Here is a 115,343-nt window from a genome sequence, read left to right as displayed (position 1 = left end):
CGCGCTCGCACTGGAGCCCCCACGCCCTGCCACCGGCCCGACGAACAGTTCCTCTCCCCCGCTGTCCACCGTCCCGGCATCCCGCTCACCCCCCGGCGGCCCGTTCCCCAACTCCCGCCGTTCCAGCACCCGTTCCCCGAAGAGCACCTCCGCCCGTCGGCGGATCTCGTCGGCCGACGCCTGATGCTGTCGGGCCCGGCCACGGGGACGACGATGACTGTGCCGGACGCGGCCGTCGGACATAGGCCCGCGGCCCGGGCCGCTGGTCGGAGTGGTTGCGCGTGAACGTGATCGAAGTGCCATGCGCCGAGGATGGAGCAACTCACCCCACCCGCGATGATCTTGCTCAATTTCGGTGGATTACCCCCCGGTTGTGGATAACTCCGTCACCCACACGAGTGCCGCACCCGGACCGGAGCTGCACGATCCCCAACCCGCGAAGCCCCACCGAAGCCCCTCCAAAGCCCCGCAGGCCCCCTCACCGAGGCGAAACAACCGCCCCCAACAACCCAGGCCCCGTATGCGCCCCGATCACCGCCCCCACCTCGCTCACATGCAGCTCGGCCAGCCCCGGCACCCGTACCCGCAACCGGTCCGCGAGGGCCGCTGCCCGGTCGGGGGCGGCGAGATGATGAACCGCGATGTCGACCTGCGCGCCACCCGCCCGGTCGGCGACGATCTCCTCCAGCCGGGCGATGGCCTTGGACGCCGTACGCACCTTCTCCATCAGCTCGATGCGTCCGCCGTCCAGTTGCAGCAGCGGCTTCACCGCGAGGGCGGAGCCGAGAAGCGCCTGCGCGGCCCCTATCCGGCCGCCGCGGCGCAGATAGTCGAGGGTGTCGACGTAGAAGAACGCGGACGTGCCCGCGGCCCGTTTCTCCGCGGCCGTGACGGCCTCGTCCACCGTGCCGCCCGCCTCCGCCACCTCGGCCGCGGCCAGCGCGCAGAAACCGAGGGCCATCGCGACCATGCCGGTGTCCACCACCCGTACGGGCACCGGCGCCTCCCGGGCCGCCAGCACCGCGGCGTCGTACGTGCCCGAGAACTCGGCGGAGAGGTGCAGCGAGACGATGCCGGTGGCGCCGGACTCGGCGACCTTGCGGTAGGTCTCCGCGAAGAGCTGGGGGCTGGGCCGCGAGGTGGTGACGGACCGGCGCTTCTGGAGCGCCTGGGCCAGGGAACGGGCCGAGATCTCGGTGCCCTCTTCGAAGGCCCGGTCGCCGAGGACCACGGTCAACGGCACCGCGATGATGCCGTGGCGCTCCATCGTCCGCGGCGGCAGGTAGGCCGTTGAATCGGTGACGATCGCGACATGGCGGGACATGATCTGGAGGTTACCTGCCGTAGCCCATGGACGGCAGCCCGCCCCTTTCACCTGCGAAGGGAGCGGAGTCCGCCCGCCGGATCAAGTCGTGCTCTCGGGGCGGGGTTTCTTCTGCCAGGGGTAGACGGGCTGCTGGACCGGCGGGGTGATCGCGGGCCGGGTCGGCTCGGCGGCCCGGCGTGCGTCCGGGCTGTCCGGCCAGGTCTGCTGAGCCGCGGTCCCGTCGGCGGCCGGGGCCTCGGGCCACGGCGGCGGCGCGGGCGCAGGAGTCGCAGGAGGAGTCGGCGTGGGTTCCGTGGTCGTCGTCCAGTGCCGCAGGGCGCCCGCCTCGACGTCTATCTGGGTCCTCAGGGAGTCCAGGTCGTCGTTGGCGAACCGGGTCGCCCGGTCCCGGGCCGCCCAGCGCAGCGAGTCGGCGGCCTGGGTGATCTGGTCGGTTCGTTCGCGCAGGTCGGGCAGTCGCCCGGCGAGCGTGGCCCGGTCGGGCTCGGACTCCAGGCGCTTGAGTTCGGCGTCCAGCTCATGGCCGTGCGCGCTGAGCCGCTCGAAGAGGCCGAGGGACTCCTTGAGGGACTCGTCCTCGGCCACGCCCGCGTGCAGCGCGTCCTGCGTGGACCGCATCGACGTACGCAGCTTGAGCCTGAGCTGGGCCAGTTCGCCGGCCGGACCGAGCTGGGCGTAGGACTTGGCGCGCAGCGTGGTGTCCTCGACCGTGCGGCGGGCCTGTGTGATCGTCCGGTCCACGCCTCTCTTGGCCGCGCCGATCACCTTCACCGTGGCGTACACCCCCAGCACGACGAACAGCAGGAAGAGCAGGGCGACAACTGCGACAGCGGCTTCCACGACGCTCCTCCTCCTACCGGTCGCGGCTTCGCCAGCCGCTCTTCAACGGTAAACGCAAAGGGCAGGTCCGGAGTTCCAAAAGAACCCCGAACCTGCCCGTAGGGGACTACCCCGAGCTGCCCGAAGGGCCGCCCGTGCCTGCCCCCGCAGCTATCGCGGCGCCTACGCCGTGACGATGTTGACCAGCTTCGGCGCCCGCACGATCACCTTGCGGATGCCCGCGCCGGCCAGCGCCTCCACGACCTTGTCGTCACCCAGCGCGACCTTCTCCAGCTCGTCGTCGGAGATCGACGGCGAGACCTCCAGACGCGCCTTGACCTTGCCCTTGATCTGCACGACGCAGGTCACGCTCTCGTCCACGACGTACGCGGGGTCGGCGACCGGGAAGTCCTGGTGGACGACCGACTCGGTGTGCCCCAGCCTGCGCCACAGCTCCTCGGCGATGTGCGGGGCCAGCGGCGCGACCAGCAGCACCAGTGCCTCGGCGACCGGGCGCGCGACCGGACCGCCCGCCTTGGTCAGATGGTTGTTCAGCTCGGTGACCTTGGCGATGGCGGTGTTGAAGCGCAGGCCCTCCAGGTCCTGGCGGACGCCGTCGATCGCCTTGTGCAGGGCACGCAGTGCCGCCTCGTCGGCCTCGGTGTCGACGACGGTGACCTCGCCGCTGTCCTCGTCGACGACGTTGCGCCACAGCCGCTGCAGCAGCCGGTACTGGCCCACCACCGCGCGCGTGTCCCACGGCCGTGACACGTCCAGGGGGCCCATCGCCATCTCGTACAGGCGCAGCGTGTCCGCCCCGTACTCGGCGCAGATCTCGTCCGGAGTGACCGCGTTCTTCAGGGACTTGCCCATCTTGCCCAGCAGCCGGGAGACCTTCTCGCCCTCATAGAAATAGGCGCCGTCGCGCTCCTCCACCTCGGCGGCCGGTACGGCGATGCCCCGGCTGTCGCGGTACACGAAGGCCTGGATCATGCCCTGGTTGAACAGCTTGTGGAACGGCTCGACCGAGGAGACGTGTCCCAGGTCGAACAGGACCTTGGACCAGAAGCGCGCGTACAGCAGGTGCAGCACGGCGTGTTCGGCGCCGCCGACGTACAGGTCGACGCCGCCGTGGGGCTGGCCCTCGCGGGGGCCCATCCAGTACTGCTCGATGGCCGGGTCGACCAGCTTCTGGTCGTTGTGCGGGTCGAGGTAGCGCAGCTCGTACCAGCAGGAACCGGCCCAGTTGGGCATGGTGTTGGTCTCGCGGCGGTACTTCTGCGGGCCCCGTCCGTCGCCCAGGTCCAGGGTGACGTTGACCCAGTCCGCGTTGCGGGACAGCGGCGTCTCGGGCTCGGTGTTCGCGTCGTCCGGGTCGAAGGTGCGGGGCGAGTAGTCCTCGACCTCGGGCAGCTCCAGGGGCAGCATCGACTCGGGCAGCGAGTGGGCGACGCCGTCCTCGTCGTAGACGATGGGGAAGGGCTCGCCCCAGTAGCGCTGGCGGCTGAACAGCCAGTCGCGCAGCCGGAAGTTGACGGTGCCGCGGCCGATGCCCTTGCGCTCCAGCCACTCGGTGATGCGCGCCTTGGCGTCGGCGACGGCCAGGCCGTCCAGCGAGATGTCGCCATTGGACGAGTTGATGATCTTCGCGTCGTACGCGCCGAAGGCACCGTCCCACGTGGAGGTGTCGGTGCCACGCCCGTCGGTCGGTTCGACGATGCAGTGGATCGGCAGCTCGAAGGCGCGGGCGAACTCGAAGTCGCGCTGGTCGCCGCAGGGGACGGCCATGATCGCGCCGGTGCCGTAGCCCATCAGGACGTAGTCGGCGATGAAGACGGGGATCCGGTCGCCGTTGACCGGGTTGGTCGCGTACGAGCCGATGAAGACGCCGGTCTTGTCCTTGGCCTCGGCCTGCCGCTCGACGTCGGACTTCGAAGCGGCCTGCGCGCGGTAGGCGGCCACGGCCTCGGCGGGCGTGGCGTGACCGCCCGTCCAGACGTCGTGGGTGCCCTCGGGCCAGGCGGCCGGGGTGAACTTCTCGACCAGCGGGTGCTCGGGCGCCAGAACCATGTAGCTGGCGCCGAACAGGGTGTCCGGGCGGGTCGTGAAGACCGTGATGTTCTCGCCGTCGATCGGGAAGGCGACGCGGGCGCCCTCGGAGCGGCCGATCCAGTTGCGCTGCTGCAGCTTGATCGCCTCGGGCCAGTCCAGCGCGTCCAGGTCGTTCAGCAGCCGGTCGGCGTAGGCGGTGATGCGCATGTTCCACTGGCGCAGCTTGGCCTTGAAGACGGGGAAGTTGCCGCGCTCGGACCGGCCGTCGGCGGTGACCTCCTCGTTCGCCAGTACGGTGCCCAGTCCCGGACACCAGTTGACGGGTGCCTCGGAGGCGTACGCCAGGCGGTACTCGCCCAGGACGTCGGCGCGCTCGGCGGCGGTCAGCTGGTTCCACGCGCGCGCGTGGTCACCCGGTACGGCGCGCTCGCCGGTCTCGAACTGGGCGATCAGGTCGGCGATCGGGCGGGCCTTGTCGGACTCCTCGTCGTACCAGGAGTTGAAGATCTGCAGGAAGATCCACTGGGTCCACTTGTAGTAGTCCGGGTCGATCGTGGCGAACGACCGGCGCTTGTCGTGGCCCAGGCCCAGCCGGCGCAGCTGGACCTTCATGTTCTCGATGTTGGCCTCGGTGGAGACACGCGGATGCGTGCCGGTCTGCACGGCGTACTGCTCGGCGGGCAGGCCGAAGGCGTCGAAGCCCAGGGTGTGCAGGACGTTGTGGCCGGTCATGCGCTGGAAGCGGGCGAACACGTCGGTCGCGATGTAGCCCAGCGGATGGCCGACGTGCAGCCCCGCACCCGAGGGGTACGGGAACATGTCCATGATGAACTTCTTGGGCTTGGCGGCCAGCTCGGGATCGCCCGCCAGGTCGCCGCTCGGGTTGGGGGCGGCGTACGTGCCCTCGGCGTCCCAGAAGTCCTGCCAGCGTGCCTCGATGTCGGCCGCCATGGCGGCCGTGTAGCGGTGCGGCGCTGCGACCTCGGCGGTGGCAGCGGGGTTCGTCTCGCTCATGGTCCTCAAAGCTCCATCGATCGTCTCTGCCAGCGGCTTGGAAATGAAAAATCCCCTCGCACAGGAGGGGACGCCGCGCCGATGCCGACCACGATTCGTCAGTGGTCGGGACTGATCAGCGCGGCTCGCTAAGCAGAAGGCGTACGGCACGCATGGCGTCAGGGTACCGCAGCGGTCGAGCGCGCCGCGACGGAGTTCCCGGGGGCACATGGCACCGGGTGCCATGCCCTGGGCGACCCTCACACGACCCCCACACAACTCCCTCATGCCCCAACGGGCACGTGAATCGCCACACAGCAAAAGCTGAACCAGGTTCAATAATTACTTCGCGTAACAACCTCTATGGGACATCACAACGGCCTCACAGCCCTTTGGTAACAGCGCAATAACTCAAACCTCGTACTCCTCGGTATGTCTCGACTTAGAGTTCGACGCGGGACCGCCTTCCCGAACCGCTCGGAGTTGCCCCCATGAACCCTCGTAGTAACAGTTCGCTTCCCAGGACGGGCCGTTCGGCCTACGGGATGGCGACGGCTGCCGTGCTGCTGCTCATACCCGTGATCGTGGTGGTCGGAGGTGACCAGCTCCAGGACTTCCTGAACTTCGGTGCCGGCGTGCTGTCACTGGTCGCCCTCACCTCCGCGGTGATCTGGGGCCTGGTCGCCACCGACCGGGTGTTCCTGAACACCCGTCAGCGGTTGATCGCGCAGGCCGTGCACCGGACGACCGCTGTTGCCTCGGTCGCCTTCCTGCTGCTGCACATCTCGGTCAAAGTGGCGCTCGACCACGCCCCGTTGGTCGCCGCGCTGATCCCGTTCAGCCTCGGCGTCACCGGCACCGGGAGCCTCATCGGCTTCGGGTCCCTGGCCGGTCTGCTCATGATCTTCACGGCCGTCACCGGGGCCCTGCGCAGCCAGTTCGCCTCCCCGGCCCCGGTCGCGGCCCGCTGGCGCGCGATGCACATGCTGGCCTACCCGGCCTGGTGCTTCGCGCTGGTCCACGGCCTGTACGCGGGACGCGAGGCGAAGCCGATCTTCACGATCCTGTACGGCACGTCCCTGCTCGCGGTCATGGGAGCCCTGGCCCTGCGCTCGGCGCCCCGCCCGTTCAAGCGCAAGGTGGCCGCTCAGATCATGGCGATCCTGGGAACCCAGGAGAAGTACGGCCGCGACGACCTGGACGCGAGCCGGGCCCGCATCGGCGAGTCCGCCCTGCCGGGCTACGAGAACCAGGGCGGCGGCAGGCCCGCGCGCGGGGACGCGGGAGTGCCCCCGCAGCGCAACCCCTCCACCGGATCGATGCCGCTCTACGACGCCCCGGCCAGCCGCACCATGACGCCCGAACCCGCGAACGACGGCTTCGCGGCGGCCTACCGCGCCGTGTCACCCCCGCGCGGGCAGGACTCGTACATGGACCAGACCGCCCGCATGGAGATGCCGGGCGACATGCAGGCCACCGAGGCGATCCCGCGCATGGACGGCAGTACGTCGGGCAGTTGGCCGATCCCGTCCCCGCCGCCCGTCGGCGAGGCCCCCGTGTCGGCGTACGACCCGATGAACGACACCGGATACAACATCCCGGCCTATGGCAATCCGGGCGCCGCCCCGTACGGCACGAGTGATGTGTACAACACCGGTGAGTCGAATGCCGCCTATGACACGTACAACGCGAACGACACGTACAACAGCGGTCCCGCCACTGATACAAACCCCGGTGCTTCCTACGACTTCGACGCACCGGGTTCGGGCGAACCTTGGAACGCGCCTTCCGGAGGCTTTAAGTGAACGAGGCTCTGCCCGACGTACCCGAAGTCCGTGTGGTCGGACTTCCCCAGCTCACGTCGGGTTTCGACCTTGTCGAGAGACTTGATCTACCCATGCACCTCAAGGTGCATGGGCCGCTCGAACCGATGGGCGGCGAGCAGCTCGCGCAGCTCGCCGAGCGCATTTCCCTGAAGGGCCGCGGCGGCGCGGGCTTCCCCTTCCACAAGAAGCTGCGGTCGGTCGCCGAGTCGGCGATCCGCCGCGGGGTACGGCCGGTCGTCGTCGTCAACGCGAGCGAGGACGAGCCCGCCTGCCGCAAGGACACGGTGCTGGTCAACCGTGCCCCGCACCTGATCCTGGACGGCGCCCTGCTCTGCGCGGAGGCCATGGGCGCCCGCACCCTGGTCATCGGGGTGACACGTGAATCCACGCAGCGCTCCATGGAGGCGGCGCTCGCCGAGCGCGGCCTCAACAACGGCCGCCGATCGGCCCTCCGCGCGCGCGTGCAGCGCAATCCGATCCGCATGGTCACCGGCGCCGCCGCCTCACTGATCCGGTCCATCGACGGCGGCCCGGCGATCCCGCCCGGCCGCAAGATCAGCGCCTCGCAGAGCGGCGTCGGCGGCGCACCCACCCTGCTGTCCAACGCCGAGACGTACGCCCAGCTCGCGATCGCCGCCCGCATCGGCGCCGAGCGCTACTGCAACACCGGCCTGTACGACGAGCCGGGCACCGTCATGCTCACGGTCTCCGGCGCGGTCGCCCGTCCCATGGTGATCGAGGTCCCCACCGGCGTACCGCTGCGGTACGTCCTTCAGCTCGCCGGCGCCCCGCCGGTCCCGCAGGGTGTGCTCACCGGCGGCTACCACGGCAAGTGGATCGACGCGGCGACGGTCAACGAGGCGATCGTCTCGCGCAACTCCCTGGACGCCGTGGGCGGTGCGCTCGGCGCCGGCGCGATCCTGCCGATCAGCCAGGACACCTGCCCGCTGGGCGAGTCGCTGCGCGTGGCCCAGTGGCTGGCCGAGGAGAGCGCCGGCCAGTGCGGCCCCTGCTACCTCGGTCTGCCCGCCGCGGCGCGCGGCATGGAGGACATCCTCAACGGCGGCGGCCCGGCCGCCCTGGAGGCCGTCAAGCAGGTCGCCAAGTCCGTGAAGCGGCGCGGTGCCTGCTCGCACCCGGACGGCTCGGCGATGTTCCTGGAATCGACCATCAAGGCGTTCACGGACGACCTCGCCGCCCATGTCCTCGGAAACGGCTGCGGAAGGCCCGTAGAAGGCGTTCTGCCGCTCTTCGAGGGCGGCCAGGGCCCCGCGGGCATCGCCGGCGGCCAGACGGAGGAGGAGAACGGCCCCAGCCGTCAGAAGATCTTCGTCGACTGGACGCTGTGCCGGGGCCACGGCCTGTGCGCCGACATCCTCCCGGAGGTCTTCGAACTGGGCGCCGACGGCTTCCCCACCGTCGCGCAGGCGAAGGTGCCCCGGTACGCGGAGGCGAAGGCGCTGCGCGCCGTGCGCCGCTGCCCGGCGCTGGCGTTGCGCATCGAGGAGGACACCAAGGCCTCGGCCCCCGACCGTCTGCCGGTCCTGTCCCAGCGCGGTGGCCGGGGCCGCCGCGCCCTCGGCAGCGGTCGCTGACACCACGGGGTGGGGAGAGCAGCAACACAGTTGCTGCTCTCCCCACCCCGTGTACTGCTACAACGCCGAAGGCGGGCCATCCTGATCGGATGACCCGCCTTCAACTTCTGTGGAGCTAAGGAGAATTGAACTCCTGACCTCCTGCATGCCATGCAGGCGCTCTACCAACTGAGCTATAGCCCCTCGCACCGCTCCGCCGGGTCTCCCCGGCGGCGACGCCAACTTTACCGGTCCCCCCGGTGCAGCACCAAATCGTTTGCCGGGTCAGGCCGTGACGAACGAGTAGAACCGTTTGAGGGTGCAGTGCTCCTCCAGGAGCCGGCCGTAGATCGGCTCGCCCTCCAGCTCACGGTAGGTCTCGATCGGGTCGCCTTTTATGATCAGCGCCCGCGCGCATTCCTCGCACCAGTACTGGTAGTCGTGGTTCACCGGCTCCATGTCACGGACGATCGGCGTACCACTGCCGCACCAGTCGCATTTCCTCCTGTGTGCACCCATCGATCAGCTCCAGCTGTGGCCGCAGGCCGTGCACACGTAGGAAATCCCACCGTTGTCACCGAGCACCTGGGCGACGTGGCCGGAACCGCAGGAAGGACAGCTGAGACGGGTTCTCCTGCCCCGTATGACTGCCGCTTCAGAGAGGTGACCGACCTCCCTGAGGATGCTCGCAGGCATCGCAACTCCCTCCCGTCGGGCCGCGCCCCCTTCCGGCCGTTTGATTCTGCCACGGCCGGACCAATACGGTCAGCGACGCCTTCGTACCAGTCCGGACACAGCACCCGCCGCAGCCGTCGCGGCCAGCACGAACGCGCACTTAAGAAGGGCCTCCGCAGAGGTATACGCCTCCGGGCCCCAAGTGACTCAAGCCGGGGCGAACGAAAAATCCCGCCCCCCGGAGGGGGCGGGACCTTGATCAACCAGCCATCTACTGTGGAGCTAAGGAGAATTGAACTCCTGACCTCCTGCATGCCATGCAGGCGCTCTACCAACTGAGCTATAGCCCCTCGTGTTCCTCTCCGGCCTGGCCGGGCGAACAAGAGGAACTTTAGCCTGTGGCCTGCCGGAAAGTGAAATCCGGGTCAGTCGTCGTCACCGAGCACCGGCTCCGGCAGTGTGCCTGCGTTGTGCTCCAGCAGGCGCCAGCCGCGGGCGCCCTCGCCGAGGACGGACCAGCAGCAGTTGGACAGACCGCCAAGGCTCTCCCAATGGTGGGACTCCAGGCCGAGCAGGCGCCCAATGGTCGTCCGGATGGTGCCGCCGTGGCTGACCACCACAAGGGTGCCCTGCTCGGGGAGTTTGTCGGCGTGCCGCAGCACCACGGGGGCGGCGCGGTCGGCGACCTCGGTCTCCAGTTCGCCGCCGCCGCGGCGGACCGGCTCACCGCGCTTCCACGCGGCGTACTCGTCGCCGTGGCGGGAGATGATCTCCTCGTGCGTCAGGCCCTGCCAGACGCCCGCGTAGGTCTCGCGCAGGCCCTCGTCGTGCGTCACCGTGAGGCCGGTGAGTTCGGCGAGTTCGCCCGCGGTGTTCGCCGCGCGCTGGAGGTCCGAGGCGACTATCGCGTCGGGCTTCAGGGAGGCGAGCAGGCGGGCGGCGCGGCGGGCCTGGCCGATGCCGGTCTCGGTGAGCGGCACGTCCGTGGTGCCCTGGAAGCGTCGCTCCACGTTCCACGACGTCTGGCCGTGGCGCCACAGGATGAGACGGCGGCCGGGGCCCGGCTTGCGGCGGGTCCCGGTGGACGCGGGGGCGGTCACCGCAGCCCTCCGAAGTCGGCGGTGTCCTCCTCGGCCTGCAGCTTGGCGTGCTCGGCGGCCTTGCCCCGGGTGGCCTTGGCGTCGGCGGGCAGCTCCAGTTCGGGGCAGTCCTTCCAGAGGCGCTCCAGGGCGTAGAAGACGCGCTCCTCGCTGTGCTGGACGTGGACGACGATGTCGACGTAGTCCAGGAGCACCCAGCGGGCCTCGCGGTCGCCCTCGCGGCGGACCGGCTTGGTGCCGAGTTCCTTGCCGAGCCGCTCCTCGATCTCGTCGACGATCGACTTGACCTGGCGGTCGTTGGGTGCGGAGGCCAGCAGGAAGGCGTCCGTGATCGACAGCACGTCGCTGACGTCGTAGGCGATGATGTCGTGCGCGAGCTTGTCGGCTGCCGCCTGCGCGGCGGCGGTGATCAGCTCGATGGAACGGTCAGTGGCGGTCACTACAAGGCTTTCGGTCGGCGGTCGGGGAAACCCGTACGGGTACTGCTACGGAACCCAAGGGTCTCACGGACCGCCGACACCACCCCACGTCATTACGGGATCACGTCGCGGGCTCGTAGTCCTGGCCGAGGACCACGGACACGTCCGCGTTCGAGGTGACCGTGCCCTTCTTCACCGCGCTGGTGGGCAGGCCCAGCGTCTTGGCGGCCTCGGTGGCGTTCTCCTTGTCGGCGGCGTCGGAGTAGGTCACCTGGGAGGTGGCGCGGGCGGTGTCGGCCGTACCGGCCCCCAGGAAGGTGAAGCCGCCGTTGAGGAGGACGACTCGGGCCTTCTCGGTGTCGTCCTTGTCGCCGGTGGCGTTCTGGACGGAGACCCGGACCGCGGCGTCCTTGTCGGGGCTCTTGGCGGTACCGCCGAGCACCGTCTTGACGACGGAGGCGCTCGCCTGGGCGCTCAAGGTGCCGTCGCCCTGGACGGGCAGCAGCGAGGTCTTGTAGTCGCCGCCCTTGGCGAGGTCGGCGAGCCGGGCGAGAAAACTGCCGAGGTCCTTGTCGGTCAGCGAGGGGTCGAGGATCTGGGCCAGCGTCTGCACGGTGACCGTCGCGGCCTGGGCGTCGGAGGACAGCTTGCGCAGCACGCCCTGCATGACCTGCCCGAACCGCTCCAGCTGGGCGTCCTGGGTCTCGCCGGAGGCGAGGTAGGTGGCGTAGGCGACGGCCGTCTTGCCGCTGAGGGTCTGGTCCTCGCCCTTCTTCACCAGGGGCGCCGTGCCCTTCTTGGTGTTGTCCGGGTCGGGCACGTTCGCGTTGGTGTCGATGTCGATGTTGCCGACCAGCTCGACGAGGTTCTGCAGGTAGGGGGTGTCGAGCCGCCAGGTGCCCTCGATGTCGGTGCCGAGGACGGTGTCGAGCGCGTCGCGGGTCCCTGAGGAGCCGTCGTCGTCGACGGACTTGGCGAGCGTGGTCGTGGAGCCGTCGTCGTCGGTCAGGGCGAGGGAGTTGGGCAGCAGGACCGTGGTGCCCTGCTTGGTGGTGGCGTTGTCGACGAGCAGCACCGTGGAGGTGCCGCCCTTCTTGGTGTTGTGCAGATGGACGACCACGACGTCGCGCTTCTGGGCGGCGGCGCTCGTCGCACTCCCGGCCTTCGTGTCCGAGGAGGACGCGCCGGGCAGCTTCCCCGCGTACCAGAGGTAGCCCACCCCGCCCACCGCCACCAGGGCGAGGACGACGACCAGGGCGACGGCACGGCCCCGCGCGCGGCGCTTGGCCTCCTCGCGGCGCTCGGTGCGGTTCTCGGTGAAGTTCAGCCAGTCGATGACGTCCTCGGAGTCACCGTCGGGGTCCTCGACGAACGCGAACTGCTGGGTGCTGTAGTCGCGTTCACCCGCGGGCTCCTCCGCCTTCGGAGCGCCGCCCTCGGCGGGCGGCCCGCCCTGCTGCGGTACGAAGGCGGTCGGCTCGGCCTGCGCGGTCCGTGCCGTCGGGGCGGCGGGCGCGGTCTGCTCGGCGACCCGGGGCTGCTGCCCGCTGCTCGCCGGCTGCCCGTAGGGGTCGTACCCGGTGGCCGGGTTCCCGCTGCCGTAGGGGTCGTACGCGGGCGCGGCCTGCTGCTGCCCGGTCGCGTACGGGTCGTAGCCGTACCCCTCGTACCCCTGCGCCGGAGGGGCCTGGGGGGCCTGCTGCTGCGCATACGGGTCGTACGACTGCTGACCTGGCTGTGACGGTTGCGGGTACCCCTGCTGCGGCACCGGCTGGTACACAGGCCGGCCGTAGTCGTCGTAGCCGACGAGCTCGTACTGCTGGTCGCCGTCGTACCCCGAGTCGTATCGGTCGTTCACCGGTGCCCCTCTCGGCTCACTCGCCGCGGTACAGCTCGCGCTTGTCGATGTAGCGCACCACACCGTCCGGCACCAGATACCAGACCGGGTCGCCCTTGGCGACCCTCGCACGGCAGTCTGTGGACGAGATGGCCAGAGCGGGCACCTCGACCAGCGAGACACCGCCCTCCGGGAGTCCCGGGTCGGTCAGGGTGTGACCGGGCCGGGTGACCCCGATGAAGTGCGCGAGGGAGAACAGTTCCTCGGCGTCGCGCCAGGTGAGGATCTGGCCGAGCGCGTCGGCGCCCGTGATGAAGAACAGGTCCGTGTCGGGATTGAGCGCGCGCAGGTCGCGCAGGGTGTCCGTGGTGTACGTCGGGCCACCGCGGTCGATGTCGATGCGGCTGACCGAGAACTGGGGGTTCTCGGCGGTCGCGATGACCGTCATCAGATAGCGGTCCTCGGCCGGCGAGACACTGCGGTCGGTCTTCTGCCACGGCTGTCCGGTCGGTACGAACATCACCTCGTCGAGGTGGAACTGTGCGGCGACCTCGCTGGCCGCCACGAGGTGCCCGTGGTGGATCGGATCGAATGTGCCGCCCATGACGCCGATGCGACGCTTGCCCGGGTTCGACCGGCCGGTAGGCATGTCCTGCTCTCCCATGGGTGCAGACCCTACCGGCCCTGCCTGAACGGATCGGACTCAGCGGTCACGGTTGAAGCGGGTGGTGATCCACAGCAGGAGCATCAGGACGAAGAAGGCGCCGCCACCGGTGAGGTAGGGGCTGAGGCTCTCGTGGTTGCCGCCGTGCTCCTCGCCCTCGGCGGCAAGGGTGACCAACTGGGCTGCGGTGCTGTGGAAGCTCATCTTCGGCAGGACCTATCCGGTGAGGGCGGGATAAAGACGTCGGCTCATCGTAAGCGTGCCCGCCCACGGGGATCACGCCGACTCCGCCCAAGGACCCGGCGAGGGAACTTCCGGCCCGTCTCAGTCGTCCTTCTCCTTGTACCCCCGCAGCAGGAACCACGCGGTCAGGATGCAGCCGAAGAACATCACGATGAGCACGACCCGGAGCAGATCGCCGGATCCCTGTCTCTCGGCGGCTTTCGCGGCCTCGGTGATCCAGTCGGTTGCGGGGGTGTGGTCCATCGGATCCATCGGATCGCTCCTTACGGTGTGCTGCCCCGCCACGGTATCTCCGCCTAGGCTGGGCCCCGCTTCGGGGGCACACAAGGGCAATCAGACGCATGGGGGAACACATGTCCGACGACAGCCACGAGAGCAACGGACACGGGCCTGACGGCCACGAGAACGTGCCCAGCAGGCAGCGCACCCGCTTCCCGGGGATCTCCTCGCGGGCGTACGAGCACCCGGCCGACCGCTCCGCCCTGGTCGCCCTGCGCAAGCTCAGCGGGTTCGACACCGTCTTCAAGGCGCTCAGCGGACTGCTCCCCGAGCGCAGTCTGCGGCTGCTGTTCCTGTCCGACTCAGTGCGGGTCTCGGAGCAGCAGTTCGCCCACCTCAACGTCATGCTGCGGGACGCCTGCGACATCCTGGACCTGGAGAAGGTCCCGCCGATGTACGTCAACCAGGACCCGCAGCCCAACGCGATGTGCATCGGCCTGGACGAGCCGATCATCGTCGTCACCACCGGCCTGGTCGAGCTGCTCGACGAGGAGGAGATGCGGGCCGTCGTCGGGCACGAGGTCGGACACGCCCTCTCCGGGCACTCCGTCTACCGGACGATCCTGCTCTTCCTGACCAACCTGGCCCTCCGCGTCGCCTGGATCCCGCTCGGCAACATCGCGATCATGGCGATCGTGACCGGCCTGCGCGAGTGGTTCCGCAAGTCGGAGCTGTCCGCCGACCGCGCGGGACTGCTCGTCGGCCAGGACCTCAAGGCCTCGATGCGCGGCCTGATGAAGATCGCCGGCGGCAACCACCTGCACGAGATGAACGTGGACGCGTTCCTCGCCCAGGCCGAGGAGTACGAGGCGGGCGGCGACCTGCGCGACTCCGTACTGAAGATCCTCAACGTCCTGCCCCGCACCCACCCCTTCACCACCGTGCGCGCCGCCGAGCTGAAGAAGTGGGCCGAGTCCCGCGACTTCCAGCGGATCATGGACGGCCACTACCCGCGCCGCACCGAGGACAAGGACACCTCGGTCTCCGGCTCCTTCCGCGAGTCGGCGTCGAGCTACGCGACCAACGTCAAGAACTCCAAGGACCCCCTGATGAAGCTGGTCGCGGACATCGCGGGCGGAGCGGGCGACCTGGGCGGCCGCGTACGAAGGGGCTTCGGCGGCTCCACAAACTCAACACCGCCGCAAGACACCTCTCCGGACGCCTGATCCCACCCAGGGGCGCGGGGAACTGCGCGACCAGCCCCCACCGGCCCGCACCCGACGAACCACCCCACCTACCCTCACACCTTCGGCTGCGCCCCCGCCGCCAAGGACCCGCACAACGCCGTAGCACTGCCCGTCGCAAAGGGATCCGTCCCAGCCGGTCCACCCGCCTTCGCGGTCTGGCCGGCCAGCAGCGGCCTCAGGTAACCGACGGAGTCCTCCGCACAGGACAGCGGCCCGGCCTGGACGTACGAGACGACCAGCCGGGCCTGGTGCATCCGCAGGTCGTCCCGGTCGAAGCTGAAGTGCAGCTCGCGCCGGACAGTGAAGAGCGACGCCTTCGCCTTGTCATCGGCGCCGGTCGGCCGCAGCGCGTACACGAAGGTGTGGTCGGCGACGACCTCCAGGGTCGCCGAGTCGGCCTCGGCGGCCCGCAGGGTGCCCCGCACGCGGATCTTGTCGTCGGCGAGCTGGGCGCGTGAGGGGTCGAAGCGGACCAGCCAGCCGGTGGGCGCGTGCCTGCCGTCGGCGGCCGGGCTGTCGAAGCTCTGGTCGAACTGGTCGAGCTGGTCGGGATCGAGCAGCACCCGCACGGCACGGACCTCGCCGCCGGTGAGCACCTCCGGATAGAGCGAGGACTCGACTATGTAGTCCTTGGCGGTGGTCAGTGCGCTGACGACCTGGCTGTCCGAGAAGTGCGCGGTGCTCCGGGTGGCGGGCAGTGCGATGCCCTCGGCGCCTATACCGAACTGGGCCGCCGGACTGCGCGCGAACAGTTGTTCGGGGTCGACGGCGCCGGGCACGGCACCCTGCGGCGCGAGCGGGATGACGGTCATCCGCAGCGGCTCCGGAGAGAGCTCGGCGACCGGGCTCTCGTACGGGTTGCGGATGCCCATGTAGATGGCGGTGCCGAAGGCGACGGCGATCAGCACGACGAGGATCAGCGCCTGCCGGGACAGCCCCCGATGCAGGGGTTGGCGGCGGCGTACGGCGGGTGCGTGGTCGTCCAGGCGCTCCTGCGCGGAGAACTCCTGGAGCCGGGCAGCACGGACGAACGACTCGTCGAAGACGACGGATCGGTACTCGTCCTCGCCGCCACCAGGGGTGGCCTCGGGTGTCCCCTCAGGTGGGTCTCCTGGTCCGCCCATACATTCAGAGTAGGTCGCGGGAAGCCCCGGTAAACGCCCACCCGCACGACAAGTTCTGACAGGTTCTCACCAGGAAGAAACAGGGCGCGGACAGGTTTGGGTCAAGGAGTGCGCGGGATCGCCGAGACAGCCGGCTGGGAGTAGTCGGCGGAGGCCGAGGGAGTCGTCGCGCTGCCCTGCTCGAGGCCGGTGGAGGCGGGCGGCGGCACCTGCTCCTGGCGGCCGGACGACGCGCCCCGGTAGACCGCCGTGAAGGCCAGCGCGACCATGCCGATCCCCATCACGAGAGCGAGCATCCAGGCGACGGGACGGTGCCAGCGGGAGACCTGCTTGCCGTGGGTGCCCCGAGCGCCGTAGCGGCCCTCCAGGATCTCGGCGTCGTCCAGGTCGTCGAGATCCGGATCGTGGCCGAAATAGGCGGGGTCGTCCGGGCCGAAGCCGTCCTCGTAGCGCTCGTCGTCCCCTCGTGGGCCTCGGGTGTTCGCCCGGCGTGCCTCGGCCTCGGAGGCCTCCGCTCTCGCCTGCGCGGCGGCCAGGAGACGCTCGACGGCGGTCGGCTCGTGCACCACGGCCGCCTGTACGAAGGCCTCGTCAAAGACCACGGAGGCGAACTCTTCGTCCGACACCCCGCGGTCGTGGTCGTCGTCGGGCTCCCAGCCGTCAGGGAAGAACGGCGTGCCCCCCACGTCCTCCGGCACGGATCCAGAGTAGACCGGGGGTGTCACTTTGGGCAGACGGTCGGGAAATTCAGCTACTGGATGAGATGCGTTTCATTCGCCGCCCGGCGCGCGGAGCCGCGTTCACTCAGGCCCGCCTCAGGGTGTTCGCGCCGGTCACACCTGCCGACCTGCTTTTCTGCTGGGGGTCCGGGGGTCGCCCCCCGGAAAGATGCAGCATGCGCCGCCGACCGCCCCTGGGCACTGCGATCCGCCGGGGCCCCGCGCCGGTCGTGCGCCGGGCCGCCGGCGCACGGACCCTCGATCACGCCCCTCAGCAGCGGATTCAGCGGCGGATATGCCCGTCGCCCGTGACGATGTACTTGGTGCTGGTCAGCTCCGGCAGGCCCATCGGGCCGCGTGCGTGCAGTTTCTGGGTCGAGATGCCGATCTCGGCGCCGAAACCGAACTGACCGCCGTCGGTGAACCGCGTGGAGGCGTTGACGGCGACCGTGGTCGAGTCGACCAGCTGGGTGAAGCGGCGGGCGGCCTGCTGCGAGGTCGTCACGATGGCCTCGGTGTGACCGGAGGTCCACAGCCGGATGTGCTCGACGGCCTTGTCGAGGGAGTCGACCACGGCGGCGGCGATGTCGTAGGACAGGTACTCGGTGTCCCAGTCCTCCAGCGTGGCCTCGACGACGGTCGCCTTGGAGTCCTTCGCGTACGCCTGCACCCGCGGGTCGGCGTGCACGGTCACCCCGGCCTCGGCGAGGGCGTCCAGGGCGAGTGGCAGGAACTCGGCGGCGATGTCCTGGTGGACCAGGAGGGTCTCGGCGGCGTTGCAGACGCTGGGCCGCTGGGCCTTGGAGTTGATCAGGATGTCGACGGCCATGTCCAGGTCGGCCTGGGCGTCGACGTAGACGTGGCAGTTGCCGACGCCGGTCTCGATCACGGGGACCGTGGACTCGGTGACGACGGTCTGGATGAGGGAGGCGCCGCCGCGCGGGATCAGGACGTCCACCAGGCCACGCGCGCGCATCAGCTCCCGTACGGACTCGCGGCCCTCACCGGGCACGAGCTGGACGGCGTCCGCGGGCAGCCCGGCCCCGCCGACGGCGTCGCGCAGCACCCGTACGAGCGCGGTGTTCGACTCGTACGCGGAGGACGAGCCGCGCAGCAGGACCGCGTTGCCGGACTTCAGGCAGAGGGCGGCGGCGTCGACCGTCACGTTCGGGCGGGCCTCGTAGATGATGCCGACGACGCCCAGCGGGACGCGGACCTGGCGCAGGTCGATGCCGTTGGGGAGGGTCGAGCCGCGCACGACCTCGCCGACCGGGTCGGGCAGCGCCACCACGTCCCGTACGTCGGAGGCGATCGCGCGCACCCGCTCCGGAGTGAGCGTCAGCCGGTCGATGACCGTCTCGCTGGTGCCGGCCTCGCGGGCGCGGGCGATGTCCTTGGCGTTGGCCTCGACGATTTCGCTCGTACGGACCTCCAGCGCGTCCGCGATGGCGAGCAGCGCGTCGTCCTTCTCGGCCCTCGGGAGGGGGGCGAGGTCGGCGGCGGCTGCCTTGGCGCGGTAGGCGGCCTGGGTGACCGGGGACATCGAGTCGTACGGCGAAAGCGTGGTCATGGGGGAAGCGTAGTGCGCCGGGCGGAACCGTCCACCGGCTATCCCAAACCCCGAGACAAGCCGCTCAGACCCCGCAAAAGGGGTGCCCCTGTAAAGGCCGGAAGGCCGGAAGGTCAGAAGGGGTGGACGCCCACCGGAGTCGCCGGCAGCGGGCCGTAGCCCTCGGCGATGCGGTGGTGGTAGGTCTCGCGGTCGATGACCTCCAGGCCGACGATCTCCCAGGGCGGCAGCTGCGCGGTCTGGCGGTGCTCGCCCCACAGGCGCAGGGCGACGGCCGCGGCGTCGTGCAGGTCGCGGGCCTCCTCCCAGTAGCGGATCTCCGCGTGGTCGTTGGCGTAGCGGCTGGTCAGCAGAAAGGGATGGTCGTGGGCGAGCTGTTCCAGCCCTCGCCTGACCTCCTTGAGCGGGGCCTCGGCGCCGGAGACGCTGAGCGTGACATGCCACAGCCGGGGCACGTCCTTCGGCTCCTCGTACGCCTCCTCGTAGCGGGCGCCGGCCACGACGCTGGTCAGGGCGCGCTCCTCGCCCACCTTGCGCGAGGCGGTTCCACCGCGGGACGCCGCCGCCCCAGGGCGCACTCGTCTCACGACGGCCTCCTTTACCCGATGGTCGTGCGGAATCTCCCTGAAACAGAGAGAAGCAGGTGCGCACGCTTCATGGGGCGCTTTTGCGGAACGTCCACCTCACGGCGGGCGGATTTGCGGGGCGTTCCCCCTGTTTTCGGCCTTTGCGGGACGGGAGCAAAGAGAGGTTTTACAGAGACCGGGGATTCCCGTTAGGGACGGCTACGGGTTCAGGACGACGAGGTCGTCCCGGTGGACGACCTCGCGCTCGTACGCGGGGCCCAATTCGCGGGCCAGTTCGCGGGTCGAGCGGCCGATCAGCTGGGGGATCTCCTTGGCGTCGAAGTTGACGAGCCCGCGTGCGACGGCGTGGCCCGCGCTGTCGCGCAGTTCGACCGGGTCGCCCGCGACGAACTCGCCCTCGACGCCGGCGATACCGGCCGGCAGCAGCGACTTGCGGCCCTGGACGACCGCGCGCACGGCGCCGTCGTCGAGGGTGAGCGAGCCCTGCGGGGTGGAGGCGTGCTGGAGCCAGAGCAGACGGTCGGCGGAGCGCCTGCCGGTGGGGTGGAAGTAGGTGCCGGTGTCCCGGCCCGCGAGGGCGTCGGCGGCGTGGATCGCGCTGGTGAGGACCACCGGGATACCGGCGGCGGCGGCGATCCGGGCGGCCTCGACCTTGGTGACCATGCCCCCGGTGCCGACTCCGGCCTTGCCCGCGCTGCCGATGTCGACCTGCGCGAGGTCGGCCGGACCGCGCACCTCGGCGATGCGGGACGTACCGGGCCTGCTGGGGTCGCCGTCGTACACACCGTCGATGTCGGACAGCAGGACGAGGAGGTCGGCGCGCACGAGGTGGGCGACGAGGGCGGCGAGGCGGTCGTTGTCGCCGAAGCGGATCTCGTCCGTGGCGACGGTGTCGTTCTCGTTGACGACCGGGAGGGCGCCCATCGCGAGGAGCTTGTCGAGGGTGCGGGAGGCGTTGCGGTGGTGGGCGCGCCGGCTGGTGTCGTCGGAGGTGAGCAGCACCTGGCCGACGCGGATGCCGTGGCGGGCGCAGGAGGCGGTGTAGCGGGCGACGAGGAGCCCCTGGCCGACGCTGGCGGCGGCCTGCTGGCGGGCCAGGTCCTTGGGGCGGCGGCGCAGGCCGAGGGGGGCGAGGCCTGCGGCGATGGCACCTGAGGAGACGAGGACGATCTCCTTCTCGCCGCCGCTGCGGCTCTTGGCGAGGACGTCGACGAGCGCGTCGACCCGGTCGGCGTCGAGGCCGCCTGCCGCCGTGGTCAGCGACGAGGAACCCACTTTGACGACAATCCTGTGGGCCTCTGCGACGGCCTGCCTTGCCCCTGCCACCTGCGGTCTGTCCCCTCGGGTCGTCCGGCTGTGCTGGGGGCAATTTACGCGAACACCCCCTGGGGGTGTGCGTCGGTCCAGTGGGCGGACGGGAGATCCCAAAGTGGCCCGCCCCGGATCAGTCGACCACGGATGCTCAGGTCCGGGCCGTCGCCGCCTGCCGCTTCTGGCCCGCGTTCCGGGTCTCGGCCTTCACGGCGAGGTCGGCCGTCGCGGTGTTGAACTGCTCGATGGACGGCGGCTCGTCGGGCCCGAGCAGATACCGCTTCAGCTCCGCGCGCTCCCCGGCCAGCGGATCGGCCGCCGGATCGCGTACGGCGTCCAGCAACTGCCCCAGTTCCTCGGCGCTGTTGGTGAGGATCACGGCGGCGCGGACGGCGGTGTTCTGCCGTTTGAACTCCTCGGCGCCCAGCTCCGCCGAGTCCGTCACGGCGTATGGCTTGCCGCTCGCGATGAAGTCGGAGACCACGCTGGAGATGTCGGAGACCATCCCGTCGGACACGTTGAAGCAGTCGTAAAGGCGTGGCTCGGCGCCCGTGATGACCCGGTGCTCCCCGACGCCGAACGAACGCCAGTACGCGTCGTTCCACTCGGTGCGCAGCTTCGCGGTCTCCTCGTGGCGCTCCAGGTCGACGACGCCGTCCCGCGTCGCCTCCGCCTCGTCGCCCTTCTCGCCGCCGGGCCCGGCCAGTTCGGCGAGCCGCGCCTCGACACGCGCGAGGTCCGCCTTGGCCCGCGTCTGCTCGTCGCCGTCACCCAGGAAGCGTGGGTCGGATGCCCGTTCGACCGCGGCGGCCTCGACCAGCGCGGTGATCCGCTCGTGGGCGGCCTTGGCCTCCTCGCTGCGGGTGCCGGTGAAGGGGTGCGGCTTGTACAGCACCCGGACGGGCGGCTCGGCCGACACCAGTGCGCGCACGATGTTCTCGCCGGCGAGCAGGAGGGAGGTGTTGCCGGGATCGTCGTCCCAGCCCTCCCAGGTCGGGGCGTAGAGAATCGTGGGCACCCCTCCGGACGGGCCGCCCCGAACACCGCTCTCGATGGGCGCCAGTTGGGGCCGCCCCACCTCGACGATGTCCTCGTCCCGGACACCGACGTCGGCGATCGCGTACCGGTCGCGCCCGGCCCGCCCGGCGACCCACACCTCGTCGTAGGCCTTGCTGAACGGGTTCACGCTGGCGATCTTGTCGCTGTCGCCGTGCCCGATGAAGACGTGCTTCATGGTCGGTACGCGCAGCAGGTGGATGTTCTTGCCGACGTTCGCCGCGTAGAGCGCGACCCGGACCGTACGCAGGTCCAGGTTCATCAGATGGATGCCGCCGGGCACGCAGATGACGGGGACGGTCGTGGGCGCGAGGTTCTGCAGTATGACGCGTTCACGCAGGACGATCAGCGGCCGGGTCTCCAACTGCTCCATCGTCTCCAGCCACATGTTGACCTGGTACGCCGAGTCCTTGGACCCGGAGAAGTACAGCAGCGTCTGCGGCCGGTACTCGCGCAGCCACGCGTCCGTCGCGGCCAGCACGGTCTCCGCGTCCGGCGGGATCCGGCGGCCCCGGACGAAGGGCGCGAGGGCGACCACGTACAGGAACGCCAGTCCGAGGGTGATGCCGACGCCGGTCATGCCGTACGCCGTCGAACCGGTCTCGACGGTGATCAGGATGCCGATGACCGCGGCGAGGTCGAGGTGGAGCATCTTCTCGCTGGAGCGTTCCAGCAGGAAGCGCGGCGGGGCGTTCGGGATGGGGATGCGCGAGGCCAGGTCGACGTTGCGGGTGGCGACGGGCATCCGGCGGCGGTTGCGGATCAGCGTGGTCAGGGCGCCGTGCGGGGCCTGGAAGCCGTAGAAGGCGATGAAGCAGGCGATCGCCGCGTAGAAGATCATGCTCCGGGAGAGGTCCGCGCGCGCCAGGAGCAGCAGCACCAGCAGCTCCCGCACCAGGAACCGGATGGAGACGCCCGCCCGCACCTTGCCGAGGCGGTTGATCAGATAGCTGCCCCGGTGGTGCAGATAGTGGTCCGCCAGGTAGGTCACTGCGGCGGCGACGGCGAAGGCGGGCACGCTCGGGACGAGCGCGGCCACCATGAGACAGGGGAAGCCCAGCATCATGAGGACCGCCGCGGCCAGCTCGGCCGGGCTGCCCACCCGGGCGACGCGAATAGCAGTGGAAATCAAGGAGAACCTGTATCTGATATCTGAGAAATTACCCGAAATCGGTCTGGAATTAGCTGGGAGCCTGTCCGGCGGTTTTTGTGGATTCCGTGTGGGCTTGCTGCCGAAATTCACCGTCGGACTTCATGCCGTGCGGCATGGCTTCATGCTAGGCCGTCGTCCTGACGGTCGAGAACGCTGGCGAGCGCCTGTTCGAAGCCGGAGGCCCGGCCGGCCGGGGCCGTCGGGTCCTGCTGGCGGACGTCGATGACATGCCCGGTCAGCTCGGACAGCAGCACGTCCAGCGACGTACGGGCCACCGCCTCGGAGGAGAGCAATGAACCTGCGGGCTCCTCGCCGAAGGCCTTCGTACGCATCGGGGTGGCCGTGCGCTCCGGGTTGATGCAGTTGACGCGGACGCCGTCGCCGGCCCATTCGTCCGACAGGGCCTGGGTGAGGTTCACCATCGCGGCCTTGGTGGAGGAGTAGAGGCTGTACTCGGCACGGCCGCGCGTGTAGCTGCTGGAGGTGTAGAGCAGCAGCTGGCCCTTGGTCTCGGCGAGGTACTTGTAGGCCGAACGGGCGATCTGCACAGGGGCCAGGTAGTTGACCTTCAGCGCTTCCTCGATGGTCGCGTTGTCGGTCTCGGCGAGCTTGCCGATGCGCAGGACGCCGGCCGTGTTGACGACGTGGTCGATACGCCCGGTCTCCGAATACGCCTTGGACAGCGCGTCGTCGACCTCCTCCGGGTTCTCGACGTGTGTCCCGGTGGTCGAGCGCCCGAGGGCGTACACCGTGGCGCCGTACCCCTCGGCCAGCTCGGCGATGTCCTTGCCGATGCCGTAGGACCCGCCGAAGACGACGAGCGTCTTGCCGGTGAGCAGTTCGCGGTAGGCCTCCTCGCTCATCTGCTGGGGCGTGGCGGTGGAGGCGAGCTGGAAGAGCTTGTCGGCGATGAAGACGTCGACGGGCTGGGTGACCTTCATGTTGTACTCGTCGCCCGCGACGACATGGATCGGCACGTCCGGCAGGTACTTGAGTACGACCGAACAGTCGTCCGTGGCCTGGAAGTTGGGGTCGCCGGCCGCGACCTCGTAGGCCCGCCGGATGGTCGACAGCTTGAACGCCTGGGGCGTCTGACCACGCCGAAGCCGCGACCGGTCCGGGATCTCGGTGATGAACTCACCGTCCTCACCATGCGTACGGGTGACGATGATCGTGTCGGCGGATGGAATGGCGACGTCGACGGCCTGGAACCGCTCCAGGGCGACGACACAGTCGTCGATAACTCGCTGGGACAGCAGAGGCCGTACGGCGTCATGGAAGAGAACATTGCGGTCCTCGCCCTCCACCAGCCCCTCCCCCAGGGCCTGGATGGCCCGTTCGGTGGTGTCGTTACGGGTGGCGCCGCCCTCGATGATCCGGGTGACCTTCCTGAAACCGGCCTTGGCGACGATCTTCTCGATGTCCGCCACATAGCCGGGCGCCATCAGCACGATGACGTCGTCGATCGAATCCGCCTGCTCGAACGTGTTCAGGGTGTGCTCGATGACCGCCTTCCCGGCGATCTTCAGCAACTGCTTCGGAATCGACAGGCCCACCCGCTGACCGGTGCCGCCCGCGAGGACGACGGCGGTGGTGCGGGGCTTGGCATTGTGCTGGGACACGGGCGACCTACCTCGGGGCAACAGAGAACCCTGAAATCGTCCCACCTGCGGTAACCGCAATGCAAGGTGAGCGCCGCCCGGCGCATATGCGTGCGCAACCCGCCATTCACCGGAAATTATTTTGAGTGATTCTGCTTACGGTCGGCCGCGGGCCCCTTTCGCCGGTCAGACCGGTTCAGACCTGCCGTACCCCCGGTTTCCCGGAGTCCACGCGGAGTTTGGCGAGGGTCCGGGAGGCGGAGGTGGGCTTGGTCACGGTGTCCGCGATCCGCACCTGGGCGTCGATGCCGCCCCGCCGGATGTCGAAGAGGTGGTATCCGCGATGGTTGTCGATGACCTTCCAGTGCGGATTGTCACCCATGCGCGGGTCCCACTCCTTGTGGAAGGCGACGGGATCCTGGTCCCCGTTGCTGGAGATGGACGTACCGACGAACTCGGCACCGACGACCGCCGAGCCGGGGTCGGCGTAGTCCCGCTTGAGGTCACTGATCATGGTGAGGTGACGGTCGCCGGTGAGGACGACGGGGTTACGGACGTTCGCGAACTCGGCGAGCAGGGCGTTGCGTTCGACCTGGTAGCCGTCCCAGGCGTCGTAGAACCAGAGCTTGCCGGGGCCGATCTGGAGGTCGGTCTCGGCCATCATGATCTGCGAGGCGATGAGATTCCACCGAGCCTGCGACCCGTGCAGCCCATCCAACAGCCACTGCTTCTGCGCGGCGCCGAGCATGGTCATCGCCGGGTCCAGGGCACCGGCCGCGGTGGTGGCCTGGTCGCTGCGGTACTGCCGGGTGTCGAGCACGTTGAGCCGCACGAGCCGCCCGAAGTCGAGCCGCCGGTGCATTCGGATGTGCGGTCCGTTGGGCACGGAGGTGGCGCGGACGGGCATGTGCTCGTAGTAGGCCTGGTAGCCGGCGGTGAGCCGCGCGACGAACGCGTCGTGCGTCTGCTTGTCGGGATCCTGCGGGATCTCGCCGGCGAAGTCGTTGTCGATCTCGTGGTCGTCGAAGGTGACGACGAAGGGCGCGGCGGCGTGCATCGCCTTGAGGTCCGGATCGCTGCGGTACTGGGCGTACCGGTTGCGGTACTGGACGAGGCTGTACGGCTCCCCGCTGCCCTCGTGCCTGCGTACGCCCGTGCTCGCGGGCGTCGACTCGTAGATGTAGTCGCCGACGAAGACGACGAGGTCGGGGTCCTGGGCGAGCATGTCGGCGTACGGAGTGAAGTAGCCGTGCTGCCAGTTCTGGCAGGAGGCGAGCGCGAGGCGCAGATGGCTGCCGGAGACGAGCGGCCGGGGTGCGGTACGGGTGCGCCCCACCGGCGAGAGCTGCCCGCTGGTCCGGAACCGGTACCAGTAGTGCCGGTCGGGGCTCAGCCCGCGTACATCAGCGTGAACGCTGTGCCCGTACTCGGGCCGCGCCCAGGCGTATCCACGCTTGACCTTGCGCCGGAACCGCGAATCCTCGGATATCTGCCACTCGACGACAACGGCCCGATCGGGCATGCCCCCACCGTTGAGCGGATCGGGAGCGAGCCGGGTCCACAGCACGACACCGTCCGACAGGGGATCCCCGGAGGCAACCCCAAGACTGAACACCCCGTCGGGCAACGGGGTTTGCGCGGCCCGAGCGGTCCCCGCAAGCAGCAACTGCCCGGACGCGGCGGCACCAACGGCAGCGGCCCCAGCAGTCAGAAACCGGCGTCTGCCGGGCGAAACGATCCCACTCATCGTCGAACTCCCTTGCCTGGGCAGCTTCTTGGACCTACGGAAGCTCCCACGACAGCCCGACCGACCCGCTGAACAACGGGATGCGAGTACATGACAAACACAAGTACACGGACGAACAGGAGACCCCTGAGGAATGATCAGGGGAAGATCATAGAAAACGGCGCGGAGAGGCCCTGCACAGGGGTGCACCACTCAGCCCGACCGGCACCATCCAGCCCGTCCGGCGTTTGAGGACGAAGGGGGGTCTGGGGGCACAGCCCCCAGAAGGATGGGACGGGTAGGGGCGGCGGGGGCGAAAAACAACGCCCCGCACCCCCACACCCTCCTAAAACGGCTCGAAGTCGTCGAACTCCCGCTGAACATCGTCCCGCTCAGCCTGCCGATCCCGCCGCCGCTGCGCAGCAGGCCGAGGCACCTCAAGCCGATGATCCTCCCCACGCCGCCCAAGCATCTCCGCCCCAGCCATGACCGTCGGCTCCCAGTCGAAGACAACCGCGTTGTCCTCGGGCCCGATGGCAACGCCGTCCCCCGCCCGGGCCCCCGCCTTCATCAACTTCTCCTCGACACCCAGCCGGTTGAGCCGGTCGGCGAGATACCCGACCGCCTCGTCGTTGTTGAAGTCGGTCTGCCGCACCCAGCGCTCGGGCTTCTCGCCCCGCACCCGGAACAGCCCGTCCTCCTCCTGGACGACGGTGAAGCCGGCGTCGTCGACGGCCTTGGGCCGGATGACGATCCGGGTCGCCTCTTCCTGAGGCTTGGCGGCCCGCGCCTGCCCGACCATCTCGGCGAGCGCGAACGACAGCTCCTTCAGCCCGATATGGGCGACGGCGGACACCTCGTACACCTGGTACCCACGAGCCTCCAGCTCGGGCCGCACCATCTCGGCGAGGTCCAGCCCGTCGGGCACGTCGACCTTGTTCAGGACGACGATCCGCGGCCGGTCCGACAGCCCCCCGTACTCCTTCAACTCCTCCTCGATCATGTCGAGGTCGGAGACGGGGTCACGCTCGGACTCCAGCGTCGCCGTGTCGAGCACATGCACGAGCACACTGCACCGCTCCACATGCCGCAGGAACTCGAGCCCGAGCCCCTTGCCCTGACTGGCACCGGGAATGAGCCCGGGCACATCGGCAATGGTGTAAACGGTGGCCCCAGCCGTAACGACACCCAGATTGGGCACAAGGGTCGTGAACGGATAATCAGCGATCTTCGGCTTGGCGGCGCTGAGCACCGAAATCAGCGAAGACTTACCGGCACTCGGATACCCCACGAGCGCCACATCCGCGACGGTCTTCAGCTCCAGGACGATGTCCTGCAACCCCCCGGGCACCCCGAGCAGCGCGAACCCGGGCGCCTTGCGCCGGGCCGAGGAGAGCGCGGCGTTGCCGAGCCCACCACGCCCGCCCTCAGCGGCGACGTACGAGGTCCCGTGCCCGACCAGGTCGGCGAGCACGTTCCCCGCCTTGTCGAGGACAACCGTCCCGTCCGGCACCGGCAGAACCAGGTCCTGCCCGTCCTTGCCGGACCGGTTGCCGCCCTCGCCGGGCTTGCCGCTGGTGGCCTTGCGGTGCGGGGAGTGGTGGTAGTCGAGCAGCGTGGTCACGGACTGGTCGACGGTGAGGATCACGTCACCGCCGTGTCCGCCGTTGCCGCCGTCGGGCCCGCCCAGCGGCTTGAACTTCTCACGGTGGACGGAGGCACAGCCGTGACCTCCGCTACCCGCGGCGACATGCAGCTCGACGCGGTCCACGAAGGTGGTCATGGGATGTGCCTCCAGTTACGTACGAAAATCTTCAGGCAGAAATCTCTGCCAGAAATCTCTGCTCAGGTAAAACACGCGAAAGGCGGACCCGCTTCCCGGGAGGGAAGTGAGGTCCGCCTCGCGAAAGCTTCCGATCAGCCGACTCAGGCGACCGGAACGATGTTCACGACATTGCGCCCACGGTGCGTACCGAACTCCACCGCACCGGCGGCCAGCGCGAACAGCGTGTCGTCCTTGCCACGGCCGACGCTCGCGCCGGGGTGGAAGTGGGTGCCACGCTGGCGGACCAGGATCTCACCGGCGTTGACGACCTGACCGCCGAAGCGCTTCACGCCGAGCCGCTGAGCATTGGAGTCGCGACCGTTCCGGGTGGACGATGCGCCCTTCTTGTGTGCCATCTCTCCTCAGTCCCTTACTTCGCAGCCGCGGGGATCTCAGTGACCTTGATCGCCGTGTACTGCTGGCGGTGGCCCTGACGACGGCGGTAGCCGGTCTTGTTCTTGTAGCGAAGGATGTCGATCTTGACGCCCTTGTGGTGGTCCACGATCTCGGCCTGGACCTTGATGCCGGCCAGGACCCACGGGTCGCTGGTCACAGCGTCGCCGTCGACAACGAGCAGGGTCGAGAGCTCGACCGTGTCGCCAACCTTGGCAGTGGAAATCTTGTCAACCTCAACGATGTCGCCGACAGCAACCTTGTGCTGGCGACCACCGCTGCGCACGATGGCGTACACGCGGATCTCACTCTCTCGCTCGGGAACGGCACCCCCGCAGTCCAGCCGCCCGACACAAGCGAGCGGCCTCTCCCGCCGCACCAAAATGCCCGGTGCTCAGGAGGATGCAGGTTTACGGGGATGTGACGCGTCGTGGATGAAGCTATGGACACGCCGACGCTCAAGATTACGGGCCCGGCCTGAACGGGTCAAACTGAGCGCGATTCCCCCCGCTCAGGGCCGCCAAACCCCAAGCACCCAAACGCGACGGCCCGCCCGGGCAATGCACCCGGACGGACCGCCATAACTCAACTACCAGCCGGAGGGATCAGCCCTCCGAGGCCGAACCCGTACCCGCCGACACCGACTCCTGCGCCGACTGCTCGGCAGCGGCAGCCGTCTTCTTCGACGCCGCCTTCTTGGTCGTGGCCTTCTTGGCGGCCGTCGTCGTCTTCTTGGCAGCCGTCTTCTTGACCGCCGTGGTCTTCTTCGCGGCGGTCTTCTTGGCCGTGGTCGCCGTCTTGGCGGCGGTCTTGCGCGCCGTCTTCTTGGCGGGAGCCACGTCCTCGGCCTCGGCCGTGTCGGCAGGCGCCGCAGCGGTCTCGGTGGCCGCCGGGACGACCACGACGGCCGCTTCGGCGGACGAGGTGGGCGCGGTGGCCTTGCGCACGGCACGTCGCCGCGGCCGGGCCGGAGCGGCGCTCTCGGTCGCCACGGGCTCTGCGGGAGCCGCGGGCTCTTCGACCGGGGCCGGAGTCGCCACCGGCTCCACGACAGTCACCACGGTCTCCGCCACAGCCTCGTCGGCCGCCTTCGGCGACCCGGCCGGAGCGGACACCTTGCGGGTGGCCCGCCGACGCGTACGCCCCTTGGGAGCCGCGTCGTCCTGCACCGCGACGGGCGCTTCGGCGACGGGCGCCTCGACCACCGGGTCCTCGACGGCCACGGGCTCGGCGTGAGCCACGACCTCCGGCACGGCGACCGGCGCCCCATCCGGAACCACCGAAACCTCGGCGACGTCGGCGATGCCGGCGACAACGGACTCGGCCGTACGGGCATCAGCGCGACGCCCGTCCGTCGAACGCGACTCCGACCGGGGCGCCCCCGCCGGAGCCGAGGCCCGACGGCTGGCGCGCCGCCTGGAACGGCCACCGCGGCCGGCCGCGGCCTCCGCCTCGGCGGCACTGTTGTACAGCTCGTCGTCGGGCTCGAAGAAGGGCTCCGGCGCCGCCACCTCGGCGGCGACCTCGGCCACCGTCTCCTCGACGTCCTCGTCGGCGTCCGTGTCCACGATCACGTCGTGCTCGTGGGTGTCGTGGGCGTGCTCGTGCTCGGCGCCGCCACGGCCGCGCTTCTTGCGCTTGCCGCCGCCCCCACTGGAGCTGGGCTGCTCCATGTGCACGATGACACCGCGGCCGTTGCAGTGGACGCAGGTCTCGGAGAACGACTCCAGCAGGCCCTGCCCGACCCGCTTACGGGTCATCTGCACGAGCCCCAGCGACGTGACCTCGGCCACCTGGTGCTTCGTACGGTCCCGCCCCAGGCACTCCAGCAGGCGCCGCAGCACCAGGTCCCGATTGGACTCCAGGACCATGTCGATGAAGTCGATGACGACGATGCCGCCCAGGTCGCGCAGCCGCAGCTGGCGCACGATCTCCTCGGCCGCCTCCAGGTTGTTCCTGGTGACCGTCTCCTCCAGGTTGCCGCCCTGGCCGGTGAACTTGCCGGTGTTGACGTCGACGACGATCATCGCCTCGGTCTTGTCGATCACCAGCGAGCCGCCGCTGGGCAGCCACACCTTGCGGTCGAGCGCCTTGGCGAGCTGCTCGTCGATGCGGTACGTCGCGAAGACGTCGACCTCGGAGGTCCACTTCGACAGCCGGTCGGTGAGGTCCGGGGCGACGTGGGCCACGTATCCGTGGATGGTCTGCCAGGCCTCGTCACCACTGACGATGACCTTGGTGAAGTCCTCGTTGAAGATGTCGCGCACGACGCGGACGGTCATGTCCGGCTCGCCGTACAGCAGGGTTGGCGCGTTGCCGCCCTTCGACTTCTTCTGGATGTCCTCCCACTGCGCCTGGAGCCGCTCGACGTCACGGCGCAGCTCGTCCTCGCTCGCGCCCTCGGCGGCGGTGCGCACGATGACGCCCGCGTCCTCGGGGACGATCTTCTTGAGGATGGTCTTCAGACGCGCGCGCTCGGTGTCGGGCAGCTTGCGGCTGATGCCGGTCATCGACCCCTCGGGGACGTAGACCAGGTAGCGCCCGGGGAGGGAGACCTGGCTGGTGAGCCGTGCGCCCTTGTGGCCGATCGGGTCCTTCGTGACCTGCACGAGGACCGGCTGCCCGGACTTCAGCGCGCTCTCGATGCGCCGCGGCCCGTTGGCCATGCCCAGCGCCTCGAAGTTGACCTCACCGGCGTACAGGACGGCGTTGCGCCCCTTGCCGATGTCGATGAACGCGGCCTCCATGGACGGCAGCACGTTCTGGACCTTGCCCAGGTAGACGTTGCCGACGTACGAGGTCGCCTGCTCCTTGTTGACGTAGTGCTCGACGAGCACGTTGTCCTCGAGGACGCCGATCTGGGTGCGGTCGCCGTACTGACGTACGACCATCACGCGTTCGACGGCCTCGCGGCGGGCCAGGAACTCGGCCTCGGTGATGATCGGGACGCGGCGGCGGCCCTGCTCGCGGCCTTCGCGGCGGCGCTGCTTCTTGGCTTCGAGGCGGGTCGAGCCCTTGATGGACTGGACCTCGTCGCTCGGGTGCTCGTCCCGCTTGGGGCGCGGCTCGCGGACCTTGACAACGGTGCGCTCGGGGTCGCTCTCGCCGGTCGCGGTCTCGCTCTCGCCGGACGAGTCACCGGCACGACGCCGACGACGGCGCCGGCGACGGCTGCTGGCGGAACCGGACCCGCCCGGCTCGTCGCGCTCGTCCTCCTCGGCGTCCTCGTCGACCTGGTGGGCGATGTCCGCGGCGTCCTCGTCGGCCCGCGCGGACTGCTCGCCCGCGTAGTCGTCGTCCCCGGAGTCGCTGTCGGAGTCGGTGGACTCACCCCGGCGCCTACGACGGCCACCGCGGCGGCGGCGCCGACGCGAACCGGGGCCCTCGTCGCCGTCGTCGTCCGTGTCGGTGTCGGTGCTGTCCTCGGCGGACTCGTAGGCGTCGTCGACGCTCTCCGTCTCCTCCGGCTCCTCGACCACGACGGGCGCGGCGGCCACGGGCTCCTCGTCGGTACGCCCACGACGGCGGCGACGGCGCGGGGTGTGCTCCTCGACGACGGTCTCGGCGACCGGGGCGGCCTCGACGGTCTCTTCCTCGGTCTCGATCTCCTCGACGTCCTCGGCCGCTTCGGCGGCAGCCGCGGCGGCGGCCCGTTCGGGCGTCTGGAACATCGGCTCGGTGAAGACGGGCGCCTGGAACACGGCGACGGCGGGACGCGCGGGACGCCGTCCACCCTCGCCGTTCTCGACGGCGGGCGCGGGCGCGGAGAACCCGACAGCGGCCTTACGGGCGACCCGGCGACGCCCACGACGCGACGAGGCGTCCTCGGCGACAACGGTCTCGGGCTCGATCTCAGGCTTGGCAGCCTCGGCGACGGGCGCGGGCGCCTCTTCCACCGGGGCGGCCGGAGCCGCGGCCTCGGTCTCGGCGGCGGGCGCGGAGACCCGGCGGGTGGCCCGGCGACGGGCACGCGGAGCAGGCGCGGCCTCCTCCACGGCGGCGGGCGCCTCGGCCACGCTCTCCTCGCCGCTCTTCTCGCCCTGCTCGCCGCTCTCCTCGGCAGTCGGGGCGGATACGGCGGTCACGGCCGGTTCGTCAACGACTGCCTCGGCAGCCTTGGCGGGCGCACCGGCGGGCGCGGACGCGCGCCGGGTGGCCCGACGGCGCGTACGAGGGGCGGGCGCCTCGGCGGCGGCTTCCTCGACGTTCTGATCGGTCTCTGCGGCCTTGTCGGCCTGGTCTGTTTCGATTGTTTCGGCGGCCGGTATGGCCGGCGCCGTGGTCTCGGCCACGGCAGCGGCCTCGGCTCCGGCGACAGGCGGTCCCGCGGGGCGGGACGCTGCGCGGCGCCGTCGGCGCGGCGGCAGGGTGTCGCTGGGGGTGTCGTGTGCGGAACCCTCAATGGGTTCCGAAGCGGCTTCGGTCGGTTCGAGCATGCGGGCGGTTCTCCCGTCAGGCTCCCGGGCGCCGCACCTGGTCCGGCTTGGGTGCCGGTGACGTCCGCGGCTCGCGCAGTGCGCGGTGCCGCCGTCCGGGGCGCGGGCGCCGCACGGGAGCTCTCTGTGTCCTGTCTCGCCGGTTCCGTACGCCATGTTGCGTACGGCCTGGCGAAAGTCTTGTGGTCGGTGCGCTGCCCGACCCAGGTGGCTCCCGAGTACGAGGGCGGCGCTACGACGTTCGTCCCTTCGCGGGACCTTCCTTACGCCGGTGCCTGCGACGCGGCGGCAGTCGGAGTGGCCATGGAGAGGGCCACCGCTGCCTCGCGGTCGGGCGCGAGCGGGTCGGTCACCGTGCCGGTCTCTTCATCGAACAGCCCCTGCGCCAGCCTGGTCACCCCTGCGGGGACCGGCGGCGCCAGGTCGGCCACGGCGCGGAGACCGGACAGGACGTCGTCGGGTCGAACGGCAGGCGTCACGTGCCGAACAACCAGCCGCAGTATCGCACAGGCCTGGTCGGTCGGCCTATCAGCCTGTGGACTGTGCGTCTCATCACCTGGCTCAACGCCTACCGCGAGTGCTTCCAGGCCCGCGACCGCGCCCCGGGCATCGAAGGTTCTCATGCCGTTCTTGGCGAGGCGCTGGACCTCGACGGTCTCGGCGGCGTTGAAGAGGTCGACGGCGCGGCGCGCGTCCTCGGGCGCCACACCCTCCAGACGCAGCTCCCATACGGAAGCCGTGAGCCGGTCGGCGAACCCGGAGGTCCGGGCCTCGACCGCGTCGACGATGTCGAGCCCGGTGGGCAGCGACTCGTCGAGCAGCTCGCGCAGCTTGTCGGGATCGCGCGCTTCGGTGAGCGCGATCTCCAGGTACTCCGCCTCACTGCCCGTGCCGGTGGCTGCGGCATTGGCGTACGACACCTTCGGATGCGGCGTGAACCCCGCCGAGTAGGCCATCGGCACCTCGGCACGGCGCAGCGCACGCTCGAAAGCGCGCTGGAAGTCACGGTGGCTGGTGAACCGGAGGCGGCCACGCTTGGTGTAGCGCAGTCGGATGCGCTGCACCGTCGGCGCGGGCGGCGGGCCTTCGGGCTGTCGCTTGCCCAGTGGAGTCAGTCCTTCGTGAGTGCGGTCGTACTGCTACCAAGAGTACGTCCGTCGACGACTCCTGGTTCCCGCCGGTCCACGGCGACCGCTTCCTTCGGCTCCCCGAAGAGCATCCGCCGGAAGTCGGCCCGGGCCTGCCGTGCCGAGTCGCGTGCGGCGGCCAGCACCTGCCGGGTGACCCGCCCCACACTGCGCGCGGCCTCGGCGGCGGGCCGCAGAACGGCGTCCCGCACGAAGTGCCCGACCGGCGTCAGCACGGTCCGGTACGCCCAGCGCACGGGCTCCACGAAGATCCACCGAAGGAGGGTCCCGAGGAACCGTCCGACGGCGAGCGAGATGTGCCCGGCGATGCGCCAGGCATGTCCGAGCGCGCCCCAGACCTCCCGCCCGATGACCGCGAGGACGCGTCCGACGGGCGTCAGCACCCAGCGCCACAGCGCGAGCGCGGGCAGGACGAGAAGCAGGCGCAGCACCCAGTAGAGAACGAACCCGATCCCGGTGACCACCATGCCGACGCACCACGCGACCCCCCGGGCACACCAGGCGACCGCCCGCCCGATCGGCGTGAGGACCCACTCGTACAGCCACTGCGCGGGTACGACAACCAGGTACCGCGCGAGCCAGGCGGCAACGGCGTACGCGCCGAGCCCCAGGGCCGCCGCACCTGCCCCGAGCCCCTTGAGCACCCACAGCACCGCGTGCCCCACGGGCGTGAGCACGCGCGCGTAGACCCAGCCGAGCCCGGCACCGATCCCCCGGCACACCCATCCGAGTCCTGCGCCGATCCCTCGGCAGACCCACCAGAGCCCGGCACCGATCCCCCGGCACATCCAGGCGAGCCCGTGGCCGAGCGGCGTCAGCACAGTCCGGTAGAGCCACACCAGGGGTACGACGACCAGCACGTTCCCGAGCCAGCCGAGCGCCTTGCCCAGGGGCTCGACGACGTACCGCCACAGCGCGACGAACGGCCAGACGAGGACGGCCCACAAGACCCAGCCGAGCGCCCGCCCCAGGGGCCGCAGCACGGCATCCGTGAGAAGCCGCCCGCCAACGACGAGCCCGTCCCACACCATCCGCACGGGCACGACCAGCACAAGCACAACGATCCGCACAGGGATGCGAATCGCAACGACGAGACACCCTTCAGGCTGCCGCTCGGGCTGCCGCACCTCGCCCCCGGTGGCCGGTTTCTCCAGATCCATACCGACGTAGACGCGCGGGCCCCCTCTCCGGATGCGGTGTATCCGAAAAGTGATCAGGACGAGGGACAACGGCCGTAAACCTACGACCTTTCGTCCTGCCAGAATGCGCGGATGGGCACACCGAACGCACTGAATCCGAACAGGCTGGCCGAGTACTGCACTTCGACCCTGGACGAGCACAGCTGCCCGTCGGCCTCGGTGGCCGTCGTCGATCACAGCGAAGTGACCCTGGCCGAGGCATACGGCCTCGCGGACGTCGCCAATGCCCGCCCCGCCACCCCCGGAACGGCCTACGGCCTGGCCTCGATCACCAAGCCCATGACGGCGACGGCGATCTGCGTGGCGGCCGACGAGGGCCTGCTGGACCTGGACGCCCCCGTACCCGTGCCGAACGACCACGGTTGGCCGGCCCCGACAGCCCGCCAACTCCTCCAGCACCGGGGCGGCTTCGGCGCCCACTACGACTTCCACTACACCGGCCCCGGCGCCGCCGACCGGATCGACGCGACCCCGTACGCGCGACTGCACCGCCCCCCGGGCACCGCCTTCGAGTACGCCAACCTCGGCTACCGCGCCCTGGGTCGGCTGCTGGAAGCGGCGTCGGGCCGAGGCCTCGCGGACTTCGTACGGGAGCGGGTGTTCGAACCCCTGGGCCTCACCGCCCTCCACCTGGGCCCCACCCACCCCGGCCCGGCGCCCTCGGCGACGCGCTACACCGCCGACGGGCGCCCCTATCCGCCGTACTGCGGCACCAGCCACCCCGGCGCCACCCTGGGCTGGGCCCCCGCTGCCCAACTGGCCCTCTTCGCCCAGTCGTACGACCGTCTGCTGAAACCGGAGACGGCGGCGGCCGTCCGCGAGGCGCACCCCGTCAACACGGGCCTCGGATACGGGCTCGGCTGGTGCCTCTCACTCGGTACCGGTCCCCTGATACAGAGCCACGGCGGCGGGATGGGCGGAGTCGCGGCGATCGTCGTGACCGTGCCCGAGCGGCAGTTGTCGGTGTCGGTACTGACCAACAGCACCAACAAGGCGGCCCGCGACAGGATCACCCACCACATCCTCACCGCCCTCGTCCCCGGCTTCACCCCCGAGTCGATCTCCCCGATCACGGAAGACCCGATACGCCCCCTATCCCTCCCAACACCCCACTGGCAAGGCACGATCAGCACCCCCGAGGGAGACATCCCGCTGTCACTGACCCTCTCCCCGGAGGAGGATGCGGTCCGCCTGCACCTGAACGGCGAGACGACGAAATCCCCAGCGAGCGCATCGCGCGCATGGCCCCTCCAGGCGACCTTCCCCGTGCAACTCCCCACGGCGGACGCCCGGATCAACAGCCCGGAACTGTCACTCCGCCTCCACCACGAACCCGGCAACGGCAGCCTCACCGGGGTGGCACAGGCCCACAAGTCCGGTGACGCGGAGGGCCTGTTGGGCAACTTCCTCACGCACCCCTGCCAACTCCACCCCCGTTGAACCCACTTGGCGCCGGGCAAACAACTGCTTGACTGGTCCCATGACGAAGACCCTCGGTGTACCCCGGCCCGACCAGGCGGCGTACATGCTGCGCGCCGCGTCCGAGGACGCCGGCCGGACGTACAAGCGGCAACTGCTCGACCTGCTGGACCTCCGCCCGGGCCACACGGTCCTGGACGTCGGCTGCGGCCCCGGCACCGACCTGCCCTCGCTAGCCGAACGCGTCGGCGCGACCGGCCGCGTCATCGGCGTGGACCAGGACCCGGCGATGCTGGCGACGGCCCGTGAACGCACCGCCGCCACAAGCACCGTGGAGCTCCGGGAGGCGGACGCGCACGCCCTGCCCGTCGTCCCCGGAACAGTGGACCGCGCCAAGGTCGACCGGGTACTGATGCATGTGCGGTCCCCGGCGGACGTACTGGCCCAACTCCGCACCGCCACCCGCCCGGGCGCCCTCGTCGCCCTGGTGGAACCCGACTGGGACACCCTGGCGGTGGACTCGGAGGACCTGGAGACGAGCCGGGCCTTCACCCGCTACACCACCGAGAAGGTGGTCCGCCACGCCACCGTCGGCCGCAGCCTCGCCCGCCTGGCGACCCGGGCGGGCTTCCGCGTAGAGACGACGATCGCCACGACCCCGGTCTTCACCGACTTCGAGCACGCCGACCACACCCTGGGCCTCGGCCGCAACATGCAACAGGCCATCGCGGAGGGCCACATCGACAGAACCCGGGGCGAGACCTGGTTCACCGGCCTCACCCAAGGCCCCTTCTACGCGTCGTTCACCCTCGTCACGGTGATCTGCTCCCACCCGTGACGTCGGGTCATTTCAGTGACTGTGCCCGGTCCCCACCGGCTGCTTCACGGTCAGCGGCAGCAACTTCTTGCCCGTGGGCCCGATTTGAATGGAAGTGTCCATCTGCGGGCACACCCCGCAGTCAAAACAAGGCGTCCACCGGCAGTCCTCGACCTCTGTCTCGTCGAGGGAGTCCTGCCAGTCCTCCCAGAGCCAGTCCTTGTCGAGGCCCGAGTCGAGGTGGTCCCACGGGAGGACCTCCTCGTACGTGCGTTCGCGGGTCGTGTACCAGTCGACGTCGACCCCGAAGTCGGGCAGCGTCTTCTCCGCGCAGGCCATCCAGCGGTCGTACGAGAAGTACTCGCGCCAGCCGTCGAAGCGGCCGCCGTCCTCGTACACCGCGCGGATCACGGCGCCGATGCGCCGGTCGCCGCGTGACAGCAGGCCCTCGACGATGCCGGGCTTGCCGTCGTGGTAGCGGAAGCCGATCGAGCGGCCGTACTTCTTGTCGGCGCGGATCTTGTCCCGGAGCTTCCCCAGGCGCGCGTCCGTGTCCGCCGCCGACAGCTGCGGGGCCCACTGGAACGGGGTGTGCGGCTTGGGTACGAAGCCGCCGATCGAGACCGTGCAGCGGATGTCGTTCTGGCCGGAGACCCTGCGGCCCTCGGCGATCACGTTCATCGCCATGTCGGCGATCTGGAGGACGTCCTCGTCGGTCTCCGTCGGCAGACCGCACATGAAGTACAGCTTCACCTGGCGCCAGCCGTTGCCGTACGCCGTGGAGACCGTCCGGATCAGGTCCTCTTCCGAGACCATCTTGTTGATGACCTTGCGCATGCGTTCCGAGCCACCCTCGGGGGCGAACGTCAGACCGGACCTGCGGCCGTTCCTCGTCAGCTCGTTCGCCAGGTCCACGTTGAAGGCGTCCACGCGAGTGGAGGGGAGCGACAGGCCGATCTTGTCCTCCGTGTAGCGGTCCGCCAGGCCCTTCGCGATGTCGCCGATCTCCGAGTGGTCCGCAGAGGACAGGGAGAGGAGGCCGACCTCCTCGAAGCCGGTCGCCTTCAGGCCCTTCTCCACCATCTCGCCGATGCCCGTGATGGAGCGTTCACGGACCGGGCGGGTGATCATGCCCGCCTGGCAGAACCGGCAGCCGCGCGTGCAGCCACGGAAGATCTCGACCGACATCCGCTCATGGACGGTCTCCGCGAGCGGGACCAGGGGCTGCTTGGGGTAGGGCCACTCGTCGAGGTCCATCACCGTGTGCTTGCTCACCCGCCACGGGACACCGCTCTTGTTCGGTACGACGCGCGCAATACGCCCGTCCGCCAGGTACTCCACGTCGTAGAACGCCGGGATGTAGACGCTGCCGGTCTTCGCGAGGCGGAACAGGACCTCCTCGCGACCGCCCGGACGGCCCTCCGCCTTCCAGGCGCGGATGATCTCCGTCATGTCGAGGACGGCCTGCTCGCCGTCGCCGATGATCACCGCGTCGACGAAGTCCGCGATGGGCTCGGGGTTGAAGGCCGCGTGGCCGCCGGCCAGCACGATCGGGTCGTCGAGGGTGCGGTCCTTGGACTCCAGCGGGATGCCCGCGAGGTCCAGCGCCGTCAGCATGTTCGTGTAGCCCAGCTCCGTGGAGAAGGACAGCCCGAACACGTCGAAGGCCCGCACGGGACGGTGGGCGTCCACCGTGAACTGCGGGACGCCGTGCTCCCGCATCAGCGCCTCGAGGTCGGGCCACACGCTGTACGTACGCTCGGCGAGCACGCCCTCGCGCTCGTTTAGCACCTCGTACAGGATCATGACGCCCTGGTTGGGCAGCCCGACCTCGTACGCGTCGGGGTACATGAGCGCCCAGCGGACGTCGCAGTCCTCCCACGGCTTGACCGTGGAGTTGAGCTCTCCGCCGACGTACTGGATGGGCTTCTGCACATGCGGGAGCAGAGCTTCGAGCTGCGGGAAGACCGATTCGGCTGACATCTCGCACTTCCGTGGACCGACAGGGGTGGTCATTCAGCGTAACGCGGCCCGGGACACCCGCCGTACCGCCGAGGATCTCCGCCCTCAGACGTCCATCCCGTCCTTGGCCTTCGCCCAGGCCTCCGGCGCCGCCTCCTCCACCCGCTCAGCCCGCCGCTCCTCACGCCCGTACAGCAGCCCGTACGTGAAGGTGTTCTCGCCCGCCGCGTGCGCCACGGCGGACAGCTCGCCCAGGGTGGTGCGGACCATGACGCTGTCCTGGTGGTCGCCGAGGAGGCTTTGGAGGGACTTCATCGACTTGACGAGCGCCTTGGCCGGGCCGCCGAGGGCCGGGCCCGCCGCCTCGGCCGCGTACCGGGTGCGCTTGGCCTTCTTGCGGGCCTCGTGCAGCCCGAGGTCACGGTCGGCGCCGGACGGCTGCTCCATGGCCTCCTCGATCAGCGCGGCCACCTTCGAGAAGTCCTTGCGTACGGCCTTGGCGAGCACCTTGTCCGGCTTCTTCGCCGCCGCCTCGAGCACCGGCGGGTCGGCGACCACGGCGTCCAGGGTGTCGAGGAGGGCCAGATAGCGCGGGGAGTCCAGCACACCGAGCAGTCGGCTGCGGGCCCCGCCGTACTCGGCCTTGGACCAGGCTGCCAGACGGTCCCGGACCGGGCCGTGGACGAGGGTGGGGGCCAGCTCGTCGAGGACCGTGTTCAGCCGTTCGGCCAGTACCTCCTGGTCGCGGCCCACTCCCAGTTCCCCGGCGAGCCACTTCAGCTCGTCGCCGATCGGGTCGGTGACCTCCCGGTCGAGGACCTTGCCGAAGGACTTGAACGTGCTGCGCAGCCGCCGCGTGGCGACCCGCATGTCGTGCACGGACTCCTCTGCGTCCTGGCGCACGGCCGGATCGAGGTCGACGATGGCGTCCCGCTGGGCGCGGACATAGGCAAGGACATGGTCGCCGGCGGTGACGGGCTCGGCGGGTTCCGCCTTCGGCCGCGGCTGTCCGCCCTTGGTCTCCGCCAGCGCCCGCGCCAGCTTCGACGAGGACTTCGACGGCCGTACGCCCGCCTTGCGCAGGCGCTTCTCGACCTTGTCCAGGACGCGGGTGTCCCCGCCGTCGGCCAGCTCCACCTCGATCTCGGTCCACTGTGCGGTGCCGTCACCGCCGAACAGCCGCTCCGCCCGTACGGTGTCCACGCCGACCTCGGCGAGCTGCTTGCCCTCGGCGTCGACGAGGTCGCGCACGTCCCGTGCGGAGCGCAGCCGGACCACGGGCACGAGCTGTCCCTCACGGACCCGGGCGCGGACCAGCCCGGCCAGTTCGTCGGGGACGGTGTCGGAGAGCGGAACCTGGATCTCGTCCCGCACTCCCGGGCCGACCGGGAGCTTGAGATGCCAGCCGGCGTCGGACCCGCCGGTGCGGCGGCGCAGCGTGATCGCCGCAGAGGCCAGACGCAGGTCAGAGGTGTCGTAGTAGGTCGCGTCCAGCTCGGCGGTGCCCTTGTCGAGAACATCCGCGACCCCGGCGACACCGGTCAGGTCGGGCAACCCGCTGTCGTCGGATTCGTACTTCCGCTCGATTTCCCGCTTTGTGTCCGCCATGAATTGAATCTAGTCACGATTCCGCTTCGATGACAGACCCCAAAGGTCGCTTATTGGCCATCTGGGACACATCTCCCGTTCACGTAGACAACACGCGGAGCGCAGCGCTACGCGGACATGGGCCGCTCCACCCTGATCGACTGCAACAGCCCCACCGCCACCCACACGGCGAACATCGACGATCCTCCGTACGACACGAAGGGCAGTGGCAGACCGGCGACCGGCATGATCCCCAGGGTCATCCCGATGTTCTCGAACGACTGGAACGCGAACCACGCGATGATCCCGGCGGCGACGATCGTGCCGTACAGCTCGGTCGTCTCGCGGGCGATACGGCAGGCCCGCCACAGCACCACGCCCAGGAGCAGGATGATCAGGCCCGCGCCCACGAAGCCCAGCTCCTCCCCCGCGACGGTGAACACGAAGTCGGTCTGCTGCTCCGGGACGAACTGGCCGGTGGTCTGCGAGCCGTGGAACAGCCCGGTGCCGGTGAGACCGCCCGAACCGATCGCGATCCTCGCCTGGTTGGTGTTGTAGCCGACGCCGGACGGGTCCAGCTCCGGGTTGGCGAAGGCGGCGAAGCGGTTGATCTGGTACTCGTCCAGGACCCCGAGCTGCCAGACCAGCACCGCGCCCAGTGCTCCCGTGCCCAGCAGGCCGAAGATCCAGCGGTTGGAGGCGCCGGAGGCCAGCAGCACCCCGAGCACGATGATGACCATGACCATGACCGACCCGAGGTCCGGCATCAGCATGACGATCAGCATCGGCACGGTGGCCAGGCCCAGGGCCTGGAGGACCGTGCGGTGGTCGGGGTAGGGCTTGTCGCCCGCGTCGACCCGGGCGGCCAGCAGCATCGCCATGCCCAGGATGATCGTGATCTTCACGAACTCCGAGGGCTGGAGCGAGAAGCCACCGCCGAGCACGATCCACGCGTGGGCGCCGTTGACGGTCGCGCCCAGCGGGGTCAGCACCATGAGGATCAGGAAGACCGAGAGCCCGTACAGGATCGGGACCGCGGTGCGCAGGGTGCGGTGGCCGAGCCAGACCGTGCCGATCATCAGACAGAACCCGATGCCGGTGTTCATCAGGTGCCGGATCAGGAAGTAGTACTGGTCACCCTGGTTGATCTCGGTGCGGTTGCGGGTCGCCGAGTAGACCAGGATCGCGCCCATGAAGGACAGCGCGAGCGCGGACAGCAGTATCGGCCAGTCCAGCCTGCGGGCCAGCGAGTCGCGGGCCAGCAGCCGGGACAGGGACGAGCGTTCGGGGCCGTAGCCGGAGACGGAGAAGGTGTTCGCGCCGGTCATGTCGTGGTCGTCCCTCGCGTACTCCGCCTGCGCCTGCGTTTGCGGCTGCCCTGGGCTCTGCGGCCGCTGCGGTTGGTGCGTGTGCCCTCCGAGGCGACCGTGGCCGGCGGGAGCTGTCCGCCCGCGACGGCGAGGATCTCCTCGGTGGCCTTCGGCGGGACGTACGGCTTGATCTTCGGGGCGTCGATCGAGCCGTCCGACTCGATCTTCGGCAGGCTCTTCTGCGGGGTGGGCAGCAGCGCCTTCTTGTTGTCGATCTTGCCGTCCTCGGAGACTCCGTACAGCGCCTCGTAGATGTTGCGGACAGCCGGTCCTGAGGCACCGGAGCCCGTACCACCCTGGGAGATCGTCATGACGATCGTGTAGTCCTTGGTGTACGTCGCGAACCACGAGGTGGTCTGCTTGCCGTAGACCTCGGCCGTACCCGTCTTGGCGTGCATCGGGATCTCGTCCTGCGGCCAGCCGCCGAACCGCCAGGCCGCCGAACCACGGGTGACGACTCCCTCAAGGGCACCGTCTATGTCCTTCAGGGTCGACTTCGAGATCGGCAGCTTGCCGTGCGCCTTGGGCTTGATCGCCTCGACGGACTTGCCGTCGGCGCTGACGATCGCCTTGCCGACGGTCGGGTCGTACAGGGTGCCGCCGTTGGAGATCGCCGAGTAGATCGTCGCCATCTGTATCGGCGTGACGAGGATGTCGCCCTGACCGATGGAGTAGTTGACGGAGTCACCGGCGCGCATCAGATTGCCTTCGAGGCAGTTCTCGTACGCGATCTGCTGGGCGTACGTGCCGCCCTTCTTGCCGTACTTGCACCAGGAGGCCTTGTTGGCCTTCCAGTAGTCCTGCTTCCACTTGCGGTCGGGGACGCGGCCGGCGACCTCGTTGGGGAGGTCGATGCCGGTCACGGCGCCGAGGCCGTACTGGTGGGCGGTGGTGTAGAACCAGTTCTTCGCGTTCTTGTTCGGCTTCAGGCCGCCGTCCTTCGCCCACTGGTCGTGGGCGAGGCGGTAGAAGACGGTGTCGCAGGAGACCTCGATGGCGCGGCCGAGGCTGATCGGGCCGTACCCCTTGGACTCGTAGTTCTTGAAGACCTGGCCGCCGATCGAGTACGAGCTGGAGCAGTCGTAGTTCCCGTCGAAGGCGTAGCCCGCGTTGACGGCGGCCGAGGTGGAGATGACCTTGAAGATCGAGCCGGGGGCCGCCTGGCCCTGGATCGCCCGGTTGAGCAGCGGGTAGTTGGAGTTCTTCCCGGTCAGCTTGGCGTAGTCCTTGGCGGAGATGCCGCCGACCCAGGCGTTCGGGTCGTACGTCGGGTTGGACGCCATGGCGACGACCCGGCCCGTCTTGGCCTCCATGACGACGACCGCGCCCGCGTCGGCCTTGTAGTTCTCGCTGGTGTTGTCGTCGTACTCCTTGCGGGCTTCCTTCATCGCGTTGTTCAGCTCGTACTCGGCGACCCGCTGAACCCTCGCGTCTATGCTCGTCACGAGGTTGGAGCCGGACTGCGCGGGGTCCGCCTCGGCGGTGCCGATGACCCGGCCGAGGTTGTCGACCTCGTAGCGGGTGACGCCGGCCTTGCCGCGCAGCTCCTTGTCGTACTCCCGTTCAAGACCGGAGCGGCCGACCTGGTCGGAGCGCAGATACGGCGAGTCGGTGTCCTGTGCCTTGGTGATCTCCTCGTCGGTGACCGGGGAGAGATAGCCGAGGACCTGGGCGGTGTTGGACCCGCCGGGGCCCGCGTACCGGCGTACGGCCTCGGGCTCGGCGGTGATGCCGGGGAAGTCCTCGGAGCGCTCGCGGATCTGGAGGGCCTGGCGTGCGGTGGCCTCGTCGGTGATGGGGATCGGCTGGTACGGCGAGCCGTTCCAGCAGGGCTGCGGCGTCTTCGAGTCGCAGAGCCGGACCTTGTCCTTGACGTCCTTGGGCTTCATGCCCAGCACACCGGCGAGCTTGGTGAGGACGGCGTCGCCGTCGTCCGCCATCTTCAGCAGTTCGGTGCGCGACGCGGAGACGACGAGACGTGTCTCGTTGTCCGCGATCGGCACCCCGCGCGCGTCGAGGATCGAGCCGCGGACGGCGGGCTGCACGACCTGCTGCACATGGTTGCCGGACGCCTCCTTGGCGTAGGCGTCGCCCTCGCGGATCTGGAGGTACCACAGCCGGCCGCCGAGGGTGCCGAGGAGGGAGAGGACGAGGATCTGGATGACGACGAGCCGGATCTGGACGCGTGGTGTCCGGCCGGTCTCGGGAATGTTGGTCACTGGTGCTGCCTCCCCCTCTCAGTGCGCCGACGTGTGTGACGTAGACGTGTGTGCGCGTACGAATGATGAACGCCTGAGCTGTGAGGCGGCGTTCCGGCCCGGTGAACCCGTTCGAGTGAACTCCGCTGCGATCACAGGCGCTTGACCCCCTTGATGCGGCCGGCGCGGGCGGCCTTCGAGCGGGCCGCCTTCACCTTCAGGCCGCCGCGCTGGCTGCCGATGCGCAGGCCGGTGCCGGAGGAGAGCCAGCCCGACGAGATGTCGCTCTTCTTGGCCGAGGAGTTGGCCTCGGCGAGCGGATCGTTCTCCGCTCTGCGGGCCAGGAACATGATGCCGGGGACCACGAAGGGCGCGAGCAGCAGGTCGTACAGCGCGGCCGTGAACAGCAGGCTGGTGAGGCCCACGTTGCGGGCGGCGGTGTCGCCGACGAGGGCGCCGACACCGGCGTACAGCAGGGTCGTGCCGACGGCGGCGGCGACCACGACGGTCATCGGTCCTGTGGCCGACTTGAGCTGGCCGTTCTCGGGTTTGACCAGGCCGGCGAGGTAGCCGATGACGCAGAGCACGAGGGCGTAGCGGCCGGCCGCGTGATCGGCGGGCGGGGCGAGGTCGGCGAGGAGTCCGGCGCCGAAGCCGACGAGGGCGCCGCCGACATGGCCGTACACCAGGGCGAGGCCGAGGACGGTCAGCAGGAGGAGGTCGGGGACGGCGCCCGGGAGGTGCAGGCGGGCGAGGACGCTCACCTGGATCACCATGGCGACGACCACCAGGGTGGTGGAGAGGAGCATCCGGTTGAAACGCATGGGGAGTTCAGCTCCTACTGCTCTTGCTGGTACTGGCCGTCGGCCGCCGACGCGGACGGGGTCACCGTGACGGTGACCGTCGGGGTGGGCGTCGGCTTCGGCTTGGCCGGGAGGACGGTGTCGCGCGGGTCGGTGCGCGGGGCCTCGACGACGACACCGACGATGTCGAGCTTGGTGAAGCCGACGAACGGCGTGACGTAGATCGTGCGGGTCAGGTCGCCGCCGGACGGATCGACCCGGGAGACGACCCCGACGGGTACGCCGGGCACGAACGGCTTGTCGGCCTGCGAGCCGAAGGTGACGAGCCGGTCGCCCTTCTGCACCTTGGCCTTGCCGTTGAGGAGCTGGACGCGCAGCGGCCGGTCGCCCTGCCCGGAGGCGAAGCCCAGTTCGTCGCTGCCCTCCATGCGCGTGCCGACGGTGAAGTCGGGGTCGTTGGCGAGCAGCACGGTCGCGGTGCCGGGGCCGACGGTGGTGACGCGGCCGACGAGTCCGTCGCCGTTCAGGACCGTCATGTCCCGCTTGACGCCGTCGTTGGCGCCGATGTCGATGGTGACCGTCCAGGAGAAGCCCTGGGCCGCTCCTATGGCGATGACCTCGGCGCCCTTGATGCCGTACTGCCCGGCACCGGCCGACTTGAGCATCTTGTCGAGCTGGCCCAGTCTGCTGCGGTTGCGATCGCCGCTGCCGAGGCGGGCCTTGAGCGCCGCGTTCTCCTTCTCCAGCGCGGCGAGCCGGTCGTGCCGCTCACCGGAGTCGCGTACGGCGGAGACCGCGTCGCCGACCGGGTCGACCACGGTGGCCACCCCGTCCTCGACCGGCCCGAAGACGGCTGCCGCGGCCTGCCGGGCACCGTCGACCGGTGAGTCCTCCCCGCCGCGGATGTCCACCGTGATCAGCGCGAACGCGATCGCGATCAGCAGCACCAGGAGCAGCCGGCTCTCTCGTGTGTCCCTCACGTGCGGCGGCCGTGCCTTCCTCAATAGAGTTTTTTTGGGGCAACAGGGTTCTTTGGGGCGAGCTTATGCCTCTATATCAACGATCCGCCGCACGAGAGGAGATCATCTCGTACGGCGGAATCGAAGAGTTACGTCATCTGCGCGGCTGGGCGTCCAGCACCTGCTGGAGCGCCTCGAACTCCTCCACGCACTTGCCGGAACCGAGCACCACGCTGTCCAGCGGGTCCTCGGCGATGTGGATGGGCATGCCGGTCTCCCGGCGCAGCCGCTCGTCGAGCCCGCGGAGCAGGGCGCCACCGCCGGTCAGAACGATTCCGCGGTCCATGATGTCGCCGGACAGCTCGGGCGGGCACTTGTCGAGGGTGGTCTTCACGGCGTCGACGATCGCGTTGACCGGTTCTTCGATGGCCTTGCGGACTTCGGCCGCGGAGATCACGACGGTCTTGGGCAGCCCGGAGACAAGGTCCCGGCCGCGGATTTCGGTGTGTTCGTCAGCGTCGAGGTCGTACGCCGAACCGATCGTGATCTTGATCTGTTCGGCCGTCCGCTCACCGAGGAGGAGCGAGTACTCCTTCTTGATGTGCTGGATGATCGCGTTGTCCAGTTCGTCACCCGCGACGCGGATGGACTGGGCGGTGACGATGCCGCCGAGGGAGATGACCGCGACCTCCGTGGTGCCGCCGCCGATGTCCACCACCATGTTGCCCGTGGCCTCGTGGACCGGCAGGCCGGAACCGATGGCCGCGGCCATGGGCTCCTCGATGATGTGCACCTGGCGCGCGCCGGCCTGGGACGAGGCCTCGATGACGGCACGGCGCTCGACGCCCGTGATGCCCGAGGGCACACAGACGACGACACGGGGACGGGCGAGATACCGCCGCTTGTGAATCTTCAGAATGAAGTAGCGGAGCATCCGCTCGGTGATCTCGAAGTCGGCGATGACGCCGTCCCTGAGCGGGCGCACGGCAACGATGTTGCCGGGCGTCCGACCGATCATCTTCTTCGCTTCCGATCCGACCGCGAGAATGCCACCGGTGTTGGTGTTGATCGCGACGACGGACGGCTCGTTGAGTACGATCCCGCGACCCCTGACGTACACCAGCGTGTTGGCGGTCCCGAGGTCGACAGCCATGTCACGGCCGATGAACGACATTGAGTTCCCCATCAGGATTCGTCTGGCCTTCCCAAGTGAAGCGTGTGATGGCTTTGGTTTGGGGTGGCGAAGTGGGTGCGGTGACGTGAAGGCTTGCAAGGCTTACATCGTAGTCTCGCCTGCACGAACACCGCGCGAGGGTCTTCGCCATTGTCAGCATGCGATGTGCCGTCTCGCTTCTGGAGACGGGCGTTCGGGGGTAGGCGTTCCCCCGATCGGCACGCATATGCCGGAGGACGGCCGGTTTTCGACGGCCGTCCCAGGTCAGACAATCCTCGGGCATCCGAGTGAGGTGACGGTTCCTCAGAAACGGTTTGTGCAGAAACTGCGCAAGAAGTTCACCGGCCGGATACGGGGGGTTGTCAGTCGCGGCCGGGGAAGAAGATCTTCAGCTCGCGCTCGGCGGACTCCTCGGAGTCGGAGGCGTGGATGAGGTTCTCGCGGACGATCACGCCGTAGTCACCGCGGATGGAACCGGGAGCGGCGGCGATGGGGTCGGTGGGCCCGGCGAGCGCGCGCACACCCTCGATGACCCGCTCGCCCTCGACGACCAGGGCGACGACGGGGCCTGATGCCATGAACTCGACGAGGGGCTCGTAGAAGACCTTGCCCTTGTGCTCGCCGTAGTGCTGCTCCAGCGTCTCCTGGTCCAGGGTGCGCAGCTCCAGCGCGGTGATACGCCAGCCGGCCTTGCGCTCGATCCGGCCGATGATCTCGCCGGTCAGGCCGCGACGGACGGCGTCGGGCTTGAGGAGGACGAGGGTGCGCTGAGTCACGGGGGTGGCTCCATTCGAGGTCACGTATGTGCGGTGCTCAGAGGCTACAGGGCCGCCCTGAGCGGGTGTCACGCAGCGTCAGGACTGGTACCGGCCGACTGGGCCTGTGCGGCGAATCTCGCCTTCGCCTCGTCGATCTTCCTGCCGTAGTGGACGGACGCCCACCACAGCGCGGCGAACATCGCGCCCATGAAGTACATGGTCGGGACGACGATGCCGGACGCGATGAGCCCGATCTGCAGGGCCCAGCCGAGCTGGATGCCGCCGGGCCGGGTGATCACACCGCACAGCAGCACGCACAGCAGCATGGCGATGCCGCTGACCGTCCACACGGTCGACGTGGACAGGTCGGGGTCCTTCATGGCGACGAGACCGGCGAAACCGATCAGGAAGACCTCGCCGATCAGGGTCGAAGCACAGAGCGTACGCATGGAAGTCAGCCCCTCCCCAGGAGCAGTCGGGCCTCGCCGACGGTGATGACGGAGCCGGTGACGAGCACACCGGCGCCCGAGTACTCCCCGTCCTCCTCGGCGAGGGTGATGGCGGCCTCCAGGGCGTCGTCGAGCCGCGGTTCGACCTGGACGCGGTCGTCGCCGAACACCTCGACGGCGATGGCGGCCAGCTCGTCGACGTCCATCGCGCGCTGGCTGGAGTTCTGCGTGATCACGACCTCGGCGAAGATCGGCTCGAAGGCTTCGAGGAGCCCCCGTACGTTCTTGTCGCCGCTCGCCCCGACCACCCCGATGAGCCGGCTGAAGTCGAAGGCCTCGCCGACCGCCTCGGCCGTGGCCCGTGCGCCCGCCGGGTTGTGCGCGGCGTCGAGCACGACGGTGGGAGAGCGCCGTACGATCTCCAGCCGCCCGGGGGACGTCACCGCGGCGAACGCCTTGCGGACGGTGTCGACGTCGAGGGGCTCGGGCCGCTGGGTGCCGACGCCGAAGAACGCCTCGACGGCGGCGAGGGCGACGGCCGCGTTGTGGGCCTGGTAGCCGCCGTGCAGCGGCAGGAAGATCTCCTCGTACTCCCCGCCGAGCCCGCGCAGCGTCAGCATCTGCCCGCCGACGGCGACCGTGCGGCTGACTACCCCGAACTCCAGGCCCTCCCTGGCCACCGTGGCGTCCACCTCGACGGCCTTCTTCAGCAGCACCTGGGCCGCGTCGACCGACTGCTGGGCGAGGATCACGGTCGCGTCCTGCTTGATGATCCCGCCCTTCTCGACGGCGATCTCACCCGGCGTCTCGCCGAGCCGGTCGGTGTGGTCGAGGTCGATCGGGGTCACGACGGCCACGTCCGCGTCGATGACGTTGGTGGCGTCCCAGCTGCCCCCCATCCCGACCTCGACGACGGCCACGTCGACAGGGGCGTCGGCGAAGGCCGCGTACGCCATGCCGGTCAGCACCTCGAAGAAGGAGAGCCGGAACTCCTGCTGGGCGTCGACCATCTCGACGTACGCCTTGATGTCGTCGTACGTCTCAACGAACCGCTCCGCCGGGATGGGTGCCCCGTCGAGACTGATCCGCTCGGTGATCGACTGGACGTGCGGGGAGGTGTACCGGCCGGTGCGCAGGTCGAAGGCGCCGAGGAGGGCCTCGATCATGCGGGCGGTGGAGGTCTTGCCGTTGGTGCCGGTGATGTGGATCGAGGGGTACGCGCGCTGGGGCTCGCCCAGGACGTCCATCAGCGCGGCGATACGGCTGACGCTGGGCTCCAGCTTGGTTTCGCCCCAGCGGGTGGCGAGGTCCGCCTCGACGGTGCGGAGGGCCTTGTCGACCTCGGGGTCGGCGGGGCGGCCCGGCACGTCAGCGCTTGGGGCTCCGCCCTGGGTGCGGAGGGTGCGGCTGCCGGCCTCGATGACCGCGAGGTCGGGGTCTCGGTCGGTCTCGGCGTCGATGATGTCGTCGAAGGGGTCGGTGTCGCTCACGGAGTCAGTCTACGGAGCCGCCGCGCTGCCCGAACGCGTGGGTTTTCGCCCCCGCCGCCCCTACCCGTTCCCATCCCTGGGGGCTGCCGCCCCCAGACCCCCGCTGTCGGCCCTGAAGGGGCCTCGTCCTCAAACGCCGGACGGGCTGAACTTCTCAGCCCCTCCGGCGTTTGAGGAGCGGGGGTTCGGGGGCGGAGCCCCCGAGGATGGGACAGGTAGGGGCGGCGGGGGCGAGGAAACCGGCTGGTTACGCCTCCGGCAATCCGTCCAGTTGGGTCTGGATGCGGGTGATGTCCTCGTCCGCCTTTGCCAAGCGGGCCTTGATCTTGTCCACCACCTGGTCCGGGGCCTTTGCCAGGAAGGCCTCGTTGCCGAGTTTGGCCTCGGCCTGCTGGCGTTCCTTCTGCGCCGCCGCCAAGTCCTTCGCGAGGCGCTTGCGCTCCGCTGCGACGTCGATCGTGCCGGAGAGGTCCAGGGCGACCGTGGCGCCGGCGACCGGGAGGGTTGCCGTGGCCGCGAAGCCCTCGCCCTCCGGCTGGAGGCGGAGAAGCTGGCGGATGGCTGGCTCGTGTGCGGCCAGGGCCGTGCCGTCGAGGGTGAGGCGGGCCGGGACCTTCTGGCCGTCCTGGAGGCCCTGCTCCTTGCGGAAGCGGCGGACCTCGGTGACGACGGCCTGGACGGTGCCGATCTCGGCCTCGGCCGCCTCGTCGCGGAAGCCACTGTCCTTGGGCCACTCGGCGATGACGAGGGACTCACGGCCGGTCAGCGTCGTCCACAGCGTCTCGGTGACGAAGGGGACGACCGGGTGGAGGAGGCGCAGCATGACGTCGATGACCTCGCCGAGGACCCGGCCGGAGACCTTCGCCTGCTCGCCGCCCGCGAAGAACGTGGTCTTCGACAGTTCGACGTACCAGTCGAAGACCTCGTCCCACGCGAAGTGGTAGAGCGCGTCGCTGAGCTTCGCGAACTGGAAGTCGTCGTAGTACGCGTCGACCTGCGCGACCGTCTTGTTCAGGCGGGAGAGGATCCAGCGGTCCGTGGCCGAGAGCTTCTCGGCTGCCGGGAGTTCGCCCTCGATCGTGGCGCCGTTCATCAGCGCGAAGCGCGTGGCGTTCCAGATCTTGTTGGCGAACTTGCTGGACGCCTGGACCCAGTCCTCGCCGATCGGGACGTCGGTGCCGGGGTTGGCGCCCTTGGCCAGGGTGAAGCGGACGGCGTCGGAGCCGTACTTGTCCATCCAGTCCAGCGGGTCGACGACGTTGCCGAAGGACTTCGACATCTTCTTGCCGCGCTCGTCACGGACCAGGCCGGTCAGGGCGATGGTCTTGAACGGGGCCTCGCCGTCCATGGCGTACAGGCCGAACATCATCATCCGGGCGACCCAGAAGAAGATGATGTCGTGGCCGGTGAGGAGGACATCGGTCGAGTAGAACTTCTCGAGGTCCGGGGTCTGTTCGGGCCAGCCGAGGGTGGAGAACGGCCACAGGCCGGAGGAGAACCAGGTGTCGAGGACGTCGGTGTCCTGGGTCCAGCCCTCGCCGGTGGGCGGCTGCTCGTCGGGGCCGACGCAGACGACCTCGCCGTCCGGGCCGTACCAGACGGGGATGCGGTGGCCCCACCACAACTGGCGTGAGATGCACCAGTCGTTGAGGTTGTCGACCCAGTCGAAGTAGCGCTTGGACATCTCCTCGGGGTGGATCGAGACCCGGCCGTCGCGGACCGCGTCACCGGCGGCCTTGGCCAGTGTCTCGACCTTGACCCACCACTGGAGGGACAGGCGCGGCTCGACGGTGGTGGAGCAGCGTGAGCAGTGCCCGACGGAGTGCGTGTACGGGCGCTTCTCGGCGACGATCCGGCCCTGTCCGCGCAGGGCGCCGACGACGGCGGAGCGGGCCTCGAAGCGGTCCAGGCCGAGGAAGGGGCCGTGGACGGTGATGACACCGTGCTCGTCCATGATCGTCATGTTGGGCAGGCTGTGGCGCTGCCCGATGGCGAAGTCGTTCGTGTCGTGGGCCGGGGTCACCTTGACGGCACCGGTGCCGAACTCCGGGTCCACGTGGGTGTCGGCGACGACCGGGATGGTCCGGTCCGTCAGCGGCAGCTTGATCTGCCTGCCGACGAAATGCTTGTAGCGCTCGTCGTCGGGGTGGACGGCGACGGCGGTGTCACCGAGCATCGTCTCGGCGCGGGTGGTGGCGACGACCAGGCTGTCCTCGCCCTCGCCGTACCTGATCGAGACGAGTTCGCCCGCGTCGTCCTGGTACTCGACCTCGATGTCCGAGATGGCCGTGAGACACCGCGGGCACCAGTTGATGATCCGCTCGGCGCGGTAGATCAGCTCGTCGTCGTAGAGGCGCTTGAAGATCGTCTGGACGGCCTTGGAGAGGCCCTCGTCCATCGTGAAGCGTTCGCGGTTCCAGTCGACGCCGTCGCCGAGGCGGCGCATCTGGCCGAGGATCTTGCCGCCGTACTCCTCCTTCCACTGCCAGACCCGCTCGACGAACTCCTCGCGCCCCAGGTCGTGGCGGGACTTGCCCTCCTCGGCAAGCTGCTGCTCGACCTTGTTCTGGGTGGCGATGCCCGCGTGGTCCATGCCGGGGAGCCAGAGCGACTCGTAGCCCTGCATGCGCTTGCGGCGGGTGAGGGCGTCCATGAGCGTGTGCTGGAAGGCGTGGCCCAGGTGGAGGGAGCCCGTCACGTTCGGCGGCGGGATGACGATGGTGTAGGCGGGCTTGTCGCTCTTCGCGTCGGCGGCGAAGTAGCCCCGGTCCACCCAGCGCTCGTACAGCTTCCCCTCTACCTCGGCCGGCGCGTACTGGGTCGGCAGTTCGGTGATGGGCGCTGTTGGCTGCTGCTGAGCGTTCTCGGTCACCCGGTCAGTTTAGAGGCGTCACCACCGTGTCCCGAAACTCGATTCTTTCGTAACGGTGGGACACCCGGGGCAACTCGGGCCACTGGCCTGCGCGAGGATGTCAGGAACACATAAGCATCTGGAGGGGAACCCAGAGATGAGCTACAACCAGCCGGGCCCGTACGGCGGACCACCCCAGCAGCCCGGCCCGTACGGGCAGCCGGCCGCCCAGCCGGGTCCGTACGGCCAGCCGCCCCAAGCACCTCAGGCCCCTCCGGCGGCTCCGCAGCCCGGCTACGGCTACCCCCAGCAGGCTCCGCCCCCGCCCACGCAGCCCGGTTACGGCTATCCGCAGCAGCCCGGCCCGCAGGGTGCCCCGAACCCGTACGGTCAGCAGCCCGCCTACGGCCAGCAGCCGCCGTACGGCCAGGCCCCGTACGGGGTTCCGCAGCCGCCGGCGCCGGGTGGGGGCAAGAAGAAGACGACGGCGATCGTCCTCGGGTCGGTGGCCGTCGTGGCCGCCATCGCCGTGGGGGCGTACTTCGTGCTCGGCGGTGGCAGTGGCTCGGGCAGTGGCTCCGACATCGCCGACGACGGGGCGCACAAGCTGACGGCGCCGGCGACCGTGCTCGACGGCGAGTACAAGAAGAGCGGGGACTCCGCGGCCGACGCGCTGACCGAGGACGAGATCAAGGACGCCGAGTCCTGGGGGGTCCAGAACCCCAAGGACGTCAGCGGCGTGTACGCCTCGGGCGAGAGCCTCACCGCCAAGACCCTGATGTTCGCCGGTGTGTACGGCACGATCGACGACCCGGAGAAGGTCGTCGACGCGATGTTCGCCCAGATGAAGTCGGAGTCGGCGAAGAGTTCGTCCTCCGACGACGGCAAACTCGTCGGCAGCCCGCAGGAGTTCACGCCGGCCGGCTTCGACAACGGCATCATGAAGTGCCAGCAGATCGAGAGCACCGAGTCCGGCACGACGACGAAGATGCCGTTCTGTATCTGGGGCGACCACAGCACGCTCAGCTACGTCCTGACGTACGACCTCGCGTCCCTGGCCTCGGGCAAGGCCACCACGATGGAGGAGGCGGCCGAACTCGCCGCCAAGCTGCGCGCGGACGTGCGCGTCAAGGCCTGACACACATCAACTGCGGAGGGGCCCCGGTCTGTTGACCGGGGCCCCTCCGCAATTCCTTTGCCCTGCGCCGCCGTTACGCCGTCTTCTGCTCGCCCGGGCCGCGCCCGCGCGCGTCCCTCGGGATCAGGGTCGGGTTCACGTTCGACAGGACGACGTCCGCCGTGATGACGACGCGGGCCACGTCCTTGCGGGACGGGACCTCGTACATCACCGCCTGGAGGACCTCTTCCATGATGGCGCGCAGACCGCGTGCGCCGGTCTGGCGCAGGATCGCCTGGTCGGCGATGGCCTCAAGGGCCTCGCGCTCGAAGTCCAGCTCCACACCGTCGAGTTCGAAGAGGCGCTGGTACTGCTTGACGAGGGCGTTGCGCGGCTCGACCAGGATCTGGAGGAGCGCCTTGCGGTCCAGGTTGTGGACCGAGGTGATCACGGGGAGGCGGCCGATGAACTCCGGGATCATCCCGAACTTCACCAGGTCCTCGGGCATGACCGCCTCGAACTGGTCCTTGTTCTCCATCTCGCGCTTGGAGCGGATCGTCGCGCCGAAGCCGATGCCCTTGGCACCCGCCCTCGACTCGATGAGCTTCTCCAGGCCCGCGAAGGCGCCGCCCACGATGAACAGGACGTTCGTCGTGTCGATCTGGATGAACTCCTGGTGCGGGTGCTTGCGTCCGCCCTGCGGCGGGACCGAGGCCGTCGTGCCTTCGAGGATCTTCAGCAGGGCCTGCTGGACGCCCTCGCCGGACACGTCACGCGTGATCGACGGGTTTTCACTCTTCCGCGCGACCTTGTCGATCTCGTCGATGTAGATGATTCCGGTTTCGGCCTTCTTGACGTCGTAGTCCGCCGCCTGGATCAGCTTCAACAGGATGTTCTCTACGTCCTCGCCGACATACCCGGCCTCCGTCAGCGCCGTCGCGTCGGCGATGGCGAACGGGACGTTGAGCATGCGCGCCAGGGTCTGCGCGAGGAGGGTCTTGCCGGAGCCCGTGGGGCCCAGCAGGAGGATGTTGGACTTCGCCAACTCGATGGCGTCGTCGCGGCTTTGACCGCCGCCGTTCTCACCGGCCTGGACCCGCTTGTAGTGGTTGTACACCGCGACGGACAGGGCCTTCTTGGCCGACTCCTGACCGACTACGTACCCCTCGAGGAACTCGTAGATCTCGCGGGGCTTGGGGAGTTCCTCCCACCTGACCTCGCTCGTCTCGGCAAGCTCTTCCTCGATGATCTCGTTGCAGAGATCGATGCACTCGTCGCAGATGTACACACCGGGGCCTGCGATGAGCTTCTTGACCTGCTTCTGGCTCTTGCCACAGAACGAGCACTTGAGCAGATCGCCGCCGTCACCGATGCGTGCCACGGTGTGCTTCCCCTTCGCCTGGGAGACGCCTAGGTCCAGCGGCTCCTGGTGCTGCCTTATGTCCGACGGTACCTTGCCGGGCCCCCCGTTCGGGCCCCCCTTGGCGCGGTTCACTTTGACGTGCTCCGAGTCAAACCGTGCCAAGGGGCGGCAGACGATACAGCTTCCGCGTCTACCAGTACGCCTACCAGTACGTCAGCGGACGCTGGCGTTGTTCATCTTCCGGGTGGAGATGATCTGGTCGATCAGGCCGTACGACAGCGCGTCCTCGGCCGTGAGGATCTTGTCGCGCTCGATGTCCTCGCGGATCTTCTCGATCGGCGTGGTGGAGTGCCTGGCCAGCATGTCCTCCAGCTGGGCACGCATCCGGAGGATCTCGTTGGCCGCGATCTCCAGGTCGGAGACCTGGCCACGGCCGGTCTCGCTGTACGGCTGGTGGATCAGCACGCGCGCGTTGGGCAGCGCCATGCGCTTGCCCGGCGTACCGGCCGCGAGGAGGATCGCGGCGGCGGAGGCCGCCTGGCCCATGCAGACCGTCTGGACGTCCGGCTTCACGAACTGCATCGTGTCGTAGATGGCCGTGAGGGCCGTGAACGAGCCACCGGGGCTGTTGATGTAGACCGAGATGTCCCGGTCGGGGTCCATCGACTCCAGGCACAGCAGCTGTGCCATGACGTCGTTGGCGGAGGCGTCGTCGATCTGCACACCGAGGAAGATCACGCGCTCCTCGAAGAGCTTCGCGTACGGGTCGTACTCACGCACGCCCTGCGAGGTGCGCTCGACGAAGCGCGGGATGACGTAGCGGGACTCGGCGCTGGGGCCGGTGTACTGCGCCTGGGCGGCCTGTGCCGCCCTCGTACGGTCGTAGAGGCCGCTGCCGGGGAAGTCGTTCACGATGTCTCCTGAAAGGGGCTGAGGCGGGGGCTGGAGGGCGGTGAGGGCGCTTACGAGCCCGCACCCCCGGTGCCGCCGCCGCCCGGGATGCCTGCGGCCGTGGCGATGACGTCGTCGATGAGGCCGTACGCCTTGGCCTCCTCGGGGTCGAACCAGCGGTCGCGGTCCGAGTCCCGGGTGACCTGCTCGACGGTCTGGCCGGTGTGCTGTGCCGTCAGCTCGGCCATGCGCTTCTTGGTGTGCAGCAGCCGCTCGGCGTGGATCTTGATGTCCGACGCCGAACCGGCGAGGCCGGCGGAGGGCTGGTGGATCAGGATCTCGGCGTTCGGCAGCGCGAAGCGCTTGCCGGGCGTACCCGCGCTGAGCAGGAACTGGCCCATGGAGGCCGCGAGGCCCATGGCGATCGTCATCACGTCGTTCTTGATGAACTGCATGGTGTCGTAGATCGCCATGCCGGCCGTGATCGAGCCGCCGGGGCTGTTGATGTAGAGGTTGATGTCCTTGTCCGGGTCAGCGGCGGCGAGGAGCAGCAGCTGCGCGGTGATCTTGTTCGCGATGTCGTCGTCGACCGGCTGGCCGAGGAAGATGATCCGCTCGTTGAGCAGCCGGTTGTAGACCTGGTCGCCGAGGCCACCGCCGATGGAAGGCTCGCCGGCGGCGGAAGGCATCAGATTCGTCACGTCGTATCCACCTGCTCGTCTTACGACGGCGCCGGGCCGTCTCACGTGTTCTGCCGGGGCGTGGGGCCGTCCGGCGGTTATTCGGGGACTCCCCTGCCCTCGTACTCATGGACCCTAACGCGCGGGTCCCTCCGGGGAATCCCGGGAATGGAACTGTTCGCTGTGAGCGCAGGTGGGCCTTGGTGTTTGGGCACCGGTGAGTGGGCCGGCCTCACGGGGCTCCCGCCCCGGGCCCCGGGTGCTTCTCGCCGTGGCTCCGCCGGGGGTGGGCGAGTGCCGGCCCGTGGGGCTTCTCGCGCAGTTCCCCGCGCCCCTTTGGGGCGCGTCCCTGCGGGCGCGGATGACGGACAGCCCCGCATGCCCTCAGGGGCGCGACAGGCCCCCGGGAACAAGTTGTTCCCGGGGGCCTGTCGTGCGTCTGTCAGAGGTGCCGTTGGTGTCAGGCCTCGGGCTTGTCCTCGGTGGACTCGGCCGGGGTCTCCTCGGTGGCGGCCTCGGCCGTCTCCGTGGTCTCGTCCTCTTCCTCGTCGTCGAGGTCGATGATCTCGCCGTTGGTGTCCTTGACCGTGGCGGCCTCGACCACGACCGCGAGGGCCTTGCCGCGGGCTACCTCGCCGACCAGCATCGGGACCTGGCCGCCCTCGACGACCGCCTGGGCGAACTGGTCGGGGGACATGCCGGAGGAGGCCGCGCGCCGCATGAGGTGCTCGGTGAGCTCCTCCTGGTTGACGTTCAGCTTCTCCTTGTTGACCAGCTCGTCGAGGACGAACTGGGTCTTGATGCCCTTGACCGCGGCTTCCTTGGTCTCGGTGTCGAACTCCTCGGCCGTCTTGCCCTGGATCTCGAGGTACTTCTCGAGGTCGAGGCCCATCTGGCCGAGCTGGTGGTGCTCCAGGTTGTGCTTGCGGGTGTTGATCTCGTCCTCGAGGAGCTTCTCGGGGACGGGCACCTCGACGAGCTCGAGCAGCTTCTCCAGGACTCGCTCCTGGGCCTGCGTGGCCTGGTCGTACTGCTTCATGTTCTCGAGGCGCTTGCGGCTGTCCGCGCGCAGCTCCTCCAGGGTGTCGAACTCGGAGGCGAGCTGGGCGAACTCGTCGTCCAGGTCCGGGAGTTCGCGGGCGGCGACCTGGGTGACCTTGACGGTGACCTCGGCCTCCTTGCCGGCCGCCGAGCCACCCTTCAGCTCGGAGGTGAAGGTGGCCTCGCCACCGGCCTCAACGCCCGTCACCGCGGCGTCGACGCCGTCCAGCAGCTCGCCGGAGCCGATGGTGTAGGAGACGCCGCTCGCGACGCCGTCCTCCAGCACCTCGCCGTCGACCTTGGCCTCCAGGTCCAGCGTCACGACGTCGCCGTCCTCGGCGGCCCGCTCGACCGGGGAGGTGGAGGCGAAGCGCTCACGGAGCTGCTCGACCGACTTGTCGATGTCCTCCTCGGTGACCTCGATCGCGTCGACCTCGACCTCGATGCCGGAGTAGTCCGGGATCTCGATGGCCGGGCGGACGTCGACCTCGGCGGTGAAGTTCAGCGTCTCGCCGTCCTTCAGCTCCGTGATGTCGACCTCGGGCTGGCCGAGCACGTTGAGCTCGGAGTTGTTGACCGCCTCGGTGTAGAACTTCGGAAGCGCGTCGTTGACGGCCTCCTCCAGCACCGCACCGCGGCCGAACCGCTGGTCGATGACGCGCGCCGGGATCTTGCCCTTCCGGAAGCCCTTCACCGTGACCTGCTGGTTGATCTTCTTGTACGCCGCGTCGAGGCTGTCCTTGAGCTCCTCGAAGGGCACCTCGATGCTGAGCCGAACCCGGGTCGGGTTCAGGGTCTCCACGGCGCTCTTCACGGTTCGGTCTCCTTGGGGGCTGACTTCTTGGGGTTCTGCTGAGGGTTCTGCTGCTGTCCTCGTGCCGGACGTGCCTGAGCCTCAGCGGATTCGCGGCCCTTGAGGGACGTAACAACGCAGACACACGGGCGCGCAGCTTGCATAGTAGCCGCAGGCGGTACTCGCCCCAAAAGGTGATCTCGCCGGTGGTCCGGCAGGTGTGTCGGGGTGGCGGGATTTGAACCCACGGCCTTCCGCTCCCAAAGCGGACGCGCTACCAAGCTGCGCCACACCCCGTCTGGTGCGACACGTAGGGTACATGCCCACAGGCTGTGGGGTTGCCGCATTTCAAGAGTGGAAACGGGGTGTGCGTCGAGGTGCCATGAACCGCTACGATGCCTTCTGTGCCGCGGTCATCTGACCTGCGGCGCATGCGTGCGGGCGTAGCTCAATGGTAGAGCCCTAGTCTTCCAAACTAGCTACGCGGGTTCGATTCCCGTCGCCCGCTCTGTCTTCGCCGTCGGCCCGGTTCCCCTGGAACCGGGCCGATCGCGTTTCCCCACGGCGGTCAGAACTGGATCTCGTTGATCGTGTCGGCTATCGAGTTCAGGAAGCGTTGGATGTCGTCGGCCATGCCGGTCGAGGCGAGGAAGAAGCCGAAAAGTATGGCGACGACCGCCGGGCCCGCCTTGATCGTGCCTCCGCGAATCAGCACCACCAGGATGATTCCCAACATCAGCACCACTGACAACGAAATGGCCACACTGATCACACCCTATGGTCGGTCCGCTCTACCGGCCCAGGGATGCGTTCCCTCGCACCCCCGCCAGATCCATCGTGCCACCAACCAGGCCACCCTATGCGGCCGGTGACGCATCATCGGCCCCACGAGATCGATTTATTACCATAGAGAAACCAAGGGCACAGAAATATGTTCTTTATGGGTAATTAGATGGACATTTACGTCTCTACAGACCGAGAAGCGCGCGCATTTTGACGTATTTCTCGGTCAGGCGGATGCGGGTCGGGGCGTCGAGTACCGCCAGGCGGGCCGGGTCCGCGTTGTGCGCCAGGTCCGCCTCCTTGACCAGGAGTGCGCCCGGGGTGTCGAGGATGCGCCGGGCGTACGCCTCGGGGGCCTCCCCCGCGCGCTTGGTGACGGCCAGCACGATGTCCTTCGTACGGCGGGACAGCGCGGCTTCCTCCAGTCAACCCTCGGGGAGCGCGTCGTCCTCCACGGCGTCGTGCAGCCAGGCCGCCGCGATCTGCTCGTCGTCGCCGCCACGCGCGCGTACGCCCTCGGCCACGGCCTGGAGGTGCTCCGCGTAGGGGCGGCCCGCCTTGTCCGTCTGGGCGGCGTGCGCGGCTCGGGCCTTCACCTCTACTTCGGCCAGGGTCAGGGGTGTTGGGGGGTTCCCGGGGCTTTTCGTCATCCGGTCAGTGTGGGGTTGTGGATGGCCCGGCGGGGGTCAAGGATCGTTTGGTAAAGTAAGTATTGACGGTTTCTTGACGTTCTCTTGACTCTGGAGGCAGGCTCATCGGACACGCGGACACTCTGATCGCCATGGGCGGCGCCTTTCTCGCCGCCGCGGTTCTCGCCCGGCTCGGCAGCCGGATCGGGCTGCCGACCATCCCCCTCTTCATCCTGGCCGGGATACTGCTCGGCCCGCACACCCCCGGCATCGTGCTGGTCTCCGACCCGCACGACATGGAGATGCTCTCGGCCCTCGGGCTCGTGCTGCTGCTCTTCTATCTCGGCCTCGAATTCCATCTGGACGACCTCAAGGCGGGTGGCCGGCGGATGGCGCTGGCCGGGGGCACGTATCTCGCGCTGAACGTCGGCGCCGGCCTGGGCTTCGGATTCGCCCTCGGGTGGGGCACCTCCGAGGCGTTGGTCCTCGCCGGGGTGCTGGGCATATCGTCGTCCGCCATCGTCACGAAGGTGCTGGTCGACACGGGTCGGCTGGGCAGTCCCGAGGCGAAGCCGATCCTCGGGATCATCGTCGTCGAGGACGTCTTCCTCGCGCTGTATCTCGCCGCGCTGCAGCCGGTGTTGTCCGGGGCGGATTCGCTGGGGGCTGCGGTTCTCGACGGGGGCAAGGCCTTCGGGTTCCTGTTGCTGCTGGCGCTCGTGGCTCGGTTCGGTACGCGGGTCGTGGGGCGGCTGTTCGCCGTCGAGGACGACGAGTTGCTGGTGATCTCGTTCCTGGGCGCGGCGGTGTTCGTGGCCGGGGTGTCCGAGTGGTTCGGGGTCGCGGACGCGATCGGGGCGTTCATGGTGGGGCTGATGCTGGGGAGTACGGCGTCCGGGGAGCGGATACGGAAGCTGGTGCATCCGTTGCGGGACGCGTTCGGGGCGATGTTCTTCTTCGCGTTCGGGTTGTCGATCGATCCTGGGGATCTGCCGGTGGTGGTGTGGCCGGTGTTGGCGGCGGTTGCTGTGACGTTGGGGATGAATGTGCTGGCGGGGGTGGGTGCGGCTCGGGTGTACGGGTTCGGGGCGCGGGGGGCTTCCGTGATCTCGAGCACGTTGTTGGCTCGGGGGGAGTTCGCGTTGATTCTGGCGACGATGGCGGCGGGGGCGGGGTTGGATGCGCGGCTGTCGCCGTTCATCGCGGGGTATGTGCTGGTGTTGGCGGTGTTGGGGCCTGTGGTTGCGGGGTGGGTGCCCGGTTTGTTCGCCCCCGCCGCCCCTACCCGTTCCCATCCCCTGGGGGCTGCGCCCCCAGACCCCCGCTTGTCGCGCTGAACGCGCTCGTCCTCAAACGCCGGACAGGCTGAAATGCCCCGTCAGATCGTCGCCTGGGCCGTGGGGCCCTCTCTGCAGATCAGGAGGAGGGCCCTGTCGTCGTTCACGTCCTTTGCCACCGCCTCGATTAGGTGCCAGGCCGCTCCGTGGAAGCCGCCTGCCACGTAGCGGTCCGCCTCGCCTGTCAGGCGGTCGATGCCTTCCACGATGTCTCGGTCCGAGGTTTCCACCAGGCCGTCCGTGAAGAGCATCAGGACGTCGCCGGGGCGGAGGGAGCCCTTGACCGGGTCGAACTGGGCGCCGTCGTAGACGCCCAACAGGGGGCCCTCCGCGGCCTTTTCCTCCCAGCGGCCCGTGCCCGCGCTGAGCTGGAGGCCCGGGGGGTGGCCGGCCGAGAAGAGTTCGTAGTCGCCGGAGTCCAGGTCCAGGACCAGGTGGATCGAGGTCGCGAAGCCCTCGTCCCAGTCCTGGCGGAGGAGGTAGCCGTTCGCCGCCGGGAGGAAGGCGTGAGGCGGGAGGGAGCCCAGTAGGCCTCCGAAGGCTCCTGAGAGCAGGAGGGCTCTGGAGCCTGCGTCCATTCCCTTGCCCGAGACGTCCGTCAGGACGACCTCCATCGTGCGGCCCCCGTTCGTCCGGGCCGCCACCACGAAGTCGCCCGAGAACGACTGGCCGCCCGCCGGGCGCAGCGCCATCTCGCGGTGCCAGCCCTGCGGCAGCTGCGGCAACTTGCTCTGGACGCGGATGCGTTCGCGCAGGTCGAACAGCATCGTGCCGCCTCGTCGCCAAGGGACGCCCACTCGGCTGCGGAACTGGGCGATCAACAAGCCGAAGAAGCCGCACGCCGCCACCACCAGGACCACTCCCGGCGTGACCCTGCTCGGGCCCTCCGTGTACGGGCCCAGCTTCACCGACTCCACGATCAGTGCCGACGCCGCCGCCGCGTACAGGCTCAGCAGACTGGCCGGGCGCAGCAGTAGGCCGCCGGCGACGATCGGGAGGACCAGCAGGGCCGGTGAGCACCACACCGAGTTGGCGAGGGTCATGGCCGCGATGACCGGGATCGTGAGGAGCAGGCCCGCGAGCGCGATCCAGTCCGAACCGTCGCCCCGGAAGTAGTCCACGGCGGATCTGCGCACGCCGGTGCGGGCCCGGTGAACCTGCTTCTTCAACCGGGCCGTGAACGTCTCGGCTTCCGCGCGCCGCTCTCGTCCTGCTGCCATTAGTTCGGGACCCTATCCATCGGACCAGCTGCTTGGCACGGGAGGTCCCACTTGTCCCCCGTCCGAGGTTCAACTTCACAGTGAAACCCACCGAGAGCCGGTCCGAGGCCACGAGGGAGAAATTCCCTCGCTCGTCCCGCAATGCCCTGGTAGTCATGGTCTATGACGACCTCCAGGACCTCCGGTACGCCCTCCGGCACGACCGATCTGCGGGTACTTCGGCCCGACGACTGGGATCAGTGGTACGACAACCTGCTCCGCGCCTTCGGTGGAATGCCCGAGTCCGCCGAGGAACGGGAGTTGTGGAAATCACTTACCGAACTCGACCGTTCCGTGGGTGCCTGGGACGGTGATCTGTGCGTCGGCAGTGCGAGCGCGTTCACTTTCCAGGTAACCGTACCGGGTGGAGCCTCCGTTCCGGCAGCGGGCGTGACCATGGTCGGCGTCGCCGGCACGCACCGCAGGCGCGGGGTGCTCACGTCGATGATGCGCCGGCAACTGGACGACGTACGGAGCTGGGGCGAGCCCCTGGCGGTGCTGACGGCCTCCGAGCCCGCCATCTACGGGCGGTTCGGGTACGGCGTGGCCACGCACTCGCTGACCATCGAGATCGACACGACGCGGGTACGGCTGTCGGTGCCGGACGGGACCGATGACGTACGGCTGCGGTATGCCGTACCGACCGAGGCCCTGGACGTCTGCGAGGCGGTGTACGCGCGGCGGGTGCCGGAGCGGCCCGGGATGCTGGCGCGGATGCCTGGTTGGGCGCGGGCCGGGGTGCTCGACCCGGAGAGCGAGCGGGACGGGGCTTCGCCCTTGCAGTGTGTTGTCGCCGAGCGGGGCGGGGATGTTGTGGGGTTCGCTCGGTTTCGGGTCAAGCCCGACTGGGACGTCTCCGGGTCCAACAGCGCGGTTGTCGTCGAGGATGTGCATGCGCTTGACGCCCCCTCGCACGCTGCCTTGTGGCGGTTCCTCTTCGATCTCGATCTGACCTCGAAGATCATCGCGCGCGGGCAGCCGGTCGACGAGCCCTGGCATCACATGGTGTCGGACATCCGGCGGTGCGGGCTGCGCAGGCGGGACGCGCTGTACGTACGGCTGGTGGACCTGGGGGCCGCGCTGGAGGCGCGGACATACCAGGCGCCGGTGGATGTCGTGTTCGACGTCGAGGACGCGTTCTGTCCGTGGAACTCGGGGCGTTGGCGGCTGAGCGGCGATGCCAAGGGGGCGGTGTGCGTGCGTACCGAGGACGCGGCTGATCTCGCCTTGTCCGTACGGGAGTTGGGGTCCGCCTATCTGGGGGGTCTGTCGTTGGCCGGGCTGGCAGCCGCCGGGCGGGTGCGGGAGGTCCGGCAGGGGGCGTTGGCCGAGGCCTCGGTGGCGTTCGGGTCCGTGGTGACGCCCTGGTTGCCGCACGGGTTCTGATCCGCCCGCCGGCGCCCGGTCACTGCTTCTGGCAGGCCGGGCACCAGAAGAGGTTGCGGGCGGCGAGATCGGCGGTGCGGATCTCGCCGCCACAGAGGTGGCAGGGCAGGTTGGCCCTGCGGTAGACGTAGACCTCGCCGCCGTGGTCGTCGACGCGCGGCGGGCGGCCCATCGCCTCCGGGGTGTGTTCCGGGCGGACGGTGTCGATGCGGTTGTTGCGTACGCCCTCGCGCATCAGGGCGACCAGGTCGGTCCAGAGCGCGGTCCACTCGGTGGGGGTGATGTCCCTGCCGAGGCGGTACGGGTCGATGCCGTGGCGGAAGAGGACTTCTGCGCGGTAGACGTTGCCGACTCCCGCGATGACCTTCTGGTCCATGAGGAGGGCGGCGATCGTTGTGCGGCTGCGGCTGATGCGGGTGTAGGCCGTGGCGGGGTTCGCGTCCTGGCGGAGGGGGTCGGGGCCCAGGCGGGCGTGTATCGCCTGCTTCTCGGGGTCCGTGATCAGGGCGCAGGTGGTGGGGCCTCGGAGGTCCACGTACGCGGTGTTGTTCGCGAGTCGGAGGCGGACCGTGTCCGTGGGGGGTGGGGCGGGGGTGGCGCCGAAGTTGACCTTGCCGAAGAGGCCCAGGTGGATGTGGATCCAGTCGGATTCGCGGAAGCCCAGGAAGAGGTGTTTGCCGTGGGCTTCGGTGTGGGTGAGTTCGGCTCGGTCGAGGAGGGCGGCTGCGTCGGAGAACTTGCCCTGGGGGCTGGTTACTTGGGGTGCTGTGCCTAGGAACGCGGCGCTGTAGTCCTGGGCCAGGCGGTGGATCGTGTGCCCCTCAGGCACGGGTGCTCCTTCTTTGTCCGCGGGTGGGTGGGGGTTGCTGTGGGGGTGTTTTCGCCCCCGCCGCCCCTACCCGTTCCCATCCCTGGGGGCTGCGCCCCCAGACCCCCCTTTGTCGCGCTGAACGCGCTCGTCCTCAAACGCCGGACAGGCTGAAAAGACCGGCCTCGTCCTCAAACGCCGGACGGGCTGAGAGGCCTCAGGGGCGCGGGGAACTGCGCGACCAGCCCCCACTCACCTGCAGCCGACTACTGGTCCTGAGGGTGGTGCGGCGGGATCTGCGGCAGCTCGCCCGTCGTCTCGTAGGCGGTCAGCATGTCGATGCGGCGCTCGTGGCGCTCGTCGCCCGAGAACGGGGTTGCCAGGAACGTCTCCACGAACTTCGTCGCCTCGTCCTGGGTGTGCATGCGTGCGCCCACCGCTACCACGTTGGCGTTGTTGTGCTGGCGGCCCAGCGACGCCGTCTCCTCGCTCCAGGCGAGTGCCGCGCGCACGCCCTTCACCTTGTTCGCCGCGATCTGCTCGCCGTTGCCGGAGCCGCCGATGACGATGCCGAGGGCGTCCGGGTCGGCCGCCGTGCGCTCTGCGGCGCGGAGGCAGAAGGGCGGGTAGTCGTCGAGGGCGTCGTAGATGTGGGGGCCGCAGTCCACGGGGTCGTGGCCGGCCTCCTTGAGCCACTCGACGAGGTGGTTCTTGAGTTCGAAGCCCGCATGGTCCGAGCCGAGATACACGCGCATGGGACGAGTGTGACATGCCTGTTTCGGGGCAGCAGCCTCGGGGGTTGATCGCGAAAACTCTACGCAACACTGCGGAACCTCAAGGAAATCTCAAGTAACGATCTGGATTCAAAGGTTCAGGAATCCCTTTGCCTCGGATTCACTGGACCAACTGTTTACGCCGTACCCACCGGCGCGCTTCCCCGATCACCCGGCGCAAAGGAATTCCCCCCATGACCGCTTCTCCGTCCTCCGGGCTTCAGGCCGGGCTCAAGAACCGGCATCTGTCGATGATCGCCATCGGCGGTGTCATCGGGGCCGGGCTCTTCGTCGGGTCCAGCTCGGGTATCACCACCGCCGGCCCCGGCATCCTTCTCTCCTACGCTCTCGTCGGCACGCTCGTCGTGCTGGTGATGCGGATGCTCGGCGAGATGTCCGCCGCCAACCCGACCTCCGGCTCGTTCTCCGCGCACGCCGACCGGGCCCTCGGGCGCTGGGCCGGGTTCTCCATCGGCTGGCTGTACTGGTTCTTCTGGGTTGTCGTGCTCGCCGTCGAGGCGACCGCCGGGGCCACCATTCTCGAAGGGTGGATTCCCGCCGTACCGCAGTGGGCCTGGGCGCTCATCGTGATGGTCGTGCTGACCGCCACCAACCTCGTCTCCGTCGGTTCCTACGGCGAGTTCGAGTTCTGGTTCGCCGGTATCAAGGTCGTCGCCATCAGTGCTTTCGTGGTTATTGGCGGGCTTGCCGTGTTCGGTGTGCTTCCCGGGGTCGACAGTGAGAAAGCCGGGCTCTCCAATCTCACCGACTCCGGCGGGTTCCTGCCCAACGGGCCCGGCGCCATCCTCACCGGTGTACTGCTCGTCGTCTTCTCCTTCATGGGCAGCGAGATCGCCACACTGGCCGCCGGTGAGTCCGAGGACCCGCAGCGGGCCGTCACCAAGTCCACCAACAGCATCATCTGGCGTGTCGCCGTCTTCTATCTCGGGTCGATCTTCGTTGTCGTGACCTTGTTGCCGTGGAACGATCCCTCGATCAAGGAGAAGGGCTCGTACGTCGCCGCCCTCGACTCCCTCGGTATCGCGCACGCCGGTCAGATCATGAACTTCATCGTGCTGACCTCGGTGCTGTCCTGCCTCAACTCCGGGCTCTACACGGCCTCCCGCATGGCCTTCTCGCTCGGGCAACGCGGTGACGCGCCCAAGGCCTTCGCACGGACCACGTCCCGTGGCGTACCGCTCGCGGCGATCGTCGCCTCGGTCGTCTTCGGCTTCGTCGCCGTCTTCTTCAACTACAAGTTCCCCGACTCGGTCTTCCTCTTCCTGGTCAACTCCAGTGGTGCGGTGGCCCTGTTCGTCTGGCTGGTCATCTGCTTCTCGCAGCTGCGCATGCGGAAGATCATCGAGCGTGAGTCCCCGGAGAAGCTCGTCGTGAAGATGTGGCTGTACCCGTATCTGACCTGGGCGACCGCCGCTCTCATCGTCTTCGTCCTCGGCTACATGCTCACCGACACCGAGCACGACGGACGCGAGACCGTGCTTCTGTCGCTGCTGGTCGCGGCCGTAGTGCTCGTCATCGCCTTCGTCCGGCAGAAGGCCGGGCGCGGGACCGTCGTCGCGGCCGGCGGTCCGGCGTCGGACGTTGCCGATGACGACGACGTCGTCAAGGTCGGTTAGCGATCCGAGTGGTCTCAGTGGTCAGGGAGTTGTTCACAGCACCGTGAACGACTCCCTCACCCGTTCGTAGGTCCGTACCGCCTGCTGCTCGATCTCCTCGTGGTACCAGGTGCTGACCTGGTACGACTTCCCCTCCACGTCGAATCCGAGCAGCCGGGCGTGCCAGTGGGTGCCGTCCAGGGTGAAGGTGTACTCCCAGACGACCGCCGGATGCCCCTGGTACGTCGTCTCCGCGAGGGTGATCTTCCGGTAGTCCTGACCCTGGCGGGCGTTGCGCTCCGACTCCTCCCAGGTCTCCAGCAGATCGCCCCGGGCGAGCGAGGACTTGGCCAGGAGTTCCTGCCTGCCGTCGGGGGACGTGTAGTGCACCTCGGCGCCCGTCTTCACGTCCCGGCGCCAGCCCTTGGGCGTCGCCCACGCGTATCCGCCCGCCTCCTCGTGCGCGCCTGGCGGCAGGCTGCGCGGGCGTGACGTGCCCTCGACCGTGGGTTCGGGGGTGGGTGCGGAAGTTGTTCCGGGTGAGGTGGGGGCGGCCGAGGTCGCCGGCGACGATCCCGGGGTCGCCGTGTTCTTGTCGTCGGGTGAGCCGGCGGTTGAGGCCAGGACTATCCCCACCACCGCCCCTGCCGTGACCATTCCGGCCGCCACCATGCCCGTACGGCGGCGGCCCCGGCGCCGGTCGCGGCCCCGCCCGGGGTCGGACGGGCGCGCGGGGCCCGGGAGTTCGCCGGGCGGCGGCTGCGGTGGCACCGTCTGCGGGGCCGTCGGGAGGGCGGCCGCCTGCCGCTCCGGGGTATGTCGTGGCTGCGCCGGCGGCTGGGTTCGGACCTGTGTCCGTGCCTGTGTCTGTGTCTCTTCCCGCTCCTTCGTTCGGACCAGGGAGACCCCGGCCTTGCGCACGGGGATCGCCGAACCGGCCTCGGACCGTATCTCGGAGGGGACTTCGGTGGAGGCGCTGGATGCCTCCGGGGAGGCAGCGTAGGAAGGGGTTCCCAGGACGGGGGTGGCTGCCGCGTGGGCGGCGGGGATCGCGTCCGTCGGCTCCGCGGGTTCAGGTGCGGGGTCGGGCGCGGGTTCGAGTTCGGGTTCAGGTGCGAGTTCGGGTGCGAGTTCGGGGTGGGGCTCCGGCTGCTCGCGTGGCTGTCGTGCGGCCCGTACGAGTGGCGCGTCCAGGTAGGCGGGGGTCGGGGTGTCCTGGGGCGGCTGTACGGGGGTGAGGGGCGCCGTGTCCGGGCGACCGTCCGGTATCTCAGGTATCTCAGGTATCTCAGGTATCTCTGGTATCTCCGGTGCCTTCGGCTCGGGCTCCTCTTCCGGCTCGGGCGTCGGCGTCGGCGTCGGAAACGCCACCGGCCTCAGTGCCAGCTCCACGTCCTCCAGTGCGGGCCTGGCCGACGGTTCCTTCTCCAGGAGGGCGGCCAGGATGTCGTGCAACGGGCCTGCTGCGGCGGGGAGTTCGGGGTCCTCGTACAGGACCGCGTGCAGTGTCGCGAGGGTTGTCTCGCGGGAGAACGGGGAGCGGCCGCCCAGCGCCGCGCAGAGTGTGGCGCCCAGGGACCACACGTCGGACGGCGGGCCCTGGTGTCGGCCCGACACGCGCTCCGGGGCCATGTAGTCGGGGGAGCCCACGAGCATCCCGACCATCGTGAGGGCCTTCGCGTCCTGGATGGCGGCGATGCCGAAGTCGGTGAGGACGACCCGCTGGTCACGTCGTTCCACGAGGACGTTGCCCGGTTTGATGTCCCGGTGCAGGACTCCCCCGGCGTGCACCTGGCGCAGTGCGGAGACCAGGCCGAGGCCGATGCGGGCCGTGTCGGCCGGGGCCAACGGGCCGTCCTCGACGAGGAGTTGTTCGAGGGAGCGGCCGGCGACCAGCTCCATGACGATCCACAGTCGCTCACCCTCGTCCACGACGTCGTAGACGCGCACGACGTTCGGGTGGTCGATCCTGGCCGTCGCCCTGGCCTCGCGGAGTGTGCGTTCGCGGCGGGTGCGGGTGTCCTCCGCGTCGAGTCCGTCGATCCGCATTTCCTTGACGGCCACCGGCCGGTCGAGTATTTCGTCGGCGGCTCGCCACACCCGCCCCATTCCCCCCTGACCAATGCTTTCGACCAGCCGATATCGGCCCGTCACCACAAGACCTGGAGCACCGCCGCCCGTATTCCCCGGCAATCCTCTGCACCCCCTCAACGCACGCCCCACCAGAACCACAATGGTCACACTTCGTGCCGTACCAGCATAGTGGTGAGAAATCTTGTGGTACCTCTTCAAGTACTGCGAATTCAGGCGCAGTCCAGGGGGATCCTAGGGGGACGAACATGAGTTCTGGTCGCACGACGGTCATCGCGGGATCGCTGCTCACGGCATCTTTCTCGGCCGTGATGATCCTTTCCTTCACCGCCAGCGCGGATGACCAGGGACCCGGCAGCAGCAAGGGGGGAAAGGCAGTTGACGCGGCGCCCGAGGGCGTCAAGTTGACCACGGAACTGCCCGAGAGCATCTCCGTCGACAACAGTTCGAAAGAAACCGCACTGACCGCCACGGTAAAGAACGAGGGGAGCAAGGAGAGCGGCGATATCCGGCTTCTGGTCGTCGGATTCGACGGTATGACGGTCAAGAACGTCCAGGGCTGTGCGGAGATTCCCGAAGCGGATCTTCCGGAAGGTTCGAACAGCGGTTTCAACTGCGCCGTCGGCAGTCTCGCGGCCGGTAAGTCGAAGTCGTACGACGTGGAGGCGACGTACGACCTGGGCAAGACCGGCAAGATCTGCCTGCCCGTGCAGACGACCGACGGTTCGAAGACGTACTGGCAGCAGGGCCCGGTCCCGTTCGGTACGACGAACCCGTCGCCGAACGCCCCGGCCACTCCGCTGCTGCTCGGCACCGACAACAAGCCGGTGGCGCCCGGGGGCGACGAGCTGCCGAGGACCGGCCCGGCGCGCGATCTGCTCCCGCTCGGCGCGGTCGGCGCGGCGCTGCTGTCCGCCGGGGCGGCGGGCATGTGGTGGTCGCAGCGGCGGCCCCAGCAGCAGTCACAGGGCTGATCGGCACATGGAGGAGGGGGAGGCGGAATCCGCCTCCCCCTCCTCCAACTCCTTCAACGCGCCGTTGTTCAGCTCTTGTTGACGAACTTCCAGGCCGTCGGCAGTACGCCCATCGCCAGCGCCGCCTTCAGCGCGTCGCCCAGCAGGAACGGGGTGAGGCCGGCGGCGATCGCCGCGCTCGCGCTCATGTCGGCGGCCAGGGCGAGGTACGGGACGCCGATCGCGTAGATGATCGCCTCGCCGAGCAGCATCGTGCCCGCCATGCGCGGCATCGAGCGGTCGGCGCCGCGGCGGGCCAGCGCGCCCACGGCGGCGGACGCGAGCAGCATGCCGAGGATGTAGCCGAAGGACACAGACGTGCCCGAGCCGCCCTCCGCGAACCACGGCACGCCCGCGAGACCTGCCAGGGCGTAGAAGGCGAGGGCGGCGAGGCCGCGGCCCGCGCCGAGCGCGGTGCCGACGAGGAGCGCGGCGAAGGTCTGCCCGGTCACCGGCACCGGCGAGCCGGGCACGGGGACGGCGATCTGGGCGGCGATCCCGACGAGCCCGGCACCGCCGAGCACGAGCGCGGCGTCCCGGACGCGGGAGGCGGGGAGCAGGTCGGCGAGGACCTGCCCGGGGCGGGCGGGTGCGACGGCGGTTGCCATGGGGACTCCGCGGGGGTGTGGGTGAGCGGCAAGGGACGTCTTGACGCTATCCCAGCGTCCTCGGGCCGATCACCGTCAGCGCTCGACAAAGGGGGCGACGGCGGCTTGGTGGGCTCTGGACAAACGGTGGGGGTTACACCCGGTACGGGGTGATGCCGGTCACTGAGGTGGAGTGGTTCGGGCTACGGGGATGTGCGGGGTGGCTTCTGTAGGGTTCCGCCAATCCCGGCAGCCGCCTGGACATGTGCCGTCTCGCCCGCTGGTCGCCATCTGGGCAGCGGCGGACCGTTTTGCTAGCTTCGTGCGCATGGTCGCCCAGTCCCGGTACTTCTCGTCGCGTCGCTATGTCGACCTGCGACGCGTGGGCACGGCCACCTGTCGCCGCCCCGGGTGAGGCGGCTCCGGCGCGCCTCGCTCCACAGGACTCCCTGAGTCTTCACGACTCCCCGAGTCCTCACGAGACGGCGCAGTGTCGGACCCGTTCCCCGAGGATGATCGCCATGCCCCGTGCCGCGGCACCCACCCTTACCTCTCCCTCCCCTTCTTCCCGCATACCTCGCGCCGCCGATCCCGACCGGCGCCGGACCAGCGCGAGTGTCGTCCTGCGGTCCGTTCTGGAACACGGTCCGGTCGCGCGCAGCACCATCGCCCGGCTGACGGGACTGTCGCCCGCGTCGGTGACGGACTACTGCGCGCGGTTCGCCGAACTCGGCCTGATCCGTGAGGAGTCCGCGCCCCGGCGGTCGAACGGGGTGGGGCGTCCGCACGTCCCCGTCGACCTGGACAACTCCCGGTTCGTCGTGGGCGGAGTTCATGTGGCCGTGCCGTACACGACGGTCGCGCTGCTCGATCTGCGCGGACGGGTGGTGGCCCAGCGGGAGTTGAAGCACGAGCGCACCGACCCCGGGTGGGTGCTCGCGCGGGCCGCCGAGGGGCTGCGGGCGCTGCTGGACGGCGCCCCCGCCTGCCGGGCCCTCGGGGTCGGCGTGGCCGTCGGCGGCTGGGTGGACCGGGAGTCCGGGACCGTCGTCGAGCACCCGATGCTGGGCTGGCGGGACGTGGCCGTGCGGGAGGCGCTCGGGGCCCGTACCGGGCTGCCGGTCCATGTGGACGGGCATGCGCGGGCGTTGGTCAACGGGGAGCGGCTGTTCGGGCCGGCGCGGGGCAGCGGGAGCGTGCTGCATCTGTTCGTCGGCAACGTGGTCGACGCGGCGTTCGCGACCAACGACGAGGTGCACCACGGTCCGCGTTCCCAGTCGGGCGCCATCGCCCATCTGCCGGTGCCGGGCGGTACGGAGGTCTGCGACTGCGGTCGTACGGGCTGCCTGCAGGCCGAGTTGAGCGAGCGGACGCTGTGCCGGCGGGCGCGGGAGGCGGGCGTCGTCGAGGGCACGAACCCCATGCACGTGGTCGCGGCGGCGGCTGCGGGCGACCCGGATGCCGTCGAGCTGCTGGTGCGGCGGGCGGGTGCCGTGGGGCGGGCGGCGCGGCTGCTGCTCGATGTGCTGAATCCGGAGACGGTGGTCGTGACCGAGGTCGGGACCATCTACCGCGAGGACTGCCTCGCCGCGCTGCGCGAAGGGGTCGGCGCCGACCGTGCGGCCTCTGTCGTGCCGACGAGTTTCCCGGATTCGGTGCTCGCGGTGGCGGGCGGTTCGGTGGCGCTCGATGTGCTGTACCGGGATCCGCTGGCCGCTTCACCTGATGCCGCTTCACCTGTGGCTATTTAATTCAGAAACTCCGAATGTTGACAGGGGTTCCGCATACCCGCGAGCATCATTTCATGAGCCCTCACCTGCACTGTCGCACCCTTTGTTGCTGACTCGTTGCCCCGTGTGACGCGCTCATTTCTGCTGCGTGATTTTTCTCGCCACGCCTTTCTCCTGCGTTTGTTCCGCACTGCCTCGGCATTGATTCAGGGAGTCCTCCCATGCCCTATTCCCGTACGTCCGGACTCGACCGGCGACTGTTCCTCTCCTCTCTCCTCGGCGCCGCGGCCGGTGTCGCCGGGCTGAGCGGCTGCGCCGACAGCAGTGCCGCAGCCAGCGCCAAGGGTGCCTCGACCGCCGCGCTCGCCGAAAAGGTCCCGGCCGGTACGAGTCTGAAGATCTCCTCGTATCTGAACGTCCAGCAACTCCAGTTCAAGCTCGCCAAGTTGGGCGACCTGCCCTTCAAGGTGTCGACTTGGGCGAACATCGGCGCCGGTCCCGATGTCATCAACGCATTCCGTGCGGGTTCTCTCGATGTCGCCAACAATGCGGGTATTCCGCCGATCCAGGCGCACTACCAGGGATACGACGCGAAAATCGTCGCGATCAACGTCACCCGCAAGCCGAACTATCTCTTCGCGACCAAGCCCGGCAGCGACATCAGGTCGGTCGCCGACTTCAAGGGCAAGAAGCTCGCCTTCTCACAGGGGCAGGCCCAGGGTGTCGTGCTCCTGCGGGCGTTGAAGCAGGCCGGGCTCGCCTACGACGAGGTCCAGCTCGTTCCGCTGACCAGCAACCAGTTCTTCACCGCGCTGCAGTCGGGCCAGGTGGACGTCGCTCCGCTGGGCAACAGCCAGGCGCCCGCGTACCTGGCGCAGTACGGCGCCAAGGGTGCCCGGGCCATCGAGACGGACGTCGTCGACCTGCTCAACCTGCTGTGGGCGCCGGTCTCCGTGCTGAACGACTCGGCGAAGGCCGCCGCGATCGCCGCCTACATCCCGTACTGGGCCAAGGGCCAGGTGTGGGCGTACGAGAACCCGGACGCCTGGAACGAGGAGTTCTACGTCAAGACGCAGAACCTGACCCTCGCCCAGGCGCAGGCGATCACGGCGCTCGCCAACAAGCCGTTGTTCCCGCCGAGTTGGGACGAGGCGATCAAGTGGGAGCAGGAGACCGCGGATCTACTCGCGGAGGGCGGCTTCGTGAAGAAGTTCGACGTGGGTTCGCTCTTCGACCATCGCTTCGAGGGCATCGCGGCGAAGTCCGTGACTGCGGAGTACCGGAGGTGACCGCCGTGACCACATCCACGTCTACGTCTACGTCTACGTCTACGTCTACGTCCGCATCTACGTCCGCGTCCACGATCGCAGCCGTGTCTGTCGGCGGTGGCGAGGAACTCGGCCAGGTCCGGCGGCGCCGGCGGCTCTCCCCCGGCAGGCGGCTGCCCGCCGTCCAGGTCATCGGGCCTGCCCTCGTCCTCGGCCTGTGGGCCGCCGCCTCCGCCGCCGGTCAGCTCGACCCGGCCGCGATCCCGGCGCCCTGGACCGTGCTGGAGACCGGCGTCCATCTGTGGACCGACGGGACCTTGCCGACCGACATCCTGACCTCGCTGCGGCGGGCCGCCTCCGGCTTCGCGATAGGGCTGACCGCCGGCATCGTCCTCGCTCTGGCCTCGGGTCTCAGCCGGGTCGGCGAGGCGCTGATCGACGGGACGGTCCAGCTCAACCGGGCGATCCCGACCCTCGGTCTGATCCCGCTGTTCATCCTCTGGCTGGGCATCGGCGAGACGTTCAAGGTCGCGATCATCGCCATCGTCGTCTACATCCCGATCTACCTCAACACGCATTCCGCGCTGTCCGGCATCGACAGCAGGTTCGTCGAACTCGCCGAGGTGCAGGGGCTGTCGAGGCTCCAGTTCGTCCGACAGATCGTCGTCCCCGGCGCGCTGCCCGGCTTCTTCGTGGGCCTCAGGCTCGGGGTGACCGGTTCCTGGCTGGGGCTGGTCGTCCTGGAGCAGATCAACGCCACCAACGGACTCGGCTACATGATGTTCCAGGCCCAGAACTACGGCCAGAGCGACGTCATCCTCGTCGGCCTGGCCATCTACGGCATCTTCGGCCTGGCCTCCGACAGCGCGGTCCGTCTCATCGAACGGAGGGTGCTGTCATGGCGACGCACGCTGAGCAACTGACCCTGCCCCGGCCCGCCGTCCAACTCCGGGGGCTGACCCGGTCGTTCGACGGGCGGACCGTGCTCGACGGTATCGATCTCGACATCCCCGCCGGGCAGTTCGTCGCCCTGCTCGGGCACAGCGGCTCCGGCAAGAGCACCTTGCTTCGGGCGGTCGCGGGGCTCGATCACGAGGTCGAGGGCAGTGGTCGGCTCACCGCCCCCGAGCGGGTGTCGGTGGTCTTCCAGGACGCGCGGCTGCTGCCGTGGCGGCGGGTGCTGGACAACGTACTGCTGGGTCTGGAGGGCAAGGAGGCCGCCGAGAAGGGGCGGGAGGCTCTTGCCGAGGTGGGTCTGAAAGGGCGGGAGCGTGCCTGGCCCAGTGCGCTGTCGGGCGGCGAGGCTCAACGGGCCGCGCTGGCACGGTCGTTGGTGCGGGAGCCCGAACTGCTGCTTGCCGATGAGCCGTTCGGGGCGTTGGACGCGCTGACGCGGATCAAGATGCATGCGTTGCTTCGGGAGTTGTGGCGTAGGCATCAGCCGTCGGTGCTGTTGGTGACGCATGACGTGGATGAGGCGATTGTGTTGGCGGATCGGGTGCTGGTGCTGGAGGAGGGGCGGATCGGGGTCGATCTGGTCATCGATCCGGAGCGGGCTCGAGAGGAGTACCGGGGGGTGTTGCTGGGGGCGTTGGGGGTGACGTCGGACGTTCGGTGAGGGGATTTTTCTCGCCCCCGCCGCCCCTACCCGTCCCATCCCGTTCCTGGGGGCTGCGCCCCCAGACCCCCCTATCGCGCTGAACGCGCTCGTCCTCAAACGCCGGACGGGCTGAAAGATCAAGCCCGGCCGGCGTTCGAAAGTCCTCCCCCGCACATGTCCGAAGCAAAGGGACACCCATGACAACCCGTCAACTCCACCTCAACGCCTTCCTCATGAGTACCGGGCACCACGAAGCCTCCTGGCGGCTGCCCGAGAGTGATCCCTACGCCCATGTCGAGCTGGATCACTACATACGGCTCGCGCGGATCGCCGAACGCGGCACCTTCGACTCGCTCTTTCTCGCCGACAGTCCGCAGTTGTGGGGCAATATCGCCCAGCGGCCGGCCGGTGCTCTGGAGCCGCTCACTCTCCTCACCGCCCTCGCCACGGCGACCACCTACATCGGGCTGATCGCCACCGCCTCCACCTCCTACAACTCGCCCTACAACCTGGCCCGGAAGTTCGCCTCCCTCGACATCATCAGCGGGGGCCGGGCGGGCTGGAACATCGTCACCACCGCCGGTGCCGAGGCCGCCCGCAACTTCGGGCTCGACGCCGAGCCCGCGCACGCCGAGCGGTACGCCCGTGCCGCCGAGTTCCTCGATGTGGCGGGCAAGCTCTGGGACAGCTGGGAGGACGACGCGATCGTCGCCGACAAGGCCGCTGGGGTCTGGGGTGACGACTCGAAGGTCCATCCGCCCCGGCACAAGGGGAAGTACTTCAGCGTCGAGGGCGGTCTCAACGTGCCGCGTGCGCCCCAGGGTTATCCGCTGCTCGTGCAAGCCGGGTCGAGTGAGGACGGGAAGGGGTTCGCCGCGCGGTACGCGGAGGCCGTGTTCACCGCCCAGCAGACCATCGAGGACGCGCAGGCCTTCTACGCCGACCTCAAGTCCCGTACGGCGGCGGCCGGTCGGGACCCCGACCACATCAAGGTGCTGCCCGGGATCGTTCCGGTGCTGGGCGGCACGGAGGCCGGGGCGCTGGCGGCCGAGCAGGTCCTGGAAGACCACATCGTGTACGCGCATGGTGTGGAGCGGCTGGAAGGGCTTCTCCAACTGCCCGCCGGGACACTGGAGTTGGATGGCCTACTTCCCACCGATCTGCCTCCCGAGAGTGCCATCGAAGGTGCCAAGAGCCGCTACACGCTCGTCGTCGAGCTGGCCCGGCGCGAGCGGCTGACCGTGCGGCAGCTCATCGGGCGGCTCGGCGGGGGCCGCGGGCATCTCACCTTCGCCGGTACGCCCGAGCAGGTCGCCGACGAGATCGAGACCTGGTTCACGCGCGGTGCCGCCGACGGGTTCAACATCATGCCCGCGGTCCTGCCGTCCGGCCTCGACGCCTTCGTCGACCACGTCATCCCGATCCTGCGCGCCCGAGGTCTGCTCCGTACGGAATACGGGCCGCGCCGGACCCTGCGCGAGAGGTACGGCCTCCCGCGCCCCGCCAACCAGTACACCCAGTACTCCGCCAAGCCCGCTCTCGTCTGACCGACCCATCTCTGGAAGGAACCCGCACATGTCCGGCATTGAAATCCAGAAGGTCACCGCCAACATCGGCGCCCGGGTGTCCGGTGTGGACATCGCCAAGCCCCTCGACGAGGAGCAGATCTCCGCGATCCGCGAGGCCCTCAACGTCCACAAGGCGCTGGTCTTCGACGAGGTCGATCTGGACGACGAGGGGCAGCAGGCCTTCGTCCGTCACTTCGGCGACCTCACCACCGCCCACCCCACCGTGTCGGCCGTCGACGGCGCCCCGAACGTGCTGCCGGTCGACAGTGAGCGCGGCCGAGCCGCCAACCACTGGCACACCGATGTCACCTTCGTCCTCAACCCGCCGCAGGCCAGCACCCTGCGCAGCATCACGATCCCGCCGTACGGTGGCGAGACGCTGATCGCCAGTTCGGCGGCCGCGTATCGGGATCTGCCCGAGCCGCTGCGGCAGTTGGCCGACAATCTGTGGGCCGAGCACACCAACGACTACGACTACGCCGTCCCGGACGAGGAGCTGGACGAGCAACAGGCCGCCCAGCGCGCCCAGTTCACATCCATCGGCTTCCGCACCGCGCACCCGGTGGTCCGTGTCCACCCGCTGACCGGCGAACGCGGCCTGTTCATCGGCGGGTTCGCGCAGCGGATCGTCGGCCTGTCGGTGGGCGAGTCCCGCAAGATCCTGGACATCCTCCAGGCGTACGTCACCCGCCCGGAGAACGTCCTGCGCCACCGCTGGTCCCCCAACCAGCTGGTCCTCTTCGACAACCGCATCACCCAGCACTACGCCATCGACAACTACGACGGACAGCCCCGCCGTCTGCACCGCGTGACCATCGCCGGTGACATCCCCGTGGGCATCGAGGGCAAGGAGAGCTACTCGATCACCGGGGACGCCTCGCACTACACCTCGGTCGCCGCCTAGGCCTGCCCTCGTCAGCAACAAAAAGACCCTCGTGCGACGCGCACGAGGGTCTTTTTGTTGCTAGCGTGCAGTTGCAAGCTATGTGCAATAAGAGGTCGAGGGGACCCCGCATGCCCGTGTACACGCTTCCCGAGCTGCCGTACGACTACTCCGCGCTCGCGCCCGTGATCAGCCCCGAGATCATCGAGCTGCATCACGACAAGCACCACGCGGCGTATGTGAAGGGTGCGAACGACACGCTTGAGCAGCTCGCGGAGGCTCGCGACAAGGAGTCGTGGGGCTCAGTCAACGGTCTGGAGAAGAACCTCGCCTTTCACCTCTCCGGGCACATCCTGCACTCCATTTACTGGCACAACATGACCGGTGAGGGCGGCGGTGAGCCGCTCGCCGCCGACGGTGTCGGTGACCTCGCGGACGCGATCGCCGAGTCGTTCGGGTCGTTCGCCGGCTTCAAGGCGCAGCTCACCAAGGCCGCCGCGACCACGCAGGGCTCGGGCTGGGGCGTCCTCGCCTACGAGCCGCTCTCCGGCCGTCTGATCGTCGAGCAGGTCTACGACCACCAGGGCAACGCCGGCCAGGGCTCGACCCCGATCCTGGTCTTCGACGCCTGGGAGCACGCCTTCTACCTCCAGTACCGGAACCAGAAGGTCGACTTCATCGACGCCATGTGGGCCGTCGTCAACTGGCAGGACGTGGCGAAGCGTTACGCGGCCGCCAAGTCCCGTACGGATGTGCTGCTGTTGGCGCCCTGACCGCGCCGACGGCTGTGAAGCGTCCTGCCTCGTGATCGTCTTCTCAACCTTCACCGGCAGGCGGAATGACGGGAGGCCCCCGCGAGGACGTGACTCGCGGGGGCCTCCCCCATAGTGGCCGGGGCCTCAGAGGTTGCTGAAGTCCGGGCCCTTCGTGCGGGTGCGCTTGATCTCGTAGAAGCCGGGGACCGAGGCGACCAGGAGGGTGCCGTCCCACAGCTTGGCGGCCTCCTCGCCCTTCGGGGCCGGGGTGACGACCGGGCCGAAGAAGGCGATCTGCTCGCCGTCGGCGCCGGGGACCGCGATCACCGGGGTGCCGACGTCCTGGCCAACCTTGGTGATGCCCTCCTTGTGGGAGGCGCGCAGCTCGGCGTCGAACTCGAAGTCCTTCTGCTCGGCGTAGTCGATCAGGTCGGCGGGGAGGCCGACGTCGGCGAGGGCGCCCGCGATGGACTCCAGGGTCAGGCCCTCCTCGTTGTTGTGGATACGCGTGCCCAGGACCGTGTAGAGGGGGCCGACGACGTCGGCGCCGTGCTTCTGCCAGGCCGCCGTCACGACCCGTACGCCCAGCCATGCCTTCACCGCGAGCATCTCGCGGTACTCCTCGGGCAACTCGTCGAGCCGCTCCTCGTTGAGCACCGCCAGGCTCATGATGTGCCAGCGGACCTCGATGTCACGGACCTTCTCCACCTCCAGGACCCACCGGGAGGTCATCCAGGCCCAGGGACAGAGCGGGTCGAACCAGAAGTCGACGGGGGTCTTGGTCGAGCTCGTCTCGGACATGGGTCTCCTAGGTAAAGGGGGGCTTCGAAGAAGGAACGTATCCCCGCCACCGTCGCATTCCCGGGTGTCCGGTGTCAGTGGTGCGTGGCAGGATCGGTGCTGGTCGGCCGTACTGATGACAATCGAGGGAGTGCTCGGTGCCCGGTGAGAATCTGTCCCGCGACGAGGCCCGGGAGCGGGCCGCCCTGCTGTCCGTCGACGGGTACGAGGTGTTCCTCGATGTGCGGTCCGCCGTGGGGGACGCTGGTGGTAGTGGCGGTGGGCCTCGGACTTTTCGGTCCGTGACCACCATTCGGTTCCGGTGTGCCGAGCCCGGTGCCGCCAGTTTCGCCGATCTTGTCGCGCCCGGTGTCACGGCCGTCTCGCTCAACGGGCGGGATCTCGACCCGGGGGCCGTCTTCGACGGCACGCGCGTCCTGCTGGAGGATCTCGCCGCCGAGAACGAGCTGGTGGTCGACGCCCAGTGCGCCTACTCCCGCACCGGCGAGGGCCTGCACCGCTTCGTCGACCCCGAGGACGGCGAGGTGTATCTGTACACGCAGTACGAGCCCGCCGACTCGCGTCGTGTCTTCGCCAACTTCGAGCAGCCCGACCTGAAGGCCCCCTTCCGGTTCGAGGTGCGCGCCCCGGAGGGCTGGGTCGCCTGGAGCAACGGGCTCGGGGAACTGGTCGACGGTGTGTGGCGGTTCGGTGAGACCAAGCCGATCTCCACCTACATCACCGCCATCCTCGCGGGCCCCTATCACTACGTCACCGACTCGTACTCGCGTACGTTCGCCGACGGTACGACCCTCGACATCCCCCTCGGTGCCATGTGCCGCAAGGGTCTCGCCCCCTACTTCGACTCCGACGACGTCTTCCTCGTCACCAAGCAGGGGCTGGACTTCTTCCACGACCACTTCGACTACCCGTACCCCTTCGGGAAGTACGACCAGGCGTTCGTGCCCGAGTACAACCTCGGCGCGATGGAGAACCCGGGACTCGTCACCTTCCGCGAGGAGTTCATCTTCCGGGGGAAGGTGACACAGGCCGCGTACGAGCGGCGCACGAACGTCATCCTGCACGAGATGGCCCACATGTGGTTCGGCGACCTCGTCACCATGGAGTGGTGGGACGACCTCTGGCTCAAGGAGTCCTTCGCCGACTTCATGGGCGCCTTCTCGCTCGTCGAGGCGACCCGTTTCACCAACGGCTGGGTCACCTTCGCCAACAACCGCAAGTCCTGGGCCTACCGCGCCGACCAGCTCCCCTCCACGCACCCCATCACGGCCGACATCCGTGACCTGGAGGACGCCAAGCTCAACTTCGACGGCATCACCTACGCCAAGGGCGCCTCCGTACTCAAGCAGTTGGTGGCGTACGTCGGACGGGACGCGTTCCTCGAAGGCGCGCGGCGGTACTTCAAGCGGCACGCGTACGGCAACACGCGCCTCGGCGATCTGCTGTCGGCGCTGGAGGAGACCAGCGGGCGGGACCTGGCCTCCTGGTCGCGTGCCTGGCTGCAGACCGCCGGGGTCAACTCCCTCACCCCGCAGGTGCTGTTGAGCGCGGACGGGCTGATCACCGAGCTGGCCGTGCTCCAGGAGGCCGCCGAGTCGCATCCTGAACTCCGGCCGCACCGGGTGGCCGTCGGGCTCTACCGGCGTTCCGCGGAAGGGGCGTTGGAGCGGTACGCGCGTGCCGAGGTCGATGTCGACGGGCCCCGCACGGTCATCGGGGAGCTGGCCGGGAGCGACGCCCCCGAGCTGGTGCTCGTCAACGACGACGACCTGACGTACTGCAAGATCCGGTTCGACGAGGGCTCGTTGGACACGCTCCGCGCGCAGCTCGGTGACCTCACCGACCCGCTCGCCCGCGCCCTGTGCTGGTCCGCGCTGTGGAACCTCACGCGGGACGCGCTGATGCCGGCCCGGGACTTCATCGACCTGGTGCTGCGGTTCGCGGGGCGCGAGTCGGACATCGGCGTCCTCCAGATGCTGCACGCCTGGGCGGGCACCGCGCTCACCCACTACGCGGCCCCCGACTGGCGGGAGATGGGTGAACGCCTGCTCGCCGAGGGCGCGTTGAAGGAACTACGGCTCGCCGAACCGGGGAGCCAGCACCAGCTGACCTGGGCCCGCTTCTTCGCGGCCGTGGCCTCCAGCGAGGCCGATCTCCAGCTGCTCCAGGGGCTGTTGGAGGGCACGGCGAAGATCGACGGCCTGGACGTCGACCAGGAGGTGCGGTGGGCGTTCCTGGAACCGCTGACCTCGCACGGCGTCGCCGACGAGAAGACGCTCGGCGCCGAACTCGCCCGCGACGACACGGCGTCCGGCAAGCGCCACCAGGTCCGCTGCCTCGCCGCCCGCCCCTCGGCCGCCGTCAAGGCGCAGGCCTGGGCGCAGGTCGTCGAGTCGGACTCCCTCTCCAACGCCCTCGTCGAGGCCACCATCTCGGGCTTCGTCCAGGGCTCACAGCGGGAGCTGCTCGCGCCGTACGCGGAGAGGTACTTCGCGGTGATCGAGCGGATCTGGGCCGACCGTTCGATCCAGATCGGCATGGATGTCGTACGGGGCCTGTTCCCGTCCCTCCAGGACTCGCCGGGGACGCTGGCGGCGACGGACGAGTGGCTGGCGAACCGGGCGGACGCGGCGCCTGCTCTGCGGCGTCTGGTCCTGGAAGCTCGGGACGATCTGGCGCGGGCGCTGCGCGCACAGGCGTGCGATGAGACAGCAGTGCTATGACCGAACAAATTGGTGGTTTGAGAAGGCACCCCTGGAGCAGGTGTGCCCCTGGGGTGCCGGGGACGGTGATGTCGAGAAAGAAGTGAAGGTCCTGCAAGGGGGGAAGTCGAAGTGTTCGAGTCCGAAGTCGACGCGCGCGTGGACGAGTTGGTGCGCGGACTACGGCGTATCACGGGGGCACTGCTGCTGATGGCGTCCGCACATCCGGACGCGGCAAGGGCACGCGAACTCGCGGTGGCGGCAAATGTGTTAACCACGGAAGTGCTGCCAAGGCTGGACGAGGACGCCGGGAACACCGGGGACGCGGTGGAGGTCGCGGTGGCCGGGGAGGGCGGCTTACCGCCCTCCCCGGCCACCGCCGGTTCGACGGCGATCGGCACGCTCGTCCAGCGCTATCCGCCGGACCACGCGCACCGTCCGACCCAACCCGTCTTACTGGACCCGGAGTTGCCGTACGAGAAGTGGCGGCATTTACACCGGCTCACCTATCGGCGCCCGGCCGCCTTCGACTCCGCGCCCTACTGGAACGACCCAACTCCCCACCTCGGCAGACCCGTTCGCTGGGGAGTGGCGTCGAGCGCCACGGTCGTACGGCGGATGCGCCATCACTACGTGACCATGCGGGACCTCGACAGCCATGCGGGCCGGCTGGTGCAGCGGATGCTCCACGCCTCCCGGGCGATCCTCGAAACCCGTGCCGTGCGGGGGGACTTGTTCGGCGGCGGACAGTTGCCCGACCGGCACGAACTGGAGCGGAAGCTGGAGCGGGCCCAGTGGAACGCCGCCGTACTGGCCGCCCGGCGCGGTGACACGGCGTTGCCCCAACTCGAGACGATCCTGCGGGACTTCGAGATCCTGGCCCGCGCCATTCTCGAACTCGACGACCTGTACCGCACCAGACCGGCGCACCCGACCGCCGAGGGCCGCCTCGCCGACGCCCTGCACGGCGCCGGCACCCTGATCCGCCACTGGCCACCTGGCATGGACCTCTCAGGCCCCACCGATCCCACCGTTACCGAACCCGGTCACTCGTCCCCGTAACCCCCGGATGGACCAGCGCCTTTCGGCACTCGAACGCTTGCACTTTAGGGCGAGCTTGTCCGGAATTGTCGACGGGCGTGTAACAGCGGTTAGGGGACGGATCGGACACGGGAAAGCCGGAGTCATGACCCACAACACCCCGCTCTCCCCGAGCCCCCGCCCCCTCCGCCACCTGTCACACGTACAGCGCCGTGTACTGACCGCCGCCCAGCTGCGGGCGCACGGCGTCACGGCCGCCGAGGCGAACGAGCAGTGCCGGCCCGGCGGACCCTGGCAGCGGCTCCTGCCGGGCGTGTTCCTGCTGCACCCGGCGCCGCCCACCAGCGAGGAGCGGCTGCACGCGGTACTGCTGTACGCGGCGAAGGAGCGGGCGGCGACGACGGGGGTCCCGGTCCAGCCGGACTGCGAGGAGCCGTACCGCGAGCGCGGGCGTCCGATCTACACCGAGGCCGTGATCACCGGCCTGGCCGCACTCGCCCTGCACGGCTTCTCGTCCGCACCGCCACTCCTCTCCCTCGACGCCTTCGACGTCCTGGTCCCCCGGCTGCGCCGCCTCCGCTCGACGGGCTGCGTCCGCATCCTCCGCACCTCGGCCATGCCGACACCCGAGGTGATCGAGGGGCTCCCGGTCGCGCCGGTCGCCCGCGCCCTCGCCGACGCGGTGGCCGGACTCACGGACGCGGGCGCCGTACGCCGGCTGCTGACCGACGCGGTGCGCGGCGGGCACTGTGAACCGGCTTCGGTGGTACGGGAGTTGAACCAGGCCCGGCTGCTGAGCCGACCGCATGTCGTGGACGCGGTCGACTCCCTCCTCGCCGAAGGCCGGGCGATCGCGGAGGACCGCCTCTACCGGATGGTCCGCGAGCACGGCCTCCCGGACCCGGTCTGGAACGTCGACCTGCGCCTGCCCGGCGGCCCGTGCCTCGGCGGCCTCGACGCCTACTGGCCCGACCACGCGGTGGCGGTCGAGCTGGACACCCGCGCCCCGCGCCCGGGCCACCGCGAGGAGGACGATGCGCTGTGGTCGGAGTACGCCCGCAAGCGCGAGCACCTGGAGCGACTGGGCATCACGGTCGTCCACATCACCCCGCGCAAGCTCCGCGAGGCGATCGAACAGCAGGCAACTGTCGTACGTACGGCTCTTATGGCGTCGGGGGACCGCGAGCCGGCGGCGTACGTCGTGGTGCTGCCCCGGTAGTGACGGACCGGGCAGAACCAGGAGGGGAGAGGAGGGGTCTCCGGGTGACCGGGGGCCCCTCCTCGTGTGGTCGGGTTCCTGGGTCAGCTTCCACAGAACTCCGCTTCGATGATCTTCGTGCTGCCGACTCCCCAGTCGTCGTTGAAGTTGAGGGCGAGGGAGTGCTTGCCGTCGGCCGTGGTGACCGCCTCGGAGTTGGAGCCGTGGAGGCCGCCGCTGTGACCCCAGATCTCGACGCCACAGGTGAGCTTGCGTACGAAGATGCCGAGGCCGTAGTCGCCTCCGACCAGTGGGGCCGGGAACGTGGCCTTCATCTCGGCGAGTTGGGCGGCGGGCAGGAGCTTGCCGCGCAGCAGCGCCGAGGAGAAGCGGTTGAGGTCACCGGCGGTGGAGATGATCTCGCCCGCGGAGTTGGCCCAGGAGGGGTTCATCTCGGTGACGTCGTAGATCCTGCCGCCGGGCAGGTCGAACTTCGAGTAGGCCCGGCTGCTGGGCTGCGGGACGCCGGGGTCCGTACCCGGCATGTACGTGCCGTGCAGGCCGAGCGGCTCGATGACACGTGCGCGGACCTCGTCGCCGTACGACTTGCCGGTCACCTTGTTGATGACCATGCCGGCGAGCAGGTAGTTGGTGTTGGAGTAGGACCAGGAGGTGCCCGGCGCGAAGGACGGCTTGTGGCTCATGGCGATCGTCATGAGTTCGGCCGGGGTCCAGGTGCGGTAGCGGTTCTCGGCGAAGGTCTGCGGCAGGAAGATCGCCAGTTGGAAGGCGAGGTCGTCCGTGTAGTCGAAGATGCCGCTGGTGTGGTTGAGGAGTTGGCGTACGGTGATCTTCCGTCCGTCGTGGCCGTTGCCGTGCACGACTCCGGGCAACCATTTGTCGACGGTGTCGTCGAGCGAGAGCCGTCCCTCGGCCTCCAGTTGGAGCAGGACGGTCGCGATGAAGGTCTTCGTGATGCTGCCGGCGCGGTACCGGTCATCGGCGTTGCGCGGCTGCTTGGTCTTGAGGTTGCCGACCCCGGCGGTCGCCTTCCAGACACCCTGGCCGTCCGCGACCTCGACGACGACACCCGTGACGCCGGACTTGACCACCTCGTCCATGGCCTTGCGGGTGGCGTCGTGGGTGTTGGCCTGTCGTTCGGTGCGGGCCTGTCGTTCGGTGGGCGCCGCCACGGCGGTGGGCGCGGTGAGCGCTCCCGCCGCGACGGCGACCGCTGCGGCGATTCCGACCAGCCCCTTGTGCGTTGACATGTCGTACTCCCTTGCCGTTCTTGCTGCTCAGGAGGTGTGACGGGGTGAATGGTCGGAAGGTTGCGAGGATTGTGGTGGTTAGGAGTTTTTCGGCCTTTGTGTGATTAATGCCTTCTCATGGCTCGTCGGCGCTACTTCTTGCCGCAGTACTCCGCCTCGACGACCTTCACCGGGTCTCCGCTCCAGTCGCCGTTGAAGTTGAAGGCGAGGGAGTGCTTGCCGTCGGCCGTGGTGCCCGCGAAGGAGCTGGAGCCGTGGATGCCGCCGCTGTGACCCCAGATCGTGACCCCGCAGCTCAGCTCGTTCTCGATGAGCCCGAGGCCGTAGCGCCCGTCCACCATCTCGGCGGAGACGGTCGTCTTCATCTCGGCGAGTTGCTTCGCGGGCAGGACCTTGCCGCGCATGAGCGCCGAGTAGAAGCGGTTCAGGTCACCGGGGTTGGAGATGATCTCGCCCGCGGAGTTGGCGGCGGAGGGGTTGAACTCCGTGACGTCGTAGATCTTGCCGGTGGTGTTCTCGGCGAGCTGCGAGTAGGCGCGGCTGCTGGGCTGGGGGACGCGGTGGTCCGTACCCGGCATGTACGTGCCGTGCAGGCCGAGCGGCTCGATGACGCGTGCGCGGACCTCGTCGCCGTACGAGTTGCCGGTGACCTTCTGGATGACCATCCCGGCGAGGGTGTAGTTGGTGTTGGAGTAGCCCCAGGCGGTACCCGGGGCGAACTCGGGCTGGTGGCCCATGGCGATGTTGACGATCTCGTTCGGGGTCCAGGTGCGGTACTTGTTCTTGAAGAAATTCTCCGGGAGGAAGATCTCGCTCTGGAGGTACTCGTCGTCGGTGTAGTTGAAGATGCCGCTGGTGTGGTTGAGGAGTTGGCGGAGGGTGATCTTCCGGCCGTCGTGGCCGTTGCCTCGGACGACTCCGGGCAGCCACTTGTCGACGGTGTCGTCGAGCGAGAGCCGTTCTTCGGCGGCGAGTTGGAGCATGACGGTCGCGATGAAGGTCTTCGTGATGCTGCCGGCGCGGAAGTTGTCGTGGGCGCTGCGCGGCTGCTTCGTCTTGAGGTTGCCGACCCCCGCGGTCGCCTTCCAGACCCCGTGCCGGTCCTTGGCCTGAAGGGCCACACCGGGTATGCCATCCTTGACGGTGGCGTTCATGGCCTTGCGAATGGCCTCGTGTCCCCCACCCCGTTCCGCCGGTGCGGCGACTGCGGGCGCCGCGAACGTGCCTGCCGCGACGGCGATCGCCGCGGCCATCCCGACCAGCCTCTTGTTGACCGGCCCCTTGTTGGCTGACATGCCATTCCCCCTTGTTCCGGTTGCTCCTGACAGTCGGGGGGAGGGACACGGCGGCTTGACCGGAGGTTGACAGGGTCGGGGTGGTTGGGCGCGTTTCAGCCGTTGGGTGTGTTCAGGCGGGCGCGGACGGTTTTGCCGACGCCAGCCCGCAGGAACCAGTCGAGAGAGTCGGTGAGTTGCTGTACGACGGTCAGTCCACGCCCTCGTTCACTGAGCGTGCGGGGCTTGACCTCGGGGAATGCGAGCACGGGGTCGGACACCTCGATGGACAGGGCTCCATCGTCCAACTCGACGATGCGCAGGCGCAGTTCGTGGCCGGGGATTCTGCCGTGCACGACGGCATTGGCGACGAGTTCGGAGGCGACCAGAACGGCGTCCTCGATGTCGCCGGGCCAGTTCCACATGGTGAGGCGGCGGCGGACGTGCAGGCGTGCGAGGCGGACGCTACGGACTGTCATGGGGTAGCCCATGGTCCAGTCGTGGGTGAGGAGGGATTGCGGGTCAGACATGGGGGGCGCCTTTCGGACTTGGGTTGCCCATCTACGGTGACGAGGCTGTGCAGTGGGCTGCAATCGAAACTCCCCTGAAATTTCACGGAAGCCGAAAGTGGAATATGCCGGTATCTGCACATCGAGCTGCGCGGGCCGCACACGGGGTGCGACACTCGGCGCACAGCACGTGGTCACACGTACAGGGGCACAGGAGCGACGCACATGGCGGCCAAACGCGGACGCACAGGACAGCGGCTTGAACTTGGGCTGCAGCTGCGCCAGTTAAGGGAGGGCTGCGGTCTCGGGGACCGTGGAGGCGGGTTCACTCGAAAGCAAGCAGTGCAGGGGCTGCGTATCTCCGAGGCGTCCTTGCTGCGGATCGAGACGGGCGCGCTGAACTTCCGCAACGTCGGCGATCTGCGGAAGCTCCTGGACAAGTACGGGGTCACCGACGAGGCCGTCATCGAGGCGCTGATCGCCCTCAACCGGGAGTCCGGCCACCAGGATTGGCTGACCCAGTTCCGCGGGCTCATGCCGGCCGGGATGCCTGGCTTCGTCGGGCTGGAGCCCGAGGCGCGGAGCATGCGGGCGTACCACCCGACACTGATCTACGGACTACTCCAGACCAGGCGCTATGCGGAGACCCTGCTCGAACTTCACAAGCCCGTCGAGGAGACCACTTCCGAATTCGTCCGCAGTAGCGTGGAGTTGCGGATGAAGCGCCAGGAGGTACTCACCCGGGACGACCCGGTCAGACTCCGCGTCATCCTCGGCGAAGCCGCGCTGCGGTACCCGATTGGAGGCGCGGATGTGATGCGCGAACAGTTCGAGAAGCTGGTGAAAATGAACTCGTGGGATCACATCACCATCCAGGTGCTACCGTTCCGGGCCGGTTATCGCTCCGCGAACGACTTCGCGATCCTGGATCTCGGCGACGGCCTCCCTCCGAGGGTGCAGATCGACAGCGCCTGGGGTGCGACCCACACATCGGAGAAGCGCCGTGAAGTGGACAGGTTCGTGCGCCGCTTCGACACGATGACCGCCTCGGCGCTACCTCCCGAGGACACCCCTCAATTCCTGAACCAACTAGAACGAGAGCTGTAGGTCATGCCGACTCACCCCTCCGCACCCGAACTCGCCCCGGCGGAAGCTTGGTTCAAGTCGTCCTACAGCGACGGCACGGGCCAGAACTGCCTCGAAGCGGCCCGCCTCGTAACGGCCGCCCCCGGCATAGCCCTTCGCGACTCCAAGAACCCCACCGGTCCCGTCCTCCACCTCACCCCCACCACCTGGACCACCTTCCTCACGCACCTCCGCGGCATCTGAGGGTCGGCAGGGCGGCTGTGTTCTTCCAGCCGCCCTCCGGGGCAAGCCCACAGCAGGGCCTCAGCGCCAACTCAAGATCACGTTTTCATATCGACGCACCCGACGGCTCGCACTGGAGTCCGACACCAGCGACCGCCGATCTTTTGCCGGAATCCACCCCACATGTACATGCGGACAGCGTGACCATCACGCAAACTCCACCACCGCCCCGATGTTTATGTGGCCCATACCTGCGCAGGTCAAGCGATCGATGGGCAAGGTGGCGTAAAGATTTTTGAGGACTCCGGCCGGAGCGACCGCACCGTTGATGATCTTCACAGCTTCTCCCGTCTACGATCACGCAGCCCATGGCGCATCAGGTGTCATGGCGTGATCACAGGAGTCGTTCTTGAGAATCAAACGGGGAAGGGCGAGAGCCGTAGGCATATCGTCAAGACGCACCGCGCTCGCCGTCGCCGCCGTGCTGGCGGCCGAGACGGCGTTGGTGTCGCTGGGGTCCGGGCAGGCATTCGCCGCCGCGGACTCCGCCGCCACGCAGGTGACGTCCGCGGGCAAGTCCGCCAAGTCGGCCGATTCGACGGCCGATTCGACGGCCGCCGCGTTGCTGATGGCCCGGTTGCAGGGCCGCAAGATCGAGGTGCTGTCGGAGCGTTCGGCCAGCTCGACGACGTACGCGCTGCCCAACGGGCAGATGCAGACGTCCACGTATGCCGCGCCGATCCGGCAGAAGACCGACGGCGTCTGGCGCGACATCGACACCGCTCTCGCGGACGAGGGCAGTGCGCTGAAGCCGGAGGTGGCCGCCGCCGACATCGCGGTCTCCGACGGCGGAGACACCGCGCTGGCGTCGGTGACGAAGGGTGCGCGGTCGTTCGGGATGGGCTGGGAGTCCAAGCTGCCCACCCCGTCCGTGAAGGACGACACCGCCTCCTACGACCTCGGCGACGGGCAGACCCTGACGGTCACGGCGCTGTCGCAGGGCTTCAGCCAGAACGTGGTTCTGGACAAGGCGCCCGAGGGGCCGCTGGAGTACCGGATCCCGATGCGGCTCAAGGGACTTGTCCTGTCGGTGGCCGAATCCGGGCACCTGCTGCTGAAGGACGCGGCCGGGAAGCTGGTCGCCGAGGCGCCCGCGCCGATGATGTGGGACTCCTCCAAGGACCGTAGGTCCGGCGAGTCGAAGTACCAGGCCCGCGTCGCCACGAAGGTCGAGACCGCCGAGGACGGGTCCCAGACCCTCGTCCTCACCCCGGACGCCGACTACTTCACCCAGAACAAGCTGACGTACCCCGTCACCGTCGACCCGACCTCCACCCTCGCGGTGACCACGGACACCTGGGTGCAGACCCCGGACTACACCGACTCGCAGGTCTCCTCGACCGAGCTGAAGTCGGGCACGTACGACAGCGGATCCGACATCGCGCGCTCGTACCTGAAGTTCGACGTGTCGAAGTTCGTCGGGAAGCACGTCACCGACACCAACCTCGCCCTGTACTCGTACTACTCCTCGACCTGCTCGACCTCGGGCGCGGGCACGCAGGTTCGCCGGATCACCTCCTCCTGGTCGTCCTCGGACGTCACCTGGTCCGCGCAGCCCTCCACCACCACGACCGGCGCGATCACCAACACGGCCGCCAAGGGCTACTCCAGCTCCGACTGCCCGGCCGGCACGGTCAACTTCGACATCGACGCCATCGTGCAGGCCTGGGCCGCCGGTTCCACCAACTACGGCCTCCAGGTGCGCGGCGCGAGCGAGAGCGACTCGCTGACCTGGCGCCGATTCCGCTCGGCGAACTACGTCTCCGGGGACGGCTCGACCGAGCCGCACCTGACTGTGACGTACAACTCCTACCCGGCCACCCCGAGTTCGCTCGCGATCGCGCCCTCGCAGGTCAACGCGTACAACGGGAGGCGGTACGTCACCACCTACACGCCGACCCTGTCGGCGAAGGTGACGGACGCGGACGGCTCGTCGGTCAAGGCGCAGTTCGAGATCACCAACGACCCCGCGTACACCAGCGAGGCCACCTACTCGAACACCGTGACCAGCGCCGGCGTCACCTCCGGCGGCACGGCCACCTACGCCGTGCCCAGCAGCGGCGCACTGCCCTCGCAGCACATGCGGATGCGGGTGCGGGGCTACGACAGCACGGACTACGGCGCCTGGTCGTCGTACATCTACTTCGTCCCGAACGTCGCCAAGCCGGTCGCACCCACCGTCACCTGCGACACGTACACGGAGAACGGCTGGACGACCAAGGCGAGTTCGGCCATGTCCTGCACCGTCGACACGACCTCGACCGACGGCGCCGGATACTACTGGGGCCTGGACGACTCCTCGCTGCCCAACAAGAAGCTGGACACCACCAACGGCACCGGCGGCGACGCGCAGACCATCAGCATCGACCCGGCCAACGGCTGGCACACGCTGTACGCGCGGACCATCGACGCGGGCGGCAACCTGTCGACGGCAACTACCGCCTACAGCTTCGGAGTCGGCGCCGACGGTGCGGCCATCCTCTCCCCGCAGGACGGGGACACGACCGCCCGCCGGGTCACCTTGGCCGCCAAGGGACTCAGCACCTACACCGGTGTGACCTGGCAGTACCGGCGTGGCGAGACCGACTCCTGGCACACCGTGCCCGTCGGCGACGTCACCGCCTCCGGCTCCGCCGTCTCCACCTGGCCCGTCGCCGTCACCTCCGGCACCGCGACCCAGCTCGTGTGGAACACCGTCTCGACACTGTCCGAGGACGGCGTCATCCAGCTGCGTGCCGCCTTCACCAACGGCACCACCACCGGCTACTCGCAGACCGCCGAGGTCACCCTCGACCGGGACGCGGGCGCGGCCCTCACCACTCAGATCGGCCCGGGCCAGGTCAACGAACTGACCGGTGACTTCACCCTGTCGGCCACGGACGCCGCCGCCTTCGCCGCGAGCGTGGACCGTACGTACTCCTCGCGTACCAACAGCACCGACTCCGAGGGCCAGGCGCAGATCTTCGGCCCCGGCTGGACGTCGTCCGTCACCGCCGAGTCGAGCGAGTACACGCAGGTCCGCGAGACCTCCGACTCCTCTGTCGAGGTACTGGCCGGTGACGGCAGCACGATCGCGTTCACCGAGACGAGCAGCGGCGGCTGGCAGCCGGAGATCGGTGCCGAGTCCCTCACGCTGACGTACTCGACCACCACGAAGACGTTCACGCTGACCGACACGGACGCCAACACCGTCGTGTTCGCGAAGGCGGACGACGCGTCGACGACGTGGACGGTGTACTCGTCCGCCTCGGCGGTCGACGACTCCACGGTCACGGTCTTCTCAACGACGGTGGACGTCGGCGGCAAGAAGCTGGCCCGTCCGAAGTACCTGGTCTCGCCGACGGGCGCGGCGACGGCGACGGCCTGCCAGACGACGCCGGCCACGAAGGGCTGCCGGGTACTGGAGTACGTCTACGCGGACGCCACCACGGCCACCTCCAGCGCGCTGGGCAACTACCTGAACCAGGTCTCGTCCATCAAGCTGTGGGCCACCTCCCCCGGCGCCTCCGCCTCGACGGCCGAGACGCTCGCCTCCTACGCGTACAATGCCTCCGGCCAGCTCCGCCAGGTGTGGGACCCGCGGATCAGCCCCGCGCTGAAGACGGAGTACACCTACGACACCGACGGCCGCGTCGCCACGTACACCCAGCCGGGCCAATTGCCCTGGACGTTTACCTACGGCACGGCCGGCTCGGCCCTGACCTCGGGCGCGGGCATGCTCCTCAAGGCCTCGCGTGCCGCGCTCGCCGCGGGCTCCGCGAGCACCACGTCCGGCGCGGCGGCCACCACCGTCGTCTACGACGTCCCGGTCTCGGGCGCCACCGCCCCGTACCAGATGGACGCCACGACGGTCGCCACCTGGGGACAGGACGAGGCGCCCACCGACGCCACCGCGTTCTTCCCCGCCGACAGTGTTCCGGCCTCCAGCACCGGCAGTGCCCTGACAGCCGACGCCTATGACCGGGCCACGATCAGCTACATCAACGCGAACGGAGCCGAGACCAACACCGCGAGTCCGGGTGGTGCGATCACCACCACCGAGTACGACCTGCTCGGCAACGCGGCGGCCGACCTGACCGCCGCCAACCGGGAACTCGCCCTGGGCACCTCGGCCGACGCGGCGACAGAACTGGCCGCCCTGGGCCTGACCGATCTGTCCACCGCCGACCGCGCCCAGCAGCTGGCAACCGTGATGGAGTACTCCGCCGACGGCACCCGTCTGACGGACGAGTACGGTCCGCTGCACCAGATCACCCTGGCCGAGGAACTGACCGGCACCACCACCGACTCCACCCTGGCCGCCGGCACGGTGGTCCCGGCCCGCGCCCACACCTCGTACGCCTACGACGAAGGCGCCCCCGCCGACGCGGCGGTCTCCGACCAGATCACCTCCACCACCACGGGTGCGGTGATTGCCGGCTACGCCACCGACGCGGAGACCAAGACCACGACCACCACGTACGACTGGTCCACGGGCTCCGAACTGACCACCACGGGCGGCGGCGAGTCCGCCGGCCAGGTGACCGGCTACGACTCCGCGGGCCGCGTGGCCACCACCCGCACCCCCGGATCGTCCGGCTCGGACGCGGGCACGCTCAACTACACCTACTACAGCGCGAGCGCGTCGGGCACCTGCGCCTCGACCGAGTGGGACGGCCTGCTCTGCAGGACCGCGCCCGCGGCAGCGATCACCGGCGGCGGGACCAACCCCGCCGAGGCCGTCACCACCGTCTACACCTACGGCCGGTGGGGCCAGGTCGTCACCAAGGCGGAGACCGCCAACAGCGTGACCCGCACGACCACCACCACGGCCGACGCGGCAGGCCGTCCGACCGGTACGACCGTCACCGGCGGCACAGGAACGGGCACCCCGGCCACCACGATCACCTACGACGGGACCAACGGCCAGGTCGCCACCACCACCGCCAACGGCAAGACGTCCACCACGGCGTACGACGCCCTGGGCCGGACACTCTCCTACAGCGACGGAGCAGGCAGCACCACCTCCTTCACCTACGACATCCTCGACCGCCCGTTGACGTCGTCCGACTCGGTGCCGTCCACCACCACCTACACCTACGACGACACCACCGGCCAGGTGCTGTCCGTCACCGACTCCGTCGCCGGGACGTCCACGGCCACCGCCTACGACGCCGACGGCGCTCTCACCGGTGAGTCTCTCCCCGGTGGTTACACCCTGGCCACGGCCTACGACACGGCGGGCAACCAGACCTCGGTGACTTACGCGGACTCCACAGGCACCACCGTGCTCTCCGACTCCGCGACCTACACCATCCACGGCAAGCAGGCCGGTCACACCCAGACCGAGGGCGGAACCCTGTCCACCGCCTACGGCTACGACGCCTCCGGGCGCCTGGCCCTGGCCACCGACGACGACGGCACGACGACCTCGCGCGCCTACGCCTTCGACACCGACGACAACCGCACCTCGCTGACCACCACGGTCACGGCCGCGGACGGCACCGCCACCACATCCACCAAGGCGTACGCGTACGACACCGCGGGCCGTCTCATCGCCGAGGGCTACACCTACGACGCCTTCGGCCGCACCACCCAAGTGGCGGGCAAGACCCTGGCCTACTACACCAACGACCTGGTGGCCAGTGAGACCGTGGGCACCACCCGTACCACCTGGGGCCTGGACGGCGCCGGCCGCCTGGCCTCCTCGGCCACCGCGACCACCAGCGACAGCGGCACCACCTGGTCGACCACGAGCACCACGGTGAACCACTACAGCTGTGGCTGCGACACCCCGTCGTGGACGGTCACCACCGCGGGCTCGGCCTCCACGGTCAGCCGCAATGTCTCCGACCTCTCGGGCGGTCTGGCCATCACCACCGGTGCCACCGGCGACGCGGTCCTCCAACTGGCCAACCTGCACGGTGACATCTCCGTCCAACTGGACCTGGAGACCGCCACCGCCACGGTCCAGCGCTACGACGAGTACGGCAACCCGCTGGACGCGACCGCCGCCGCGGCGAAGTATGGGTCCCTGGGCGCCTACCAGCGAGCCACCGACGGTCTGGCCGGGTACACCCTCATGGGTGTCCGCCTCTACGATCCGACCACCGGCCGCTTCCTCCAGACCGACCCGGTCTACGGCGGAAACACCAGCGTCTACATCTACCCCGCCGACCCGATCGGTCAGGTGGACACCAGCGGTGAGCTGAACTACCGCATCCAGACAAAGAAGACGAAGAACTACACGCTGGGCATCAGCCGGAACTGCACCGGAAAGTCCAAGTGCAGCCTGACCTGGTACGTGAAGCTGAAGAGCATCTGGAAGAAGTACGGCTCCCTGAAGTTCGTGTACACCATCGTCCTTCCGCTGTACTACGCCAAGAGGAATCAGAGCTACGGCCACCTGGAGCCGGGCACCTACGTCTTCCATGGCACCTGGGGTGTTCCGAACGGGAGAGGAAGATCGGAGTCGGAGCGGGGGAAGTACAGTGCCTATGGGATGACCCTCTGGTTCGACTGGACGGACAACGTTGAATTCAACGGGAAGTTCACCGTCCAAGGTGTCTGCGCCAAGAACCCGACCTTGAAGGTCTACGGCCTCTTCACCTGAGATCCTTCGGGTTGATCACCGCCGGGGGAGAAGTGGACAGCCACTTCTCCCCCGGCTTTCATTGCACATCGGAAGGCAGCGAGGATGTCCAACTTCTCGGACTGGCAGGACAGGATGCTGCGAGCGGTCTGGCGGCACGGGGAGCAGCTCCCGGAAGAGGTACTGACGTGGATAGCCGAGCTGTACGGAGAACTTGGAGAGATCGCGGAAGCAGAGTTCTGTGAGCTCTGGACCACGCGAACCTTCTCCATGGCGAGGTCGGCCTTCGAGACGGTCGAAAAGTCGGTGTTCGACGAGACGGGGAAAAGGATTTCCGGGGAGGAATTCGCCTACGTCAATTATTCTCGCGACCCGAAATACGGGCCGGTCGGCGTGGTCAGCTTCAATTCCGGTGAAGTCTCGACACCGGATTGGGCGGAGGTTCTGGGTGTCGTGGCGGAAGGGGTGCAGGAATTCGTCATGGATTATTACGCCACGGTCTGGCCCACCTGCAGCAGCCACACCTTCGGCCTGCACGTGGATTATCTCCGTGAGACGGCGGTCTGGAGATGCAATGGAGGGCCCGCAGGTGGTCACGTGGTGAGATCCATTGATCCTGCCGTTCAGCTCTAGCCCTTCTTCAACACCAACTCCACATTCCGATCCCCCGCCTCCCCCGACAGATCCATCCGCGCCCCCGGCGCATTGAACGACAGCTCCCGGTACAGCGCCGCCAGGCCCGTCTGGGACAGGTCCGCGTAGTCCGTCGCGTGGGGGGCCGCCGATTCCACCAAGGTCGTGAACAGCGAGATCGTGCCGTCCTTGTTGTCCGTCAGCTCGATCACGCGGGCCAGTTGGGGGAAGTCGATGTGCGACGCCGTCGAGATCTCCCAGAACGAACGGCCGTCGGGGGCCGAGTGCGGGGTGATGACGTTGCGGTGGATGTGGCCGTTCACCCAGGCCAGGACGTTGCTGTGGCTGCCCAGCAACGCCACTACGTCCGCTCCGTCGTGGCGGCGTTCGTTCGGGTGGGCCGGGTCCCTGTGCGTGTTGGTCATCGACTCGCTGGTGTGGTGGCTGAAGACGATCGCGTACGAGTCGGCGTTCTCGCGCAACGTGCGGTCCAGCCAGCGCAGTTGGGCCGAGCCGATCGAGCCCTGGTAGTGGCCGCCCGGGTCCGTCGTGTCGATGCTGATGCCGATCACGTCGTCCGAGATGCGGAAGGTGTAGTACTGGGTTCCCGCGTCCAGGTTGGCTGTTGAGTAGCCGTGGCCCACTGGACCCACCCCCGCGTACGCCGGGTCCAGGTGTGCCTTCAGGTACTCCGCCCTCGTGAACGGGGCCCTCTTCTCGTCCGGAGTGACCGAGCGCAGGTCGCGTGTGTGGGCCTGGATCAGTTCCCGGAAGTGGATGCCCTTCGGGTCGTCCGAGCTCCTGATCTCGGCCTGGAGGGCCTTGCTGCGGGCCGCCGACATCTCCATCAGCTTCTTGCCGCCGACCGCGTAGTCGGTCAGGAACGGGTCGCTGTGGGAGGCGTAGCAGCCCATGGGAAGGGAGTCGTGGTTGCCGACCGTCGAGTACCAGGGCAGGTTCAGGCCGGGGCTGCGGACCTCGCGGATCGCCGCTTCGAGGAAGCCCTCGATGTGCGGGAAGCCGTGTTGTTTGTCGGTGTCGCGGGTGGTCGTGTCGGGCTGCCAGTACAGCGGGAGGCCGCTGTTCTGGACGCCCTCGTACTGGCGCGGGTCGCCCGTGTTCGGCGTCATCCGGCCGCCGCTCATCACCTTCATGAACCATTCCAGCTCGGACCGCGCGTTGTTGTCCGTGTTGTCGCCGGTCGTCATCACGAAGTGCAGCGGGGAGCCGGTCACCGGGGCTCCGCGCAGCGCGTTGATCCGCTCCACGAGCGAGATCGCGCCCTGGACCGACAGCGCCTCGTGCGGGCGCCAGGCGTGGATGTCGGCCGAGCGCATGAACTCCTGGCGCAACGGGTGCTGTACGTCGGTCAGATGCAGGTCCGTGAACTGGACGAAGGCCGCCATCGTGGTCCGGCGGGCGGCCCGGGTGGCGTTCGGCGACGCCAGCTCCGTACGGACCACCCGGCCCCACGCCGGGCCGTCGCCCAGTCGGCGGTAGGCGCCCGCGCCGAGGGGCGCGGAGACGGTGTTGAGCGTGGTGCCCCGGGTGAAGGGGGCGAGCGCGGCCGGTGCCGCCTGGCGGGACACGGCCACCGGCCCCTCGGCGGACTCGGCCGCGGTGGCCGCCGTCGCGGCCTGGCTGTCACTGGGCCGCAGCGCGTAGCCGACGCCCGCCGAGACGGACACCGCCCCGGCCGCGGCGAGTACCGTACGTCGATGGACGCCCAGCGTGGAGCTGGCGACAGAGCGTGTGCGCGACATGGCGCGATCTCCCCGAGTGCGAACGCGTCGGAAGTGGTCACGGGTGATCGCAGTCGCGAACGTCCCGCTCACTCTGGATGCTTGGCATCGGGAATGACCTGCGTGTGAACAAGGCTGCAACGCGCGACGCCGATCACCGTACGTGGATCTTGGGCCCCCTCGCCCGTTCACGACCGCACGGCGAACGGCCCGGAGTCGGTCACTCCGTGTTCATCTGACGGGGTACTGAACCTGTTCCCGAGGGCTAGCCGCCGGCCTTCGCCGCCCGCCCCGTGACCGGCCGCTCCAGCCACAGTTCCAGCCCGATGTCCACCATCCGGACCTTCGTCAGCCCGTCCACGGCGTCCATCTCGTGCCAGGCGGCCAGGTCGGTGGAGCCGTTCGTCTCCGGGCGCAGTTCGCCGCCGGTGACCTGGCCTTCGTAGACCAGGCGCAGTCCCTGGTGGTCCTCCGGGCGGCTCCAGCGGTGGGTGGAGGTGTGGCGGAAGGAGTCGATGCCCAGCAGGCCCGTCACGTCGATGCGGTAGCCGGTCTCCTCCATCAGCTCACGGCGGACCGTGTCGTACGGGTCCTCTCCGTGCTCCATGCCGCCGCCCGGCAGCACCCACTCGTGGCCGCCCTGGCCGTCGGGGCTGCGGGCGAGCAGGATCTGTCCGTCCCGGACGACAACGGCGTACGCGGCGACCCTCAACGTCTTGCGCATAGGGGGACGTTAGCGTGCAGGGCGGGAGGGTTCAGGTGGATTTTTCGACGTCGGGTACGAAGCATCGCGATTCGGACCGCATCCAGCCAAAGCGGATCGCGGGTTTTCCCCACTCGTTCATATAGTTTCGGTCAACCATCCCCAAACATCCGTCCCTTACGTAAAGCTATGTGATCGTCCGGCCTCTCAATTCCGGACCCTCTTGGCCAAGGTCGATCAACTCGGCCGCCCAACGCACGCCCCTACACCTACGCACGCTCCTTTACCTACAAGGGATGCCGATGACCCTCACCCCTCAGCGCGAACCGATCTCGGGCGCGAGACGAGTGGCGCGCATAACCGTGGCCGCCGGACTGGTGGCCGCTCTCTCCGCGGCCGGGCCCATACCCATGGCCTTCTCCGCGACCGATGCCCTTCCGGCCGACGGTTCCGTCAAGTCGGCGCACGACAAGCTCGGTTCCTCCGACGCCGATCTGCTCGCCGAGGCCAAGGCCGACGGCGCCAAGAGCGTCACGATGATGATCGCCACCGCGCCGGGGCAGACCGAGCAGGTCGCCGAGCAGCTGGACGCGGTCAAGGGCGGCTCCGTCGGCCGTACCTACGACAAGCTCGGGTACGTCCGCGCCACCGTCCCCATGGGGAAGGCCGACTCGGCCATCTCCGCCGCCGCGAAGCTGTCCTCCGTGCACGGCATCGACCTGCGCCAGGACATCCCGCTGGACGACCCGTCGCCGAGTGCCGACACCGCCTCCGCCCCCCAGGCGAGTGCCACCACCACTTACGCGGCGCCCGACAAGAACACCCCCGCGGTGAACCCGTACAACCCGTCCTTCGAGACGGGCGCCGTCGAATTCGTGCAGAAGAACCCGAAGGCGGACGGCCGCGGCATCACCATCGGCATCCTCGACTCCGGTATCGACCTGGCGCACCCCGCGCTGCAGAAGACCACCACCGGCGAGCGCAAGATCGTCGACTGGGTGACGTCGACCGACCCCATCCTGGACGGCGACGCCAGCTGGCGGGCCATGGTGACCCCGGTCGCCGGACCCACCTTCACCTTCGGTGGCAAGACGTGGACCGCGCCCGCGGGCAACTACCAGGTGAACCTGTTCCGCGAGTCCGCGACCGCGGGCGGCGACGCCGCCGGTGACGTGAACCGCGACGGCGACACCACCGACACGTGGGGCGTGCTCTACGACGCCGCGGCCGGCACGGTCACCGTCGATGTCAACGGCAACAACGACTTCACCGACGACACGCCGATGAAGCCGTACAAGGACGGCTACCAGATCGGCTACTTCGGTACCGACAACCCGGCCACCGATGTCGTCGAGCGCCAGCCCTTCGTCGTGGAGATCCGCAAGGACGTCCCGATGGACCCGTACGGCGGTGACTGGGTCGGCAAGACGGCCGACTTCGCCAACATCGGTCTCATCAGCAGCGAGCACGGCACCCACGTCGCCGGCATCACCGCCGCGAACAGCCTGTTCGGCGGCAAGATGAACGGCGCCGCCCCCGGCGCGAAGCTCGTCTCCTCGCGCGCCTGCGTCTTCGGCCCGAGCTGCACCAACGTGGCGCTCACCGAGGGCATGATCGACCTCGTCGTCAACCGTGGCGTCGACATCGTCAACATGTCGATCGGCGGCCTCCCGGCGCTGAACGACGGCAACAACGCGCGCGCCGAGCTGTACACGCGGCTCATCGACACGTACGGCGTGCAGCTGGTGATCTCGGCCGGCAACTCCGGTCCGGGCGCCAACACCATCGGCGACCCCGGTCTGGCCGACAAGGTCATCTCGGTCGGCGCGGCCATCTCCAAGGAGACCTGGGCGGCCAACTACGGCTCGGCCGTGGCGAAGAAGTACGCCATGATGCCGTTCTCCTCGCGCGGTCCGCGTGAGGACGGCGGCTTCACGCCGACGATCACCGCGCCCGGCGCCGCGATCAACACCACGCAGACCTGGCTGCCGGGCGCCCCGGTCGCCCAGGCCGGCTACACGCTCCCGGCCGGCTACTCGATGCTCCAGGGCACCTCGATGTCGTCGCCGCAGGCCGCCGGTGCCTCCGCGCTGCTGCTGTCGGCCGCCAAGGAGAAGGGCTTCGCCCTCTCCCCGGCCAACCTCCGCACGGCCCTGACCTCGACCGCCGACCACATCAGTGGTGTGCAGGCGTACGAGGAGGGCGCGGGCCGCATCAACATCGTGGACGCGTGGAAGGCCATCAAGGCCGGCGCCACCGCCCACGACTACACCGTGAAGGCCCCGGTCGACACCGCGATCGACTTCGCGCTGAAGACCCCGGGCTTCGGCACCGGTCTGTACGACCGCGAGGGCGGCCTCAAGGCCGGCGTCAAGAAGTCGTACGAGATCACCGTGACGCGTACGTCCGGTCCCGCGAAGGCGGTCCGGCACGAGCTGAGCTTCGCGAACAACGCCGGTGACACCTTCAAGATCGTCGGCAAGCCCGAGGTCAAGCTGGAGCTGAACAAGCCGGTCACCGTCAAGGTCGCCGCGAAGTCGGCCACGGCCGGCATCAAGAGCGCGATCCTCGAGGTCGACGACCCGACGACCGTGGGCGTCGACAAGCAGATCATGACCACGGTCGTGGTCTCGAAGCCGCTCAAGTACACGTTCTCCGCGTCGGGTTCGGTGCAGCGCAACAGCACCCAGTCCTACTTCGTGACCGTGCCCGAGGGCGCCAAGACCCTCGAGGTCGCGATCAGCGGCCTGGCCGCCACCAGCCAGACCCGCTTCATCTCGATCCACCCGTACGGTGTCGCGGTCGAGGACACGGGCACGCCGTACTGCTACAGCAACTACCCGAACACCAACGGCTGCGCGCCCGACGTACGTTCGTACCCGGACCCGCAGCCCGGTGTCTGGGAGATCGAGGTCGAGTCGCGCCGTACGTCGCCGCTGCTCGACAACCCGTACAAGCTGGACGCCACCGTCCTGGGCGCCACCTTCGACCCGGACGTCGTGACCGTCCCCGAGGCCAAGGTCGGCACGCCGATCGCCGCCTCCTGGAAGGTGACGAACGACCTCGCCGCGGTCGACGGCAAGCTGGCCGGCGGTCCGCTCGGCTCGGCCCTGAACGCCCGTCCGAGCATCGAGGACCAGGCCGTCCAGACCACCACGGTCGAGGTGCCCGAGGGCGCCGCCTCCCTGGACGTCTCCATCGGCAACGTCTCGGACACGGCCGCCGACCTCGACCTGTACGTGTACGACGCGGACGGCAACGAGGTCGCCCTCTCCGCCGACGGCGACTCGGAGGAGGCGGTCTCCATCGCCTCGCCCGCCGCCGGTACGTACACCGTCCAGGTCGTGGGCTACGCGATCCCGGCCGGCACGACCGCGTACGACTACCAGGACGTCTTCTACTCGTCCGCCCTGGGCTCCATCCAGGTCGCCGACACCCCGGTGAAGCTCGCGACGGGCGCCTCGACGACCGTCTCCGGCAACATCGTCGCCTCGGCGCTCGCCCCGGAGGGCCGTGAGTTCTTCGGCCAGGTGTCCCTGGTGAACGCGCACGGCACGGTCGCCGGCATCGGCAACGTGAAGATCGAGAAGGTCACGCCGTAGTTCCTGAGTTCCTACGGTGAGGTGATGGGGGGCGGGCGTCCGGTACCTGGTACCGGGCGCCCGCCCCTTTCGGTTCCCCAGCCGTCCCCTCGCGGTTCAGTCGCACTGGAGGGTGCGCGATTTCGGCAGCGCGGCCGTGATCGCGGCCCGTTCGGCGGCGATCTGCCTCTCGTCGGTGTCCCAGAGGGCGGGGGCCTCCGCGCCCTTCCGGATGGCGATCAGCATGGGGCCGCCCACGACCGGCCGGGGGCGTGCGTCCCGGTCCATCAGGTACGTCACCTCGGCGGGACCCTTGTCCGGCTTGTAGTAGCGGGTCACGCGTAGGGTGATCCGGTCCCGGCCGGTGCCGACCTCGGGGGTGACGGCGGTGACCGTGCCCTCGACGACCAGGCGGGAACAGGCCAGGTATCCCGGCGAGCTCATCGCGTGCAGGCTCTCCGGCTCCGGCATGTCCCCGCCGGCGGCGCTGCTCGCGCTCCTTTCGCTGTCGGCGACCGACGACGAGCCCGAGCCCGAGTCGTCGGCCCCGCCTCCGGCCTGCGACAGGAGCCACCCCGCGCCCGTGACCAGAGACCCCGCGGCGGTCACCGCGGCGACGCCGAGGGCAAGGGAGCGCAGCGGACGCCAGTAAGGCCGCTGCCGTACGGGAACCCGGGCGGGGACCGGCTTCCGCACGCCCTCCGCCTCCGTCTCCGCCTCTGCCTCCGTGCGCTCCCGCGTCGTCGCCAGCGCGCCCCCGATGAGCCCCAACTGCTCGCGCAGCAGCGCCACATCGGCCGCCGCCGACCAGTGCTCGGCCATGAAGTCGGCGTCCGTGAGGGCCTCTTCGGGCAGCGGATCGTCGGTCAGCGCGGCCATCAGGGCGTCCACGCCGTCGTATTCGGCGGCCACGTCACACCACCTCGTCCTCGTGCAGGCGGGTGCGCAAAGCCCGTACCGCCGCGTGCAGCCTGCTCTTGACCGTGCCCTCCGGGATGCCCAGCTCCTCGGCGATCCCGCGTACCGGCAGATCGGCGTAGAAGCGCAGCACCAGTACCTGGCGCTGGGGATCGGGCAGTTCGTCAAGGCCTCGGGCGACGGCGAGGGAGAGCAGGCTCGTCTCCTCGCCGGAGGGGTGGGCCACCGGCTGGCGCAGCGACGCGAGCCGCTCCCCCAGCCGTTCCTGGCGGCGCTTGGCCCGGTGCCAGTCCATGGCGAGGTTGGAGGCCACGACCGCCACCCACGCCGAGACGTCACGCGGCGCCTCACGCCCGCTCGCGGTCCGCTCCAGCAGCCGCAGACGTACCTGCTGTACCCCGTCCAGCAGGTCCGCCTGCGGCACGCCGCCGAGCGCGAGCACCGCACGGACCCGGCGCTCCTGCACCGGATCCAGCGGGTCGCCGTGTTCGTCCTCCTGGACGCGCCGGGCCTTTCTGCGCAGCACAGCACCCTCCCCCTCGCCGCGTTTCTCCTACGACGCCGAGGGCGCCGGAAACGTTCGGTGCGGCGTGGAGAAATTTTTCAGAGGGCGGTACGGGGGACACCGAAGCGCGGCCACGGGCGCGGGTACGCGACGGACCGGTCCCGGTCAGGCCGGCACGCGGGCGGCGATGTCGGGCTCGAAGAGGGCCGCCGGTGTGTCCATCAGCTGGACGACCCGGAGAAACGCGCCGGCCAGCACCGGATCCGCGACCGCGGCGGTGCGCAGGCGGTCCAGGTAGGCGCCCGGTTCCGGGTCGAGTGCGGATCGGTCGCCGACCGTGTCCGGGAAGCGCAGGTCATTGGCCGCGACCGTGGTCCACGGTACGTCGATGACAGCCGCCGACTCGGTGAAGAACCGGTCGGCCATGTCCTCGGAGCCGTCCTTCAGCAGGCGGCCGAGGATGGTCGCCTCCAGCGCGGCCACGGTCATGCCCTGGCCGTAGACCGGGTTGAACGAGCACATCGCGTCGCCGGTGACCAGGAAGCCGGCCGGGAAACGGCTCATCCGGTCGTAGCGCCACCGGGTGCTCGCCGGGTAGCGCATCTTCACCGGGTCGCCGAGCGGGGCGGAGGTGCGCAGGAGCGTGGCGACGTCCTGGCAGTCCAGTTCCGCCGCCCACGCGACCATGCCGTCGTGGTCCATCGGCGGGACCTCACCGAACAGGCCACTGATGTTGAGGGCCCAGGCGTCGTCCTCCTGCGCGAGGGCGAAACCACCGCGCGTACGTCCGGGGTAGGCGGCGACGGCGGTGCCGTACCGGCCGTCGAGCTGGTCCGGCGTACGTCGGTAACGGCGCGTCACATAGGTCACCTGGGTCTCGATCCGCTGCTCCTCGACCTCCGGGTAGCCGAGCCGGCCGAGCCAGTGGCGGGTGCGCGAGCCGCGCCCGGAAGCGTCCACCACCACGTCCGCGTCGCCGATGGTGATCTCCTCACCGGCGGCGACCGCCCGCACGCCGACGACCCTTCCGCCGTCCGGCGTCGTCACCAGTTCGGTGACGGCGGCCTCCGGACGTATCTCCACGTTCGGCAGCGCGGCGACCCGGCGCCGGATCGCCAGTTCGAGTAACGGTCGTCCGGCTCCCAGCCCGATCAGGCCGGAGGGCCCGGTGGCCAGCGGCCGCCCGTCCACCCACCAGTGCATCTCGTCCTGCACGTCGAAGGCCGGCGCGCCGAGGCCGATCAGCTCGGCCGACAGCCCCTCGAACATCTCGTCCATCTCCCGCATACCGCGCGTCAGCAGCCCGTGTACGTGGCCGCCCTGCGGCACCCCGCGGCGCGGCTCCGACCGCTCCGGCAACGTGTCGCGATCGAGCAGGACGACCTCTTCGAAGGTCTCGTGCAGGGCCCGCGCGGTGAGAAGTCCCGCGAGCGAGGCCCCGATCACCACGGCGCGTCCATGAATCGATGTCCCCATGTGAATTGCCCTTCTTTCTGGTTTCTCGTTTTCTGCGTGGAAGCGGCCGACGGCGGGGGGCGTCAGGAACCGGCGCGGCGGAAACCCGCGCGCGTCGCGGCGAAGGCGAGGGCGAACAGCCGTGGCCAGGTGGGGCGTACGGCGTACCGGGCGAAGCGCGTCGACAGGTCGAGCCAGCCCCGCTTGCTCGTCATGATCAGGTGGCCCGGCGAGGTGAAGCCGCTGACGACGATCGACTTCTCGGCGTTCTCGTATCCCAGGAGGTTGCCGAAGTTGCCGCGGCCGGAGACGAACTCGCGGCCCTCCTCGTTCCCGCCCCAGATGAGGTAGGGGTTCGTCCACACCACCGGCGGCATCGTGTTGACGCCGATGGCGCCGTAGCGGAGTTCCGTGACCGCGCGGTCGACGGTGGCCGCGTGGGCCTTCTTGGTGTCCTCGTCGATGAGGATCGTCGCGGCGAGGGTGCCGAGGAGCTTCTCGTTGGCGAACTCCACGGCGGCGGGCAGGAACGTCCCGGCGTCGGGCGCGACGTCGAGCGCGACCTCGCTCATGACCTGGCAGAACGCCTCGTTCTCGAGGGCGAATCCCTCGGTGCCGACGTCCTCGATCACCATGACGTGGGAAGCGGGGCGGCCGTCCACGGGCTGGACGATCCGCCCGCCCGGATAGGCGTCGCGGAAGGCCGCGAAGGTCTCCTCGACCCCGGGGTAGCTGGTGCTGGAGCCGGGCGTGAGGTCCCGCAGGGCGACGGTGATCGCGTCCAGGAGCTGCCGCCGCTGCGGCCAGTGCCGGCTCGTCACCAGGGTCTGCGTACGGCCGCAGATCGAGCCGCCGCTGATCGTGACGATGGTGGCGATCTGGAGCGCCTGGTGGCGGATCTCCCGCTCGGTCCACGGACGGTCGCCGGGAACGATGACGCAGGGGTTGTTGCCGCCGCACTCGGAGACCAGCTCGGTGCCGGTGGCCTCCGTCTCGACGGTCTTCATGATCGCCTTGGCGGAGCCGGTCCCACCGGTGAAGTAGATCTTCGAGAGGCGGGGGTCGCGGGTCAGGGCGGGCCCTTCGTCGGCCGGGCAGAAGGCGGCCGCGTGGACGTCGACGAGCGGTTGCAGGACCTTCTCCCACACCCGGTCGGCGTCCTCGTTGAGGGGGTGGGGCTTGTGGACGGCCACGTAGCCGTCGACGAAGAGGGCCCGGATCATCTCGAACGACGACGCGACGTTCCCCGCCCCGAGCACGGCGACGATGCCGCCGGGCTTCGCGTAGGGGTCCACCCGGCGAGGCTCGCCGACGACGCGCAGTACGTCGGTTCGGTCGCCGCCCAGCAGGCGGTCCCTCCCCCGCGGGGAGACCCGGATGTCGAAGCGGCCGTCTCCGACAGGGGTGACCGCGAGCGGCTGGAGCGGTCGGCCGCGGACCAGGCCCTCGTACAGGTCGATGGCGGCCGCGACGTTCGAGGGGAGCGGCACCAGGACGCGCTGCACGCTCGTGCCCACCTGGTGGGCGTCGGCCGGGTTCGCGGGGTCGATGCCCTTCGCACGGCAGTCCGCCGCCACCAGTTCGTCGAAGTGCCGGTCGATGTTCGCCTGGACCAGGCGGAGCAGCCTCAGCCGCTCCGCCGCCGGCGTGGCCCGCCAGCGGGCCGGGTCGACCCAGTCGACAGCCTCCGTGGCCTTCATGGCGTACCCCTTCTCTCGGTTTCTCTCGGTGTCGGTGACGGCACAAGCCGCCGGGACAGATACTGGACCGGCGGTACATTGAAATTAATGTACCGACGGTCCACAGTCAATGGACCGGCGGTCGACTATCCTCGCGGGGTGACAACCTTCCATCGCGCACGCAGCGAGGAGCAGCGCGCGGTACGGCGGCAGAGCATCCTGGACACCGCGGCCGGGATGCTGGACGAGATGCCGGTCGCGGCGGTGAGCCTCAACGAGCTCAGCCGCCGGGTCGGGCTGTCGAAGTCCGCCGTGACGCTCTACTTCGAGTCGCGCGAGGCGGTGCTGCTGGACCTGCTCTCCGAGGCGGCGGCCCGCTACCGGGCCGAGACCGCCGGGACGTTCGCCGAGTGGGCCGACCCGTCCGCACCGGCTCCGGTGAGAACACGCCAGGTCGCGGCACGGCTGGCCGCGACGTTCGCCGCCCACCCCATGCTGTGCGAGCTGCTGAGCGTGCAGCACGCGATCCTGGAGCACAACATCTCCGTCGAGGTCGCGACCAGGTACAAGAGGGCCTCGCGCGACGCCATCCGCTGGCTCGCCGAGCAGCTCCGCGACCTGCTCCCCGAACTCGACGACGAACGGGCGCTGCGCGCCGCGCACATGGTCATCATCCTCGTCGGCGCCCTGTGGACCCGCAGCCGTCCGGCCCCCTCGCTGCTCGCCGCCTTCCAGGCCGACGCGAGCCTGGCGTTCATGCACCCGGCCTTCGCCGAGGCTTTCGAGGCCGCGATCGCGACCTTCCTCCAGGGGCTCATCGCGGAGACAGCCGACGCGACGGACGGGGCCGACTCGCCCTGACGGGCATCCCCTCAGAGGTGTACGTCACACCGCCGCGCCGGGCAGCACAGCTTGCGGTACGGGGCCCGCGCGGGGCGAATATCTCCAGGTCAGCGGGGTAGGCACCGCAGTTCCACCACCGGCGACCCGGAACCCGCGTCCCACACCTCGGGCATGACACGCAAAGAATTGGACAGGCTGGCCGGGGTCGGCCGCATGATGGAAAAAGCCGCACGCATGCAACAGAAGGAGTCGTCGTGAGGGTCGGAATCGTCGGAGCCACCGGTCAGGTCGGCACGGTCATGCGCAGGATCCTCGTCGAGCGGGAGTTCCCGGTCACCGAGCTGCGGCTGTTCGCGTCCGCCCGCTCGGCGGGGTCGGTCCTCGACGGTGTGACGGTGGAGGACGCGGCGACGGCCGACTACGCCGGCCTCGACATCGTGCTGTTCTCGGCGGGCGGCGCGACCTCCAAGGCACTGGCGGAGAAGGTCGCTGCGCAGGGCGCTGTCGTGATCGACAACTCGTCCGCCTGGCGCCGGGACCCGGACGTACCCCTGGTCGTCTCCGAGGTGAACCCGCACGCGATCGCCGACCGTCCCAAGGGCATCATCGCCAACCCGAACTGCACGACGATGGCCGCGATGCCGGCCCTGCGCCCGCTGCACGCGGAGGCGGGGCTCGAGGCGCTGGTCGTCGCGACCTACCAGGCGGTGTCCGGGTCGGGGGTGGCCGGTGTGGCTGAGCTGCACGGGCAGGCGCAGAAGGTGGTCGCGGACGCGGACAAGCTGACGCACGACGGTTCGGCGGTCGACTTCCCCGAGCCGGGGGTGTACAAGCGCCCGATCGCGTTCAACGTCGTACCGCTGGCGGGCAATGTGGTGGACGACGGTTCGTTCGAGACGGACGAGGAGCAGAAGCTCCGCAACGAGTCCCGGAAGATCCTGGAGATCCCGGAGCTGAAGGTGTCGGGCACATGTGTCCGCGTCCCTGTCTTCTCGGGACACTCCCTTCAGGTGAACGCGCGGTTCGCGCGTCCACTGTCGGTGGAGCGGGCGACGGAGCTGCTGTCCTCGGCGCCGGGTGTGGTGCTGTCGGACATCCCGACCCCGCTCCAGGCCGCGGGCCAGGACCCGTCCTTCGTGGGCCGCATCCGCGTGGACGAGACGTCGGAGAACGGGCTGGCGTTCTTCGTCTCGAACGACAACCTGAGGAAGGGCGCCGCGCTGAACGCGGTACAGATCGCGGAGCTGGTGGCGGCGGAGCTGGGCGGTAAGTAACCGCCCCAGCGGTAGGAATGGCCGCCCTACCGCCAGTACGACCAAGGGGGGTGCCCACCGGTTACCGGTGGGCACCCCCCTCTTTTCACGCGTCAGAGCGCCAGTTGCTGCCGAAGCGCCCGGTCGATCTCCTTGAGCGCATGCGGTGGCACCGTTCCGATGCGGTGCCCGATCCTGGAGAAGTCGAGGGCCCGAATCTGTTCGCACTGCGCCTTGGAGTCCACCCTCAGGCCGCACTCGGCCGCGTGCAACAACACCTGGAACGGCCGCACATGCGTGATGTTCGACGTCACCGGCACGACTGCCAGGACACCTCGCCCCGCGCGGTCCGCCATGCGGTTGGCGGCATTGTTGGTCACAAGGATCGCCGGGCGCGTCTTGTTCGCCTCGCTACCCACTGCGGGGTCGAGGTCCACCAAGTAGATCTCACCGCGATTCATCTGAGATGCCGTCCCCCACCGTGCGGTCCCACAGTTCCGCGTCTTCGCTCGCATACCACTCGTCCCATGCAGCGAGGTACTCCTCTTCGAGTGCCGACTCGCGCAGCATCTGAATGGCGGCATGTATCACGGCGGACCGGGATTCCGCAGCCTTCTTGGCCGCGTACTCATCGACGAAGGTGACATCATCCTCCGGCAGACTCACACTGATCTTCATGCCTCAAAGATAGCACGGTAGGAATGGAGAGGCTACTAATAGTACTACCGTTCACCTCTTGATCGGCACCTCAGCCCCGCCTCCTCACCTCATACAGAAAGCACCCGTACTCCACCGCCCGCACATGCACCACCGCCACCCCCGGATCGGCGAACGCCTCCTCGAACGCGCTCTCGTCCACCTGCTCCACCAGCCTCCCCCCGACGATCCGCCCCTCCCGGGAGTACCGCCGCAGCACCCGCCGCGCCCGCGCGAACGGGAACCCCTCCCCCGCCGCCACCGGCCCCTCGCACGCCTCCGCGTGGATGAACACCGGACCCTGTTCGTCGTACGGCCCGGGCTCCGCCCCCGTCTCCGCCGCCCACCGCCGCAGCGGGGCGTAGGAGATGAGGGCGATCCGCTCCCCGGGCGTGCTGTGCCGCAGGCAGCAGCGCAGCGGTGAGCCGCCCTCCGCGTCCGTCAGGGGAACCAACTCGCGCCCGGCATCGTCAGCAGAACGCAGCCCTTTCAAGATCAGTGGGTCAATGGGTCGTACGGCGTACGTGATGCGTGTTGTCGCGTGTGTCGTCATGGCTCCACGTTCGCGCCTGTCCAGCCCGCTCACCGGCGGGTTCCGGACATCGCGTCGGCCACGGATCCCATGGAAGGATGGCGCAACCCACACATACGAGGAGATGACCGCGTGCCTGGCACAAACCTGACCCGCGAAGAGGCGCAAGCGCGGGCGAAGCTGCTCACCGTTGACTCGTACGAGGTCGAACTCGATCTCTCCGGCGCGCAGGAGGGCGGCACCTACAGGTCCGTGACCACGGTGCGCTTCGACTCCGCCGAGACCGGCGCGGAGTCCTTCATCGACCTGGTGGCCCCGGCCGTCCACGAGGTCACGCTCAACGGGGACACCCTCGACCCCGACGAGGTCTTCAAGGACTCCCGGATCGCCCTGACGGGGCTGCTCGCCGGGCGCAACGTCCTTCGTGTCGTCGCCGACGCCGCCTACACCAACACCGGTGAGGGGCTTCACCGGTTCGTCGACCCCGTCGACCAGCAGGCCTACCTCTACACCCAGTTCGAGGTCCCGGACGCGCGCCGCGTCTTCGCCTCGTTCGAGCAGCCGGACCTCAAGGCGACCTTCCAGTTCACGGTGACCGCGCCGTCCGGCTGGACCGTCATCTCCAACTCGCCGACGCCCGAACCCAAGGACGACGTCTGGCGCTTCGAGCCGACGCCCAGGATCTCGACGTACATCACCGCACTCATCGTCGGGCCGTACCACTCGGTCCACAGTGTGTACGAGGCCGACGGGCAGACCGTGCCGCTGGGCATCTACTGCCGGCCCTCGCTCGCCGAGTTCCTCGACTCCGACGCCATCTTCGAGGTGACCCGGCAGGGGTTCTCCTGGTTCCAGGAGAAGTTCGACTACGCGTACCCGTTCAAGAAGTACGACCAGCTGTTCGTGCCGGAGTTCAACGCCGGTGCCATGGAGAACGCGGGTGCCGTCACCATCCGCGACCAGTACGTGTTCCGGTCGAAGGTGACCGACGCCGCCTACGAGGTGCGCGCCGAGACCATCCTGCACGAGCTGGCGCACATGTGGTTCGGCGACCTCGTCACCATGGAGTGGTGGAACGACCTGTGGCTGAACGAGTCGTTCGCCACCTACACCTCCATCGCCTGCCAGGCCTACGCGCCCGGCTCGCGCTGGCCGCACTCCTGGACCACGTTCGCCAACTCCATGAAGACGTGGGCCTACCGCCAGGACCAGCTGCCGTCCACCCACCCGATCATGGCCGAGATCCGCGACCTCGACGACGTCCTCGTCAACTTCGACGGCATCACGTACGCCAAGGGTGCCTCCGTACTGAAGCAGCTCGTCGCGTACGTCGGCATGGACGCGTTCTTCGCGGGCGTGCAGGCCTATTTCAAGCAGCACGCGTACGGCAACACGCGGCTCAGCGACCTGCTCGGCGCGCTGGAGGAGACCTCCGGGCGCGATCTGAAGGCCTGGTCGAAGTCGTGGCTGGAGACGGCCGGCATCAACATCCTGCGTCCCGAGATCGAGACGGACGCGGACGGGGTCATCACTTCGTTCGCCATTCGGCAGGAAGCCCCCGCGCTGCCCGCCGGTGCGAAGGGTGAGCCCACCCTCCGGCCGCACCGGATCGCCGTCGGTCTGTACGACCTCGACGAGGCCAGCGGCAAGCTGCTGCGCGAGGACAGTCAAAACGGCGCCGGGCGGATCGAGCTGGACGTCGACGGCGAACTGACGGCCGTACCGCAGCTGGTCGGCAGGCGTCGTCCGGCCGTGGTCCTGCTCAACGACGACGACCTCTCCTACTCCAAGGTCCGTCTGGACGACGAGTCCCTCGCCTTCGTCACCGAGCACCTGGGCGACTTCGAGGCGTCGCTCCCGCGCGCGCTGTGCTGGGCCTCCGCCTGGGACATGACCCGCGACGCCGAACTGGCCACCCGCGACTACCTCTCCCTCGTCCTGTCGGGCATCGGCAAGGAGTCGGACATCGGCGTCGTGCAGTCGCTCCAGCGGCAGGTGAAGCTGGCGATCGACCTGTACGCCGACCCGACCGCCCGCGAGGCCCTGCTGACCCGTTGGACGGACGCCACGCTGGCCCACCTCCGGGCCGCCGAGGCGGGCTCCGACCACCAGTTGGCGTGGGCCCGCGCCTTCGCCGCCACGGCCCGTACGCCGGAGCAGCTCGACCTGCTTGACGCCCTCCTGGAGGGCACGCAGACGATCGAGGGGCTGGCCGTCGACACCGAGCTGCGCTGGTCGTTCGTGCAGCGGCTGGCGGCCGTCGGGCGCTTCGACGAGGACCAGATCGCGGGCGAGTACGAGCGGGACAAGACGGCCGCCGGTGAGCGGCACGCCGCCACGGCCCGGGCGGCCCGTCCGACGCCGGAGGCCAAGGCGGAGGCGTGGGCGTCGGTCATCGAGTCCGACAAGCTGCCGAACGCCGTCCAGGAGGCGGTGATCGGGGGCTTCGTCCAGACCGACCAGCGCGAGCTCCTTGAGCCGTACACCGACAAGTACTTCGCGGTGGTCAAGGACATCTGGGACTCGCGCTCGCACGAGATCGCCCAGCAGATCGCCATCGGCTTCTACCCGGCGATCCAGGTGTCGCGGGACACCCTGGCGAAGACGGACGCCTGGCTGGAATCCGCCGAGCCGAACGCAGCCCTGCGCCGCCTCGTCTCGGAGTCCCGCTCCGGCATCGAGCGCGCGCTCAGGGCCCAGGCGGCGGACGCGGCGGCCGAGTAGGCAGCCGGTAGTAGTCGTACGGAGTTGGGGGCGCCCCGGATAGATACCGGGGCGCCCTCGACCGCGTTCTACGCCGGGTCCGGGCGCAGCAGCGCCGCGCCCGTGGGTGTCAGGGTGTGCAGGACGGCCGGGCCGTGGCGGTGGCTGACGAGGAGGCCGGTGTCGCGCAGCACGGTGGTGTGGCGGGTCGCGGACGCCGCCGACACCCCTGAGGCGCGGGCGAGTTCACCGGTCGTCGCACCGACCGCCGTCGCCTGGAGGATGACGACGCGGGGCGTGCCGAGGAGCGCGGCGAGCGGGGCCCGGGGGTTCTGGGCTGCTGTCTCACCGGTCCCGTCAGCAGGGCCCGGGCGCGGGCGACGTCGTAATAGGTCCGGACCGTTCGGGCGAATTCCTTGCGCGGCTGAATGTCGGCCAATTTGCCCGGCCCAGGCGGGAGCGCCGCTCACCTTGTCCAGAATCCCCGGTTCGCGGAGTACGCGCGGCCCGGGGATGTCGAGGATCGCGTCGAGACCCGCGTCCATGCCTTCGGACGCCTCACCTGGCGTGAGGAAAACCGGGAAACAGGTGCCCCTCGGATAAAGAGGAAGCAGCACATTGCGAGGTCAGCCGGCCCGCGCCGGTCATCGGCGGCCACCGGCACTGGGCGTCCACCGACTGCCCCGGCACCCTGTACACCGCCATGCCGTCGATCCGCGACGAGGTCGCCGCCCTGCTCACCTGAACGCCCGGATCGTCCGATCAGCGGCGCGGCTCCAGGACGGGAACCCGGACCTTCCGCACCCCACCCCCGACCACAGGGGCGGACCCTGACCCCCGTACCCCCAGCTGCCCCGCCACCGTCGCCCCGAACGCCAGCCCCATGCCCGCCAGTTGAAGCGGTGTCAGGGCCTGGCCGAGGGCCGCCCAGCCCACGATCGCGGCGGTCAGCGGGGACAGCGGGCCGAGGAAGGTGACCTGGGTCGCGGTGAGGCGGCCGATGCCACGGAACCAGAGCCAGTACGCCACGGCCGTGTTGGCCAGCGCGAGGTAGAGGTATCCGCCGACCGCCCGGCCGTCCAGCGCGGGCGGGGCGCCCTCGACGAGCAGGGCGAGGGGCGCGATGAGCAGGCCGCCCGCGGTGAGCTGCCAGCCGGTGAGGGCGAGCGGGCCCACGCCGTCCGGACGGCCCCAGCGCTTCGTCAGTACGGTGCCCGTCGACATCGACGCGGTGGAGGCGAGGGCGGCCAGCACACCCACGGTGTCCAGCGCCCCGGCCGCCTTCAGCACGACCAGACTGACGCCGAGCGCCGCCGCGATACCGGTGAGCAGGGTCCGTACGGTCGGCCGCTCGCCCAGGAACACGGTCGCGAGCCCGGCGACGAACAGCGGGCCGACCGACCCGACGACCGCCGCCATACCGCCCGGCAGCCGGTACGCGGACAGGAACAGCAGCGGGAAGAAGGCGCCGATGTTGAGCGCGCCCAGCACCGCCGCCTTCCACCACCAGGCGCCGCGCGGCAGCACCCGGGTCAGCGCGAGCAGGAAGAGACCGGCGGGCAGGGCGCGCAGCAGACCGGTGAAGAGGGGGCGGTCGGGCGGGAGGAACTCCGTGGTGACGGCGTAGGTGGTGCCCCAGGAGATGGGGGCGAGGGCAGTGAGGAGGATGACGGGGAGATGGGCGGAGCGGTTCGCGGGCATGGGCCCACCCTTCAAGTAGGTCAGCGGTAATTAGCTTAGCGCTAAGCAACTTGCAGTCAAGCTACTTCCTTGTGAGCAACTTTCTTACGTGTGACCATTGGCGCCCGATCCTCGGTGATACTCGGCGCATGAGTGCACAGCCGCCGCAGCAGCGCAGGGACCCCGTCGACGCGATCATCGACCAGTGGGCGGTGGTGCGCCCCGATCTGGACACCGCCGCGATGGAGGTCTTCGGCCGTATCTACCGGCTGGCGCGCGCGATGGGCGACCGGACGGAGAAGGCGTACGCGCGGTTCGGGATCGGGCGCGGCGAGTTCGACGTGCTCGCGACGCTGCGCCGGGCCGGTGAGCCGTACACGCTCTCGCCGCGTCAGCTGTCGTCGACGCTGATGCTCACCACCGGCGGGATGACCGGCCGCCTCGACAAGCTGGAGCGGGCCGGGCTGGTACGCCGCTCCCCCGACCCCCACGACCGGCGCGGCCTCCAGGTCACCCTGACGGAGGAGGGACTGAGCCGCGTCGACGAAGCGGTCGGGGCCGGTGTCGACGCCCAGACCGAGGCCCTGGCCGCCCTGGACCCGGAGAAGGCCGGCCAACTGGCCGACCTGCTGCGGGAGCTGCTGACGGCGACGGAGGGCTGAGAACAGGCCGAGGGCGCCGTTCCCACCCCATGACTGATGGGATCCCCATGGCTGATGGGATGGAGAACGGCGTCCTCGGAACGATCAGAAGGAGAGATCAGGCCTTCGCCTTGGCGGGCTTGGCGGCCTTCGGGGCGCGGTCCGAGGACTTGTCCAGGACCATCACCAGACCCGCGATGACCGCGAACAGGCCGATCGGGGCGACGACATAGAGGCCCAGCGTCTCGATGACGCTCAGGCCATGGCCGGGGTCGTCACCGTCGTCGCGGGTGAGCGCGAGCGCGGGAGACGTCATGAGCAGCATCATCAGCGTCGTACCGGCGACCAGTGCACCGGCGCGCAGGGCGTTCTTGTTGTCCACGGTGCAAAAGT

At 69.2% G+C, this 115,343-nt stretch carries 92 protein-coding genes, 4 tRNA genes and 1 pseudogene (1 of these 97 running past the window's edge); 30 read left to right on the top strand and 67 right to left on the bottom strand.

Features of this window, described 5'->3' with window-relative positions; genetic code table 11:
- From LUX31_RS34140 to leuS, 4 genes are all read right to left on the bottom strand, one after another.
- On the bottom strand, positions 1-303 hold the start of the coding sequence (locus LUX31_RS34140) for a ComEA family DNA-binding protein (protein ID WP_235479167.1). 852 nt of this gene lie to the left of the window's left edge; only the first 303 of its 1,155 coding nucleotides appear in the window; its start codon is at positions 301-303; its stop codon lies off the left edge, out of view.
- Positions 304-478: 175 nt separating this feature from the next.
- Positions 479-1,324, bottom strand: coding sequence for a DegV family protein (locus LUX31_RS34135; RefSeq protein ID WP_235479166.1), 846 nt, complete (start codon positions 1,322-1,324; stop codon positions 479-481).
- An 81-nt stretch (positions 1,325-1,405) separates the two neighbouring features.
- Positions 1,406-2,167, bottom strand: coding sequence for a hypothetical protein (locus LUX31_RS34130; protein ID WP_235479165.1), 762 nt, complete (start codon positions 2,165-2,167; stop codon positions 1,406-1,408).
- 162 nt (positions 2,168-2,329) lie between these two features.
- Positions 2,330-5,212, bottom strand: coding sequence for a leucine--tRNA ligase (leuS, locus tag LUX31_RS34125; RefSeq protein WP_235479164.1), 2,883 nt, complete (start codon positions 5,210-5,212; stop codon positions 2,330-2,332).
- Positions 5,213-5,682: 470 nt separating this feature from the next.
- Here leuS and LUX31_RS34120 point away from each other — a divergent pair, with 470 nt between their 5' ends.
- Together LUX31_RS34120 and LUX31_RS34115 are read left to right on the top strand one after the other, a co-directional pair.
- The gene (locus LUX31_RS34120; RefSeq protein WP_235479163.1) at positions 5,683-6,996 is read left to right on the top strand and encodes a cytochrome b/b6 domain-containing protein; all 1,314 of its coding nucleotides are present in this window, start codon (positions 5,683-5,685) and stop codon (positions 6,994-6,996) included.
- The gene (locus LUX31_RS34115) at positions 6,993-8,612 is read left to right on the top strand and encodes an NADH-quinone oxidoreductase subunit NuoF family protein (RefSeq protein WP_235479162.1); all 1,620 of its coding nucleotides are present in this window, start codon (positions 6,993-6,995) and stop codon (positions 8,610-8,612) included. Before LUX31_RS34120 ends, LUX31_RS34115 begins: the two co-directional genes overlap by 4 nt.
- A gap of 110 nt (positions 8,613-8,722) precedes the next feature.
- Here LUX31_RS34115 and LUX31_RS34110 read toward each other — a convergent pair.
- The 9 genes from LUX31_RS34110 to LUX31_RS34070 form a co-directional block, all read right to left on the bottom strand.
- Positions 8,723-8,795: transfer RNA gene (locus tag LUX31_RS34110), tRNA-Ala, on the bottom strand.
- A gap of 81 nt (positions 8,796-8,876) precedes the next feature.
- Positions 8,877-9,110, bottom strand: coding sequence for a hypothetical protein (locus LUX31_RS34105; RefSeq protein ID WP_044472114.1), 234 nt, complete (start codon positions 9,108-9,110; stop codon positions 8,877-8,879).
- 433 nt (positions 9,111-9,543) lie between these two features.
- A tRNA-Ala gene (locus LUX31_RS34100) sits at positions 9,544-9,616 on the bottom strand.
- A 75-nt stretch (positions 9,617-9,691) separates the two neighbouring features.
- Positions 9,692-10,366: a histidine phosphatase family protein gene (locus LUX31_RS34095; protein ID WP_235479161.1), complete on the bottom strand. Its 675-nt coding sequence runs from the start codon at positions 10,364-10,366 to the stop codon at positions 9,692-9,694.
- On the bottom strand, positions 10,363-10,806 hold the full coding sequence (rsfS, locus tag LUX31_RS34090) for a ribosome silencing factor (RefSeq protein ID WP_235479160.1): 444 nt from the start codon (positions 10,804-10,806) through the stop codon (positions 10,363-10,365). Before rsfS ends, LUX31_RS34095 begins: the two co-directional genes overlap by 4 nt.
- A 100-nt stretch (positions 10,807-10,906) precedes the next feature.
- Positions 10,907-12,643: an LCP family protein gene (locus tag LUX31_RS34085; protein WP_235479159.1), complete on the bottom strand. Its 1,737-nt coding sequence runs from the start codon at positions 12,641-12,643 to the stop codon at positions 10,907-10,909.
- Between the two features lie 16 nt (positions 12,644-12,659).
- Positions 12,660-13,286, bottom strand: coding sequence for a nicotinate-nucleotide adenylyltransferase (gene nadD / locus LUX31_RS34080; RefSeq protein WP_235479158.1), 627 nt, complete (start codon positions 13,284-13,286; stop codon positions 12,660-12,662).
- 39 nt (positions 13,287-13,325) lie between these two features.
- Positions 13,326-13,490, bottom strand: coding sequence for a hypothetical protein (locus LUX31_RS34075; RefSeq protein ID WP_235479157.1), 165 nt, complete (start codon positions 13,488-13,490; stop codon positions 13,326-13,328).
- 120 nt (positions 13,491-13,610) lie between these two features.
- Complete coding sequence (locus tag LUX31_RS34070) at positions 13,611-13,781, bottom strand: hypothetical protein (RefSeq protein WP_235480212.1); 171 nt, start codon at positions 13,779-13,781, stop codon at positions 13,611-13,613.
- Between the two features lie 101 nt (positions 13,782-13,882).
- On the opposite strand from LUX31_RS34070, the gene LUX31_RS34065 reads away from it, so the two are divergent.
- Positions 13,883-14,974 carry a M48 family metallopeptidase gene (locus tag LUX31_RS34065; protein WP_235479156.1) on the top strand — a complete coding sequence of 364 codons (1,092 nt, stop codon included), beginning with the start codon at positions 13,883-13,885 and terminating at the stop codon, positions 14,972-14,974.
- A 74-nt stretch (positions 14,975-15,048) separates the two neighbouring features.
- Here the strand turns inward: LUX31_RS34065 and LUX31_RS34060 are convergent, their stop codons facing one another.
- The 14 genes from LUX31_RS34060 to LUX31_RS33995 all read right to left on the bottom strand — a co-directional run bounded on the left by LUX31_RS34060 (position 15,049) and on the right by LUX31_RS33995 (position 34,804).
- Positions 15,049-16,119: an SCO2583 family membrane protein gene (locus tag LUX31_RS34060; protein WP_235479155.1), complete on the bottom strand. Its 1,071-nt coding sequence runs from the start codon at positions 16,117-16,119 to the stop codon at positions 15,049-15,051.
- A gap of 101 nt (positions 16,120-16,220) precedes the next feature.
- Positions 16,221-16,817, bottom strand: coding sequence for an SCO2584 family spore wall biosynthesis protein (locus LUX31_RS34055; RefSeq protein ID WP_235479154.1), 597 nt, complete (start codon positions 16,815-16,817; stop codon positions 16,221-16,223).
- A gap of 304 nt (positions 16,818-17,121) precedes the next feature.
- Positions 17,122-18,408 (bottom strand): glutamate-5-semialdehyde dehydrogenase, encoded by a 1,287-nt coding sequence (locus tag LUX31_RS34050; RefSeq protein ID WP_235479153.1) that lies wholly within the window; start codon positions 18,406-18,408, stop codon positions 17,122-17,124.
- Between the two features lie 113 nt (positions 18,409-18,521).
- Positions 18,522-18,986 carry a hypothetical protein gene (locus tag LUX31_RS34045; RefSeq protein ID WP_105974476.1) on the bottom strand — a complete coding sequence of 155 codons (465 nt, stop codon included), beginning with the start codon at positions 18,984-18,986 and terminating at the stop codon, positions 18,522-18,524.
- Positions 18,987-19,193: 207 nt separating this feature from the next.
- Positions 19,194-20,321 carry a glutamate 5-kinase gene (gene proB, locus LUX31_RS34040; protein ID WP_235479152.1) on the bottom strand — a complete coding sequence of 376 codons (1,128 nt, stop codon included), beginning with the start codon at positions 20,319-20,321 and terminating at the stop codon, positions 19,194-19,196.
- 136 nt (positions 20,322-20,457) lie between these two features.
- Positions 20,458-22,494 carry a hypothetical protein gene (locus LUX31_RS34035; protein WP_235479151.1) on the bottom strand — a complete coding sequence of 679 codons (2,037 nt, stop codon included), beginning with the start codon at positions 22,492-22,494 and terminating at the stop codon, positions 20,458-20,460.
- A 140-nt stretch (positions 22,495-22,634) separates the two neighbouring features.
- Positions 22,635-24,137: a bifunctional cytidylyltransferase/SDR family oxidoreductase gene (locus LUX31_RS34030; RefSeq protein WP_235479150.1), complete on the bottom strand. Its 1,503-nt coding sequence runs from the start codon at positions 24,135-24,137 to the stop codon at positions 22,635-22,637.
- A gap of 175 nt (positions 24,138-24,312) precedes the next feature.
- The gene (locus LUX31_RS34025) at positions 24,313-25,863 is read right to left on the bottom strand and encodes an alkaline phosphatase D family protein (RefSeq protein ID WP_235479149.1); all 1,551 of its coding nucleotides are present in this window, start codon (positions 25,861-25,863) and stop codon (positions 24,313-24,315) included.
- 325 nt (positions 25,864-26,188) lie between these two features.
- Complete coding sequence (obgE, locus tag LUX31_RS34020) at positions 26,189-27,625, bottom strand: GTPase ObgE (protein ID WP_235479148.1); 1,437 nt, start codon at positions 27,623-27,625, stop codon at positions 26,189-26,191.
- 143 nt (positions 27,626-27,768) lie between these two features.
- Positions 27,769-28,023, bottom strand: coding sequence for a 50S ribosomal protein L27 (gene rpmA / locus LUX31_RS34015; RefSeq protein ID WP_105974470.1), 255 nt, complete (start codon positions 28,021-28,023; stop codon positions 27,769-27,771).
- A gap of 14 nt (positions 28,024-28,037) precedes the next feature.
- Positions 28,038-28,358, bottom strand: coding sequence for a 50S ribosomal protein L21 (rplU, locus tag LUX31_RS34010; RefSeq protein ID WP_006374708.1), 321 nt, complete (start codon positions 28,356-28,358; stop codon positions 28,038-28,040).
- Positions 28,359-28,665: 307 nt separating this feature from the next.
- Complete coding sequence (locus tag LUX31_RS34005) at positions 28,666-32,496, bottom strand: Rne/Rng family ribonuclease (RefSeq protein ID WP_235479147.1); 3,831 nt, start codon at positions 32,494-32,496, stop codon at positions 28,666-28,668.
- Positions 32,497-32,759: 263 nt separating this feature from the next.
- Positions 32,760-33,560, bottom strand: coding sequence for a TIGR03936 family radical SAM-associated protein (locus LUX31_RS34000; protein ID WP_235479146.1), 801 nt, complete (start codon positions 33,558-33,560; stop codon positions 32,760-32,762).
- Between the two features lie 47 nt (positions 33,561-33,607).
- Complete coding sequence (locus LUX31_RS33995) at positions 33,608-34,804, bottom strand: hypothetical protein (protein WP_235479145.1); 1,197 nt, start codon at positions 34,802-34,804, stop codon at positions 33,608-33,610.
- Between the two features lie 111 nt (positions 34,805-34,915).
- On the opposite strand from LUX31_RS33995, the gene LUX31_RS33990 reads away from it, so the two are divergent.
- Both LUX31_RS33990 and LUX31_RS33985 read left to right on the top strand, forming a co-directional pair.
- The gene (locus LUX31_RS33990; protein ID WP_235479144.1) at positions 34,916-36,283 is read left to right on the top strand and encodes a serine hydrolase domain-containing protein; all 1,368 of its coding nucleotides are present in this window, start codon (positions 34,916-34,918) and stop codon (positions 36,281-36,283) included.
- A gap of 40 nt (positions 36,284-36,323) precedes the next feature.
- Positions 36,324-37,100, top strand: coding sequence for a methyltransferase domain-containing protein (locus LUX31_RS33985; protein ID WP_235479143.1), 777 nt, complete (start codon positions 36,324-36,326; stop codon positions 37,098-37,100).
- Between the two features lie 12 nt (positions 37,101-37,112).
- On the opposite strand, the gene LUX31_RS33980 is transcribed toward LUX31_RS33985, so the two are convergent.
- From LUX31_RS33980 to LUX31_RS33930, 11 genes are all read right to left on the bottom strand, one after another.
- Positions 37,113-39,062, bottom strand: a complete 1,950-nt coding sequence (locus tag LUX31_RS33980) for a TIGR03960 family B12-binding radical SAM protein (protein ID WP_235479142.1) — start codon at positions 39,060-39,062, stop codon at positions 37,113-37,115.
- An 84-nt stretch (positions 39,063-39,146) separates the two neighbouring features.
- Positions 39,147-40,649 (bottom strand): CYTH and CHAD domain-containing protein, encoded by a 1,503-nt coding sequence (locus LUX31_RS33975; RefSeq protein ID WP_235479141.1) that lies wholly within the window; start codon positions 40,647-40,649, stop codon positions 39,147-39,149.
- 107 nt (positions 40,650-40,756) lie between these two features.
- Complete coding sequence (gene rodA / locus LUX31_RS33970) at positions 40,757-41,956, bottom strand: rod shape-determining protein RodA (RefSeq protein WP_235479140.1); 1,200 nt, start codon at positions 41,954-41,956, stop codon at positions 40,757-40,759.
- Positions 41,953-44,217 (bottom strand): penicillin-binding protein 2, encoded by a 2,265-nt coding sequence (mrdA, locus tag LUX31_RS33965; protein WP_235479139.1) that lies wholly within the window; start codon positions 44,215-44,217, stop codon positions 41,953-41,955. Before mrdA ends, rodA begins: the two co-directional genes overlap by 4 nt.
- 131 nt (positions 44,218-44,348) lie before the next feature.
- Positions 44,349-45,020, bottom strand: a complete 672-nt coding sequence (gene mreD / locus LUX31_RS33960; protein WP_235479138.1) for a rod shape-determining protein MreD — start codon at positions 45,018-45,020, stop codon at positions 44,349-44,351.
- A gap of 14 nt (positions 45,021-45,034) precedes the next feature.
- Positions 45,035-45,979, bottom strand: coding sequence for a rod shape-determining protein MreC (mreC, locus tag LUX31_RS33955; protein WP_235479137.1), 945 nt, complete (start codon positions 45,977-45,979; stop codon positions 45,035-45,037).
- A 133-nt stretch (positions 45,980-46,112) separates the two neighbouring features.
- Positions 46,113-47,132: a rod shape-determining protein gene (locus LUX31_RS33950; protein ID WP_235479136.1), complete on the bottom strand. Its 1,020-nt coding sequence runs from the start codon at positions 47,130-47,132 to the stop codon at positions 46,113-46,115.
- 362 nt (positions 47,133-47,494) lie between these two features.
- Positions 47,495-47,908 carry a nucleoside-diphosphate kinase gene (gene ndk / locus LUX31_RS33945; protein ID WP_006375945.1) on the bottom strand — a complete coding sequence of 138 codons (414 nt, stop codon included), beginning with the start codon at positions 47,906-47,908 and terminating at the stop codon, positions 47,495-47,497.
- Positions 47,909-47,976: 68 nt separating this feature from the next.
- Positions 47,977-48,339 (bottom strand): DUF4233 domain-containing protein, encoded by a 363-nt coding sequence (locus tag LUX31_RS33940; RefSeq protein WP_235479135.1) that lies wholly within the window; start codon positions 48,337-48,339, stop codon positions 47,977-47,979.
- A gap of 5 nt (positions 48,340-48,344) precedes the next feature.
- Entirely contained in the window at positions 48,345-49,829 is a 1,485-nt protein-coding gene (gene folC, locus LUX31_RS33935) for a bifunctional tetrahydrofolate synthase/dihydrofolate synthase (RefSeq protein WP_235479134.1), read from the bottom strand.
- A 247-nt stretch (positions 49,830-50,076) separates the two neighbouring features.
- The gene (locus tag LUX31_RS33930; RefSeq protein WP_235479133.1) at positions 50,077-52,701 is read right to left on the bottom strand and encodes a valine--tRNA ligase; all 2,625 of its coding nucleotides are present in this window, start codon (positions 52,699-52,701) and stop codon (positions 50,077-50,079) included.
- Between the two features lie 136 nt (positions 52,702-52,837).
- Here LUX31_RS33930 and LUX31_RS33925 point away from each other — a divergent pair, with 136 nt between their 5' ends.
- Entirely contained in the window at positions 52,838-53,818 is a 981-nt protein-coding gene (locus tag LUX31_RS33925) for a hypothetical protein (protein WP_235479132.1), read from the top strand.
- Between the two features lie 73 nt (positions 53,819-53,891).
- Here LUX31_RS33925 and clpX read toward each other — a convergent pair whose 3' ends face one another.
- The 5 genes from clpX to LUX31_RS33900 form a co-directional block, all read right to left on the bottom strand.
- Entirely contained in the window at positions 53,892-55,178 is a 1,287-nt protein-coding gene (gene clpX / locus LUX31_RS33920) for an ATP-dependent Clp protease ATP-binding subunit ClpX (protein WP_235479131.1), read from the bottom strand.
- A 195-nt stretch (positions 55,179-55,373) separates the two neighbouring features.
- Positions 55,374-56,072: an ATP-dependent Clp protease proteolytic subunit gene (locus LUX31_RS33915; RefSeq protein ID WP_235479130.1), complete on the bottom strand. Its 699-nt coding sequence runs from the start codon at positions 56,070-56,072 to the stop codon at positions 55,374-55,376.
- Between the two features lie 50 nt (positions 56,073-56,122).
- Positions 56,123-56,740 carry an ATP-dependent Clp protease proteolytic subunit gene (locus tag LUX31_RS33910; protein ID WP_235480148.1) on the bottom strand — a complete coding sequence of 206 codons (618 nt, stop codon included), beginning with the start codon at positions 56,738-56,740 and terminating at the stop codon, positions 56,123-56,125.
- 451 nt (positions 56,741-57,191) lie between these two features.
- A complete protein-coding gene (tig, locus tag LUX31_RS33905) occupies positions 57,192-58,586 on the bottom strand; it encodes a trigger factor (RefSeq protein WP_235479129.1) in 1,395 nt (464 codons plus the stop codon).
- Positions 58,587-58,788: 202 nt separating this feature from the next.
- A tRNA-Pro gene (locus tag LUX31_RS33900) sits at positions 58,789-58,862 on the bottom strand.
- Between the two features lie 140 nt (positions 58,863-59,002).
- On the opposite strand from LUX31_RS33900, the gene LUX31_RS33895 reads away from it, so the two are divergent.
- Positions 59,003-59,073: transfer RNA gene (locus LUX31_RS33895), tRNA-Gly, on the top strand.
- A 60-nt stretch (positions 59,074-59,133) separates the two neighbouring features.
- Here LUX31_RS33895 and LUX31_RS33890 read toward each other — a convergent pair.
- Together LUX31_RS33890 and LUX31_RS33885 are read right to left on the bottom strand one after the other, a co-directional pair.
- Positions 59,134-59,328 carry a hypothetical protein gene (locus LUX31_RS33890; RefSeq protein WP_006383514.1) on the bottom strand — a complete coding sequence of 65 codons (195 nt, stop codon included), beginning with the start codon at positions 59,326-59,328 and terminating at the stop codon, positions 59,134-59,136.
- A gap of 205 nt (positions 59,329-59,533) precedes the next feature.
- A pseudogene (locus LUX31_RS33885) lies at positions 59,534-59,998 on the bottom strand (HD domain-containing protein).
- A gap of 131 nt (positions 59,999-60,129) precedes the next feature.
- Here LUX31_RS33885 and LUX31_RS33880 point away from each other — a divergent pair.
- Positions 60,130-61,314 (top strand): cation:proton antiporter, encoded by a 1,185-nt coding sequence (locus tag LUX31_RS33880; RefSeq protein ID WP_235479128.1) that lies wholly within the window; start codon positions 60,130-60,132, stop codon positions 61,312-61,314.
- 41 nt (positions 61,315-61,355) lie between these two features.
- Here LUX31_RS33880 and LUX31_RS33875 read toward each other — a convergent pair whose 3' ends face one another.
- Entirely contained in the window at positions 61,356-62,534 is a 1,179-nt protein-coding gene (locus LUX31_RS33875) for a PP2C family protein-serine/threonine phosphatase (protein WP_235479127.1), read from the bottom strand.
- 162 nt (positions 62,535-62,696) lie between these two features.
- Between LUX31_RS33875 and LUX31_RS33870 the strand changes: the two genes are divergently transcribed.
- Entirely contained in the window at positions 62,697-63,959 is a 1,263-nt protein-coding gene (locus LUX31_RS33870) for a GNAT family N-acetyltransferase (protein ID WP_235479126.1), read from the top strand.
- A gap of 19 nt (positions 63,960-63,978) precedes the next feature.
- Here the strand turns inward: LUX31_RS33870 and LUX31_RS33865 are convergent, their stop codons facing one another.
- Together LUX31_RS33865 and LUX31_RS33860 are read right to left on the bottom strand one after the other, a co-directional pair.
- Positions 63,979-64,788: an Fpg/Nei family DNA glycosylase gene (locus LUX31_RS33865; protein ID WP_235479125.1), complete on the bottom strand. Its 810-nt coding sequence runs from the start codon at positions 64,786-64,788 to the stop codon at positions 63,979-63,981.
- A gap of 245 nt (positions 64,789-65,033) precedes the next feature.
- Positions 65,034-65,522 (bottom strand): ribose-5-phosphate isomerase, encoded by a 489-nt coding sequence (locus LUX31_RS33860; protein WP_235479124.1) that lies wholly within the window; start codon positions 65,520-65,522, stop codon positions 65,034-65,036.
- Between the two features lie 212 nt (positions 65,523-65,734).
- Here LUX31_RS33860 and LUX31_RS33855 point away from each other — a divergent pair, with 212 nt between their 5' ends.
- Positions 65,735-67,177, top strand: a complete 1,443-nt coding sequence (locus LUX31_RS33855; RefSeq protein WP_235479123.1) for an amino acid permease — start codon at positions 65,735-65,737, stop codon at positions 67,175-67,177.
- Between the two features lie 33 nt (positions 67,178-67,210).
- Here LUX31_RS33855 and LUX31_RS33850 read toward each other — a convergent pair whose 3' ends face one another.
- Positions 67,211-69,265, bottom strand: coding sequence for a serine/threonine-protein kinase (locus tag LUX31_RS33850; RefSeq protein ID WP_235479122.1), 2,055 nt, complete (start codon positions 69,263-69,265; stop codon positions 67,211-67,213).
- 230 nt (positions 69,266-69,495) lie between these two features.
- Between LUX31_RS33850 and LUX31_RS33845 the strand changes: the two genes are divergently transcribed.
- A complete protein-coding gene (locus LUX31_RS33845) occupies positions 69,496-70,221 on the top strand; it encodes a hypothetical protein (RefSeq protein ID WP_235479121.1) in 726 nt (241 codons plus the stop codon).
- Between the two features lie 68 nt (positions 70,222-70,289).
- Here LUX31_RS33845 and LUX31_RS33840 read toward each other — a convergent pair whose 3' ends face one another.
- A complete protein-coding gene (locus LUX31_RS33840) occupies positions 70,290-70,868 on the bottom strand; it encodes a biotin transporter BioY (protein WP_235479120.1) in 579 nt (192 codons plus the stop codon).
- A gap of 500 nt (positions 70,869-71,368) precedes the next feature.
- Between LUX31_RS33840 and LUX31_RS33835 the strand changes: the two genes are divergently transcribed.
- From LUX31_RS33835 to LUX31_RS33805, 7 genes are all read left to right on the top strand, one after another.
- Positions 71,369-72,598 (top strand): ROK family transcriptional regulator, encoded by a 1,230-nt coding sequence (locus LUX31_RS33835; RefSeq protein WP_235479119.1) that lies wholly within the window; start codon positions 71,369-71,371, stop codon positions 72,596-72,598.
- A gap of 200 nt (positions 72,599-72,798) precedes the next feature.
- On the top strand, positions 72,799-73,866 hold the full coding sequence (locus tag LUX31_RS33830) for an ABC transporter substrate-binding protein (RefSeq protein ID WP_235479118.1): 1,068 nt from the start codon (positions 72,799-72,801) through the stop codon (positions 73,864-73,866).
- Positions 73,863-74,768 carry an ABC transporter permease gene (locus tag LUX31_RS33825; protein WP_235479117.1) on the top strand — a complete coding sequence of 302 codons (906 nt, stop codon included), beginning with the start codon at positions 73,863-73,865 and terminating at the stop codon, positions 74,766-74,768. Before LUX31_RS33830 ends, LUX31_RS33825 begins: the two co-directional genes overlap by 4 nt.
- Complete coding sequence (locus tag LUX31_RS33820) at positions 74,744-75,463, top strand: ABC transporter ATP-binding protein (RefSeq protein WP_235479116.1); 720 nt, start codon at positions 74,744-74,746, stop codon at positions 75,461-75,463. Before LUX31_RS33825 ends, LUX31_RS33820 begins: the two co-directional genes overlap by 25 nt.
- Positions 75,464-75,642: 179 nt before the next feature.
- Complete coding sequence (locus tag LUX31_RS33815) at positions 75,643-76,992, top strand: LLM class flavin-dependent oxidoreductase (RefSeq protein ID WP_235479115.1); 1,350 nt, start codon at positions 75,643-75,645, stop codon at positions 76,990-76,992.
- A gap of 28 nt (positions 76,993-77,020) precedes the next feature.
- The gene (locus LUX31_RS33810; RefSeq protein ID WP_235479114.1) at positions 77,021-77,917 is read left to right on the top strand and encodes a TauD/TfdA dioxygenase family protein; all 897 of its coding nucleotides are present in this window, start codon (positions 77,021-77,023) and stop codon (positions 77,915-77,917) included.
- A gap of 110 nt (positions 77,918-78,027) precedes the next feature.
- Positions 78,028-78,669, top strand: a complete 642-nt coding sequence (locus tag LUX31_RS33805) for a superoxide dismutase (RefSeq protein ID WP_235479113.1) — start codon at positions 78,028-78,030, stop codon at positions 78,667-78,669.
- A 126-nt stretch (positions 78,670-78,795) separates the two neighbouring features.
- Here the strand turns inward: LUX31_RS33805 and LUX31_RS33800 are convergent, their stop codons facing one another.
- Positions 78,796-79,452 carry a mycothiol-dependent nitroreductase Rv2466c family protein gene (locus tag LUX31_RS33800; protein WP_235479112.1) on the bottom strand — a complete coding sequence of 219 codons (657 nt, stop codon included), beginning with the start codon at positions 79,450-79,452 and terminating at the stop codon, positions 78,796-78,798.
- Between the two features lie 137 nt (positions 79,453-79,589).
- Here LUX31_RS33800 and pepN (LUX31_RS33795) point away from each other — a divergent pair, with 137 nt between their 5' ends.
- From pepN (LUX31_RS33795) to LUX31_RS33785, 3 genes are all read left to right on the top strand, one after another.
- Positions 79,590-82,175 carry an aminopeptidase N gene (gene pepN / locus LUX31_RS33795; protein ID WP_235479111.1) on the top strand — a complete coding sequence of 862 codons (2,586 nt, stop codon included), beginning with the start codon at positions 79,590-79,592 and terminating at the stop codon, positions 82,173-82,175.
- A 111-nt stretch (positions 82,176-82,286) separates the two neighbouring features.
- Positions 82,287-83,216 carry a hypothetical protein gene (locus tag LUX31_RS33790; RefSeq protein WP_235479110.1) on the top strand — a complete coding sequence of 310 codons (930 nt, stop codon included), beginning with the start codon at positions 82,287-82,289 and terminating at the stop codon, positions 83,214-83,216.
- Positions 83,217-83,340: 124 nt separating this feature from the next.
- On the top strand, positions 83,341-84,414 hold the full coding sequence (locus LUX31_RS33785; protein WP_235479109.1) for a hypothetical protein: 1,074 nt from the start codon (positions 83,341-83,343) through the stop codon (positions 84,412-84,414).
- Between the two features lie 83 nt (positions 84,415-84,497).
- On the opposite strand, the gene LUX31_RS33780 is transcribed toward LUX31_RS33785, so the two are convergent.
- From LUX31_RS33780 to LUX31_RS33770, 3 genes are all read right to left on the bottom strand, one after another.
- Positions 84,498-85,664: a serine hydrolase domain-containing protein gene (locus tag LUX31_RS33780; protein WP_235479108.1), complete on the bottom strand. Its 1,167-nt coding sequence runs from the start codon at positions 85,662-85,664 to the stop codon at positions 84,498-84,500.
- Positions 85,665-85,795: 131 nt separating this feature from the next.
- Positions 85,796-86,959: a serine hydrolase domain-containing protein gene (locus LUX31_RS33775; RefSeq protein WP_235479107.1), complete on the bottom strand. Its 1,164-nt coding sequence runs from the start codon at positions 86,957-86,959 to the stop codon at positions 85,796-85,798.
- A gap of 95 nt (positions 86,960-87,054) precedes the next feature.
- Positions 87,055-87,468 (bottom strand): ATP-binding protein, encoded by a 414-nt coding sequence (locus LUX31_RS33770; RefSeq protein WP_235479106.1) that lies wholly within the window; start codon positions 87,466-87,468, stop codon positions 87,055-87,057.
- Between the two features lie 204 nt (positions 87,469-87,672).
- Here LUX31_RS33770 and LUX31_RS33765 point away from each other — a divergent pair, with 204 nt between their 5' ends.
- Both LUX31_RS33765 and LUX31_RS33760 read left to right on the top strand, forming a co-directional pair.
- Positions 87,673-88,554, top strand: coding sequence for a helix-turn-helix domain-containing protein (locus LUX31_RS33765; RefSeq protein ID WP_235479105.1), 882 nt, complete (start codon positions 87,673-87,675; stop codon positions 88,552-88,554).
- A gap of 3 nt (positions 88,555-88,557) precedes the next feature.
- On the top strand, positions 88,558-88,776 hold the full coding sequence (locus LUX31_RS33760; protein WP_235479104.1) for a DUF397 domain-containing protein: 219 nt from the start codon (positions 88,558-88,560) through the stop codon (positions 88,774-88,776).
- 186 nt (positions 88,777-88,962) lie between these two features.
- On the opposite strand, the gene LUX31_RS37590 is transcribed toward LUX31_RS33760, so the two are convergent.
- A complete protein-coding gene (locus LUX31_RS37590; RefSeq protein ID WP_268828238.1) occupies positions 88,963-89,094 on the bottom strand; it encodes a hypothetical protein in 132 nt (43 codons plus the stop codon).
- Positions 89,095-89,164: 70 nt separating this feature from the next.
- On the opposite strand from LUX31_RS37590, the gene LUX31_RS33755 reads away from it, so the two are divergent.
- Together LUX31_RS33755 and LUX31_RS33750 are read left to right on the top strand one after the other, a co-directional pair.
- Positions 89,165-95,407, top strand: coding sequence for a DNRLRE domain-containing protein (locus LUX31_RS33755; RefSeq protein ID WP_235479103.1), 6,243 nt, complete (start codon positions 89,165-89,167; stop codon positions 95,405-95,407).
- Between the two features lie 84 nt (positions 95,408-95,491).
- Positions 95,492-96,019, top strand: a complete 528-nt coding sequence (locus tag LUX31_RS33750; RefSeq protein ID WP_235479102.1) for a hypothetical protein — start codon at positions 95,492-95,494, stop codon at positions 96,017-96,019.
- On the opposite strand, the gene LUX31_RS33745 is transcribed toward LUX31_RS33750, so the two are convergent.
- Both LUX31_RS33745 and LUX31_RS33740 read right to left on the bottom strand, forming a co-directional pair.
- On the bottom strand, positions 96,016-97,782 hold the full coding sequence (locus tag LUX31_RS33745; protein WP_235479101.1) for a TIGR03767 family metallophosphoesterase: 1,767 nt from the start codon (positions 97,780-97,782) through the stop codon (positions 96,016-96,018). The two genes, LUX31_RS33750 and LUX31_RS33745, sit on opposite strands and share 4 nt — an antisense overlap.
- 244 nt (positions 97,783-98,026) lie before the next feature.
- Positions 98,027-98,485 carry an NUDIX hydrolase gene (locus tag LUX31_RS33740; protein ID WP_235479100.1) on the bottom strand — a complete coding sequence of 153 codons (459 nt, stop codon included), beginning with the start codon at positions 98,483-98,485 and terminating at the stop codon, positions 98,027-98,029.
- 281 nt (positions 98,486-98,766) lie between these two features.
- Between LUX31_RS33740 and LUX31_RS33735 the strand changes: the two genes are divergently transcribed.
- A complete protein-coding gene (locus LUX31_RS33735; RefSeq protein WP_235479099.1) occupies positions 98,767-102,066 on the top strand; it encodes a S8 family serine peptidase in 3,300 nt (1,099 codons plus the stop codon).
- A gap of 96 nt (positions 102,067-102,162) precedes the next feature.
- Here the strand turns inward: LUX31_RS33735 and LUX31_RS33730 are convergent, their stop codons facing one another.
- From LUX31_RS33730 to LUX31_RS33715, 4 genes are all read right to left on the bottom strand, one after another.
- On the bottom strand, positions 102,163-102,957 hold the full coding sequence (locus LUX31_RS33730; protein ID WP_235479098.1) for a hypothetical protein: 795 nt from the start codon (positions 102,955-102,957) through the stop codon (positions 102,163-102,165).
- A gap of 1 nt (position 102,958) precedes the next feature.
- Positions 102,959-103,489: an RNA polymerase sigma factor gene (locus tag LUX31_RS33725; RefSeq protein ID WP_235479097.1), complete on the bottom strand. Its 531-nt coding sequence runs from the start codon at positions 103,487-103,489 to the stop codon at positions 102,959-102,961.
- Positions 103,490-103,633: 144 nt separating this feature from the next.
- Positions 103,634-104,944, bottom strand: coding sequence for an FAD-dependent oxidoreductase (locus LUX31_RS33720; RefSeq protein ID WP_235479096.1), 1,311 nt, complete (start codon positions 104,942-104,944; stop codon positions 103,634-103,636).
- 62 nt (positions 104,945-105,006) lie between these two features.
- Complete coding sequence (locus tag LUX31_RS33715; protein WP_235479095.1) at positions 105,007-106,623, bottom strand: aldehyde dehydrogenase family protein; 1,617 nt, start codon at positions 106,621-106,623, stop codon at positions 105,007-105,009.
- A gap of 138 nt (positions 106,624-106,761) precedes the next feature.
- Here LUX31_RS33715 and LUX31_RS33710 point away from each other — a divergent pair, with 138 nt between their 5' ends.
- Positions 106,762-107,463, top strand: coding sequence for a TetR/AcrR family transcriptional regulator (locus LUX31_RS33710; RefSeq protein WP_235479094.1), 702 nt, complete (start codon positions 106,762-106,764; stop codon positions 107,461-107,463).
- A gap of 236 nt (positions 107,464-107,699) precedes the next feature.
- Positions 107,700-108,719 carry an aspartate-semialdehyde dehydrogenase gene (locus tag LUX31_RS33705; protein ID WP_235479093.1) on the top strand — a complete coding sequence of 340 codons (1,020 nt, stop codon included), beginning with the start codon at positions 107,700-107,702 and terminating at the stop codon, positions 108,717-108,719.
- A gap of 92 nt (positions 108,720-108,811) precedes the next feature.
- Here the strand turns inward: LUX31_RS33705 and LUX31_RS33700 are convergent, their stop codons facing one another.
- The 3 genes from LUX31_RS33700 to LUX31_RS33690 form a co-directional block, all read right to left on the bottom strand.
- Entirely contained in the window at positions 108,812-109,135 is a 324-nt protein-coding gene (locus LUX31_RS33700; RefSeq protein ID WP_328285717.1) for a type II toxin-antitoxin system PemK/MazF family toxin, read from the bottom strand.
- A 10-nt stretch (positions 109,136-109,145) separates the two neighbouring features.
- Positions 109,146-109,376, bottom strand: coding sequence for a ribbon-helix-helix domain-containing protein (locus tag LUX31_RS33695; RefSeq protein WP_235479091.1), 231 nt, complete (start codon positions 109,374-109,376; stop codon positions 109,146-109,148).
- 70 nt (positions 109,377-109,446) lie between these two features.
- Positions 109,447-109,947 (bottom strand): DUF1203 domain-containing protein, encoded by a 501-nt coding sequence (locus LUX31_RS33690; RefSeq protein ID WP_235479090.1) that lies wholly within the window; start codon positions 109,945-109,947, stop codon positions 109,447-109,449.
- Between the two features lie 111 nt (positions 109,948-110,058).
- Between LUX31_RS33690 and pepN (LUX31_RS33685) the strand changes: the two genes are divergently transcribed.
- Positions 110,059-112,650 (top strand): aminopeptidase N, encoded by a 2,592-nt coding sequence (gene pepN, locus LUX31_RS33685; protein WP_235479089.1) that lies wholly within the window; start codon positions 110,059-110,061, stop codon positions 112,648-112,650.
- Between the two features lie 68 nt (positions 112,651-112,718).
- Here the strand turns inward: pepN (LUX31_RS33685) and LUX31_RS37740 are convergent, their stop codons facing one another.
- Both LUX31_RS37740 and LUX31_RS33675 read right to left on the bottom strand, forming a co-directional pair.
- The gene (locus LUX31_RS37740; protein ID WP_328285716.1) at positions 112,719-113,174 is read right to left on the bottom strand and encodes an ArsR/SmtB family transcription factor; all 456 of its coding nucleotides are present in this window, start codon (positions 113,172-113,174) and stop codon (positions 112,719-112,721) included.
- Positions 113,175-113,391: 217 nt separating this feature from the next.
- Positions 113,392-114,330 carry an EamA family transporter gene (locus LUX31_RS33675; protein WP_235479088.1) on the bottom strand — a complete coding sequence of 313 codons (939 nt, stop codon included), beginning with the start codon at positions 114,328-114,330 and terminating at the stop codon, positions 113,392-113,394.
- A gap of 128 nt (positions 114,331-114,458) precedes the next feature.
- Between LUX31_RS33675 and LUX31_RS33670 the strand changes: the two genes are divergently transcribed.
- Positions 114,459-114,971: a MarR family winged helix-turn-helix transcriptional regulator gene (locus LUX31_RS33670; RefSeq protein WP_235479087.1), complete on the top strand. Its 513-nt coding sequence runs from the start codon at positions 114,459-114,461 to the stop codon at positions 114,969-114,971.
- 97 nt (positions 114,972-115,068) lie between these two features.
- Here LUX31_RS33670 and LUX31_RS33665 read toward each other — a convergent pair whose 3' ends face one another.
- Positions 115,069-115,332 carry a hypothetical protein gene (locus LUX31_RS33665; RefSeq protein ID WP_235479086.1) on the bottom strand — a complete coding sequence of 88 codons (264 nt, stop codon included), beginning with the start codon at positions 115,330-115,332 and terminating at the stop codon, positions 115,069-115,071.
- Positions 115,333-115,343: the final 11 nt, after the last annotated feature.

It is taken from the genome of Streptomyces sp. GQFP, assembly GCF_021545335.1.
Taxonomy (GTDB): domain Bacteria; phylum Actinomycetota; class Actinomycetes; order Streptomycetales; family Streptomycetaceae; genus Streptomyces.
The sequence above is the reverse complement of the archived record's forward strand: the minus strand, read 5'-3'. Positions and strand labels throughout refer to the sequence as shown.

Excerpts from the sequence above, each read along its gene's own strand:
- LUX31_RS33985 (WP_235479143.1), top strand. The coding sequence starts at position 36,324 with ATGACGAAGACCCTCGGTGTACCCCGGCCCGACCAGGCGGCGTACATG.
- LUX31_RS34050 (WP_235479153.1), bottom strand. The coding sequence starts at position 18,408 with ATGACCACGCTTTCGCCGTACGACTCGATGTCCCCGGTCACCCAGGCC.
- LUX31_RS37740 (WP_328285716.1), bottom strand. The coding sequence starts at position 113,174 with ATGGACGCGGGTCTCGACGCGATCCTCGACATCCCCGGGCCGCGCGTA.
- leuS (WP_235479164.1), bottom strand. The coding sequence starts at position 5,212 with ATGAGCGAGACGAACCCCGCTGCCACCGCCGAGGTCGCAGCGCCGCAC.
- LUX31_RS33835 (WP_235479119.1), top strand. The coding sequence starts at position 71,369 with ATGCCCCGTGCCGCGGCACCCACCCTTACCTCTCCCTCCCCTTCTTCC.
- LUX31_RS33715 (WP_235479095.1), bottom strand. The coding sequence starts at position 106,623 with ATGAAGGCCACGGAGGCTGTCGACTGGGTCGACCCGGCCCGCTGGCGG.
- LUX31_RS33850 (WP_235479122.1), bottom strand. The coding sequence starts at position 69,265 with ATGGGGCGGGTGTGGCGAGCCGCCGACGAAATACTCGACCGGCCGGTG.
- LUX31_RS33845 (WP_235479121.1), top strand. The coding sequence starts at position 69,496 with ATGAGTTCTGGTCGCACGACGGTCATCGCGGGATCGCTGCTCACGGCA.
- LUX31_RS33765 (WP_235479105.1), top strand. The coding sequence starts at position 87,673 with ATGGCGGCCAAACGCGGACGCACAGGACAGCGGCTTGAACTTGGGCTG.
- LUX31_RS34005 (WP_235479147.1), bottom strand. The coding sequence starts at position 32,496 with ATGCTCGAACCGACCGAAGCCGCTTCGGAACCCATTGAGGGTTCCGCA.
- LUX31_RS33800 (WP_235479112.1), bottom strand. The coding sequence starts at position 79,452 with ATGTCCGAGACGAGCTCGACCAAGACCCCCGTCGACTTCTGGTTCGAC.
- LUX31_RS33740 (WP_235479100.1), bottom strand. The coding sequence starts at position 98,485 with ATGCGCAAGACGTTGAGGGTCGCCGCGTACGCCGTTGTCGTCCGGGAC.
- LUX31_RS33870 (WP_235479126.1), top strand. The coding sequence starts at position 62,697 with ATGACGACCTCCAGGACCTCCGGTACGCCCTCCGGCACGACCGATCTG.
- LUX31_RS33720 (WP_235479096.1), bottom strand. The coding sequence starts at position 104,944 with ATGGGGACATCGATTCATGGACGCGCCGTGGTGATCGGGGCCTCGCTC.
- LUX31_RS33940 (WP_235479135.1), bottom strand. The coding sequence starts at position 48,339 with ATGCGTACGCTCTGTGCTTCGACCCTGATCGGCGAGGTCTTCCTGATC.
- LUX31_RS33875 (WP_235479127.1), bottom strand. The coding sequence starts at position 62,534 with ATGGCAGCAGGACGAGAGCGGCGCGCGGAAGCCGAGACGTTCACGGCC.
- LUX31_RS34135 (WP_235479166.1), bottom strand. The coding sequence starts at position 1,324 with ATGTCCCGCCATGTCGCGATCGTCACCGATTCAACGGCCTACCTGCCG.
- LUX31_RS33840 (WP_235479120.1), bottom strand. The coding sequence starts at position 70,868 with ATGGCAACCGCCGTCGCACCCGCCCGCCCCGGGCAGGTCCTCGCCGAC.
- LUX31_RS33815 (WP_235479115.1), top strand. The coding sequence starts at position 75,643 with ATGACAACCCGTCAACTCCACCTCAACGCCTTCCTCATGAGTACCGGG.
- rodA (WP_235479140.1), bottom strand. The coding sequence starts at position 41,956 with ATGACCGGCGCGAACACCTTCTCCGTCTCCGGCTACGGCCCCGAACGC.
- LUX31_RS33785 (WP_235479109.1), top strand. The coding sequence starts at position 83,341 with ATGACCCACAACACCCCGCTCTCCCCGAGCCCCCGCCCCCTCCGCCAC.
- LUX31_RS34065 (WP_235479156.1), top strand. The coding sequence starts at position 13,883 with ATGTCCGACGACAGCCACGAGAGCAACGGACACGGGCCTGACGGCCAC.
- LUX31_RS33975 (WP_235479141.1), bottom strand. The coding sequence starts at position 40,649 with ATGGCGGACACAAAGCGGGAAATCGAGCGGAAGTACGAATCCGACGAC.
- LUX31_RS33760 (WP_235479104.1), top strand. The coding sequence starts at position 88,558 with ATGCCGACTCACCCCTCCGCACCCGAACTCGCCCCGGCGGAAGCTTGG.
- nadD (WP_235479158.1), bottom strand. The coding sequence starts at position 13,286 with ATGGGAGAGCAGGACATGCCTACCGGCCGGTCGAACCCGGGCAAGCGT.
- LUX31_RS33735 (WP_235479099.1), top strand. The coding sequence starts at position 98,767 with ATGACCCTCACCCCTCAGCGCGAACCGATCTCGGGCGCGAGACGAGTG.
- rpmA (WP_105974470.1), bottom strand. The coding sequence starts at position 28,023 with ATGGCACACAAGAAGGGCGCATCGTCCACCCGGAACGGTCGCGACTCC.
- mreD (WP_235479138.1), bottom strand. The coding sequence starts at position 45,020 with ATGCGTTTCAACCGGATGCTCCTCTCCACCACCCTGGTGGTCGTCGCC.
- LUX31_RS33950 (WP_235479136.1), bottom strand. The coding sequence starts at position 47,132 with ATGTCGTTCATCGGCCGTGACATGGCTGTCGACCTCGGGACCGCCAAC.
- LUX31_RS34025 (WP_235479149.1), bottom strand. The coding sequence starts at position 25,863 with ATGAGTGGGATCGTTTCGCCCGGCAGACGCCGGTTTCTGACTGCTGGG.
- LUX31_RS33695 (WP_235479091.1), bottom strand. The coding sequence starts at position 109,376 with ATGAAGATCAGTGTGAGTCTGCCGGAGGATGATGTCACCTTCGTCGAT.
- LUX31_RS33860 (WP_235479124.1), bottom strand. The coding sequence starts at position 65,522 with ATGCGCGTGTATCTCGGCTCGGACCATGCGGGCTTCGAACTCAAGAAC.
- LUX31_RS33690 (WP_235479090.1), bottom strand. The coding sequence starts at position 109,947 with ATGACGACACACGCGACAACACGCATCACGTACGCCGTACGACCCATT.
- LUX31_RS33980 (WP_235479142.1), bottom strand. The coding sequence starts at position 39,062 with ATGTCAGCCGAATCGGTCTTCCCGCAGCTCGAAGCTCTGCTCCCGCAT.
- LUX31_RS33675 (WP_235479088.1), bottom strand. The coding sequence starts at position 114,330 with ATGCCCGCGAACCGCTCCGCCCATCTCCCCGTCATCCTCCTCACTGCC.
- LUX31_RS33770 (WP_235479106.1), bottom strand. The coding sequence starts at position 87,468 with ATGTCTGACCCGCAATCCCTCCTCACCCACGACTGGACCATGGGCTAC.
- LUX31_RS33775 (WP_235479107.1), bottom strand. The coding sequence starts at position 86,959 with ATGTCAGCCAACAAGGGGCCGGTCAACAAGAGGCTGGTCGGGATGGCC.
- LUX31_RS34120 (WP_235479163.1), top strand. The coding sequence starts at position 5,683 with ATGAACCCTCGTAGTAACAGTTCGCTTCCCAGGACGGGCCGTTCGGCC.
- LUX31_RS33810 (WP_235479114.1), top strand. The coding sequence starts at position 77,021 with ATGTCCGGCATTGAAATCCAGAAGGTCACCGCCAACATCGGCGCCCGG.
- LUX31_RS33830 (WP_235479118.1), top strand. The coding sequence starts at position 72,799 with ATGCCCTATTCCCGTACGTCCGGACTCGACCGGCGACTGTTCCTCTCC.
- LUX31_RS33805 (WP_235479113.1), top strand. The coding sequence starts at position 78,028 with ATGCCCGTGTACACGCTTCCCGAGCTGCCGTACGACTACTCCGCGCTC.
- LUX31_RS33995 (WP_235479145.1), bottom strand. The coding sequence starts at position 34,804 with ATGGATCTGGAGAAACCGGCCACCGGGGGCGAGGTGCGGCAGCCCGAG.
- LUX31_RS34105 (WP_044472114.1), bottom strand. The coding sequence starts at position 9,110 with ATGGGTGCACACAGGAGGAAATGCGACTGGTGCGGCAGTGGTACGCCG.
- LUX31_RS33910 (WP_235480148.1), bottom strand. The coding sequence starts at position 56,740 with ATGCCTTCCGCCGCCGGCGAGCCTTCCATCGGCGGTGGCCTCGGCGAC.
- LUX31_RS34075 (WP_235479157.1), bottom strand. The coding sequence starts at position 13,490 with ATGAGCTTCCACAGCACCGCAGCCCAGTTGGTCACCCTTGCCGCCGAG.
- LUX31_RS33670 (WP_235479087.1), top strand. The coding sequence starts at position 114,459 with ATGAGTGCACAGCCGCCGCAGCAGCGCAGGGACCCCGTCGACGCGATC.
- obgE (WP_235479148.1), bottom strand. The coding sequence starts at position 27,625 with ATGACCACCTTCGTGGACCGCGTCGAGCTGCATGTCGCCGCGGGTAGC.
- LUX31_RS33855 (WP_235479123.1), top strand. The coding sequence starts at position 65,735 with ATGACCGCTTCTCCGTCCTCCGGGCTTCAGGCCGGGCTCAAGAACCGG.
- LUX31_RS33820 (WP_235479116.1), top strand. The coding sequence starts at position 74,744 with ATGGCGACGCACGCTGAGCAACTGACCCTGCCCCGGCCCGCCGTCCAA.
- LUX31_RS33745 (WP_235479101.1), bottom strand. The coding sequence starts at position 97,782 with ATGTCGCGCACACGCTCTGTCGCCAGCTCCACGCTGGGCGTCCATCGA.
- LUX31_RS33880 (WP_235479128.1), top strand. The coding sequence starts at position 60,130 with ATGGGCGGCGCCTTTCTCGCCGCCGCGGTTCTCGCCCGGCTCGGCAGC.
- LUX31_RS34060 (WP_235479155.1), bottom strand. The coding sequence starts at position 16,119 with ATGGGCGGACCAGGAGACCCACCTGAGGGGACACCCGAGGCCACCCCT.
- LUX31_RS33925 (WP_235479132.1), top strand. The coding sequence starts at position 52,838 with ATGAGCTACAACCAGCCGGGCCCGTACGGCGGACCACCCCAGCAGCCC.
- LUX31_RS33780 (WP_235479108.1), bottom strand. The coding sequence starts at position 85,664 with ATGTCAACGCACAAGGGGCTGGTCGGAATCGCCGCAGCGGTCGCCGTC.
- LUX31_RS34070 (WP_235480212.1), bottom strand. The coding sequence starts at position 13,781 with ATGGATCCGATGGACCACACCCCCGCAACCGACTGGATCACCGAGGCC.
- LUX31_RS33990 (WP_235479144.1), top strand. The coding sequence starts at position 34,916 with ATGGGCACACCGAACGCACTGAATCCGAACAGGCTGGCCGAGTACTGC.
- LUX31_RS33750 (WP_235479102.1), top strand. The coding sequence starts at position 95,492 with ATGTCCAACTTCTCGGACTGGCAGGACAGGATGCTGCGAGCGGTCTGG.